Here is a 112,536-nt window from a genome sequence, read left to right as displayed (position 1 = left end):
CAAGGCCGCTCGCGCAGAACCCGCCAAGGCCGCGTCGGAGGCCGCCGCGACCACCGCGCAGGTGGGCGGCCAGGGCCGCCGCCGTGGCGCGCGCGGCGCCAACCGCCGCCCCAGCGGCCGGGAACGACACGACGAGAAGATCACCGTCTATGTCTCCGCCGAGGAGCTCATGGACCTGGAGCACGCGCGCCTGGTGCTGCGCGGCGAACACGGCCTGGCGGTCGACCGCGGCCGGATCGTCCGCGAGGCGGTCGCGGTCGTCCTCGCCGACCTGGAGTCGCGCGGTGACGCCAGCATCCTCGTACGGCGCCTGCGCGGGCGCTGAGCCCCTGTCGCACCGCCGCGCGGCCTGGAGCGTCTCCCGGGCGCGTACGGGATAGCCTGCTTCTTCGGCGGGTGTTCCGCCCGTGACCAGCCCGTCGCCCCCGGCACGGGACCGCAGCACCCTGGACCGCGATGCCGACGACCAACGACGACGCCCCCGCGCCCCGCGCCCGTAGACGACTCGGGCGCGGGCCGGGCGCGGGGACGGCGGAACCGGCGGCGCCGGCGACGGCGCTGCCGGAGGCTCCGATGGAGCCGGTCGAGCCCGCTGGGCCCGAGGCGGCGGACCGACCGCAGACCACCGAAGTGCCCCCGATCGCCGAAGCGCCCCCGACGGCGGACGAGTCCCCGATCGCCGAAGCGCCCCCGACGGCGGACGAGTCCCCGATCGCCGAAGCGCCTCCGACCGTCGATACGCCGCCGGCCACCGGCGAGGCCCTGGTGGTGGACGACGGCCCCGCGGAGGCCTCCCGGGAAGGCGGCGACGGAAAGTTCACCCTCCGCCTCGACAACTTCGAGGGGCCCTTCGACCTGCTGCTCCAGTTGATCTCCAAGCACAAGCTGGACGTCACCGAAGTCGCGCTGTCCAAGGTGACCGACGAATTCATGGCTCACATCCGGGCCATGGGGCCGGACTGGGACCTGGACCAGACCACCGAGTTCCTGGTCGTCGCGGCAACGCTGCTGGACCTGAAGGCGGCTCGACTGCTGCCCGCGGCGGAGGTGGAGGACGAGGCGGACCTCGCCCTCCTGGAGGCCCGCGATCTGCTCTTCGCCCGGCTGCTCCAGTACCGCGCCTACAAGCGCATCGCGGACATCTTCAGCGACCGGCTGGCCGCGGAGGCGCGGCGCTACCCCCGTACCGTCGGGCTGGAGCCGCACCACGCCGAGCTGCTGCCCGAGGTCGTCATCACCATGGGGGCGGAGGGCTTCGCCGGACTCGCGGTGAAGGCGATGCAGCCCAAGGCCAGGCCACAGGTCTACGTCGACCACATCCACGCCCCGTTGGTGAGCGTGCGGGAGCAGGCCGAGGTGGTGATGGCACGGCTGCGGGAGGCGGGCCGGAGCACCTTCCAGGAGCTGGTCGCGGACGCCCCGGACACCCTCACCGTCGTGGCGCGCTTCCTGGCCCTCCTGGAGCTCTACCGGGAGCGGGTGGTGGCACTGGACCAGGAGGAGGCTCTCGGCGCGCTGACGGTCCACTGGACGGGCGCGGCGGGGGCGGAACCGGTGGTGACGGACGAGTTCGACCAGGAGCCGGGGGAGCGGGCCGCCGCCGGGGCGGAACAGGGCGAGCGAGCTGAAGAGGAGCAGGGATGAACGGCGCGGCCGGTGGCGGGACGCAGGGGACCGCCGAGAGCGGTGGCACCGCCGAGGCGTACGACATCACGGAGGCCGGCGCGGACGGCGGCGGCCCGGGGGAGCGCCCCGAGGCGCCGGCCGGGGCGCTGGGCGTCGCCGAGCTGGAGCTGAAGCCCGCGCTGGAGGCCGTCCTCATGGTCGTCGACGAGCCGGCGACCGAGGAGCACCTGGCCAGGGTGTTGCAGCGGCCCCGGCGCGCGGTCGCGCTGGCCTTGCGCGAGCTGTCCGACGACTACACGCGCCAGGGCCGCGGTTTCGACCTTCGTCTGGTGGCCGGCGGCTGGCGCTTCTTCTCCCGCGCCGCCTACGCGGACGCGGTGGAGGGCTTCGTCCTGGACGGCCAGCAGGCCCGGCTCACCCAGGCCGCATTGGAGACTCTGGCCGTGGTCGCGTACCGTCAGCCGGTCAGCCGTTCCCGCGTCTCGGCCGTGCGCGGTGTGAACTGTGACGGCGTGATGCGCACGCTTCTCCAGCGCGGCCTGGTGGAGGAGGTGGGGACGGAACCTGAAACAGGTGCGATCCTGTACAGGACGACGAACTACTTTCTGGAGCGGATGGGTCTGCGCGGCCTGGACGAGCTCCCTGAGCTCGCACCGTTCCTCCCGGAGGCGGAGGCGGTCGAGGGGGACTCCGCGGAAGGTATCCCGTCGTTCGACGTAGACGACAGCGGCGACTCTCAGACGGATCATTGATGCGAAGCAGCGGCAGGAACAGCAGGGACAGCGGGCGCGGCAACTTCCGCGGCGCGGGTGGGGGCAGCTCCCAGCCGAAGGCTGGGGGAAAGAAGGACGAGAAGCAGCAGCGCGCCGGCCGCCCCCGTCCCGAGGAGCGCCGCTACGACGTGGGCGGTCAGGGCGGCCCCGGCGGTGCCCGGGATGAGCGCAAGGGCGGCGGAAGCCGGGGCGCGGCGGCCCGCGGCGGCGCCAAGGGCGGTCCCCGTACGGGTGCCGGTGCCCCGGCGGGGCGTTCGGGCGGCAAGGGCGGCGGCCCGCAGCGCGGCCGTGGCCAGGCGCCCGCGCGGCCCCGTGAGTACGACGCGCAGATCGAGGAGCGCAACCGCGCCCGGCACAACAAGCCGCAGGTCAAGACGCCCAAGACGTTCGGCGAGCAGGAGGGCGAGCGGCTCCAGAAGGTGCTGGCCAGGGCCGGTATGGGCTCACGGCGGGCCTGCGAGGAGCTGATCGAGCAGGCACGGGTCGAGGTCAACGGCCGGATCGTCACGGAGCAGGGCGTCCGGGTCGACCCGGAGAAGGACGAGATCAAGGTCGACGGTCTGACGGTCGCCACTCAGTCGTACCTGTTCTTCGCCCTCAACAAGCCGGCCGGCGTCGTCTCCACGATGGAGGACCCGGACGGCCGCCAGTGCCTGGGCGACTACGTCACCAACCGGGAGACGCGGCTGTTCCACGTCGGCCGGCTGGACACCGAGACCGAGGGCATCATCCTGCTCACCAACCACGGCGAGCTGGCCCACCGTCTGACGCACCCGCGCTACGGCGTCAAGAAGACCTACCTCGCCGCGATCCAGGGCCCGCTCCCGCGCGACCTGGGCAAGCGGCTGAAGGACGGCATCCAGCTGGAGGACGGCTACGCCCGCGCCGACCACTTCCGGGTCGTCGAGAACACCGGCAAGAACTACCTGGTCGAGGTGAGCCTCCACGAGGGCCGCAAGCACATCGTGCGGCGGATGCTCGCCGAGGCCGGCTTCCCGGTCGACAAGCTGGTGCGCACGGCCTTCGGCCCGATCTCGCTGGGCGACCAGAAGTCGGGCTGGCTGCGCCGGATGACCAACACGGAGGTCGGCATGCTGATGCGCGAGGTGGAGCTGTAGGGCACCGCACCGGGGGCTTTCTGTGCCCGTCTGCTTCGTTCCGTCCTATTGCTGTCCTGTACCCGCTTGCCGTCCTGTACCCGCCCACCCCCCGAAGGGGGGTGGGCGGAGGGGAAAAGAGGGGAAAGCGGAGGGGACGAGCGGAAGGGGAGCGGGGGAAGCGGAGGCCGGGCCGCCGGAATCGGTCTGCTGGACCCCGAGACCGGTCTGGGGGACCCCGAAAACGGTCTCCGAACCCTGAAATCGGTCTGCCGGACCCTCGAAAACGGTCTTGCGGCGCGGTACCGCCACCCCTTAACGTCATCATGACGATTAAGGGGTGGTTTTTCATGGGGTCCACGGGGGCAACGAGGTCCGCCGCGACCGGCGCGCTCATCGGTCTGGCGCTCGGCGACGCGCTCGGCTTTCCCACCGAGTTCAACGACGTACCGGCGATCCTCGCCAAGTGCGGGCCGTGGCGGCGGATGGCGCTGCCCGATCCCGCCTTCGTCACCGACGACACCCAGATGACACTGGCGCTCGGGCGCGGGCTGCGAACGGCCATGGAGCACGGCGAACTGTCGGCGCAGAGCCTGGTCGGCCCGGTGCGCGCGGAGTACGTCGACTGGTGGCGTTCGCCCGACAACAACCGGGCCCCGGGCGGCACCTGCCTGCGCGCCTGCCAGGTGCTCAGCGACGAGGACCGGCCGTGGGCCGAGGCGAGCCAGATCGGGTCGAAGGGCTGCGGCGCCAATATGCGGGTCGCTCCCCTCGGGCTGGTGCCGGGACTGAGTCCGCAGCAGCGGGGCGGTGCGGCCCAGTTGCAGTCCGCGCTGACCCATGGGCACCCCACCGCGCTCGCCGCCAGCGAGCTGACCGCCCACGCCGTGCGGGTCCTCGCCGACGGCGCCCGCCCCGCCGAGCTGCCCGGCATGCTCCATGCGTACGCCCACGGCCAGCGCACCGTCTACCGGGAGGACTGGCTCGGCGACCTCTGGCGACGCAGTCACGACCCGTCCCCGGTGTCCTTCATCGCCCGCGGCTGGGACGAGTGCCTCGGCGTCCTGGACCGGCTCGACGCCGCGCTCGCCGCGCCGGACCGGGAGGTCGACCCGTGCCTGGCCACCGGCGCCGGCTGGATCGCGGAGGAGGCGCTGGCCACCGGCCTGCTGTGCTTCCTGCTCTTCCCCGACGAGCCGCTCACCGCGCTGCGCCGGGCCGCCTGCACCTCCGGCGACTCCGACTCGATCGCCTGCCTCACCGGCGCCTTCGCGGGCGCCCGCCTGGGCGCCGGTGCCTGGCCCGAGGAGTGGGCCGACCGTATCGAGTACCGCGACGAGCTGCTGGCGTTGGGGGAGGCCTGGGATGTCTGAGAACCCTGAGATGCCCGAGCACACGGTGGCCACGGGGCGGGACGCCGTCCTCCGGGCGGCCGGGCTGCCCGCCGTCGATCTGGGCGCCGTGGTCGCGGAACAGGACGATCCGCTGGTCTTCGCGACGGTCTCCGGGGCGCATCTGTACGGCTTCCCGTCCCGCGACTCCGACGTCGACCTGCGCGGCGCCCACCTGCTGCCGGCGGCCGCGCTCGTCGGGCTCGACGAACCGGAGGAGACCCGGACCCGGATGTGGGACCGCGACCGCGTCGAGCTGGACCTGGTCTCGCACGACCTGCGGAAGTTCGCACGGCTGCTGCTGCGCCGCAACGGCTACGTACTGGAGCAGCTGCTCTCCCCCCTGGTCGTGCACACCACCGACGTGCACCAGGAGCTGATCGCGCTCGCCCCGGACCTGCTCACCGCCCACCACGCCCACCACTACCGCGGCTTCGCCACCACCCAGTGGCGGCTGTTCGAGAAGACCGGCGAGCTGAAACCGCTGCTCTACACGCTGCGGGTGCTGCTCACCGGCATCCACCTGATGGCCGGCGGTCACCTCCAGGCCCATCTGCCGACCCTGGTGGGCGAGTTGGCCGCGCCGCCCTACGTGACGGAGCTGATCGCGGCCAAGGAGGAGGCCGAACACGGCCCGGTCGGTGCGGTGGTGGAGCCGGCGCGGCTGCGTGCCGACGTCGAGGCGCTGCACGCCCGGCTGGACGCCGCCCACGCCGCCACCGCCCTGCCGGACGCCCCCGGCGGCCGGGACGCGTTGCACGACCTGATCGTGCGGGCCCGGCTGGCCGGGCCGGTGGCCCGACCCGTCCCACCAGTCCCGTCGACCGGGCGCCCGCTCGTCTCCTCAGCGGCCGAGCGCTGACGCCTGCCGGGCCCGGAACAGGAAGTCCGCCACCCGGGCCCGGTCCGGCTCGGCCGGCAGCGGTGAGCCGGACACCGCCGCCTCGGCCTCCTCGGACAGCCGCGCCATCCGCCGCTCGACCACGTCCCAGGCCACCTCGCCGCGCCGGACCGCCAGCAACCGCTCCCGCTCGGCGCCGACGTCCAGCGTGAGCAGCCCCGTGCGCAGCAGATCACGCGAGCAGGTCAGCAGGCGCAGCAGGTGCATGGCCTGCTTCCAGCGGGGCGCGCCGCGCCGCCGCAGATCGGCCCGGAGCTGCCGGAGCTGGCCGGTGGCGTAGCCCGTGAAGGTGCGGTGGATCTGTCGGGACAGGAAGGCGTCGCGCAGCGCGAGCAGTTCCCGGCCGGTGGCGTCGACGCGCTCCACGAGGGGGGAGTGCAGACACTCCAGGACGGTGGGGTTGGCGCGCAGCGCCAGCTGGCAGAAACGTTCCAGCTCCCAGGAGAACTCCTCCTCGCGCGGCCCCTCCACATGCGTCGGCGGCTTCTCGAAGCCCCAGAAGAGCCGGGTCGGGGCCAGGTAGACCCCGCGCCGGTCGGTGTCGCTGTGCTCCGTCGCCAGCCCGAAGGCGCGCGAGCCCATCACACAGGCGTAGACGGTGTGCTCGGCGACCAGAAAGTGACCCGTGGCTTCCGACATGGCGGCGATTGTGGCTGGTGGGGAGGGTGGCTGTCACCAGGTTTGGGCGGGGGGATCCAAGGCGGCGGCCGGGGCGCGCCGTACCGCCGGGCCATGATCACCCTCGGTGCGCGGCCGGTCGCCGGACGCGCGGACCGCCGTGCCGGCTCCTGGCGCGGTGACCCGTCGCGTACGGAATGTCAGTGCCGCTGGTTACGCTGAGCAGTGCGTGCACAGGAGCGTGACGCGGCACCAACGCAAGGGGAGCAGTGACGTGGCGGTACGAGCGGTCCGCGGGGCCGTCCAGCTGGAGCGGGACGACGCGGAGCACATGCAGGAGCAGGTCAGCGAGCTGCTCACCGCCATCCTGGAGCGCAACGGGCTGCTCGCGGACGACCTGATCAGCGTGTGGTTCACCGCCACCCCGGACCTGCACAGCGACTTCCCGGCGGCCGCCGCGCGCGCCCTGGGCATCACGGACGTCCCGCTGATCTGCGCCCAGGAGCTGGCGGTCACCGGCGCCATGGAGCGCGTGGTGCGGGTGCTCGCCCACGTCGAGACCGGCCTGTCCAAGTCCGGGATCGCCCACGTCTACCTCGGCGCCGCCGCCGCGCTGCGAAAGGACATCGCGCAGTGAGGACCGCACTCGTCATCGGAACGGGCCTGATCGGCACCTCGGTCGCGCTGGCGCTCCACGCGCGGGGCGTGCAGGTGTTCCTGGAGGACCACGACCAGGCCCAGGCGCTGACCGCCGCCGCGCTCGGCGCGGGCGTCGCCGAGCCGCCCCCGGGGCCGGTCGACCTGGCCGTCGTGGCCGTGCCGCCGGCCCATGTCGCGGCGGCGCTGGCCGGCGCCATACGGCGCGGCGCGGCCCGGGCGTACATCGACGTCGCCAGCGTCAAGGGCGGTCCGCGCCGCGAGCTGGAGGCGATGGGCTGCGATCTGACCGGCTACCTCGGCACGCACCCGATGGCCGGCAAGGAGCGCTCCGGCCCGCTGGCCGCCACCGCGGACCTCTTCGAGGGCCGCCCCTGGGTGCTGACCCCGGCCGCCAACGGCGACACCGAGGTGCTCAACCTCGCCCTGGAGCTGGTGGCGCTCTGCCGGGCCGTCCCGGTGGTGATGGACGCGGACGCCCACGACCGCGCCGTCGCCCTGGTCTCGCACACCCCGCAGCTGCTCTCCAGCCTGGTCGCCGCCCGCCTGAAGGGCGCCGACGAGACCGCGGTGCGCCTCTGCGGCCAGGGCATCCGCGATGTGACGCGGATCGCGGCCTCCGACCCGCGGATGTGGATCGACATCCTCTCCGCCAACCCCGGCCCGGTCGCCGACGTGCTGTCCGAGATCGCCGCCGATCTGGACGAGACCGTACGGTCCCTGCGCGCCCTGGAGTCCGCCGACGAGGACAAGCGCGGCGTCGGGGCCGGCGGTATCGAGGACGTCCTGCGCCGGGGCAACGCCGGCCGCGAGCGGGTCCCCGGCAAGCACGGCGCCGCCCCGGCCTCGTACGAGATCGTCGCGGTCTACATCGGCGACCAGCCCGGCGAGCTGGCCCGGATCTTCGCCGACGCCGGCCGCGCCGGGGTCAACATCGAGGACGTCCGCATCGAGCACGCCACCGGTCAGCAGGCGGGCTTCATCCAGCTCATGGTCGAGCCGCAGGCGGTGCCGGGGCTGACCGCGGAGCTGCGGGAGCGGGGGTGGTCGATCCGTCAGTGAGACCGTGGACGGCGCCGTGCGGGTGAGCCAGTAACCTTGTGCGAGGCCCTCATGGCCCTTGGACCACCGCCCCGTGTACAAGAAAGGTGTTCGTCACCGTGGAAACCGCCGCTCGGACCGCCCCGGCTGCAGTGATTGTCGCCATCGACGGCCCCGCAGGCACGGGCAAGTCCAGCACGTCCAAGGCCGTCGCCGCCAAGCTGGGCCTCGGCTACCTCGACACCGGCGCCCAGTACCGCGCGATCACGTGGTGGATGCTGAACAACGGCATCGACGTCCAGGACGCCGCCGCGGTGGCCGACGCCGCCGCCAAGCCCGTGATCGTCTCCGGCACCGACCCGGCCGCCCCCACCATCACGGTCGACGGCCTCGACGCCGTGGGCCCGATCCGCACCCAGGAGGTCACCGCCGCGGTCAGCGCCGTCAGCGCGGTCCCCGAGGTGCGGGCCCTGATCACCGACCTCCAGCGCTCCATCGCCGCGGCGGCGCCGCGCGGCATCGTCGTCGAGGGTCGGGACATCGGCATCACGGTCCTGCCCGACGCCGACCTCAAGATCTTCCTCACCGCCTCCCCCGAGGCCCGGGCGGCCCGCCGCAGCGGCGAGCTCAAGGGCAAGGACCTCCAGGCGACCGATCTGGCCGCCACCCGCGAGGCGCTGATCAAGCGGGACGCCGCCGACTCCTCCCGCAAGACCTCCCCGCTGGCCAAGGCGGACGACGCGGTCGAGGTGGACACCACCGAGCTGACGCTGGAGCAGGTCATCGAGTGCGTGGTCACCCTCATCGAGGGCGTGAGCGCCGAAAAGGCGGGACTCGCCCGGTGACCGACCCCGGCAGGACGCCGACCCCGGCCGCGGCCGGGCAGGGCTCCGGCCTCCCCAGCGCCAAGGGCGCCGCGGTCGGCCGGCGGATCGGCATCGGCCTGATGTACGGGCTGTGGCGGCCGCGGGTGCTGGGCGCCTGGCGGGTGCCGTCCACCGGGCCGGTGATCCTCGCCATCAACCACTCGCACGGCATCGACGGCCCGATGCTGATGGGCACCGCGCCGCGGCCGGTGCACTTCCTGATCAAGAAGGAAGCCTTCGTCGGCCCGCTGGACCCGTTCCTGCGGGGCATCGGGCAGCTGAAGGTGGACCGCGACTCCACCGACCGCAGGGCGATCACCGACGCGCTCGGCGTGCTGGAGCGCGGCGGGGTGCTGGGGATCTTCCCGGAAGGCACCCGCGGCGAGGGCGACTTCGCCTCGCTGCGGGCGGGCCTGGCGTACTTCGCGGTGCGCTCCGGTGCCCCCGTCGTGCCGGTGGCGGTCCTCGGCGGCAAGGACCGGCACAGCCGGCTGACCCGCGCCGTGCCGCCGCTGCGCGCCCGCATCGACGTCGTCTTCGGCGACGCCTTCCAGGCGGGCGACGGCAGTGGGCGGCGCACCCGCAAGGCGCTCGACGAGGCGACGGTACGGATCCAGGAGCGGCTGACCGCCCACCTGGCCGAGGCCAGGCGCCTGACCGGGCGCTGACCGACACTTGAGGAGTGGACCGCGGGACGAGCGGTCCACCGATCACGACCACGCGGCACGAGCCGCACCTTGAATGCGTGAGGAACGGACTTCATGAACGACCAGATCCCCACCGGCGACGAGCACGGTGCGCTTGGCGACGCCGAGTACGCGGAGTTCATGGAGCTCGCCGCGCAGGAGGGCTTCGACCTGGAGGAGGTCGAGGGTGACATCGCCGCGGCCGGCCACGGCCCGCTGCCCGTCCTCGCCGTCATCGGCCGCCCCAACGTCGGCAAGTCGACGCTGGTGAACCGCATCATCGGCCGCCGTGAGGCGGTCGTCGAGGACCGGCCCGGTGTGACCCGCGACCGGGTCACCTACGAGGCCGACTGGAACGGCCGCCGCTTCAAGGTCGTCGACACCGGTGGCTGGGAGCAGGACGTGCTCGGCATCGACGCATCCGTCGCCATGCAGGCCGAGTTCGCCATCGAGGCCGCGGACGCGGTCGTCTTCGTCGTCGACGCCAAGGTCGGCGCGACGGACACCGACGAGGCCGTCGTCAAGCTGCTGCGCCGCGCCGGCAAGCCCGTGGTGCTGGTCGCCAACAAGGTCGACGGACCGTCGGGCGAGGCCGACGCCGCCATGCTGTGGTCGCTGGGCCTCGGCGAGCCGCACCCGATCTCCGCACTGCACGGCCGCGGCACCGGCGACATGCTCGACGCCGCGCTGGAGGCGCTGCCCGAGGCGCCCGCGCAGACCTTCGGCGCCACCGTCGGCGGGCCCCGCCGGATCGCACTGATCGGCCGCCCCAACGTCGGCAAGTCCTCGCTGCTGAACAAGGTCGCCGGCGAGGAACGGGTGGTGGTCAACGAACTGGCCGGCACCACCCGCGACCCGGTCGACGAGATGATCGAACTGGGCGGAAAGACCTGGAAGTTCGTGGACACCGCCGGTATCCGCCGCCGGGTGCACCTCCAGGAGGGCGCCGACTACTACGCCTCGCTGCGCACCGCCGCGGCCGTGGAGAAGGCCGAGGTCGCGGTCGTCCTGATCGACGCCGGGGAGTCCATCAGCGTCCAGGACCAGCGGATCATCACCATGGCCGTGGAGGCCGGACGCGCCCTGGTCATCGCGTACAACAAGTGGGACACCCTCGACGAGGAGCGCCGCTTCTACCTGGAGCGGGAGATCGAGCGGGACCTCGTCCAGGTCCCGTGGGCGATGCGGGTGAACGTCTCCGCGCGCACCGGCCGCCACATGGAGAAGCTGGTCCCGGCGATCGAGACCGCGCTGGCCGGCTGGGAGACCCGCATCCCCACCGGACGGCTGAACGCCTTCCTCGGCGAGATCGTGGCCTCCCACCCGCACCCGATCCGCGGCGGCAAGCAGCCCCGCATCCTCTTCGGCACCCAGGCCGGCACCAAGCCCCCGCGCTTCGTCCTCTTCGCCTCCGGCTTCCTGGAGGCCGGCTACCGCCGCTTCATCGAGCGGCGCCTGCGCGAGGAGTTCGGTTTCGACGGGACGCCGATCCACATCTCGGTGCGGGTGCGCGAGAAGCGCACCAAGAAGAAGTAGCGAAGAAGCAGCCGGGGCGGGGCACTTCGGCGGGGCATGACGTGCACGCCTTCGAGGAGGGCGATCTACCCCCCGTCTGTGGCGGGTCACGCGGACCACCTGCTGACACGTCGTCAGATCGATGGCCCGGTGACCGGGGCGGCACACCGCGGCGCCGCCCCGGCCGGCCGCGTCCGTCAGCCGACGCGCAGGGTCAGCGCGGCAGTGTGGAGCGTTCCGTCGGTCCGGAACTGGAGGAACATCCGCCAGTTGCCCGGCTTGGGCAGCTCGGCGTGGAAGGACAGGTTCGGCCCGCCGTGGTCACCGTTCACCTCGGTCTCCGGGTGGAGGTGGGCGAACGCCTGGTCGCCTTCGTGGAAGGCGGTCAGATGGGCGTAGGTGTCCAGGTAGGGCTGGAGGTCGGTGACCGGCTTGCCGCCCTTGCTGACGCTGACGGTCAACGGGTGGGCCATACCGGCCATCGGCGCACCCTTGACGCGGACGGTGTAGCCGTCGACCTCGGTGCTGGTGGTGGCCGCCGGGAGCGGGGACCGCTTGCTCTCACCGGGGACGGTGACGGTGCGGCTGAGCACCAGGCCCTTGCCCCGGCCCGGCCCGCTGTCCGGGGTGAAGGAGGCGAACATCCGCCAGGAGCCGGGCTTCTGCGGGGAGAGGGGGGCGGTCCAGGTGCCGTCGCCGGCCATGGTGGGGTGGAGGTGCTGGAAGCCGGTCAGGTCCGAGCGGATCGCGTAGAAGTGCATCCGCTTCGTCTGGTCGACGGCGAAGCCGGTGACCGGTTTGCCGTTCGGGCCGGTGATCCGGAACCGGTAGCCGCCGGCCTTGTCCGCGGGGAGCTGGTCGACGTCGGAGGTCAGCCGGTAGCCGTCCTTGGCGTCGGCCAGACCGTCGCCGGAGCCGCCGTGGTCCATGCCCGGCATCGAGTCGTGGTCCATTCCCGGCGTACCGGTCGCCGAGGCCGACGGCGACGACGCGGAGCCGTGGTGCATGCCCGGCATGGACGACGCGTCGGACGGGTCCTTCGACGCGCCGCAGGCGGCCAGCGTCAGCGCGAGGACGGCTGCCGTACCTGCCGCGGCCAGACCGCGACGGCGCAGGGGGGATCGAGAAGTGAACGACATGAGGAGTGAAGCCTTCGGGTGGGCGCACCGCACCGGTGCGCGGGTGAGCAGGGCACATGGCCCGAGGCCCGTACGTCGGGCTCGGGCGAGGGGCCCGTCACGTCCGCGCGATGCACACCCGCATGAGGAGGTCACGCCCACCGCCCGGAGGCCCGCGCCGCCCGGTCTCCCCGGCGGTCACGCGCCGCCCGATCAGCGCCCGTGCGGACGGGCCCGCGAGGGCCACGACGGCCAGGAGCGGCACGTCCGGCAGCGGGATCCGGTCGCGGACCGTGGTGGCCACGCACTGGGTGCCGGGTGCCCCGGAGGCGGCCTGGTGGACGGCGTGCGGGGAGCTTGGGGTGGCCATCGGGGCCATCGGGGCCATCGCGGCGGCGTGGTCGCCGTGCGCGGTGTGCCCGCCGTGCGCGGGTGCGGGCGCCGGGACGGCGCCGTGGCAGCCGTCGGCGGCGGTGGCCGGGGCACCGTGCATGAGGAACAGTCCGACCAGCAGCGCGCACACCGCGAGCAGCCGGGCAACGGCCCGCCCGCGCGACTGCACACCGATCATCGCTGTCCCCTTGCCTGGTGGTCGTTTTTCGGCTCGGTCGGGTGTTGACGCCCGACCGAGCCGATGGCCGCCCCCGACCATACCCCCACCCCGTACCGCTTCGGGACGTCGAGGGGGTGCCGGACGGGGGACCGACCCGTCGGGCGACGTGTCCGGGCCGACCACCGAGGACGCGACGGGGGCGGGCACCCGCGGTGCCCGCCCCCGCGCGAGGGACCCGTCACAGCGGTTGGGCCGCGCCGATCTCGGTCTGGACCTGCATCTTGTGGACGCCCCGGACGGTCCCCTTGGCCAGGCCGTCGGTCCGTGGCAGCAGCTTGCCGACCGGCTCGAACCAGAAGTAGTGGCCGTTCACCGGGCGGCTCCAGTTGGCCCCGAAATGACCGGCGACCTGGAGGGGCACGGAGAAGTCGACGGTCTCCTCCTTCATCAGCGCCACCATCCGGACCGGCTTCCTGCTGTGCGGCGGCACGTCGACGGTGACCGCGGACGTGGTCACCAGGGTGTTCTCCGTCCTGGTCTCCTTGCCCAGGGTCGTCGTGACGCTGAACTGCCCGCCGACCTTGAAGGCCCCCTCGATCCCGATCTCCGTCGAGAGGGCGACCCCGGCCTCGACGGAGCTCGACACGGTGACGGAGTTCGTATAGCGCCCCTCCAATCGGATCTCGATCTTCGCGGGCTGGTCACTGTTGTTGAGCGCGACGTTCTCGCCGATGACGACCGAGCGGTCGCTGCCCTCGTCCGCCTGGTGGTAGCTGAACTCCCCCAGTCGCTTCAGGCAGGGGTGCCCGTAGGTCACGGTGATCGGAGGCCGGACCGCCGCGAAGTAGGTCTCGTCGTTGACGGCGATCCCGTCCGGCTCCTCGCCGTACAGCTCGGCGAACGCGGCCCGCACCGCGTACGGACTCGACTCCACCGAACCCAGGTCGCCGAGCGTGAACTTCTCCCTGACGGTCATGCGGATCCCGTCCCCTCCTGAACCGGGACCTCACGGTGCCCGGTGTCCCCGGTCGTCAACAGGTGCAGCAGGAGGTGCGGCAGCGCTCGACCGTGACGTCGTCGACGACCGGTCCGGTCGCACTGTGGGCGGTGGTGCTGGCGAACCCCAGCGTCATGGACGTGCCGCGGGCCACGAAGGTCAACTGCCGCCGCACGTAGCCCATTTCCGCTTCGGTCGTGCCGCTGACGTCGAAGGAGAAGTCCTGGACGTTCTGCCCGTCGATGAGGACCTTGCCGGTCTTCACGGCCGGGACGTGGCCGAGTTGGGGATTGCCGGAGAGCGAGTACGTCACCGTGTACGAGGTCCCGGGGGTGGTGGCGAAGGTCTGGGCCACCGCTCCCGGCTCCATGCCGTTGAGGTCCACGGACTGGTCCCCCTCGGCCGCCTGCCAGTATCCGGTGCCGATCAGGTCGACCGTTCCGCCGGTGACCTTCCAGGGGCCGATGGACTGCCCGGCCGAGACGGTGCGGAACGCGTGCGGCTCCACCGCGGGGGTCTCGAAGCTGCCGTCGTCGAAGCGGCTGACGGCTGTGGGGGACGCGGCCGGGCGGCCCGCCGGGCCGCTGCCCGGCGTCGGTGCGGCCATCGCCGTGCCGGAACCGGCGAGCAGGGCGGCCGCGGTGACGGCCGTGACGTAGGTGCGTAAAGCGCGCATGGGATCCTCCTGGATCATCGCCGTGGAGCGCGGTGCGTGAGGCGGTGCGGCAGGCTGCCGTCGGATGACGGAGCCGGCTCGCCCACCCCAGGGTCGGCCCTGGCGATCACCGAGGAACACGACTACGAGGGCGGCCTTTGGGGCGGCACCCGCCCACCATGGGGCGGTCCCGGCCCGCTGCCCTGCCGTGCACACCCTGCGGACCAGTGAGAACTACGCCCGGTAGTTCTCGCTGGTCCGCAGGGGGTTGTGGGGGTGCCGTGCCCTGGAGGCGTCCGTCCGGCGCTCAGCGGTTGCGGGGGCGGCCGTCCTGTTGGGCTGGGGGAAGGGCGGGGAGGGGGCCCCGGGCGTGGTACGGCTGGCGGCCGACGACCTCCCAGTGGCCGGTGGACGCCGTCGTGCGGCCCCAGCTCCCGCGCAGTACCTCAGGGGTCTCCGGCTCGTCCGTGCGGTCCCCGGGCAGGGCCCGGAAGGAGCGGCGGTACTCGGCGTACAGCGCGTCGTAGATCGGCGTCGCCGAACCGCGGTCGGTGGTGTGCGTCGGCCCGTGTTCGTGCGACGAACGCATGCCGGGAATCGGGTGGGAGTACGGGGCGCGGGAGGAGGGGTCGTATGCGTGCACGTATGTGCCAACGACCCCGATCGCCGTGGGATGCGGCCATTCTGTGGAAATGGCTGATCGCGGGGGCGGGACCGACCGGATCGGCGGTCCTGCCCCCGCGATCGGGTGCCGGTGGACTGTCAGGTGCCGGCCAGCGGCATCGCCGCGGCGACCAGGGCCCGCTGCGCGGCGGCCTCCTCCAGCGCCTGCCGCATCAGGTCCTCGCGCGGCTGGTGGCCGATGGTGCCCGCGGGCGCGGCGTACATCAGGACGGTCTGCGCCTTGTTGGCCGCGGCGCGCCAGCCGTCGGAGACGGCCAGCGGCTGGTGGGCCTGCCACCAGGCGGCCTGGTTGCCGGCGGTGCCCGGCTGGAGGACGGCGTGCAGCTTGCCCATGGCCAGCAGCGCGGACCAGCCCTGGTTCATGGCGGGCAGCTGGTTCATGTCCTCCACCAGCTGGAAGCCCTGCTCCATGAGGAGCGGCAGGAACTCGTCCTCCAGGCCGGCCGAGCCGGGGCGGGCGATCGGGCCGTCCGGCTCGACCACCAGGGCCGGGCGCAGATCGCCCTCGACGAGCACCAGACCGCAGGTGATCCCGAGCGTGGCCTGGCGTTCGGTGGAGGGGGCGGCAGCGCCCGGCGCGGGCCCCGATCCGGGGGTGCGGGGGGCGGCGTCCTCTCCGGTGATGGAGCGCACGGCTCCCTGGAGCTGCTCTTCCGATACCGGGACGACCTGCGAGGGGATGCACGTGGCATGGGCGAACGCGAGCACCGCGGTCTCCTCGCCCACGAACAGCACGGTGCTGGTGCGCTCCTGCTCGCTGTCTCCGGGGGTCCGGCAGGAGGTGCAGTCGTAGCTGCCGGGGGCGTCGCCACCGGCCAGCAGGCGGTCGGCTTCTTCGTCGCCGATCTCGGCGCGAACGTCGTCGCTGACGTCGAGCATGCGCGGCACGGGTGGCTCCTCGATCTCTGTGCGTCTGCCGGGCGGTCTCCCGGCTCGTAAAAGGACAACGGGCGACCTGCGGCAGGAGTCACGCGGCGACGGGAACAGAATCGAACCAATCCCCGCACAGTGGAAAACTACGGAAAGGTGCCTGAAAAGCGATCACGTACCGGCAACTTCTACGCAGAACGTGGCGCAGTCGGCGGCTTTCCGTACACCGGACCGGGTGGGACCGGGGCGCGGAGGGCGCGGCGCGCTGGCCAACGGCGGGCGGCTGCCTACCGTCACCGGCTATGTCGGACAACTCTTCGGCGCCCCGGCGGCGCTTCGTGGGATCCGTCGGGCGGCTCACCGCGGCCACCGCCGCCCTCATCCTGTGGCTGCCCGGGGGTGTCGCGGCCGGTGCGCCGTACGGCGGGGACGGCGGGGGCGGCGGCAAGGAGCGGCACGCCTGCGGCGACGACCGGTGGCCATGGGTCTGTCTCGCCGAGTGCGAGAGCGCCGGCGACTGGGGCGCCAACAGCGGCAACGACTACTACGGCGGGTTGCAGTTCTGGCAGCCCACCTGGGAGGCGTTCGGCGGCCTCGCGTTCGCGCCGCGGGCCGACCTCGCCACGTCCGACGAGCAGATCGAGGTCGCCAAGCGGGTCCAGGCGGCCCAGGGCTGGGGCGCCTGGCCGGTGTGCGCCAAGCGCCTCGGTCTGCTCGGCGGCGGCAACGACGTCGATGCGCACATCGACGGGTACAGCGGTCGGAAGGGCGACCGGACCTACGTCGTGCGGCCGGGGGACTCCCTCGGCTCCATCGCCGTCGAACACCGGGTGAAGGGTGGCTGGCGCGCGCTCTACAAGGCCAACAGGGAGATCATCGGGGACGACCCGCGCCGGCTACAGATCGGGACCAGGCTGACGCTTCCGCGGGGGACGAAGCCCAAGACGATGCCCGACACGAAGCCGAAGACGATGCCCGACATGAAGCCCAAGGCGGAGCCCAACACGGAGTCCCAGACGGTGCCCAAGACGGTGCCCAAGACGGAGCCCAAGACGGTGCCCAAGACGGAGCCCAAGACGGAGCCCAAGACGGAGCCCAAGACGGAGCCCAAGACGGAGCCCAAGACGGTGCCGAAGACGAAGACGGAACAGCCGGTGACCGACCCGATCCGGACGGATGCGGCGGTGGTGCCGGACGGGACTCCGGCCGGCGTGTCGAACGCCGCGGGCAGCGCGCCCGGTGGAGGGGTGCCGAACGGCGGTGTACCTGGTGGAGGGGTGCCGAACGGCGGTGTACCCGGTGGCGGGGTGCCGAACGGCGGGGTGCCGAAGGGCGATGTGCCGAAGGGCGATGTGCCGAAGGGCGATGTGCCGAAGGGTGCCTGACGGAGGGGGACGCGATTCAGGGCGGCGAGGTTCCCCCGCGTGCCTACCGATGGCCTAACTCTTTCGGAACATCTTGGCGAAAGACCCCAACCCGGAACCCCCGTCCGAGGTCTCTCCGTTCAGTGGGTTGGACGCGTCGTGCGGTCAGGAGGGGCGCGACGCGGTCCACGGGGACCGCAGGACGACCGGAAGACCAGGGGACGCAGGGGCGGATGCACATCTCATTCGTGATTCACAACGCGTACGGCATCGGGGGGACGATCCGGACGACGTTCAACCTGGCGCGTACGCTCGCCGAGCGGCACGACGTCGAGATCGTCTCCGTGCTGCGCCACCGCGACGCCCCGGTCTTCGACCTCGGCCCCCGGGTAGGGCTGCGGCACCTCGTCGACCTCAGGGAGTCCAGCCCCCGCTACGACGGTGCCGACCCGGCGCACGCCCGGCCCGCCAAGGTCTTCCCCGCCGCCGAGGGCCGCTTCGGGCAGTACAGCGAGCTGACCGACCGTCGGATCGCCCAGCACCTGCGGCGGATCGAGGCGGACGTGGTGGTCGGCACCCGGCCGGGGCTGAACGTGCACATAGCCAAGCAGGCGCGCCGCGGACCGGTCCGGATCGGGCAGGAGCACCTGACCCTGGGCACCCACAGCCGGGCGCTCAAACTGGCACTGCGCAGCGCCTATCCGCGGCTGGACGCGATCACCACCGTCACCGAGGCCGACGCCCGCGCCTACCGCCAGGCGCTCCGGCTGCCCGGCGTACGCATCGAGGCGGTGCCCAACAGCGTGCCCGCGCCCGGCCTGCGGCCCGCCGACGGCAGCGGCAAGTGGGTCGTCGCCGCCGGCCGACTGGCCCGCGTCAAGCGCTACGACATCCTCGTCCGGGCCTTTGCGCAGGTCGTCGCCGAGCGCCCGGACTGGCGGCTGCGGATCTACGGCGGCGGTGCGGAGAAGGCCGGGCTGCGGTCGCTGATCGACGAACTCGGCCTGTACAACCACGTCTTCCTGATGGGCCCGGCCAACCCCCTGGAGCCGGAGTGGGCCAAGGGCTCGATCGCCGCGGTCTCCTCCAGCCTGGAGGCCTTCGGGATGACGATCGTAGAGGCGATGCGCTGCGGTCTGCCGGTGGTCGCCACGGACTGCCCGCACGGCCCCGGCGAGATCATCACGGACGGCGTGGACGGCCGGCTGGTACCGGTCGGTGATCCGGCGGCGCTGGCCGGGGCGCTGCTCGCGCTGATCCAGGACGACGCCGCCCGCAAGCGGATGGGTGACGCCGCGCTGGTCTCGTCCGCCCGCTTCGACCCGGCCCCGGTCGCCGAGCGCTACGAGACGCTCTTCGGCGAACTGCTCGCCAGCCGGCGGGCCAACAGGCTGCGCGGCAGCCTGCATCGTGCCCGCGGAGCGTTGCTCGGCGGTGCCTATGCCACGAAGGACGCGGCCCGCGCCGCACTGAGAGGGGTGCGGACGGCATGACCGCGTCGAGCCGGCTGACCGTGACCGGAGACGAGATGAAGGAGTCGGCCCCCATCGAGCAGGAACCCACGGCCGCGGCGGATGCCGGACCGGACGGCGGCGAGCGGCCGGCCGCGCCCCGGGAGCGTGCGGGCGGGGCGACGGCCCCGGGCGAACTGCGGGCCGACTGCATCGCGGACTCCGCGGGCGGCCTCACCTTCGACCTGACCGCCCCTCAGGGCACCCCCGTCGCCTGGAGCGCGGCACTGGTACTGCGGCGGCGCGGCGGCGACGGCCCGGACGACGAGGTGCGGCTGCCCCTCGGCCCGAACGGCGCCGGCCGGCTGCGCGCCGTCCTGCCCAGCACCGTCGCGCTCGCCGAGGGCCGCTGGAACGCCTACGCCGACCTCGGCGACGGCGAGGAGCCACGCCGCCTCCAGCCCGGGGTCAACGACCTGCGGTCGCTGGTGGACCGCCGGCCGCTGGCCGGCATCGGCCGCCTCGGCGTCCGCATCCCGTACGCGACCAAGTTCGGCAACCTCGCGCTGCGCAGCTGGCTGCGCGGTCCGCACGCGGAGGCCGGCGACATCCTCCTGGCGCCCGACGGAATGACGGTCTCCGGCCGGCTCTACGGTGCCGTCCCGGCCGCCGGCGCCCAGGCCGAGGCCCGCGCGCGCCGCACCCCGGGGGCACCGGACACCGAACCGGCCACGGTCACCGCCCCGCTGACCGTCGACGGCGCGGAGTTCACCTTCACGCTGCCGTACGCGGAGCTGGCCGGCCACTGGGAGGCCGGCAGCGAGCCCTGGGACCTGTGGCTGCGCCCCGCCGAGGGCGCCCGCCCGGTCCGGATCGCCCGCCTCCTGGACGACGTCGCGGACAAGAAGCAGGTCTTCAGCTACCCGGCGCTGCCGGTCCCGGCCGACGCCGGGGCGCTCCGCATCGGCCCGTACTACACGCTCGACAACGACCTGGCCATACGGGTCGCCGGACCGGCCGGCGGCTGATACGTCGCCGGGGCATCGCCCCCCCCCGCGCCGCGCCACCGAGGACGGTGGCTGTCCGCAAGGGCTGCGAGACTCGGGGCATGTTGGAGACCTCGGCACGTCTGCTGCGCCTGCTCTCGCTGTTGCAGGCCCACCGCGAGTGGTCCGGCGCGGAGCTCGCCGACCGGCTCGACGTCACCCCGCGCACGGTGCGCCGGGACGTCGACCGGCTGCGCGAGCTGGGCTATCCGGTCCACTCCGCACCCGGAACGGCCGGCGGCTACCGGCTGGGCGCCGGGGCCGAACTCCCGCCGCTGCTGCTGGACGACGAGGAGGCGGTGGCGGTCGCCGTCGGGCTGCGCACCGCCGCGGCCGGCGGTATCGAGGGCATCGAGGAGACCTCGGTCCGCGCGCTGGCGAAGCTGGAGCAGGTGCTGCCGCACCGCCTACAGCGCCGGGTCGGGGCGCTGAACGCCTTCACCGTCCCGATCCCCGGCGGCGGCCCCCGGGTGGACCCGCAGGTCCTCACCGAGATCGCCCACGCCTGCCGGGACGCCCAGCAGCTGCGGTTCCGCTACACCGCGCACGACGGCACGGTCTCCCGCCGCACCGTCGAGCCCCACCGCCTGGTCAGCGCCCAACGCCGCTGGTACCTCGTCGCCTGGGACACCGAGCGCGCGGACTGGCGCACCTACCGCGCCGACCGCATCACCCCCACCCCGCCGCACGGCCCCCGCTTCACGCCCCGCACCCCGCCCGCCGAGGACCTGGCCGCCTACGTCTCGCAGGGCATCTCCACCCGCGTCTACGCCAAGCAGGCCACGGTGTTGCTGCACGCCCCGGTGGAGCGGGCGGCCGAGCGCATCAGCCCGGCCGCGGGGGTGCTCGAAGCGGTCGACGCGCAGCACTGCCTGCTGCGCACCGGGGCGCACAGCCTGGAGCTGATGGTCCTCCACATCGTGCTGACCGGCTTCGACTTCGAGGTCCGCGAGCCGCCCGAACTCCTGGACCGGGTACGGGAGATCAGGGACCGATTGTCCCGGGCTCTGGTTCCTGAGCCGACATCCCCGCCATCTCCGGGTGGTGCAGATCGAATGCCGGGGACTCGGAGCGGATCCTCGGCAGGGACGTGAAGTTGTGCCGGGGCGGCGGCGACGAGGTGGCCCACTCCAGGGAGCGGCCGAAGCCCCAGGGGTCGTCCAGGGCGACCCTGGCGCCGTACCGCATGGTCTTCCAGACGTTGTAGAGGAACGGCAGGGTGGACAGGCCCAGGAGGAACGCACCGATGGTGGAGAGGGTGTTGAGCGTGGTGAAGCCGTCGGCGGCCAGGTAGTCGGCGTAGCGGCGCGGCATGCCTCCCACGCCCAGCCAGTGCTGGACGAGGAAGGTGGTCTGGAAGCCGACGAACAGCGTCCAGAAGTGGATCTTCCCCAGCCGCTCGTCGAGCATCCTGCCGGTGAACTTCGGCCACCAGAAGTAGAAGCCGGCGTAGGTGGCGAAGGTGACCGTGCCGAAGACGACGTAGTGGAAGTGTCCGACGACGAAGTACGAGTCGGTGACCTGGAAGTCCATCGGCGGTGAGGCCAGGATGACGCCGGTCAGCCCGCCGAAGAGGAACGTCACCAGAAAGCCGATCGACCACAGCATCGGCGTCTCGAAGGACACCGAGCCGTGCCACATGGTGCCGATCCAGTTGAAGAACTTCACCCCGGTCGGCGCCGCGATCAGGAACGACATCAGCGAGAAGAACGGCAGCAGCACCGCGCCGGTCACGAACATGTGGTGCGCCCAGACCATCACCGACAGCGCCGTGATGGCCATCGTCGCGCCGATCAGCATGACGTAACCGAAGATCGGCTTGCGGGAGAAGACCGGGATGATCTCCGTGATGATGCCGAAGAACGGCAGCGCGATGATGTAGACCTCGGGGTGGCCGAAGAACCAGAACATGTGCTGCCACAGCAGCGCGCCGCCGAACCTCGCCTCGAACACCACCGCACCGAACTGCCGGTCCGCCTCCAGAACCAACAGCGTGGCCGCCAGGATAGGGAAGGCCATCAGCACCAGGATCGAGGTGAAGAGGGTGTTCCAGGTGAACACCGACAGCCGGAACATCGTCATGCCGGGCGCCCGCATCACGGCGATCGTGGCGAGGAAGTTGACCGAGGCGAGGATGGTGCCGAAACCGGACAGCGCCAGGCCCATGATCCACAGGTCGACCCCGGCGCCGGGGGAGCGGATCGCCGAGTTCAGCGGCGCATAGGCGGTCCACCCGAACCCCGCCCCGCCCTCCGGGGTCAGGAAGCTGCCCAGCACCATCAGCCCGCCGAAGAGGTAGAGCCAGTACGAGAACATGTTCAGCCGCGGGAAGGCCACGTCGGGCGCACCGATCTGTAGCGGCATGATCTCGTTCGCGAAGCCGGAGAAGGCGGGGGTGGCGAACAGCAGCAGCATGATCGTGCCGTGCATGGTGAGCGCCTGGTTGTACTGCTCGGCGGTGACGATCTGCAACCCCGGGCGGGCCAACTCGGCCCGCATCACCAGCGCGAGCAGCCCGCCCACCAGGAAGAAGCCGAACGAGGTGATCAGGTAGAGGTGCCCGATCTTCTTGTGGTCGGTGGTCGTCAGCCAGTCCGCGAGCACCGCTCCGCGGCGCGACGCCCGCGGGCGCCGGCCGCTCGCCCGGTCGGTGTCCGTAACCATCCGCTGCGCCTCGTTCGTCGAAGGGGTACGTGGTCGAAGGGGTACCGGCTCGAAGGGGTACTGGCGGCATGATCCTCGGGCGTGGAGCGCAGGGCGAGTGGACGCTCCGGTCCGTTCCGGTGGGATCCGGAGGCCCGGCGCGCGTGCCGGCGGGAGGCGGCGCCGGGAAGGTGCCGGGCGCGGGGCCGGCGTGATGTGCGGGAAATGTGTGCGGAATGTGTCTCGTTGGCCAATTTACGGACGGCCGATAAAGGCGGTCGGGCGGGGAGAATCCCGTGCGGCCCCGGGATTGGAATCCGGCGGCTTCGGCTTCCCGACGGTCGCGACCACGCTCCGTTCCGCAAGTGATCAAGGCGGAATTCCGGTGGTTTTATTTTCCACCCGGTTGCACCATCACCCGGCGCGTACGGGTGACGGAACTTCCGGCAAACGCAGGAACGTTCGCTGTGACACAAGTGTGACCATCGCCGGACCGGAAAGACACCGACGTGTGGGACGGGCGGGCCTTCCGCGCGCCGATCGGGGCGCCTACGGTGGCTGTCATGGCTGATGTACCGAACCTTCCGCACAACCCCCAGGACGACGTCGAGCGTTACGTCGGCCTCGGCCGGCAGGACGCCGAGGAGCAGGCCCGGGCGCGCGGCTGGAGCACCGTCCGCTCGCTCCCGCCGGGCGCGCTGATCACCATGGAGTACCTAGCCGGCCGGCTCAACTTCGAGGTCCAGGACGGCACGGTGCACCGCAGCTGGCAGGGCTGATCAGCCGCGCACCACGCCGCCCACCGCGCCGGCCGCGCACCGCGCCGCACGGACGACGAAGGCCCCGGCCGCTCCTTCGAGGGGAGCGGCCGGGGCCTTCGCTGCGGGGGTGGGGTTGTGCGTACCGGCCCCGCGGTCCGTGGGGCGGTCAGCCGCTCGCGTTGCGACCGCGCCCGGAGGTCGGGCTCAGCGGCGTGGTGCGCGGCACGCGGTCCGCGTGCGGCGGCCGCCGGCTGCCCGCCGGAGTGACCGGGGTGCGCTCGGAACGGATCGTGTACGGGCGCGACGGGTGGTGCGGCCAGCCGTCCGGGGGACGGGTGGTGGAACGACCGCCCGTGCCCGCCGCGATCGTCTCGCGCACCAGCACCTCGCCGTCGGGGGCGATCCGCTGCCGGGACACCCCCGGGGCCAGCGGGCCGACCGGCAGCGGGCCGCGCAGCGAATCGGGGCGCAGTCGCAGCCACAGCCGCAGGATGATGCCCATCAGGCGGTCCTCCACCCAGGTGACGCCGGGCTCCAGCCACGGCATCGCGAGCAGCACGAGCAGGCCCGCGGCCCAGCCGAGCAGCACGTCGCTGACCCAGTGCGTACCGAGGTAGACGGTCGTCATGCCGACGCCCAGCGCGCCCAGTGCGGCGATCACCGACAGCGTGCGGCGGCGCAGCGACGTGGTCGCCAGGTAGGCCAGCACGCCCCAGGTGACCACGGCGTTCGCGGTGTGGCCCGAGGGGAATATGTCGCCGCCCAGCCACATCTCGTTGGAGCCGACGGTCGTCGCGTAGTGCGGGCCGAGCCGGCTCATGCCGAGCTTGGCGGCGCCGACGGTGATGTTCAGCAGCAGCAGCGACGCGCCGAGCACCAGCAGCGGGTGGAGGTTGCGCTGGCGCCAGCAGCGCCAGCCCAGCCAGGCCGCCACCGCCACCGCGGTCGGGCCGCGCTGCCCGAGCACCACGAAGTAGTCGAGGAACGCGTGGATCTCCGGCCACTGCTTGTAGGGCCGGAAGAACATGACCTGCCAGTCGAAGGTGACCAGCCATGAAGTGGTCAGCACCCCGACCACGATCGCCGCGTACACCGCCAGCGTGCCGCCGAACAGCCATTGGCGGGTCCGGGTCATCTGGGGTGGCCGGGCGCGATCGGTCGGGCGCTCCTCCATCTGGTCGAGCTTCTCATCGGTACGCACTCAATCGACGTTACCGCGTGTGATGTAGGCGCTTGGTCAAACTGTGCGCTTTGTAATGACGATGTGATGTGGAATGCGTCTCAAGCGGGGCTTCGGCATGGGGATTTGGAAGAGAATTCTTGGCGATTCTCAAACCCTTCCCGGCGGTCGCGTGTCGTCACGCTCAGCGCCTTATCTGCTTTTCCCTGTAGGAGTTTATCCGTCATTTGCCCGGGCGTCGTTCGATGTTTCCCCGGGGGCGTGGGTGACGGAGGGGGATCATCCGTTCGGTTCGACCGGAAGATGATCACGGTGGGCCGGAACCGTTCAGCCAGAACGCGCCGTAGACCGCGGAGCCCGCCGCCACCAGCCCGACGACCAGCCAGCACCGCACCGGCCGCCACCGCGCGAGCCCCGCCGCCAGCGGCAGCAGCAGCGGATAGGCGGGCATCATCAGCCGCGGCTTGGACCCGAAGTAGCCCTTGGCGGTGAGCGCGAGGAGCAGCACCACCCCGCCGTAGACCGCCAGCGGCAGCGGCTGCCCCTGTCGAACACCGATCAAATACAGCCAGATCACCAACCCGACGCCGACCAGCAGTCCGATCCCGGCCGCGACACCGGGCCCCGAGAGCTGGTGCCAGATGAAGGCGCCGAACGCCAGACCGCCGTCGAAGCCGTTGCCCCAGCCGCCCTGGACGTCGAGGTAGCCGGTGAACGAGCCCTGCCGCACCCCCACCCAGACGAAGTAGCCGCACCAGCCGAGCGGTGCCAGCAGGACGCCCGGCAGCATCCCGGGGTGGGCCCGCAGCGCCGCCTGCAGCCGTACGCCGCCGGCCCGCGCCAGCCACAGCGTCACCGCCGCGGTGATCCACACCGCCGCGACCACCGCCACGCCCACCGGCCGGGTCAGCCCGGCCAGCGAGGCCAGCACCCCCGCCGCCACCCAGCGCCGGGTCAGGACCGCGTACCCGCCCCAGGCCGCGAGCGCGGTGAACAGCGACTCCGAGTACGCCATCGACTGCACGACGCCGACCGGCAGCGCGGCCCACAGCGCCGCCAGCGCGACCCCGGCCCGCGGCCCGTACAGCCGCTCACCGGTCGCGTACAGCGCCCAGGCCGCCGCCAGCGACGCCGACCAGGCGACCGCCATCCCGGCGTCGGCGGGGGAGAGCGGCGAGAGGGCCGACAGGCCGCGCTCCAGCCACGGCAGCAGCGGGAAGAACGCCAGGTTGGAGTGCACATCGCCGTTGGGCAGCTGGACCGTGTAGCCGTATCCCTGCTCGGCGACCCGGGTGTACCAGAGTGAGTCCCAGCGGGCGGTCAGCAGGGTGTGCCAGTCCTTGCCGTCGGCCGCCGACCAGACCGCGAGGACCGCGAGGCCCAGCAGCCGGATCGCCGCGTACGCCGCCAGCGCCGGCGTGGCACGGCGCAGCGCTCCGCCTGCGGCGGAGCGGCTCCGCAGCGTCCGGCCGGGAACGGAGGCCGAGGCAAGATCGTTCATCCGGACGATTATCCAGGTGGCCGAAGAACGTCGGACGACCGCGGGTGGGGGAACGCACGGCGCTGCGATGAGCGTCTCATCGTGAGGTGAGCCACGTGGGCCCCTTCGGGACTCGCGTAGTCTGACGTCTCAAACTCGCCCGTGCCACCGGTTTCCCCGGGGCGTTTTCGCGCCCTGATCCGTGGCCGCGAGAGCATGACTGGAGGTGCTGCATGTCCGGGACGACCACGTCCGGCAGTGGACGGACGGCTGGTGTTCCCCGGCTTTCAGACGGCGGTGCGAACCGCTGGACCGTGCTGATCGTGCTCTGCGTCAGCCTGCTCTTCGTCGCGCTGGACACCACGATCCTGTACGTCGCCGTGCCCTCGGTCACCGAGGACCTGCGGCCGGGACCGGTGGAGCTGCTCTGGATCGTCGACGTCTATCCGCTGATCGCGGCCTCCCTGCTGATCCTCTTCGGCACCCTCGGCGACCGCGTCGGCCGCCGCCGCATCCTCCTCCTCGGCTACGGACTCTTCGGCCTGGCCTCGGCCGCCGCGGCCCTCGCGCCCAACCCGCAGATCCTGATGGTCGCCCGTGCCCTGCTCGGCATCGGTGGCGCGATGATCATGCCCGCGACGCTGTCGATCCTCCGGCAGGTCTTCCCCGACCGGCGTGAGCGCGCGGTCGCCATCGGCGTGTGGAGCGCGGTGGCCGCGGTCGGCGCCGCGGTCGGCCCGGTCCTCGGGGGCTTCCTGGTCGAGAACTTCTGGTGGGGCTCGGTCTTCCTGATCAACATCCCGATGATGGCCGCGATGCTGCTGATAGGCAGGTGGCTGCTGCCGGAGTCGCGCGGTGAGCGCAACGGTCCCTGGGACGTGGTCGGCGCGGTCATCGCGGCGCTCGGCGTGCTGGGCATCGTCCTCGGCGTCAAGCGGATCGGCAGCGGCGCCGCGTTGATCGGCCCCACCACTCTGCTCCCCATCGTCCTCGGCACCCTCCTGCTGATCCTCTTCGTGCGCCGCCAGCACCGGCGCGCGCACCCGCTGATCGACATGCGGCTGTTCTCCCGCCCCGCCTTCGGCACCTCCGTCGGCTGCATCGTGCTGGCCATGCTCGCCCTGGTGGGCCTCCAGCTGATCGCCGTCCAGTACCTCCAACTCGTGCTGGGACTCAGCCCCCTGGAGACCGGCCTGCGGATGCTGCCGCTGGTCTTCGCGGCGATGGCCGCCGGCCTCACCGGCTCGAAGATGCTCCAGGCCGTCGGCCCCCGCGCGATGGTCTCGCTGGGCTTCGTGCTGACCGCCGCCGCGGTGCTCTGCCTGACCGCGATGAGCAGCCACGACCGCCCCTGGCTGCTGGCCGGCGGTTTCGTGCTGCTCGGCTTCGGCTTCCAGTCCACGCTGTTCGGGGCGTACGAATCGATGCTCAGCGAGGCCCCCGCCGAGCAGTCCGGTGGCGCCGCCGCCATCGGTGAGACCTCCTACCAGCTCGGCGCCGGCATCGGCGTCGCCCTGCTCGGCAGCGTCATGAACGCGGCCTACGCCCCCGGCCTGAGCCATGTCGCCGGGGTCCCGGCGAAGGCCTCCGCCTCGGCCGCGCACTCCCTGGGCGAGGCCTACAAGGTGGCCGCCGGGCTCGGCGACGCCGCCCGGGCCGCGCTGCGCGAGGCCGCCCGCGACTCCTTCGTCCGCGGGCTGCACATCACGCTCGTCGCCAGCGCCGTGCTGCTGCTGGTCGGTGCGGGCATCGCGCTGCGGCTGCCGCGCCGGGCGGCGGACTCCACGGAGCGGGCGGAGGGCGAGGCCGCGACCGGGGACGGTGCGGCGGTGGGGGCCGGGCGGGGCGGCGGCGAGCCCGCCCCGGCGAGCTCCGGCCGCTGAGCCGGCCCCGTCCACCCGCCCCTGCGGCGCCTCGCCGCGCGGCGGTGACCCTTGCCGCGCGGCACCGCGGGCCGTACCGTCGGACACGCTGTAACTACCGCTGCTAGTTTTTCTCGTTACGCGTGATCGCTGCCGCCGGAGGCCCGCCATGTCCGCCACGCCGTCCTCAGTGTCCTCGACGGTCCCGCCGTTCGACCCCAGCGACCCCCTGGGCCTCGACGACCTGCTCACCGACGAGGACCGCGCGGTCCGCGACACCGTCCGCCGGTGGGCCGCCGACCGCGTGCTGCCGCACATCGCCGGGTGGTACGAGGCGGGCGAGCTGCCCGGCATCCGCGAACTGGCCCGCGAACTCGGCTCGATCGGCGCGCTCGGCATGTCCCTCACCGGCTACGGCTGCGCCGGTGCCTCCGCCGTCCAGTACGGCCTGGCCTGTCTGGAACTGGAGGCCGCCGACTCCGGCATCCGCTCACTGGTCTCCGTCCAGGGCTCGCTCGCCATGTACGCGATCTGGCGCTTCGGCTCCGAGGAGCAGAAGCAGCAGTGGCTGCCCGCGATGGCGGCCGGCGAGGTCATCGGCTGCTTCGCGCTGACCGAGCCCGACCACGGCTCCGACCCGGCCGGGATGCGCACCCACGCCAAGAGGGACGGCGGCGGGGACTGGGTGCTCAACGGGCGCAAGATGTGGATCACCAACGGTTCGGTGGCCGGTGTCGCGGTGGTCTGGGCCCGTACCGACGACGGCATCCGGGGCTTCGTCGTCCCCACCGACACCCCCGGGTTCTCGGCCCCCGAGATCACCCACAAGTGGTCCCTGCGCGCCTCGGTGACCAGCGAACTCGTCCTGGACGAGGTGCGGCTGCCGGCCGACGCGGTGCTCCCCGAGGGCGCCGGCCTGCGCGGCCCGCTCAGCTGCCTGAGCCACGCCCGCTACGGCATCGTCTGGGGCTCCATGGGCGCCGCCCGCGCCAGCTTCGAGGCGGCACTGGAGTACGCCAGGACCCGGGAGCAGTTCGGCAAGCCCATCGGCGGCTTCCAGCTCACCCAGGCCAAGCTCGCCGACATGGCCGTCGAACTGCACAAGGGGATCCTGCTCGCCCACCATCTGGGGCGGCGGATGGACGCGGGGCGGCTGCGCCCCGAGCAGGTCAGCTTCGGCAAGCTGAACAACGTGCGGGAGGCGATCGAGATCTGCCGTACGGCGCGGACGATCCTCGGCGCCAACGGGATCTCGCTGGAGTACCCCGTCATGCGGCACGCGACCAACCTCGAATCGGTGCTCACCTACGAGGGCACCGTCGAGATGCACCAGCTGGTGCTGGGCAAGGCGCTCACCGGTCTGGACGCCTTCCGCTGACCGGGCGGCGGGTGCCGGACTCCGGTGAGCGGCCGTGCCCGCCGACTCCGGTCGCTGCGCCCCCGGGACCGTGACACCGGTGACTGCCGCCGAGCGTCCCCGAACCCCCGCCGAAAGCGCCTGGGTCCTGCTCAACTCTGGTTGAAGAAGCCACCGTTGCGGTGATCGCGGGACTCGCCGTTGAGCACCCGGTAGTCGGCGGGGGTGAGCAGGAACACCCGGGTGGCGACCCGCTCGATCGACCCGCGCAGACCGAAGGTCAGGCCGGCCGCGAAGTCGACCACGCGCTTGGCGTCGGCGGGCTCCATGGCCGTCAGGTTGACGATCACCGGGACGCCGTCCCGGAACAGCTCGCCAATGCCGCGGGCGTCCCGGAAGCTCTCCGGGGTGACCGTGGCGATGCGGGTGCCCTGGTCCTGGGCGGCCTCGTCCGCCACCCGGACCCGGGGGTCGGTCACCCAGGGGCTGCTTCCGCCCGAGTCGCCGGCATCGGGTCCCTCGGCGTAGTCGTCGTCGTAGTAGCGCTCGTCATCACTGTCGTCGACGAGGCCAAGCCAGGCGCTCGCCTTGCGCACCGATCCCATTGACGCCTCCTCTCACCCGCGGTGTCTGTATGTACGCCCCCTATCGTCGTCCATGAGGCCGAGGGTGTGCCAAGTGGATAGCCGCCGCACGGGGGGTTCGTGACACATCTGGTGCAAAGAGGGTGGCGCGCCATCAGCTTCCGCGCCCCACAAGCAAACTGACAGTACGAAGAACATCACGGTCGGTGCCGGACGGGCTGGTCGAACCCGTGCGCCGGCTCATCCGGCCTCCGGCGGACTCATCCGCGAGGCGGCGATCGCCGACGGCCCGGTGCCCCACTTCTTCAGGATCCGGTCGTAGGTGCCGTCCTTCGCGCGGCGGCCGGGCCGGCGGCCCCGGTGCCGTCGGCCGGGTCGCCCGAGCCGCAGGCGGTGAGAGCCAGGGCCGCGGTGGCCAACGGGGCCGCGATGCGCGGTGCGGTGGTGCGGGACGTTCTGGACATGGGCGTGGGATCTCCAGGTGCGTACCCCCGACTCCCGTATGGGGAGGGCGCGTTGTGCGGCATCGGGAGGGTGGCGGGTGGTGGGGAACGGCATGGCACGGCGGGGTGGAGCGAGGGGGGGGAGGGGCACCGGTCGGCGGTGTGAGGTGTGAAGGCGCACGGCGGGAAAGCGAGACAGGCGAGACAGGAGGGAGAGCGAGACAGACGAGACCGGTGAGACCGGCGGGAAAGTGAGACAGCGGGAAGCGGGAGAGGCGCAGAACCGCGTGACGGCCCGGCCGGAACGGCGAACGGGCTCGGGGCAGGAGGTCAGCTCAACAGGACGACGACCACACACGACCGAAGTCGATGTGGTCGCGGGTGACCAGGTGCTGACATGCGTCCATGGACCTAAGTGGAACAGGCATCCGTTTTGGCGTCAACCGCTAGGTGATCCCTCGCTCACAGCGCGGACGGCCTTGACAGCGAGGCGTGTTCACTCCGTAGCATCGAGAACCGGTCGTGCTGAGGGGCGCGGCCGGCAACCCGTGTGAAGGCGCCGGAGTCTGTGTTCGCTCTCGGTAACCACGGAGCTTCCGCATGCCTTCCGACACCCTCGACGCCCCCGCCCCGTCCGCCGCGGCTCCGGGCCCCACCCCCGCACAACCGGCCGCCTTGCGCATCGTGCCGCGCCGCCGCACCGGCCAGTGGGCGGTGGCCGTCGCCGTCCTCGCCCTGCTGGCGCCGGCCGCGACCTCCGTCGTCCGCAACGACGCCTTCCAATGGGACGTGGTCGCCGACTACTTCCTGACCGCCGCCGTGCTGCGCGGCCTCGGCCCGACCCTCTGGTACGTCGTGGTCACCTCCGTGCTCAGTGCCGGCCGGTACGTCGTCGAGCGGCACTACGCCCGTGGAACGGCCGGTGCCCGATGAGCCGGTCCTCGAACCCCTCCGCACGGCCGTCCGTGGTCATCGTCGGGGCCGGGCCGCGCGGCACCGGGCTGATCGAGCGGATCGCCGCCAACGCCCCCGAACTCCTCGGCGAGACGCCCCTCGACCTGCACCTGGTCGATCCCCACCCGCCCGGCGGCGGCCGCATCTGGCGGCACGACCAGTCCCCGCTGCTGTGGATGAACTCGACGGCCGAGGACGTCACCATGTTCACCGACGCGAGCGTCGAACAGGACGGGCCGGTGCGGCCCGGCCCCTCGCTCGCCGCCTGGGCCCGCGCGGTCCGGGCCGGCCGGATCACCGTCGATCCCGCGCTGGCCGGGGAGGTCGCGGCGCTCGGGCCGGGCGACTTCGCCGGCCGCCGGCTCCAGAGCGCCTACCTGAGCTGGGTGTACGCCCAGGCGGTGGCCGCGCTGCCACCCACCGTCACGGTCCATGAACACCGGCGTAGGGCGGTACGCGTGTCCGGCCCGCGCGACGGCCGCCAGCGGGTGTGGCTGGCGGGCCGTCGGACGCCCCTGCCCGCCGATCTCGTCGTCCTCGCCCTCGGCCACCTCGAATCCGAACTCACCTCAGAACAGCAGGAGTTGAGCGACTTGGCGGCCCGCCACGGGCTGACCCACCTGCCGCCCGCGTTCACCGCCGACAGTGATCTGAGCGCCCTGCGGCCCGGCGAGAAGGTACTGGTCCGCGGCTTCGGGCTCGCCTTCGTCGATCTGATGGTGCTGCTGACCGAGGGCCGCGGCGGCAGCTACACCACCGGCCCCGACGGGCAGCCGACCTACCGGCCCTCCGGGCGCGAACCCGTGCTGTACGTCGGCTCGCGGCGCGGGGTGCCATACCACTCCAAGCTCGGCTACGGGCCGGGCGGCGAACGGCCCCCGGTGCCGCGCTTCTTCGGGCCCGACCAGGTCGACGCGCTGCTCGCCCGGTCCGGCGGGGTCGACTTCCGGCGCGACGTCTGGCCGCTCATCGCCAAGGAGCTGGGATTCGCCCACTACCACCGGCTGTTCACCGCCCACGCCGAGCGCACCCGGATGCCCTGGAAGGACTTCGAGGAGGAGTACGCCGCCGCCGACCCCGGCAGCGCCGCACTCCGGGCCCTGGTCGCCGCCGCCGTCCCGGACCCGGCCGACCGCCTCGACCTGGAGGCCATCGACCACCCGCTGGCCGGCGTCCGCTACCCGGACGGCGAGGCGCTACAGGCCGGCCTGCGCGGCTACATCGAAGCCGACCTCGCCCGCCGCCACGACCCCGCGCACAGCCCCGACCTCGCGGTCTTCCTCGCCCTGCTGTCGGTCTACGGCCAGCTGACCAGGATCGGCGACTGCGGCCCCTGGTGGCACGGCTTCTTCAGCTACCTCGCCTCCGGCCCGCCCGGGCCACGGCTGCGGCAGCTGCTCGCACTGTCCCGCGCCGGCGTGGTGCGCTTCCTCGGCGCCGACCTCACCGTCACCGCCGACGAACGACGTGGGGTGTTCCGCGCCGAAAGCGCCAGCGTGCCGGGGGAGTCGGTGGAGGCCCGGGCGCTGGTGGAGGCCCGGCTGCCGGAACCGACCGTCCGGCACACCCGGGACGCCCTGCTGCGCACCCTGTACGCCGAGGGCGCCGCCGAGACACCGGCCGGGCTGCTCGCGGTCCGTGCCGCCGACGCGCGCATCCTGGACCGGGCCGGCCGCCCGTACCCGCGCCGCTTCGCCCTCGGCCCGCACACCGACGCCCGCTCCGGCAGCGCCTTCGCCCGACCCGGCACCAACGCCCCCGCCTTCCGACAGAACGACGCCACCGCACGGGCCCTGCTCACCTTCCTCCGCGACCGGGCCACCCGACCCAAAGCCGTTCCCGAGACCGCAACCGTCCCCGAGGGAGCCACCCGATGAGCACACCCGGCGCCGTCGTCGAGATCCGCTCCGTCCACAGGAGCACCACCATGATCGTCGTCACCCGGTCGTCACCCATGAGATCGGCTTCGCCGCGAGGTGGCCGATACCGTCGTCTTCACGGACGGCGGACGGATCGTTCGACAGGGCCCGCCTCGTTCGACAGGGCCCACCTCGTTCAACAGGGCCCGCCCGGCGACGTCCTCGACCGCCCGCGCCACGGGCGCACCAAGTCCTTCCCCTCCAAGGTCCGCTGAGCACGTCTCCGCAGAAGGGTTCACGGTTCATGAGCAGCAACGCACTCCAGGAGTGGCAGGACTGGCGCGAGCGGCGTACGGCCGCCGTCTCCGCGCCCTACGGCCCGCTCGCGCTGACCGGCACCCACTGGCTGGCCGACGCTCCCGGCGGCCGTGTCGCGGGGCTGCCGGGCCTCTGGACCGAGGAGGGCGAGGCGGTCATGTTGTGGGCCGCCGCCGCGGACGCGCTCACCGTCGACGGCGAACCGGCCGTCGGCGATACCCCACTGCCTGGACGGCGTGGGAGGTGCCCCCATCGGCTCGGCCAGGACACCGACCCCGCGGCCACCCGCGTGGCACACGGCGGGCGGCATCTGTTCGTGCTGCGCCGCGAGGGCCGGTGGGCGGTGCGCGACTACGACCCGGACGCCCCCGCCCGCCGCGCGTTCGCCGGGATCGAGGTCTACCCGCACGACGAGCGCTGGGTGCGGCCCGGCCGGTTCCGGCCGTATGCACAGGGCCGCACCCTGACGGTGCTGCACGCCGACGGACAGCGGCGCGGCCTCGGCCTCGCCGGTGAACTCTCCTTCACCCTCGCGGGGGACGAGCACACCCTCCAGGTCGCGGTGGAGGGCGACGGCTCCCTGTGGGCCGTGCTCGCCGACGCCACCAGCGGTACCGACAGCTACCGCTTCCGCTTCCTGCGGCCGCCCGCGCCCGCCGCGGACGGCACCGTCACCGTCGACTTCAACCGCACCCTGCTGCCTCCCTGCGCGTTCGCCGACCACTTCCTGTGCCCCTTCCCGCCGCCCGGCAACACCCTGTCGATCGACCTGCCCGCGGGGGAACGGAACCGCATCGTCCGCTGATCCGTCCGAGTTCCGACCGAGGGGGTCAGCGCCGCCCCGGTGGCCGCCACGACGGCTGCCGGGGCGGAGTGCGGCACCAACTGCCCCCGCGCTAACGGGAGATGTCCGGCGCGAGACATTCGTGAATCCCTCTTGCGCGGCGGGGGTGACGCACCCGAGACTCCGCTCAGCGCTTGTCAGGGGCACGCAGAAACGTATGTGCGGATTCCCGCGGGCCCTTCGGCTGCGCCTCACCGGGCTGCTCACCCGCGGCCCCCGATCCCCCTCGGAGGAATCAGTGAGGAACGAGCGCACCACCCCCCGCAGCGGCAGAGCGAGACGCACCCGGCTGATCGCCGTGGCGTCCGGACTGATGGCCATCGGTGCCGTCGCCGTCCCCACCGCCAACGCCCAGAACCCCACCCCCGCAGCGACGTTCAGCGCGGCCCGGCTGTCGGCCGCCGGTGACGCGGTCCGGGCCGCGGACGTGGCCGGTACCGCCTGGCGGGTCGACACCACGACCCACACCCTGGTCGTCACCGCCGACCGCACCGTCTCCCGGGCCGAGATCGCCAAGATCCGGCGGGCCGCCGGGAACAACGCCGCAGCGGTCCGCATCGACCGGGTCGCGGGCACCATCCGCAAGTACATCTCCGGCGGCGACGCCATCTACGCCCCCAGCTGGCGCTGCTCCCTCGGCTTCAACGTCCGCAAGGGCAGCACCTATTACTTCCTGACGGCCGGTCACTGCACCGACGGCCAACCGCCCTGGACCACCGGCTCCGGCGCCACGCTCGGCAACACCGTCGGCAGCAGCTTCCCCGGCAACGACTACGGCATCGTCCAGTACACCGGCTCCACCTCCCACCCGGGCACCGTCGGCAGCCAGGACATCACCAGCGCCGGCACCCCGAGCGTCGGCCAGTCGGTCACCCGCCGCGGCTCCACCACCGGCATCCACAGCGGCAAGGTCACCGGCCTGAACGCCACCGTCAACTACGGCGGCGGCGACATCGTCTCCGGACTCATCCAGACCACCGTCTGCGCCGAACCCGGCGACAGCGGCGGCCCCCTCTACTCCGGGAGCACGGCGCTGGGCCTGACCTCCGGCGGCAGCGGCGACTGCACCTCCGGTGGCACCACGTTCTTCCAGCCCGTCACCGAGGCGCTCAGCGCGTACGGCGTGAGCGTCTACTGACGACGACCGGCTGATCCGCGCGCAGACGTCCTGCCGGCGCCCCGGGCCCGGGCCCGGCAGGACCTGGGTCCCCGTCCGCCGGCGGACGGGGCCCGGCCGCGCCCGTCGCGAGCCTCGACCCCCCTCCGGCCCGGGCATACCATGGAAAGCAGCCCGATTCGGACGGCATACGGCACACATCAGGGGGCCGTGATGGTCGAAGAACTGGTGGCAGCCGGGGTGGCACTGGGGTGCGCCGGCGTGGTCTATTTCATGGCGGCGGCCCGCGTGGTCAAGCAGTACGAACGCGGTGTGGTGCTCCGGCTGGGGCGGCTGACCTCCGCGGTGCGGGAGCCCGGCTTCACCATGATCATTCCGGGTATCGACCGGATGCGTAAGGTCAATATGCAGATCGTCACGATGCCGGTACCCGCCCAGGAAGGCATCACCCGTGACAACGTCACGGTCCGGGTCGACGCGGTGGTCTATTTCAAGGTCGTGGACGCCGCCGACGCGGTCGTCCGGGTCGAGGACTACCGCTTCGCGGTCTCCCAGATGGCCCAGACCTCGCTGCGGTCGATCATCGGCAAGAGCGAACTGGACGACCTGCTGTCGAACCGCGAGAAGCTCAACCAGGGCCTGGAGCTGATGATGGACAGCCCGGCCATCGGCTGGGGCGTGACCGTCGACCGGGTGGAGATCAAGGACGTGTCGCTGCCGGAGACCATGAAGCGGTCGATGGCCCGCCAGGCGGAGGCGACCCGGGACCGGCGTGCCCGGGTGATCAACGCCGATGCCGAGTTGCAGGCGTCGAAGAAGCTGGCCGAGGCCGCCGCGGCGATGTCCGACCAGCCCGCGGCGCTGCAACTGCGGCTGCTACAGACCGTGGTGGCGGTCGCCGCCGAGAAGAACTCCACGCTGGTCCTGCCCTTCCCTGTTGAGCTGCTGCGGTTCCTGGAGCGCTCCGGAGGGCAGGCGCCGACACCGACCGAACGGGCCGAGGCGGAGGCCGCGCGGGAGCGCGTGGCGCGGTCGGCCCCGGTTCCCGAGGAGTCGGCCGTTTCCCAGGGGTCGGCCGTTCCTCAGGGGTCGGTAGTTCCCGAGGGGTCGGTAGTTCCCGAGGAGCTGGCCGCTCCCGAGGAGCCGGCGGTTCCTGAGGGGCCGCCCCTCGGGACCCGCGCCGGGGAGGAGCCACCGCCGGTGCTGGAGGAACTCCCGAAGGTGGAGAACCTGCCGTAGGGGGGTGGTCCGGTAGGTACCGGTAGGTGGTGGCCCGGTAGGCGGTGGTTCCGGGGGCCTGGATCTTGGCCAGGTCTTGGTCCCCTGGGCGTTGGTCCCCTACGTGGTGGTCCCTAGGGAGTGGTCGCGGGGCGTGACGTGGGGCCGTAGGGGGGTGGCGAACGCATCCCGTAGGGGGTGTGAGGGCCCCCTGCGGAGCCACAACGGGGTGGGGTCGGGCGATATTCCTGCGGCTCGCGATACGCAGCACGCAGTGCCAGTTCTCACCCATCTCACCTACCTCACCCATCTCACTCGCGCCCGCCCGCCCGCGCTTCCTCTCCCTCCCTCCCAGGGGTCCGTTCCGGCCACTCCTGGTTCTCACAAACGGTCTCGGCCCCGATCGCTCCGCATGCCCTCTGATGTCCGCACTCAGGATCTGGCGGCGCGGACAGCGGTGTGGCGACCGTGTGACGAAAGCGTGAACTCCCGTATGTGAGACCGGAACTCGGTCTTGTGCACGAGTGAGGCGGATGGGAATACTCGGCTCCGCACGTTGGCATGGACGCGACTCCCCGAGCGCTGTCTTGCGGGGCGGATCCGTTCGTGCCCCGAACACCTCACTCTCCGGGCCCGTGCAACTCCCCACAGTCCGGGCCCATCCCCCCACGGGAGGCTCTGAGTTGAAGCACCGACGCATACCCAACAGGCGTGCCCTGGTGGCGGGTGCGGGAGCGCTCGCGCTCGCTGCCACGGCCACCGTCACCCTCGCCAACGCCCAGGCGGCCCCGGCCCCCTCCACCCCCACGCTTGCCAAGCTGACCTCCGCCGCGGCGTCCACCCTGGCGTCCCAGCTCAAGGCCGGCACGGCCGGCGCGTTCTATGACGCCAAGGCCCGGAAACTGGTGGTCAACGTCGTCAGCGAGGCGGCGGCCAAGGCGGTACGGGCGAAGGGCGCCGAGGCCAGACTGGTCAAGCACACGCTGGCCCAGCTCGACGCGGCCCGGCAGACGCTGAAGACGAAGGCGACCATCCCCGGTACGGCCTGGGGGATCGACCCGCAGACCAACAAGGTCGTGGTGACCGCCGACCGCACGGTCAAGGGCGCCAAGCTGGACCGGCTCACCAAGGTCACCAAGAGCCTGGGTGACAGGGTCGAACTCCGGTACAGCAAAGGCGAGTTCAAACCGTTCATCGGCGGCGGCGACGCGATCTGGGGGAGCGGCGCCCGCTGCTCGCTCGGCTTCAACGTCGTCAAGGACGGCCAGCCGTACTTCCTGACGGCCGGTCACTGCGGCAACGCCGTCAAGAGCTGGTCCGACCAGCAGGGCGGCTCGGAGATCGCGACCACCGAGGACTCCAAGTTCCCCGGTGACGACTTCTCGATCGCCAAGTACACGGGCGACACCGAGCACCCGAGCGAGGTCGACCTCTACGACGGCAGCACCCAGAAGATCACCAAGGCCGGGGACGCCACGGTCGGTGAGAAGGTGAAGCGCAGCGGCAGCACCACCCAGGTGCACGACGGCACCGTCAAGGCGCTCAACGCCAGCGTCAACTACCAGGAGGGCACGGTCGACGGTCTGATCCAGACCGACGTCTGCGCCGAGCCCGGTGACAGCGGTGGCGCGCTCTTCGACGGCGAGACCGCGCTCGGTCTCACCTCCGGCGGCAGCGGCGACTGCTCCGGCGGCGGCGAGACCTTCTTCCAGCCGGTGCCGGAGGCCCTTCAGGCCTACGGGGCGCAGATCGGCTGACGCGTACGGTGCATGACGGGCCGGTGCCGGCCCCTGGACGCCCTCGACGCCCGGGGGCCGGCACCACGGTCCCGGCCCGCCGGGTCGGGCGCCCTTGGGACGGTCGCCCTCGGAGCGGTCGTCCTTGCGTCCGTCTCCTTCGGGTCCGTCGTCCTTGGGACTGCTGTCCGTGGTGTCGTCGCTCATCCGATCCCACCGCCTGCCGTCCACCACCCACCGTCCACCACCTGCCGTCCACCACCCACCACCTGCCGTCCACCTCCCACCGCCTGTCGCCTGCGCCTCCGGTCACCGGTCACCGGCCACCGGCCACCGGCCTCTGGCACCGGCCACCGGAGGCCCCCGGGGCCGGAGCCTCGGGTCGAACGTCCTCGGGCTGAACGTGAAGATCCCCGGGCACCGCCGTCCGGTGCCCGGGGATCTGGTCAGGGGTCGCCGTCAGAACTCGAAGACCGAGCCGCTGCCGCCGGCCATTGTGCAGGCGTTGGCGAATGTGTACGTGTACGACACTCGCTTGCCCTGCCACACGCCGTCCGCGGTGACGACGATCGGTGCCCATTCCTTGGTGCACAGGCGGTCCGAGACGGTGCTGGTCACCGTGCCGAAGTCGCCGGCCGCCGCGCGCAGTTCGGCGCAGGCGCCTCTCGGGTTCGGGTGGCTGCCGGTTGCCACCGGCGTACAGCTGAGCGTCACCGCACGCTGCACCGTGGCGGTCGCGCGGCTTTCGCCCTGGCCGACTGTCAGCACCAGTTCCGTCGGCGCGTACAGGCCTCCGGATCGCGCGGGCTGCGCCGGTGCGGCGGCGGCCTGGGCGGTGGTGGCGAGGGTGCCGAGGACCAGGGCCGTGCCGAGCGCGATCGCCCCAGTGATGTACCGCATGACGAACACTCCCTTGTTTGCGGGTGCAGATGCCGGACGGGAGTCTGGCCCAACCGCACTCCGAAAGCATCCTGATCGCGCGCCGGCCGATCGCTTTGAGTCGTTGGGTGAAAGCTGAGTGTAATGGCGCGAACAAGTCGGAGGTCGTGCGGGGGAGTCGGGGAGAAAGTGTGTGCGGCCAGCCCGGATGCCGTGGCCGTCATGCTCGTGGCAAGAGCCGATCGCGCCCGGAAGGGAGGAATCCGGCCGCCGACCGGCCGTTCGGGCGGGTTTCGATCTCCGTCGATTGGCTGAAGAGGGGGGGCGGAGGCAGCCTCCGACCAGCCCGGCCCGGCGGTCGGGGTAAGAGACGTCGGCCCGCGGACCGCCTTACAGGCCCGCCACGGCCCGGCGATCGGCCACCCGTTGGCGGACGGATGCGGTGCCGGCGGGGTGGGGCGCTCAGGCCTGTCCGGTCTCGAAGCGGCTCACCTTGCCGTTCGCCACCGTGAACTGCCAGCTGGTACGCATCTCGCCCCAGGTGTCGTTGCGATAGTTCGCCACCAGGGACAGCCCGTCGTCGGACTCGGACTGCACCTCCATGTGCCCGCGGGAGCCGAAGATCTCGCGGTCGGTCCACTCCCGCAGGTTCCGGTCCGAGCCGTCGTCGGACATGGTGGCGTCGGGCGTGAGCGCGGCGAAGAACGCCTGCTCGTCGTTGGCGTTGAGGGCACTGACCAGGGCGCGTACCGCGGGGTGGGAGAGCCGGTCGACGGGGACGGTCATGTCTCTGCTCCTTTTTTCCGGAAGACCGAGAGGATCAGGGTGAGCGCGGTGCCGCCCACCGCCCAGGCGGAGAGCACCAGGAGGGGGCCGGTCACGGCGGTGCCGTGGAAGTAGGCGAGTGAACGGGCCGTCCAGGTGCCGGCGCCGGGCGGCAGAGCCGGCCCGATCGCCCGCCAGAAGGGCGGCAGCAGGGGGTAGGGGTAGGCGCCGCCCGCGCTCGGGTTGCCGAGGATGACGATCAGCAGGATCGCCAGGCCGATGCCGATGATGCCCAACAGGGCCTGGCAGGCCAGGGTGGTGGCGCCGACCGCGAAGACGATCAGGGCGCCCAGGCCCCACAGTCCGACGAACGTGCCGGGCAGTGCGTCCAGGACCGGGCCGACGATGATCGCGCCGGCCAGTCCGGCGGCGACCGCGTACAGGGTGAGCGCCGCCAGTCGGATGACCGCCCGGTGCCCGTTGGAGGGGCGCGCCCCGGCGCTGATCGCGAGGATCGCGGCGCACAGATAGCCGCCCACGCACCAGCCGACGACGAGGTAGAAGGACGTGAGGCTGCGGCTGTCGCCCGGTGCGGCGGGCGCGACGTCCACGGTGCGCACGGTGCGGTGCTGGGCCTTCTCGGCCGCGCGGACGATCAGTTCGACGGCCTGGGAGAGGGAGGCGCCGCCGCCGCTGGCGACCAGCAGCCGGTCGGTGGTGCCGCGCGGGTCGACGATCAGGGCGCCGTCGATCGTCCGGTCGGCGATCTGCTGTCGTGCGGCCCGCTCGGAGGCGACCGGGTGCGGGTCCAGGGGGGAGCCGGGCAGCTGGTCCAGCGTGTGGACCAGCGGACCGCGGGCGGGCTGGGGAGCGACCACGGCGAGCGGGACGTCGGTCGGCTCGGGGTGGTGGAAGGCGCCGGTGTACGAGGTGATGAACGCGATCATCAGGCCCAGTACGCCGAGCACCAGCAGCGAGGCGTGCGGCGTCACCGCGCTCTTCACCTCCCCGCGGAAGGTGGTGCGGGTGCCGTCGTCCGTCGTGGCCATGCATCGCTCCTCGCCGCAGGGGCGACCGCGATGGGCAGGGGCGACCGCCATGAGCAGAGGCGACTGCGATGCGCAGAGGCGACTGCCGATGTGGGGCTTTTGCTCACATATCTTGCGATCGGTGGCCGGGTGTCGCAGATCGGGCGGGGCCGATCGGGGCTGCCGGTGAGGCGGGAGAGGTCGCTCGGCGTGGCGTTCGTACGAATGTTCGATCGACGGGTTATGGTGGAAGGGAGGAACGAGGGACACAGGTCAGCCAGGGGGCGGATGAGGTGCAAGGAGGTGCGGGTGCCCGGGTTCACGCATCTGCACACCGCTTCGGGGTTCTCCCTGCGCTACGGCGCCTCCCATCCGGAGCGGCTCGCCGAGCGCGCCGCCGAGCGCGGTATGGACGCCCTCGCGCTGACCGACCGGGACGGGCTCTCCGGGGCCGTACGCTTCGCCAAGGCCGCCGCCGAGGCCGGTATCCGGCCACTCTTCGGTGGCGAACTCGCCGTGGCCGGACGTGAGCCGGGGCCGGCGGCCGGCGCGTCCGCCACGCGGCCGCGCACCCCGGTCCGCGGCGGCGCCTTCCTCGACGAGTCCGCCGCCCGCGCGGTCTTCCTGGCCCGTGACGGAGTGGCCGGCTGGGCCGCCCTGTGCCGGCTGGTCTCGGCCGCCCACGCCGGGCGGACCGAGCAGCCCCTCCTCCCCTGGGACGCCCTGGAGGCCGCCCCCGACGGACTGACCGTGCTGCTCGGGCCGGACTCCGACGTCGGCCGGGCGCTCGCCGCCGGCCGCCCGGACCGCGCCGCCCGGCTCGTCGCCCCCTGGCGTGATCTGTACGGCGAGGCGCTCCGCCTCGAAGTCGTCGACCACGGCCGGCCCGGCAGCGGCCCCGGCTCCCCGCGGCTCGCCGCCCGCACCCTCGGCTTCGCCGTCGACCAGGGCATCCGCGCCGTCCTGACCAACGCGGTCCGCTACGCCGACCCCGGCCAGGGCCCGGTCGCCGACGTCCTGGACTCCGCCCGCCGCCTGGTGCCGGTGGACCCGCACCGCCCCGAGTCCTGGGACAGCGGTGAACGCTGGCTCAAGGACGCCGCCGCGATGGGCCGCACCGCCGAGCGGATCGCCGAGGCGGCCGGCTTCCGCCGCGGCCTGGCGCACCGACTGCTCGCCATGACCGAGGAGACCGCCGGGGCGTGCGTGGTCGACCCGCAGGACGACATCGGGCTCGGCCGGATCCACTTCCCCGAGCCGCGACTGGTCGGCGCCGAGCACCGCACCGCCGCCCGGGTGCTGCGCTCGCGCTGCGCCGCCGGCATGGTGCTGCGCGGCTACGACCACGACCGCGCACGCTGGGCGCGGCTGCACGACGAACTGCGCACCATCGAACGGCTCGGCTACCCCTCGTACTTCCTGACGGTCGCTCAAGTCGTGGATGACATAAGGGAGATGGGTATACGGGTCGCGGCCCGTGGGTCCGGTGCCGGGTCGCTGGTCAACCACCTCCTGGGTATCGCGCACGCCGATCCGGTCGAGCACGGGCTGCTGATGGAGCGCTTCCTGTCCGAACGGCGGGCGGCGTTGCCGGACATCGACATAGACGTCGAATCCGCCCGCCGGCTGGAGGTCTACCGCGCGATCTTCGACCGCTTCGGCACCGAGCGGGTTGCCACGGTCTCGATGCCCGAGACCTACCGCGTACGGCACGCCGTACGGGACGTGGGCGCCGCCCTGGGCATGGACCCGGCGTTGGTGGACCGGCTCGCCAAGGCCTTCCCGCACATCCGCGCCCGTGACGCCCGGGCGGCGCTGGCCGAGCTGCCGGAGCTGCGCGGGGTGCGGGAGGCCGGCACCGAACGGCTGTGGCAGCTGGTCGAGGCGCTGGACGCGCTGCCGCGCGGAATCGCCATGCACCCGTGCGGGGTACTGCTGTCGGACGCCACCCTGCTGGACCGCACGCCCGTCGTGCCCACCAGCGGCGAGGGCTTCGCCATGTCCCAGTTCGACAAGGACGACGTGGAGGAGATGGGGCTGCTCAAGCTCGATGTGCTGGGCGTACGGATGCAGTCCGCGATGGCCCATGCGGTCGCCGAGATCGGCCGGGCCACCGGGCACCGGCTCGACCTCGACGACCCCGCACAGGTGCCGCCCGGCGATCCGGCCACCTACGACCTGATCCGCTCGACCGAAACGCTCGGTTGCTTCCAGATCGAGTCGCCCGGCCAGCGCGACCTGATCGGGCGGCTGCAACCGGCCACCTTCCACGACCTGGTCGTCGACATCTCCCTGTTCCGGCCGGGGCCGGTCGCCGCCGACATGGTGCGGCCCTTCATCGAGGCCCGGCACGGCCGGAAGCCCGTCCGCTACCCGCACCCCGACCTGGAGGAACCGCTGCGCGAGACCTACGGGGTGGTGGTCTTCCACGAGCAGATCATCGAGGTGCTGCGGATCATGACCGGCTGCGCGCGGGACGAGGCGGACGAGAAGCGGCGCGCGCTGTCGGACCCGGAGCTCCAGGGCCGGGTGCGCGTCTGGTTCGCCCGGCGTGCCGAGCAGCGCGGCTACGGGCCCGACGTGATCGCGCGCACCTGGGAGATCGTCGAGGCCTTCGGCTCGTACGGCTTCTGCAAGGCGCACGCGGTGGCCTTCGCGGTGCCCACCTACCAGTCCGCCTGGCTCAAGGCGCACCACCCGGCCGCCTTCTACGCCGGGCTGCTCACCCACGACCCGGGGATGTATCCGAAGCGGCTGTTGCTGGCGGACGCCCGGCGGCGCGGGGTGCCGGTGCTGCCGTTGGACGTGAACCGCTCGGCGGTCACCCACCGGATCGAACTGGTGTCCGGTGGTTCCGGTGCGGAGGGCTCCCGGGGGAGCTGGGGACTGCGGCTGGCCCTCTCCGACGTCCACGGCATGAGCGAGGCCGAGGCGCGGCGGATCGCGGCCGGGCAGCCCTACCACTCCCTCCAGGACCTGTGGCAGCGGGCCCGGCCGTCCCGCCCGGTCGCCGAACGCCTCGCCCGGGTGGGCGCCCTGGACGCCTTCGGCGCGAACCGCCGCGATCTGCTGCTGTACGTCGCCGAACTGCACCACCACGGGCGGCGCGCGTCCGACGGCCAGTTGACGCTGCACACGGACGACCGACCGGAGCGGGCCGCACCGGTCGAGCCGGTGGGGCTGCCCGACCTCACCGACGTCGAACGGCTCAGCGCCGAGCTGGGCGTCCTCGGCATGGATGCCTCCCGCCACCTGATGGCCGATCACCAGGAGTTCCTCACGGAGCTGGGCGCCGTCCCGGCCCGGCTGCTGCAACGCGCCCGGCACGGCGAGACGGTGCTGGTCGCCGGGGCCAAGGCGGCCACCCAGACGCCGCCGATCCGCTCCGGCCGCCGGGTCATCTTCACCACCCTCGACGACAGCACGGGGCTGGTCGACTGCGCCTTCTTCGAGGACAGCCACGAGGCCTGCGCGCACACCGTCTTCCACTCCTGGCTGCTGCTGGTGCGCGGTACGGTCCAGCGGCGCGGGCCGCGCAGCCTCAGCGTGGTGGGCGCCGCCGCCTGGAACCTCGCCGAGCTGGCCGAACTCCGTCGTACGGGCGGCTTGGAGGCGGTCACCGCCCGGCTCGCCGCGGAGCCGGACCGGGCCGCGGCCGGCGCGCACCAGGGGCCCGGACCGGGTGCGCCGGCCGGCGAAAGCGCCGACGGGGAACCCGAGAAGGTGGCCGCCGGGGGCCGCACCATCCGGCTGGAGACCGGCTATGAGCTGCACCCCTGGGCCGACCTCCAGCCTCCGGGCGAACGCGCCGCCACCGGCCGCAAGCTGTGGCACTCCAGCCCGGGGAGCGCGGGATGACCCCCGGCGTCGGACCCGCCGTGCTGCCGGAGCCCCCCGGTGCCCCGCGGCTGCCGGGCGTGCTCCACGTACGCTTCGCCTCCGCAGACGGCACTCCGGTCGGCGCCGGCCAGTTCGAGCAACTGCTGCGGCTGCTGGCCCAGTTCACGCCGACGGTCGAGGCGCTGCCCCCGGACGCCGCACTGGTCGACGTGCGCGGTGCGCTGCGCTACTTCGACCGGGACGCGGAGGGCATCGCCGAGCTGATCCGGCTGCGCGCGCTGGTCTGGCACGGCGTGCGGTGCACGATCGGGGTGGGCGCCAACCCGCTGCTCGCCCGGATGGCGGCCCAGGGGGCGGCGCCCGGAGAGACCCGGGCCGTCCCCGACGACGCCGAGGCCGTCGCGGCCTTCCTCGACCGCCGGCCGCCCTCGGCGCTGCACGGCGTCGGCCCGGCGACCGCACGCGCCCTGTCCGCGTACGGGCTCGACAGCATCGGCCGGGTCGCCGCCGCACCGCCTGCGACCTTGCAGCGCATCCTGGGCGCGAAGACCGGCCGGGTCGTCCACGAGCGGGCCCGCGGTATCGATCCGACGCCGGTGGCGCCCAACGCCGCCGCCCGCTCGATGGGCGCCGAACACCGCTTCGCGCACGACGAACTGGACCCGGTCCGGCGCCGCCGGGCACTGCTCTCGCTCGCCGACGGCCTCGGGGCCCGGATGCGGGCGAGCGGGCAGGTGGCCCGCGCGCTCACCCTCACCGTGCGCTACGCCGACCGCTCCACGACCACCCGCACCCGGCGACTGGACGGGCCCACCGCACACGGGCCCGCCCTGACCGAAGCGGCCTACGCACTGCACGCCGCGCTCGGACTCCAGCGGGCCCGGGTGCGGTCCGTGGCGCTGCGGGCCGAGGACCTGTGTCGCGCCGAACTCGCCGCGCGGCAGCTGACCTTCGACCCGTCCGACGACAAGGCGCACCGCATCGAGGCGGCCGTCGACCGGGCCCGGGCGCGCTTCGGCGCCGCGGTCGTACGGCCCGCGGCCGCCCTGGGCGGCAGCAGCCCGCGGCGGGACCGGCCTCAGCCGTAGAGCCGCTCCGCATACCGCGGGCCGTAGTGCTCCTCCAGCTCCGCCAGCGACCGGTCCTTCGCCTCCAGGCTCTTGACGATCCGGGCCCGCGAGGGCAGCGCGTCCGGCTGCCAGGTCTCCGGATTCCACAGCTCCGAGCGGAGGAAGGCCTTCGAGCAGTGGTAGAAGACCTCCTCGACCTCCACCAGCAGCGCCAGCCGCGGGCGGTTGCCCCTGACCACCAGCGCGTCGAAGAACGGCGCATCGCGCAGCAGCCGGGCCCGGCCGTTGATCCGCAGCGTGTCGCCGCGCCCCGGAAGGACGTAGTTCAGCCCGACATGGGGATTGCTGAGGACGTTCACGAGCCCGTCCAGGCGCTTGTTGCCGGGGCGGTCCGGTATCACGAGCGTGGTGTCGTCCAGGACGTGGGTGAAGCCCGCGGGGTCGCCCTTGGGCGAGGCGTCGCAGCGGCCCTGCGCGTCGGCGGTGGCCAGCACGCAGAACGGTGAGCGCGCCAGCCACTGGCGGTCGAGCGCGTCCAGCCGGCGGCGGGTCTTGTTCGCGGCATGGGAGGTGGGCACGCCGATCAGCTCGCGCAGCTCCGCCTCCGAGGAGACCTCCTCGATCCCGGTCAGATCCGCCGCTCCTGCCGTTCCTGCCTCTCCTGCCGTTCCCGCCATCCCCGTTGTTCCCGCCGTCCCTGCCGTTCCCGCCGTCTCCATCGGCCTCTCCCCTCGGTCGCACGCCTGGTCAACCTGCTTTCGACTCTAGGCGAAGGGTCTGACACCCGCTCGGGTGCGGTGTCGGAGTGGTGCGCGGGACACGGCGCATGCACAGAACGGGCGCTGCGGACCCCGTACGTACGGTGAGGGTTCAGTGCAGTTTCCTTCACCGTCACACCGCTGGTCCGCCGTGCTTACCCGGCCGTAACTTACTTGCCAGTCAACTGCGTTGGCCCTTGCGATCCGGATCGCAGGTGAACGGCTCACCGAGCACTTCGGCGTCCCCTCACCCCGCAAGGAGCATCGTATGAAGCTGCGCTGGTCACGAGCGCTCACCCTCCTCCCCGCCCTCGCCCTGGCCCTCGGCGTCACGACTCCGCCGGCTGCTGCCGGCACCGCCGCCGTCGGCAGCGGTTGGAACGACTACTCCTGCAAGCCGTCGGCCGCCCACCCCCGGCCGGTGATCCTGGTGCACGGCACCTTCGGAAACTCCGTCGACAACTGGCTCGGCCTGGCGCCCTACTTGGTGGCCCGCGGCTACTGCGTCTTCTCGCTTGACTACGGCCAACTGCCCGGCGTCCCGGTCTTCCACGGCCTGGGGCCGGTCGACGCCTCCGCCCAGCAGCTCGCCGCGTTCGTCGACAAGGTACTGGCCGCCACCGGGGCGCAGAAGACCGACCTGGTCGGCCACTCGCAGGGCGGCATGATGCCGCGGGTCTACCTGAAGTTCCACGGCGGTGCGGACAAGGTCAACACCCTGGTCGGGCTGGCCCCCGACAACCACGGCACCGACCTGGACGGGCTGACCCACCTGCTGCCCTACTTCCCCGGCGCCGAACGGTTCCTGGAGCACCTCACCCCCGGGCTCTCCGACCAGATCGTCGGCTCCGACGTCCTCGACCGCCTCAACGAGGGCGGCGACACCGTCCCCGGGGTGCACTACACCGTCATCGCCACCAAGTACGACGAGGTCGCCACGCCCTACCGGACCCAGTTCCTCGACGGCCCCGACGTCCACAACGTCCTGCTCCAGGACCTGTGTGCGATCGACATCTCCGAGCACGTCGCCATCGGCCTGGCGGACCGCGTGGCCTTCCACGAGACGGCCAACGCCCTCGATCCGGCCCACGCCACCCCGACCACCTGCACCTCGACCTGACCGGGAGTGCGGCCCGTCACCCGCAGAGGGCCGGGCCGCACTCCCCTCGGCAGTCAGCAGGTCAGCAGGTCAGCCGGCGGCCAGCAGGGCATCGGTGCACTCCTCGGCCAGTTCCTCGGCGTGCGCGGGCAGCGGTTCGCCGCCGCGCAGATGGCGACGCACCAGCGACAGCGGAAGATCGATGATCGCGAGCGACACCCGCTCCAGGCCCAGCCTGCCGTGCACCCCCAGCGCCCCCGCCAGCGCCGCCACAGCCGCCCTGACCTTCATGTTTCCCTCGTCGGCCCGGCGCAGATGGTCCTCCGACCAGTCGTCCCGGCCGAATTCGTGTGCCCCGTACAGCAGCAGCGCGGCCTCCCGGGGGTGCTCCCGGCTCCACGCCACCACGTGCCGGGACGCCGCCCGCCCGCCGGCCCGGGGGTCGTCCGCGGATTCCAGGGCCTTGAAGTAGCCGTCCTGGAAGTCCTCGACGGTCCGCAGCCACACCTCCGCGAGCAGCGCCGGCCGGCCGGCGAAGCGGTGGTAGAGGGAACCGCTGGGCGCACCGGCTGCCGCCGCGACCGCGGACATGGTGACACCGGAGGGGCCGTGCTCGGCGGCCAGTCGTACGGCGGCGTCGAGGAGCTGTGACATGTCGAAACGCGGTGGCCTGGCCATGTTCTAGAGGGTACTCTCCAGTATATTAGAGAGGCATCTCTAGAACGGCTACCGGGGCGCGCCCGGGCGGGTCCGGCCGCCCCTCGGGGCCTGTCGGGCGTGCCTCGGGAACGAGGCGGAAAGGGCTGCCCCATGGGCGTCTACAACGTGCACGAACGGGTGCTGCCGGTGCCCGGGGTCGAGGTCGGTGGGCTGCTCGACGGCCTGGCCGGCGACGACGACCTGCTCTGGCCGCGCCGCGACTGGCCCCCCATGCTGCTCGACGGCCCCCTGGCGTCCGGTGCGACCGGCGGGCACGGCCCGGTCCGCTACACCGTGGCGGCGTACGTTCCGGGCCGATGGGTCCGCTTCACGTTCAGCGGGCCGCGCGGCTTCGACGGCTTCCACGAGTACACCGTCCACCCGCTCGGCCCGGACCGCACCCTGCTGCGCCACACCCTCGCCATGCGCGCCCGCGGGCCGGCCCGGCTCACCTGGCCGTTGGCCTTCCGCCACTTCCACGACGCGGTCCTGGAGGACAGCCTGGACCGCGCCGAACGCGTCTGCACGGGCACCGTCGCCAGGCCCGCCCGATGGAACCGCTACGTCCGCCTGCTGCGCCGCCTGAGCAGATGACCGGCCCGGCCGTGCCGCCACCGCGCGCTGCCTGGCGTCGCTGTCTGACGTCGCCGTCTGATGTCGGGATCTGACGTCGGGATCTGACGTCAGACCCTGACCCGACGCAGCGTCAGGAAGCCGAAGGCGGCGCACGCGAGGACCGCCGGGATCACCAGCAGCCACCCGCAGAAGGCCAACACCGTCGCGGTCAACAGGGTGCTCGCGACCGCGCCGCACCACAGGGGAGTGCGGCGCGGCAGCAGCACCAGCGCGGCGGCCAGGCCGGCGAGGGTCACCGCCGCCAGACAGGTGGCGGTGGCCCTCATCAGGACGTCCAGATCGGCGTGGCCGAGGCCGGTCACCACCCCCAGCAGCACCGCCGCCCCGCCCAGCACCGCGAGGGACCGCCGCGGCACCTGACCCGGCGCCCCGCCCTTGGCCAGCCACCGCGGCGCCGCCCCGTCCCGGCCGAGCGCGGCGCCGAGCCGGGAGGCCCCGGCCAGGTACGAGTTGACCGCCCCGAACGAGAGGAAGAGCGCCGCCACGGCGGCCACCGGGCGGGCGGCCGGGCCCACGCTCAGGGCCAGCAGCGCGGTCAACGGGGTGTCGGTGTCGGCCGCGGCCGGCCCCAGCGCGCCGATCGTGGCCACCGCCAGCCCCAGGTAGAGCACGGTGATGACGGCGAGCGTACGGCGCGTCACCCGCGGCAGGTCCCGCGCCGGATCGGCGAACTCCCCCGACAGATGACTGGCCGCCTCCCAGCCGGCGAACGCGAAGAACAGCACCGAGGCCGCCGAGCCGACCGAGGTCCAGCCGCCGGGCAGGAACGGGGTGAAGCGCTCCGCGGACACCTCGGGAGCGGCGGCCAGCACCGCGCACAGCAGCACCGCCGCCAGCAGCCCGCCGAGCAGCAACTGCACCCGTCCCGACATCCGCAGCCCCACCGCATTGGAGACCAGCGACCCGACCAGCACCGCCCCGGCCACCGCGGCCGCACCCGTGTGGCCCCAACAGGCCGCCCCGGCCACGTACGTCCCGCCGATCCAGGAGGCCGACACCACGCCGATCGGCACCGCCCCGTAGAACCACCAGCCCACCACCGCCGCGGCGCGCGGCCCGATCGCCCGGTGGACGTACGTGGCCACGCCCCCGCCGTCGGGGAACCGCGCACCCAGCGCCGCGAACGAGGCGGCCACCGGCACGCACATGGCCAACAGCACCACCCAGGCCAGGAGCGAGGCCGGGCCGGCCGCGGCGGCGGCCAACGACGGCAGGGTCAGGACGCCGGGGCCGAGCACCGCACCGGCGCACAGTGCGGTGCCGCTGCCGATGCCGAGCCGCCGTACAGGGGCCCGTTCAGATGCGGCAATGGATGTCTCTTGCACGGTCACAGTCGCAGAAGGTAACCGTCCACCTGATCAAGCAGGCGCCTCACCGAACGAAATTCGGTCCATGCGCCACCATGGGGGCCATGGACGACATTGATTCGGCGATTGTCCGCGAACTACAGCGCGATGCACGGCAGACCAACCGCGAGCTGGCCCGCATGCTCGACATCGCGCCCTCCACCTGCCTGGAACGGGTCCGCGCACTGCGCGCCCGCGGGGTGATCACCGGCTATCGCGCCACGGTGGACCTGCGCGCCCTCAACCGGCCCGTGCAGGCGCTGCTCACCATCCGCATCCGCCCCATGAACCGCGAGGTCATCGAGCGCTTCAAGACGTTCCTGACCGCGCTGCCGGAGGTGCTCAGCATCTACGTCGTCGCGGGCGGCGACGACTTCCTGGTCCACGTCGCCGTCCCGGACGTCGACCGGCTGCACGCCCTCCTGATGGACCAGGTCTTCAAGCGCCGCGAAGTCGTCGACTGCCGCAGCTCGGTCATCTACCAGCACGTCGCCAACGACGTCATCGAGCCGCTGCCGCCGAACGGCCCATGACGACGCGCCGCCGTCCCCCGAGGCGAGGAAGGACACCCCTGGGGACGGCGGCGCGCGTCGAGGCCGTGGCGGGACGGGTCAGCCGCGGTGGCGGGCGGCCTTGCGACGGGTGGTGGCGAACAGCACCGCGGCACCCATGGCCAGCACGGCCGCGCCGGCGACGGCCATCGGGGTGGTGGAGGCGTCACCACCGGTCTCCGCGAGCCGCTGCCCGTTGACCGGCCTGCCGGCCCCGTCGGGCCGCGCCGCGTTGCCGCTGCCCGCCCCGGCGCCCGCCGCCGGTGCCGCACCGCCCTCGGCCACCGGCGCACCGTCCCCGGCCGCCGGTGCCGCACCGGCGTGGCCACCCGTGCCACCGGCCTGGTGGGTGTGCTGGCTCATGTCCATCGACGACTTGTCGGCACCCGCCGCGATCTGGCGGTCCGTCGGTGCGGAGGCGGTCGGCGCCGGTGCCCCGGCCGCAGCGCCGGACCGGCTCTTGCCGAACACCACGTCCGAGCAGGTGTAGAACGCCTCCGGGCTGTCCGACCGCTGCCAGATGCTGTAGATCAGGTGACGCCCGGACCGTGCCGGTACCTTCCCGTCGAAGACGTACGACCCGTTGGTCAGCTTCGGGTCGGTGACCTTCACGAACGGCTTCGACTCCAGGTCGGACCACTTCAGCGGCTTGGTCGGGTCGTAGCCGGCCTTGGTGAGGTACAGCTCGAACGAGCCCTTGTGCGGGGCGGTGGCCCGGTAGCGGAACGTGTGGTTGCCGGCCCGCATGGCCGACGACGGCCAGTCGGCGCGCGGCAGGTCCAGGCCTTTGTACTCGGCGTTGCCGCCGCTGCACAGCTTGCCGTCCGGGATCTTCTCCTTCGACTTCCCGCCGGCGTTGCCGTCCCGCACCCCGTTCCAGTCGTACAGCGCCTGCGCCCCGCCGACCTGCACGGCGGCCTTGCACGCCGCGGACTTCGGGCTCTCGGGCCCCTCCGCGTAGCAGGCCGAGACCCGGCTGACCGGGTCCGACATCGAACCGTGCGCAACGGCCGGGCTCGCGGTGAGCGCGGTCAGCGCCAGCGGGGCGATACCGACCAGTGCGATCCCGGTGGCCTTACGACGAGCGGTCATCGTGGGGGTCTCCTTCATCAGTCTCATCAGGTGCGTCGACCGGGGGTCAGGGGAGGGCGGCTGTGGAGCGTGGGGGGTCGGGATGCGTCTGCCTGCGCCGTCCCCCGGTGAACGGCGCAGACGACCCGCAACGCCGCCTTGTGCACCGCACGCTAGCCCCGCTGAGCAGCGGATTTGACGCGTCAACGGCGATCGGGACGATCTTTATGGTGCCCTTAAGGAGCCGCTAAGCGGGGGGATAGGAAGAGGGGGCGAAAGGGGCTGCCGTGACCAGGAGTTGAGTCGAGGGCCGCCCGCGACAGTCCGCGTCGGTCCACCTGGATTCGCCTCCGTTTGTCGGCTGCCTTCACCGACCGGCCCCCGGCTCTTCCGGCCAGTTCACGCGCAGTCGGGGTCGAAAATGCGAAGCGGCCGGACTGTGGTTGGCGGCATCCTGGAGCCATGAGTCGCTGGAAGCCGCATGACAACTGGCACACCGATCTCGCCGGCCTCACCGTCGAGCAGCTCCGTGAGCGCCGGGCTTTTGCTGCCCGGCGCGCTCAGGACGCCGCAGCGCGAGGCATGGGCCGCAACCCCAAGGCTGCCCGTGACTGGCGCACGAAGCTGCGCGCCGTCGAGGACGAGCTCCTGAGGCGTGGCGCAGAGGATGCGTAGCCATGAGCGAGCGTCCGGCGCCGTTTGATCCGTAGCTCTCTTCGGATCGGTCGACGGCCGTCGACACCGGCGGCAACCGCCGCCACGTGCGGCCCGAGGTGGCTGGGCACCGGGGGCGTTGTCAGTGGTGGCTGGCACCATCGGGAACATGACCAGCAACGCCCCCGCCGACCCGGCCCCGCAACCCCTCGACCGACCCGACGCCGCCTACTGGGAGACGGCCGCCGCCACCTTCGACGACGAACCCGACCACGGTCTGCGCGACCCCGACGTCCGTGCCGCCTGGGACGCACGGCTCCGCTCCTGGTTGCCGTCCCGGTCCGCCCACGTCCTCGACCTGGGGTGCGGCACGGGAAGCCTCGCCCTGCTCGCCGCCGAGCAGGGGCACCGCCTCACCGGCGTCGACCGGTCGACGGCGATGGTCGAGCGGGCGCGCGCCAAACTCGCCGGGCGGGACGCCGCGTTCCTGGTCGGCGATGCGGCCGAACCACCCGTGGGGGAGCGGCGGTTCGACGTCGTCCTGGCGCGCCACGTGGTGTGGGCGCTGCCCGATCCGGCCGCCGCGTTGCGCCACTGGGCCGGTCTGCTCGCCCCCGGAGGCCGGCTGGTCCTGGTGGAGGGCCGCTGGGGCACGTCCGACCCGACCGGCCTGACCGCGGTCGAACTCACCGGACTCGTCGGCCCGTTGGTCGCACACACCGCCGTGGAGGACCTCTCCCGCGACCCGGTGCTGTGGGGCAAGGAGGTGTCCGACGAGCGCTACGCCCTGATAGCCGACCTCCCGCGCCGGCCCGCCGGCGTGGTGGCTCCACCGCGTGTCACGCCGCGGTGACGAGGTGCCCCGCTACGCGTCGTCGTCCCGTCCCAACTCCCGTACGTACCGCCACTCGTCGGCGATCGGCCGGTAGCCGAAGGCCCGGTTGATCGCCAGCATCGGGGCGTTGCCGGCGTCATTGCCGGTGAAGGCCTCGGTGCAGCCGGCGTCGCGGGCGCGGTGCAGCGAGGCGGTCTTGGCCAGCCGGGCCAGGCCCCGGCCGCGGAAGGCGCGGCGGGTGCCGGTCATGGCCGAGGCGTAGCGGCCCCGGCCGTCGGTCGCGGCCAGGCTGAAGGAGACGACCTGGCCGTCGAGGGTCACCACCGACGTCAGGCCCGGGTCGATGAGGGGGTGTTCCCAGGTGCGCAGCAGCCAGTCCTCATAGGACATCGCGTCGGCCGCGACGTCGCCCGGCTCGTCGGCGGAGGCCTCGGCGTCCGCCGCGTACAGCGGCCGCGGATCGGCCTCCAGGTCCGCGCCGGTGTGCAGCCGGACGCCGGGTGGCAGTGCGGAGGGGAGCGGCGGCAGCGCGGCCCCCGCGAGATCGAGCCGGAGGAAACGGCCCGCGCGGGTGCGCCGGTAGCCGTGACGCTCCGCGAAGGAGTGTGCCCCGGGCTCGTCGACGACCCAGGCGTACAGGTGGGTGGCGCCGGCGGCGGAGAGGTGCTCCTCGGCCGAGTCCAGCAGGGCCCGGCCGATGCCCCGGCCCCGATGCTCGGGGTGGACGTGCGGGGTGGCCTGCGCCTGGCCCGGGACGCTGCTGTCGTGCAGCAGCGCGGCCCGGATCGCGCCGACGACCCTGCCGTCCCGCTCGGCGACGAACACCCGCAGCGACTGTGCCGGGGAGGCGGTGGAGACCTCCCAGGCGAAGCCCTGCGGGGTGACGAGCAGATGCGGCATGGTGAGCCGTCGCAGGTCGGCGACGGCCTTGGCGTCGGCGGGGCGGTAGTCGCGCACGGTGAACGTCATGACGGCGGACGGTACGCGCCGAAGCTCCTTTTTGCCGCCCCTTTTCCGGAGGATGAGCTGCGTTGTGCCCTCGCTTTTCCGCGTTGCGGCGCGCCAGTGGCTCATTCCGGACGCCGCCCACCGGCCTCGATGGCTCATACACCTATCTCGGCGTACGGTGATCGAGCGGGCGCAGCCGGGACAGCGCCGCCCGCCGCCAGAAGGAAGGAGCCGCGCCCATGTGCGGAATCACCGGATGGATCTCCTACGACAACGACCTGACCACCCAGCGCCCCACCCTCGACGCGATGACCGCGACCATGGCCTGCCGTGGGCCCGACGCCGCCGGCACCTGGTTCGACACCCACGCCGCGTTCGGCCACCGCCGGCTCGCCGTCATCGACATCGACGGCGGCAGACAGCCCATGACCGTCGAACACGACGGCCGCACCCAGCTCGTCACCACCTACAGCGGCGAGGTCTACAACTACCGCGAACTCCGCGCCGAACTGGAGCAGCTCGGCCACACCTTCCGCACCAGCAGCGACACCGAAGTGGTGCTGCACGCCTACCTCCAGTGGGGCGAGGCCTGCACCGAACGCCTCAACGGCATGTACGCCTTCGCCCTCTGGGACCCCCGCACCCAGGAACTCCTCCTGGTCCGCGACCGGATGGGCATCAAACCCCTCTACTACTACCCGACCCCCGACGGTGTGCTCTTCGGCTCCGAACCCAAGGCCATCCTCGCCCACCCCGCCGTACGCCCCACCGTCGACGCCGAGGGCCTCGCCGAACTCATCACCTTCACCAAGACCCCCGGCCACGCCGTCTACCGAGGCATGCACGAGGTCCGCCCCGGCCATTTCGTCCGGGTCAACCGCGCCGGACTGACCGTCAGTCGCTACTGGGCCCTCGAAGCCCGCGAGCACACCGACGATCTCGACACCACCATCGCCCACATCCGCGCGCTGCTCGACGACATCGTCGCCCGCCAACTGATCGCCGACGTCCCGCTCTGCACCCTGCTCTCCGGCGGCCTCGACTCGTCCGCCATCACCGCGCTCGCCGCCGGCGCACTGGCCGCCCAGGGCAAGGGACCGGTGCGCTCCTTCGCCGTCGACTTCGTCGGCTACACGGAGAACTTCACCCCCGACGACCTCCGCGGCACCCCCGACGGGCCCTACGCCCACGCCCTGGCCGAGCACGTCCGCGCCGACCACCGCGACATCGTCCTGGACACCGCCACCCTGATGGACCCCGGTCACCGCGCGGCGGTCCTCGCCGCCCGCGACCTGCCCAACGGCCTCGGCGACGGCGACACCTCCCTCTACCTGCTGTTCAAGGCCGTCCGCGAACAGTCCACCGTCGCCCTCTCCGGCGAGTCCGCCGACGAGATCTTCGGCGGCTACCGCTGGTTCCACGACCCCGACGCGGTCAACGCGAACACCTTCCCCTGGATCGCCGCCGGCCTCTCCGGCCGCTTCGCCGGCGGCCACGCCACCCGCGAGGCCCTGCTGGACACCGGGCTGCTCGGCAAGCTCGACCTGCCCGGGTACGAGGCCCGCCGCTACCGCGAGGCGCTCGCCGAGGTGCCCTACCTCGACGGCGACACCGGCCACCAGCGGCGGATGCGCGAAATCAGCTACCTCCACCTCACCCGCTTCGTCCAGATCCTGCTCGACCGCAAGGACCGCGCCAGCATGGCCGTCGGCCTGGAGGTCCGCGTCCCGTTCTGCGACCACCGCCTCGTCGAGTACGTCTTCAACACCCCCTGGGCCATGAAGACCTTCGACGGCCGCGAGAAGTCGCTGCTCCGCGCCGCCACCCGCGACGTCCTGCCCGACCTCGTCGCCGAACGCGTCAAGAGCCCCTACCCCAGCACCCAGGACCCCCGCTACGGCGAGGCGCTGCGCACCGAGCTCCGCCACCTCGCCGCCGACCGCGACGCCCCCGTCCGGCCGCTCCTGGACGCCACCGCCCTCGCGGAAGCCACCGCCGACCACGCCACCAACGACATCCGCCCGGGAGCCGAACTCGTCCTCGGCATGAACGCCTGGCTCCGGACCACCGGCACCACCCTGGAGCTCTGACCGGGCACACCGTGACGCGCGTGCACCGTGAAGCACACGCGCATCGCGAAGCAGGTGCACCGCGAAGTACGCACCGCGAACCACGCGCACCGTGAACCACCCGGCACGGCCGGCGCTCCTGGCGCACAATGGATGCGACAAAACATGCGCACCGACGGGTACGGGCACCCCACACCCCGGTCCCTCCGGGGCACGGACCCGCACCGCACCCGCCCGCCCCACCACCAGCACCAGGAGCGCCCCGTGTCCCCGCAGGCCCCGACCCTCACCCTCACCATCGACCCGGCCTCCGCCGCCGCGCCGTTCGAGCAGGTACGCACCCAGATCGCGGACCAGGCCAGGGACGGCGGACTGCCGGTCGGCTACAAACTCCCCACCGTCCGCGGCCTGGCCGAGGACCTCGGCCTCGCCGCCAACACCGTCGCCAAGGCCTACCGCGCCCTGGAGACCGACGGCGTGATCGAGACCCGCGGCCGCAACGGCAGCTTCATCGCCGCGGCCGGCGACGCCGCTGACAAGGAGGCCGCCGCAGCCGCCGCGGCCTACGCGCAGCGCGCCCGACGCCTCGGCCTGGACCACCGCGCCGCCCTCGCCGCCGTCGAGGACGCGCTGCGCGCCACGTACGGGGAGGCGTCCTGACCACCGCGTACGGAGCCCACCCCGGCCCACCGTCCCCGGCCGCGGCCCACCCGAAAGGACACCGCCGCATGCCCACCCCGCAGGCCCTCGTCCGCCGCCCCGGCCCCCGCCTCGCCGAGGGTCTGGTCACCCATATCGACCGGCGTCCCGTCGACCCCGCCCGCGCGCTTCGCCAGTGGGAGGCGTACCGAGGGGCGCTGCACGACCACGGCTGGCACACCACCGAAGTGGCCCCCGCCGATGACTGCCCCGACGCGGTCTTCGTCGAGGACACCATGGTCGTGTTCCGCAATGTCGCGCTCCTCGCCCGCCCCGGCGCCGCACAGCGCCGCCCCGAGACGGCGGACGCCCGCGCCGCGGTCGTGGCCCTCGGCTGCTCCGTCAACGAGATCCGGCCGCCCGGCACCCTCGACGGCGGCGACATCCTCAAGATCGGCGACACCGTCTACGTCGGCCGGGGCGGCCGCACCAACGCCGACGGGGTACGCCAACTCCGCGCCGCCTTCGAACCGTTGGGCGCCCGCGTGGTGGCCGTACCGGTCAGCCGTGTGCTGCACCTCAAATCCGCCGTGACCGCACTCCCGGACGGCACCGTCATCGGCTACCCGCCCCTGGTCGACGACCCCACCCTCTTCCCGCGCTTCCTGCCCGTCCCCGAGGAGGCCGGTGCCCACGTCGTCCTGCTCGGCGGCGACCGGCTCCTGATGGCGGCCAGCGCTCCCCGCAGCGCCGAGCTCTTCGCCGACCTCGGCTACCAGCCGGTCGTCGTGGACATCGGCGAGTTCGAAAAGCTGGAGGGGTGCGTCACCTGCCTGTCCGTACGCCTCCGCGACCTGTACGCATGACCGGGGCGAGGGTCCCCTCCCCAGGACACGGCACCTCCCGCACCTCCCGTACCTCCCCGACCACCCGCCACAGCAGGCCTATCGTGACGCCATGAGCAACCTCGACCTCAGACCCACGCCCAACTTGTGCGGAGGCAACGCCCGTACGGGCCCGGTCCGCGACGTCCAGCCCGGCAAACAGGTGCCCCTCGGCGAGAGCACCGTGGTCCGCAGGCTCCTGCCCAACCTCGGCCGGCGCATGGTCGGCGCCTGGTGCTTCATCGACCACTACGGCCCCGACGACATCGTCGACCAGCCCGGCATGCAGGTACCCCCGCATCCGCACATGGGCCTACAGACCGTCAGCTGGCTGCGCGCGGGCGAGGTGCTGCACCGTGACAGCCTCGGCAGCCTACAGACGGTACGCCCCACCGAACTCGGCCTGATGACGTCGGGCCGGGCCATCGCCCACTCCGAGGAGTCCCCGCACGGCCACGGCCCCCTGCTGCACGGCGCCCAGCTCTGGGTCGCGCTCCCCGGTGAACACCGCGACACCGCACCGCACTTCGAGCACCACACCGACCTGCCGCTGATCACCGGCGGCGGTGGCCTCACCGCGACCGTCATCCTCGGCACCCTCGACGGCGCCACCTCGCCCGGCACCACCTACTCGCCGCTGGTCGGCGCCGACCTCACCCTCACCGCCGGCACCGACACCCGCCTCCCCGTCGACCCCGACTTCGAGTACGCGGCCCTCACCATCTCCGGCGAGACCGAGGTCGACGGCGTCCGCCTCGCCCCCGGCGCCCTCCTCTACCTCGGCTGCGGCCGCACCGAACTGCCCCTGCGCGCCTCCACCGACAGCAGCCTGATGCTCCTCGGCGGCGAACCCTTCGAAGAGCAGATCGTCATGTGGTGGAACTTCGTCGGCCGCTCCCACGAGGACATCGCCCGGGCCCGCGACGACTGGATGGCCGGCACCCGCTTCGGCGACGTCCACGGCTACGCCGGGGAGCGGCTGCCCGCGCCCGACCTGCCCCCGGTCCACCTCAAGCCCCGCGGCCGGGAACGCTGACGCGGCGAGCCCGCTACACCCCCGGGCACAACGACAACGACTTCACCCCGTTGATGAAGTTCGAGACGAGCCGTTGCGGCGGGGCGGCGAGCGCCAGGGTGGGCAGCAGACGGGCGGTCTCCTCGTAGAGCAGACGCAGTTGCAGACGGGCGAGGTGGGCGCCCAGGCAGACGTGCGGGCCGTCGCCGAAGGAGACGTGCGGGTTGGGCGTGCGGTCCAGGTCGAGTCGGTGCGGGGTGGGGAAGGCCCGCTCGTCGTAGTTCGCCGCACCGTGGAAGACCACCACCTTGTCACCGGCGGCCATCCGGCGGCCCGCCAACTCGGTGTCGCAGGTCGCGGTCCGGCGGAAACTGAGCACCGGCGGATGCCAGCGCAGCAGCTCCTCCACGCACGGTGCCATCGCCGCCGGCCCCGCCACGGCCCGTGCGCGCAGCGTCCGGTACGCGCCCGGATGCCGCGCGAGTGCCAGCAGACCACCGGGGGCGGCGCTGCGGACCGTGTCGTTGCCCGCGACGGTGAGCAGGAAGAAGGACATCTCCAGCTCAGGCGTGGTCAGTTCGGGGTCCGTGGCGAGCGCGGACATGACGTCGTCGGCGGGGTGCCGGCGCTTGTGCGCGGCCAACTCGCGGGCGAAGCCGAACATGTCCTGAAGCATCGCGGGGGAGCGGGGGTTGGTGGGGTTCCCGTCCGGGCCGGTCACCCGGGGGCCGGCCTCGTCCGGGTCCTGGTACCCGATCACCCGCCGGGTCCAGTCCAGGAGCAGCCCGCGCTCACCGGCCGGCACACCGAGCAGATCGGCGAGGTTGAGCAGCGCGTAGTCGTCGGTGACGGCGGCGACGACGTCGCAGGCGCCGCTCCCGGCACGGGCCGACTCGACCGCCGACGCCAGCAGACCACGGGCCCGTGCCCGGACGACGGTGCCGAAGCGGTCGACCCGTCCGCGGGTGAAGGCCCGGCTCACCGAGCGGCGCAGCCGCCCGTGGTCCGGCGGATCCTGATTGAGCATCATGCGCCGGATGAAGGGTAGGTCGGCCGGGTCGGGATCGCGGATCTGGGTGGCACCCAGGTGGGAGGAGAAGGTGCGGGCGTCCTTCAGGACCCGTACGACGTCGCGGTGCCGGGTGACCGCCCAGAACCCGGGGCCGGCGGGCCACCCGAGCACCGCGGGCTCGTCCTGCCACACCACCGGGTGCCGATCGCGCAGCAGCCGGTACGCGGCGTGCGGCAGCCCGTGCGCATAGCCGCGGGGGTCGAAGACGTCCGGTACGGCCGACGACGACCCGGGGTCCGACGACGACCGGGGGTCCGGCGACGACCGGGGGTCCGCGGCTCCCGGCCCGGGGCCCGGCGGTATCGGACGGTCCGCGGGCACGGTCATCCGGCGTCCGGGCCGTCGCGGTCGGTCCGGGCGGCTCCGTCCCGGTCGCCGTCGGCGCGGAGGAAGTCCTCGACGGCCCGGAGCAGCTCCAGCGGGGTCTCGTCCATGGCGTAGTGCCCGGCCGACGACAGCTCGACCAGTCGGGCGTCCGCGTACCACCGCATCCAGGTCCGACGCGTCAGTTCGGCGGTCAGCGCCGGGTCCAGCGAACCGGTCACCGCCAGCGCCGGCACCGACGAGCCCTCGACCTCGCCGGCGAACCCCTCCGTCGCCCAGGAGTCGAGCCAGGCGCGGAACGCCCCGGGGTCGCTGCGTTCCAGTGACCGCCGGACCATGCGGTCCAGCCAGGCGGCGGGCCGCCGGCCACCCGTGGTGAGGTCGATGATGGCCCGGCGGTTCTCCGGCAGGTGCGCCGCGGCGCTGAACAGCTCCCACTGCTGCGGTGGCAACGGCAGTCCGGAGGCGGGCACCGGTGAGATGCCGACCAGCCGGCGGACGCGGTGCGGTGCCGCGGCCAGCACCCGTTGCACGACGCTGCCGCCCATCGAATGGCCGATCACCGAGAACCGCGCCCAGCCCAGCCGGTCGGCGAGCGCCAGCACATCGGTCGCGCCCTCGGTCGTGGTGTACGCGCCGGCCGCGTCCTTCGCCTCGCCGTAGCCGCGGAGGTCGACCAGCGCGTACTGGAACGCGTCCTGGTCGAGGTCCGGCACGATCGGGTCGTAGGCGGAGCGGTCGGCGAACCACCCGTGGACGGCCATGACCTTGTGCGGTCCCGATCCGTGCAGGGTGTGGGGCAGGACGAAGGCCACGAGCCCTCCAGGCATGTCGAGGCGTCGGCGGGCCGGGGAAGCGGTCGACGACCGGGGCGGGTGGCCGCCTGTGACCACAGTGGCCGTAACCTCCCGGCCCCGCAAGGGCGCCACGGCCGGACCACTCTGCCGGCGTGCGGCGACCGGTGCCGCGGCTGATAGGGCTCGTCCCACAAGGGGCAGGGATCCGGGTATGACCGTGCTCGTCGGAACCTCTGGCTGGCAGTACAAGGACTGGCGCGACGTCCTCTACCCGCAGGACGTTCCCCAGCGGCGGTGGCTGGAGGAGTACGCCCGGCAGTTCGCCACCGTCGAGAGCAACGCCGCCTTCTACCGGCTCCCCGAGGAGAAGACCTTCGCCGACTGGCGGGACCGGACGCCGGAAGGGTTTGTGATGGCCGTGAAGGCCAGCCGCTATCTGACGCACATCAAGCGGCTGCGCGATCCGGTTGAGCCCGTCGGACGGTTGATGGCGCGCGCCGCCGGCCTGGGCCCCCGGCTCGGGCCCGTCCTGTTGCAGCTGCCGCCCACCCTGCACGCGGACCCGGCACTCCTCGACGACTGCCTCGGCTGCTTCCCCAGCGGTGCCCGGGTGGCCGTCGAGCCCCGGCACGACTCGTGGTGGACGGCCGAGATCCGCACCGTGCTGGAGCGGCGGGGCGCCGCACTGTGCTGGGCGGACCGCGGAGCGCGGCCCGTGACGCCGCTCTGGCGGACCGCCGACTGGGGGTACCTGCGCTTCCACGAGGGCCGCGCCGAACCCTGGCCGCGCTACGGCAAACAGGCGCTCACCACCTGGGCGTGGCGCATCGCCGACACCTGGCCGGCCCGGGCCGACGTCTACGCGTACTTCAACAACGACCTGGGCGGGGCGGCCGTGCTCGACGCCACCGCCTTCGCGCGGGCGGTCTCGACCGCGGGCCGCGCCGTGAGCCGTACGCCGTCCGGGCGGGGCGCCGCGCGCTGAAGGGGGACGGCACGCCCGCCGGGATATACGGGATATACGGGATGTGCGGGAGGTATCTGCGCTCATGCGTCCATGGGCGAGACGGGGCGCCGAGGCGACGAGGTGCGTGGACGGGGCGAGTGGACGAGGTGAGGCGCGGATGATCCGCAGACGGGTGGTGGTCTCCGGAGACGTGCACGGCGTGTTCTTCCGGGACACCTGCCGGCGCGTGGCGGGCGCCAACGGTGTGGCCGGCTGGGTGCGCAACGTTCCGGACGGCACGGTGGAGGCGGTGTTCGAGGGGGCGCCCGCGGCGGTGGCGGCGCTGGTGGAGTGGGCGCACGAAGGGCCGCCCCTGGCGAGGGTCGAGGCGGTGTCCGTGACGGAGGAGGAGCCGGCGGGGCTGGTCGGCTTCGAGGTCCGGGTGACGCCCGGGAGGTGAGGTCGGGGCGGGGGCACGGCGGGGCGGGGCGCACGCCGGCGCCTCGCCGCGGCCCGGCACGTCGGCGCCGGCCGCCCGGCGCCGAAGGCCGTCGGGCTCCCGTAGGCCTCAGAGATACAACCCCGCATCGGCCCGCGGGTCCTGGGGCGGGACCGATGCGGGGCCCGTACCGCGTCGCAGGGCGTACAGCTCGGCCAGCGAGGCGCCGTCGCGGCCGATCCCGTGGTCCGTGCCGAGCCAGCCGACCGCCTCGGGACGGGTCAGGGGTCCGACCTCGATACGGGCCAGGCAGCGGCCGGGGCGGACCACCGCGGGGTGCATCCGTTCCAGGTCCTCGTTGGTGGTCACGCCGACCAGGACGTTGCGGCCCTGACCGAGCAGTCCGTCGGTGAGGTTGAGCAGCCGGGACAGCGCCTGGCCCGCGGCGTGCTTGGCCTCGCCGCGGATCAGTTCGTCGCAGTCCTCCAGGAGCAGCAGCCGCCAGCGGCCCTGGCCGGTGCTGTCGTCCTCGCCGATCGCGATGTCCATGAGGTAGCCGACGTCGTTGAACAGCCGCTCCGGGTCCAGCACGCAGTCCACCTGGCACCAGTCGCGCCAGGAGCGTGCGAGGGTGCGCAGCGCGGACGTCTTGCCGGTGCCGGGCGGACCGTGCAGCAACAGCAGCCGCCCGGAGATCTCCTCGGGCGCCACCTTCATCAGCCGGTCCAGAGCATCGGCCACCGGCGCCGTGTAGTTGGGCCGGATCTCCTCCCACGTCCCGGCCGAGATCTGCCGGGTGGTGCGGTGCGGTCCACGGCGCGGGGAGAAGTACCAGAAGCCCATGGGGACGTTCTCCGGCTGTGGCTCCGGCTGGTCCTCCGCGCCGTCCACGACCCGGGCCAGCACCTGCTCGGCCAGTTCGTCGCGGACCGCGGTGACCGTCACGTCGGCGCCGCGGTTCCAGCGGGAGACCAGCAGGGTGTAGCCGTCGCCCTCGGCGAGGACGGCGCTGCGGTCGTCGGCCCGCGCGGACCGCAGGACCCGTACGTCGGGCGGGAGCAGCGTCAGCCCGGGCTTCACCCGGTCCACCGAACGACTGCGGGCGTAGGGCTGCTCGCCCCCGGCGAACCGCCCCAGGAGCAGCGCGTCGACGACGTCGGACGGGGAGTCGCCGTCGTCCACGGTCACCCGGAGCGCGGGCGGCTCGGCGGCGACGGACGGTGGGACGTGTTCGGCACACATGGCGACATGATCTGCCACGGCCGGCCGCCGCGTACACGGAATATCCCGGCCGGCGCCGCCCCCGGGCCGCCCCGGACCGCCCCGGGCCCTCCCGTCGCACGACCGGGACCGATAACCCGAAAGCCGGGTGTACCGGGCGGTCGGCTCGCTAACCTCCTTTTGTGCTACGTCGTGGTGGAAAACGTCCGGGTCCGGCCTCGGCGATCGCGGCCGCGGTGGTCGTCCTGGCGATGCTGCTGGTCATGCTGGTCAGGTGCTCCCCCGCGGGCGCGCCGGACCGGGACGCGAAGGGGCCCTCCCGGCCGCGGACGGCCGGGCCCGTGGTGGGCTGGGGGTTCACCCATACGCAGTTCAGCGCCGACCACGGCACCGATGCGGCGACGGACCGGGTCTCCCGGCTGCTGTCGGCCCACCCGATGCCGCAGAACCAACACCTCATGGGCTGGGGCGCCGGGAACCCCGAACCGAGCCCGGGCCGCTACGACTTCACCGACCTGGACCGCCGGGTCGCGCTGATCCGGCGCACCGGCGGCACACCCGTGCTGACCCTGTGCTGCGCGCCCGACTGGATGAAGGGCGGAACGGCGGGACAGACCGACTGGGACGCGCTGGAGAAGGCCCCCGAGCCGGCGCACTACGCGGACTTCGCCGCCCTCGCCGGAAAGGTCGCCCAACGCTACCCGGACGTCCGGCACTTCGTCGTCTGGAACGAGTTCAAGGGCTTCTTCGACGACCGGAAGGGGCGCTGGGACTACGAGGGGTACACCCGGATGTACAACCTGGTGTACCGGGAGCTGAAGAAGGTGAACGCGGAGAACCAGGTGGGCGGGCCCTATCTCGTGATGGACAGCTTCGTGCCGGGTGACGACACCCATGCGTCCGACGTCAAGGGACCGTGGGGCAGCATCGACCAGCGCACTCTCGACGCCTTCGGGTACTGGAACGCGCACAGGGCGGGCGCGGACTTCGTGACCGTCGACGGCTCCAGCTACAGCAAGGACGGCCGGTACGCACCGGATCCGTTCACCGCGGCCCGGAAGTTCGCCGACGTGGGGCGGTGGCTGCGCGCGCGGACCGGGCTGCCGCTGTGGTGGTCGGAGTGGTACGTCGAGATCGCGGCCGGCGGTGGGGGCGACCGGGCGAAGGTCTGGAGCGAACGCCGGCGGATCGCCGCCCAGGCCACCGCGCTGGTCGAGATGGCGGCGGGCGGCGCCGCCGGCGGGTTCTACTGGAACCCGGAGGACGAGGGCGGGGGAGGGGACGGCGGGGGCGGCGGCTGTCCCGGGTGCCTGTGGAGCAGCACCGAACGCGACGACGGCGGACGGGAGTTGCCGATGATGCAGCTGCTGTCCCGGTTCTCCGCCGCGTTCCCGCCGGGGGCCCGGCCGCCGCGGGAGCTCGCCACCGGGCGTGCGCAGGTGCTGGGGCTGGCCGGTGAGCACACCGCGCTGCTGGTGAACACCTCGGCCCGGCCCGACACGGCGACGGTGGACGGGCAGGACATCGCCCTCGACGGCTACCAGGTGCGCTGGATCGACCGCCCCTGAGGTCGCGACAGCGGGGCCCCGACCGTGGCCGGGGCCCCGCTGTCGCCGCCCACGCCGCGCGCAGGCGGTCGGGACCCGTCCGGGAACCCGTCCCCCGAGCGGGCGCTCCCGGCCGGTCAGCCCACCACGTCGACGGCGCTGCTCGGTCCGCCGCCCGGTACGCCGGCGGCTCGCGGCGCACCGAACCAACGGGCGAGGGCGGCGCGCAGGCCGTCCGCGTCGTCATCCCGGCCGGCCCAGCAGACGTACCCGTCCGGACGGACCAGCAACGCCTCGCCGCCGTCGGCCGCGGGCCCGTGGTCCGGACGGCCGACGCGGTCGACCCGGCCCACCCAACCGTCGGCCGCGGCGGCGACCGCTGACGCGGCGTCGGCCAGCAGGGCTCCGCGACCGTACGGCAGCCGGACGCCGGGCGCCCGCGCCCCCAGCAGCGGGTGATCCGGCGCGCCGGGCATCGGGTAGCGGATGTCCGTGCCGGCGATCATGGCGGCGATGCGGAGGTTGGTCTCCGGCGCGGTGAGCAGGTCGGCGAGCAGCTCGCGCACCACCACGGCGTCCGGGTCGGGGAGCGTCAGCACCGTCTGGGCGCGGGTGTTGGCCAGCACCCGGGCGCCGACCGGGTGCCGCTCGGCGTGGTAGGTGGCCAGCAGCTCGTCCGGGGCCCGGTCGCGGATCACGGCGGCCAGCTTCCAGCCCAGGTTGAACGCGTCCTGCATGCCGAGGTTGAGGCCCTGGCCGCCGGCGGGGGCGTGGATGTGGGCGGCGTCACCGGCCAGCAGCACCCGGCCGTCGGCGTACCGCTCGGCCTGCCGGGAGGCGTCGGTGAAGCGGGACGCCCAGCGGACGGCGCGCAGTTCGCGCGGCGGGCCGGGGCTGAGGGCGAGCGCCGCGCGCACCTCGTCCGCGGTGACCGGGGCGTCCCGGTCGGCATCCTGCTGTGCGGGGCCGCCGAAGATCAGCCGGTGCACGCCGTCGCCGAGCGGGAGCAGGAAGGCGAGACCCGAGGGGTCCGGGCTGAGGTCGGGGAGGCGCCAGGAATCGCCGGGGGCGCCGGATCCGGTCTCCGCGGGGGCGAGTTCGATGTCGGCGACGGCCATGCCGACCCGGCCGTCCCGCCCCGGGAAGGGCACGCCCAGGACGCGGCGCACCGTGCTGCGCCCGCCGTCCGCGCCGACCAGGTATCCGGCCCGGACGGTGCACTCGGCGCCGTCGGGCCCGCGGAGGGTGGCGGTGACGCCGTCCGCGTCCTGCCGGAACGACGTCAGCTCCCGGCCCCGCAGCACCGGGACGCCGTACTCGGCGAGGTGGTCCTCCAGGAACTCCTCGACCCTGGCCTGTGGGATGCCGACCTGGTGCGGGAACGCGGTGTCCAGCGCGCCGTAGTCGAGCGGCAGCCCGGCGAAGTGGCCGGCGGGGAGGAGGGCCAGCGACCGGTCCATGACCGGCTCCAGCCAGCCTCGGCAGTCCAGCACCTCGGCGGTGCGCGGCTGGAGGTTGAGGGCCTTGGACTGGCCGGTCCGGTGGGGCAGCCGCTCCACGACGGCCGCCCGCACCCCGGCCAGGCCCAACTCGTTGGCGAGCAGCAGGCCGGTCGGGCCCGCCCCCGCGATCAGCACCTCGATGTCGGTGTCCATGGCTCCCCCTACAGCTTCATGCCGTGCCGGGTGAGGTACCAGTTGTGCCACGTCAGCAGCCCGCCGAGCATGACCAGCCAGAGCACGGTGCTGGTGAGCGGGAAGGCGTCCACCGGGATCGTGTACGCCAGCACCACCCGCAGTACCGCGTCGAGCAGGAAGACCGCGCCCCACACCGCGGTGACCAGCCGCAGGTGGTGACGGAACATCGGCTCGGTGTCCCACCGCGCCTCCCATTCGACCAGTCCGACCTCGCCGACCTTGGCGATGACGATGCCGCGCGAGGCCGTCATGATGAACGGACGCCGGGTGAGCAGCGTGCCGAGCACCCAGAAGCCGATCGCGGCGGTCACCCAGCTGTCCCGGATCATCAGCACCCGCGGGCTGCCGGTGATCAGGGTCAGCACCGTTCCGATCACCACCAGGCTCAGCGTGAAGACCGCCATCGCCTCCACGCGGCGCTGCCGCACGATGCCGTAGATGATCCACGGCAGCAGCAGCACGCCGCCGACGGCCATCGCGAGCCACTGGTCGAGGCCGACCGCGCGCAGCCCGTAGTAGGAGCCGAGCGGGAGGGCGAGCTCGAAGAACAGCTGCGCGGCGAGCCGCTGGCGCAGTGCCACCGTGCGGCGTCGGGCGTTCGCCGCGGCGGCCCGGTCGGCGTCGGTCTGTGGTGCCCGCTGCGTTGCCATGGTGTGTGTCCCCGTGTCCGCTGTGGTCATGACGCCCTCCTGGTGGCGCGGTCGAACAGGTCCGCCAACTCCCGGCCGGCGGCCCGTACATCGAGATCGGGATCGTGGGTGGCGCGGCGCACCACGTCGTCGATGGCGGCGCGGATCGCGCGCATCATCACCCACGGGTCGAAGACGCAGAACTCGCCCGCGCGCTGCGCCTTGCGGAGCTGCTCCGCCTGGATGACGAGGTTCGCCTCCGTCGTGTCGAGGAAGGCGACCATGCCGGGGTCGCCGCCGCGGAGGTTGGAGAGGATCTCGACGATCGCCGCGAGGTGGTTCGGGTACTCGGCGAACAGGTCGAGGTTGCCCTCGATGGAGGCCCGCAGGCGGGCGGCGTAGCTCTCGTGGGCCTCGATGCGGGGGCGGAGGTATCCGTCCGCGAGTTGCATCACCTCGGTGACGACCTCGCGCATCAGGTCGTCCCGCCCGTCGAAGTGGTAGGAGATCATCCCCGTGCTGCTCAGCCCGGCGCGCTCCGCGATCTTCGCGAACGACGCCCGGTGGTACCCGATCTCGGCGATGACGTCGATCGCCGCGGCGACGATCTGGGTGCGGCGGCCGGTCTCCGTGAAGGAGGCCCCGGTCTTGCGTCCCGAGTTTTGCTTGGCCGAGCTATTCCTTGCTTGCATGAGCAAGACGGTAGCGCGGTTTGCTCAGCCGAGCAAGGAGGTTCTTGCTCGGCCGAGCAAACCGCGCAGTTCCTCGGCGGCGCGCACGACGGCACGTACCTGCGCCACGTCGAGATCCACCGCTCCCACCATGGGTGACAACCAACGGTTGTCGGTGGCGCCGGTGCGTTGTTGGATGCCGGGGCGGCCGCGGGGGTTGCATGCTCGACATGCACAGACTGATTCCCACGGGGGAAGCGGCGCGTCCGGTCGTCTTCGCCGAGGTCCCCCAGCCCGTCCCGGAGCCCGACGAGGCACTGATCAAGGTCGAGGCGTTCGCACCGAACCGGGGCGAGACGTTCCTCCTCGAACACCCCCGGCCGGGGCTGCTGCCCGGCAAGGACATCGCCGGCCTCGTCGTACAGGCCGCCGCGGACGGCTCGGGCCCCGGCCTCGGCACCCGCGTGGTCGGGCACCCGGCGCAGGGCGGCTGGGCCGAGTACGCCGCCGTGCCCACACACTCGCTCGCCGTGCTCCCGGACGGAATCGACAGCGCCCGGGCGGCAGCCCTGCCGCTGGCCGGGATCACCGCCCTGCGACTGCTGCGCACGGCCGGCTCCCTGGCCGGCCGACGGGTGCTGCTGACCGGCGCCTCCGGCGGCGTCGGCCACTACGTCACCGAGCTGGCCGTCGGGGCCGGGGCCGAACTGACCGCGGTGACGGCCACGCCGGTGCGCGGCGAGCGGCTCGCGGAGCTGGGCGCGGAGGTGGTGCACGACGTCGCGGCGGCGGAAGGGCCGTTCGACGTCGTGCTGGAGTCCACCGGCGGGCCGGATCTGCCGGTCGCCCTCGCGAAGGTGCGCCCGGGCGGCACGCTCGTCTGGTTCGGCCAGGCCAGCCGCACCCCGGTGACCCTGGACTTCTTCCAACTGCTGGGCGGGCCCGAGCGGGTCACGATCCAGCACTTCCACTACGCCGGCGCCCCGTACGGCGCCGACCTCGCGGCACTGGTGCGCCTGGTGGAACGGGACCGGCTGCATCCGGAGATCGGCCGGATCGCCGACTGGGCGGAGACCGCCGACACCCTGGTCGACCTGCGAGCGCGCCGGATACGCGGCAAGGCCGTCCTGCTGACGGGAGGAGCACGATGAGCACGATGAGCGCCCCTGAGTTCGCCGCCGCCCAGTGGACACGCGCCACCGGTGCGGGGGTCGACCCCCACGAGTACCGGCGCGTCACCGAGGGCCTCGCCTCCGTCGCCGACTGGGGACCGTCCTTCCTGCGCACCGGACACGCCCACCTGGAGCGCGCGGAGAGCGCCGCAACGCCGGCCTCGGCGGGCGAGCACCTGCTGATGGCGGCCCGGTGGTTCCACCTCGCCACGCTCGCGCCGTACCCGGAGGCCGGCCGTGCCGCGGCCGCGGCGGACCGCGCGCTGAGCAGAGCGCTCACGGTGCTGGAGTCCGGTGCCCGGCGGGTGAGCGGCGAGGGATTCACCGGCTGGCTGCGCGGCCCCGCCGACGCACCCGGCACCGTGGTCGTCGTCCCCGGCCTGGACTCGGCCAAGGAGGAGTTCCTCGATGTGGTGTCCGCGCTGCTGGCCAGGGGGCTCGCCGTGTTCGCGATGGACGGCCCCGGGCAGGGCGTGCTCGCGGCCACGACGACCCTCGGGCCGGACTACGAGCGGGTCGTGGGCCGGGTCGTCGACGCCCTCGGCGTCGCACGCATCGGGCTCGTCGGCCTCAGCCTCGGCGGCTACTTCGCGGCCCGGACCGCGGCGCTGGAGCCGCGGGTGGCGGCGGTCGCGACCGTCAGCGGTCCCTTCCGCCTCGACTGGGAGCAACTGCCCGCGCCGGTGCGGGACATCATGGCCCGACGCACCGGCGGGGCCGAGGCGGCCCGCGCGTTCGCCGGCCAGGTGGACCTCTCCGCCCTGGCCCCCCGCATCGCGGCCCCGCTGCTGGTCGTGGACGGAGGCCAGGACGTCATTCCCGGCGTGACGAACGGCGAGCCGCTGGCCCGTCGGGCGCCGCACGGCACCTACCTCTCCGTCCCGCACGGTGATCACCTCCTCGGCAACGCACGGCCCGACTGGCTGCCCCGGCTCGGCGACCACATCGGGCACGCACTGACGGGGGGCAGCGCCGACGGCGGTTCATGACATCGTCGCGAACCGCTGCACCAGCGACGCCAGGAACACCAGCAGCAGCGGCAGCGCGAACCAGAACAGGCCCTGCATCCAGTGCCGTTGACGCGCGCCCGGCGGCGCCGCGACCCGGACCACCTCCCGGGCCACCAGCACCGCGAGCAGGACCAGCAGGGCGAGCGCACCGAGCACCGTCCACGGCGTCCAGGTCACCTTCGGGCCGGGTGGGCCGGGCCGGGGCGCGGGTACCGTCCCCGCCGGGCGCTGCGCCAGCTCGTAGACCGCGGCGTGCGTGTTCGACAGCACCCGCCGCAGCTCGGGGCGCCGGTCCAGGGCGGCGCGCAGCCGCCGCTCCCAGCCCGCGGGGTAGCCGGAGTCCAGCCGCAGCGACTCCGCCTGGGCGTGGTTGACGATGAGGTACGACTGCGGGCCGGCCGCCCGCAGCGCGCTGACGACCGGGCCGATGCGGGCCGGATCACGGGGCGCCAGGGTCGGTGTGTACTCCACCCGCTCCATGTCCTTGGCGCCCCAGGGCATCGCCGGAGTGACGCTGCCCACCGGGTCGTGGCTCAGCCACAGCAGCCGCACCGTGGGCCGGTCGTGCGCGTAGACGAAGTCCATCGCGGCCACCTCGCCCGGCCGGACGCGTTCGAACGGCTCGTTGCCCCAGCGGGCGACGAGGAAGCCGAGCGCCAGCAGCAGACCCGTCAGCAGCGCCGCGAGCGGGCCGAGGCCGCGGCGGGGACCGGCCGGAGCACAGCGGGCACCGGCGCCACCGCGGCGGGCCGCTCCGGCACCGCGCGGGAAGAGTGCCAGGGCGGCCAGCACACAGGCGCCGGGGAGCGCGAACAGGAAGACCCGCAGCGCCATCTCACCGCCGTAGGACTGCATCCCGAACGCCAGGAAGGGCACGAAGGTGAGGGTCAACAGGGAGCGCTCGGTGAAGCCGGCGGCGCGGCGCCGCAGTGCGCCCCAACCGGCCAGTGCCACCACCCCGCCGGCCAGCGCCACCCGGGTGTACAGGACCAGCTGGTGGGTCGGGTCGCCGCCGCCGATCCGGTCGGTCACGGACGAGGAGACGTTGCCGCCGATGCCGCCGAGCCCACCGAACAGCTCGTCGAAGTGCCCCGACCAGTACGGCTCGGCGAGGAACCCCACCCAGGCCGCGACCAGCACCCCGCACAGCAGGGGCAGCCCGTAGAGGGTCGACCGGCGGGCCAGCACCAAGGCGGTGAGCACGCCGAGCATCACGAACGGGGTGAGCTGGTGGCCCGCCACCGACGCCGCGAAGAGCGCGATGAGGGTGGCGAGCAGCACCGTCAGCTGGGCGCGGCCCGCGGGGTGCGCGGCGGCCTCGCCCGGCTGCCGGCGGCCGGGCGGGACCGGGTGCGGCGCGCGGAACCAGACCAGCAGGATCGCCACGAAGGCGAGGTAGAGGAGGTAGGTGAACCCCTGCGGCGAGAAGTAGTCCTGGCCGACCCAGCCGCACAGCGTGAACAGCCAGGCCGCGCACCACTTCGCCCGCCAGCCCGCCCGCACCGCCTTCAGCAGCAGGAACAACGGCGCCAGACAGAGCAGTTGGACGGCCGTCGGCCACCAGCGCAGCACCCCGGTGACGTCGGTGACCCCGCAGGCCCCGGCGACGAACTGCACCCCGGCGAAGAAGCCGGGCCAGCTCCAGCGGGCGTCCAGGTCCGGGACGGCGGTACCGGTCCTGCCGAGGTAGTCGAGGAAGCCCAGGTGCTGCCAGGCGGTGGGGAAGCGGGGCTCGGTCTCCAGGACGGCCGGCAGCGCGTGCAGCGCCACCACGGTCAGCAGGAGCACGGCGGCGAGCAGCGCCCGCCGCGGCGCCGGCAGCGACAGCCCCCAGGCGAACGCGGCCACGAGCAGGGCGGCGCCGGCCAGCGTGGCGGCCGGCAGTACCGAGATCAGCCCCAGGCCGGTCATCCGGTCCAGGGCGGCGTCGCCCAGCCCGCGCAGGGGGAGCCAGAAGAGGGTCGACCCGGCGGCCAGGAAGACCCATCCGACGAGGTGGCGCGCCCGCCCGCCGGCGCCGGCCCGGCCGCCCCGCCGGCCCTTCGCCGGTGCGCCCGCGGCGGGCGTGCGGCCGTCCAGGGCGCTGCCGGCCCTGCGGACGTCGTCCTCCGGCCCGGCCCCTCCCGCGCGGGGGCGGTGCGGAGTGCTGGCCGGCGGCGGGACGTCGGCTCGGCGCTCCACGTCATGAGGGCGGGCGCCGTCACCGAGGTCCCCGTACACCGCGAGGTCCGCCAGGTCGCCGTCGGGGGCCAGCCCGCCCACCGGGGCCCGGGTCAGCGGGGCGGTCACCACGTCGCCGCGCAGCACCCGCCGCAGCCGCCGGCCGGCGAAGGCGACGATCACCACCAGGCTACAGATCTCGGCGACGCCGGCACCCGGCAAACCCATCCGCGGCAGCAGCACCAGCGTCAGCCCCAGGACCAGCACGCACAACAGGCCCTGTAGGGCGGCGAGTCCGGAGGTGCGGCTCTGGGCGCGCAGGACCGCGAAGTGCACCTCCATCACCACGCGCAGCGCGGCCCCGACCGCCAGCCAGCGCAGCAGCGGGGTGGCCGCCTCCGCATAGCCGGGCCCGAAGATCGCCAGGAGGTACGGCGCGAGGACGAACAGGGCCAGGCAGACCGGGAACATGATGCGGGCCATCCGGCGGAGCGCGGCCCGGGTGTGCTGGGCCAGCCGCGCCGGGTCGTGGGCCCCCTCGACGGTCAGCGACGAGCCCATGTTGAGGGCGAGCAGGTTGACCGTGCCGCCGATGGTGGTGGCGATGTAGAAGTACGCGTTGTCCGCCGCGCTGACCTGCGACGCGACCAGGACGGGCACCAGGTAGACCACGGCGAGCGAGAAGAGGGACCCGGTGGAGTCGCCGGCGACGAAGCGGCCCATCTGGCGCAGCGACGGCGGGCGGGCGGTGCGCTGCGTGCGGTGGACGTGACGGGGGATCAGCCGGCGGAAGACCAGGAGGCCCAGGGGGAGCACCGAGACGGCGATGGCGGCCACCCAGGAGACGAAGACGCCGGCGGTGGGCAGCGCGGCGGCGAACAGCACCAGCAGCCCGAGCTTGACCGTGGAGAAGGCGAGGTTGCCGACGGGCACCCACAGCGCGCTGCGCAGCCCGGTCAGGACGCCGTCCTGGAGGGTGAGCAACGACCAGGCGACGACGGCGAGGAGGAAGCCGAGGCCGCCCCAGGGGCCGCGCAGAAAGCGGTAGGAGGGGCCCCACAGGTCGAGGGTGAGGAGGAAGGCGCCGGCGGCGAGCGCCACGACCAGGGAGCTGCCCGCGTACGTGCGCCGGACCAGTTGGCCGGTGGTGTGGCCGGCCACCGGGATGAAGCGGGACAGCGCGCCGGTCAGCGTCACCGCCGTCAGGCCCGCGAGCAGCTTCATCGCGGCGATCGCGGCCGACCCCTGACCGACCGCGGACTCGGTGTAGTAACGGGCCGCGACCAGCCAGAACCCCAGACCGAGCAGCCCGGACACACCGGTGTTGAGCATCAGCGCATAGGCGTTGCGGAACAGCGGACTGCCCTGGCCCCGGGCGTCCGGGCGCGCCGGCTCCGTGCGCTCCCCGGGCTTGGTGGTCGTCTCGGACACCGGCTCTGCTGCTCCTCCTTCAGGGGCCCGGCGTGCACAGCCGGACCGCCTGTCGCGATCTGCGGACCACCGCGTACCCCTTGGTGAGCACCCGGTCCCGGGCGAAGGCGCGGACCAGACCGCGGCCCTCCACCATCCGGGCGAACTCCTCGGTGCCCGTGCGGTGTCGCACCGTCAGCCGGGCCAGCGCGTACGGGCCCTGGCGGCGGGCCGCCAGGGTATTGCCCACCGCGAGCGCCTGCCGGAAGCCCAGCCCGCGCACCGCCCGCCGCACCCGGCGGCTGGAGTGACCGTAGGGGTAGGCGAAGGACTCCGGCGCCGTCCCGACCTCATCGGCGATGATCTCCTTGCAGCGCAGCAGCTCGTGCCGCAGCCGGTCGTCGTCGAGGTCGTCCAGCCGGGCGTGGGTGTGGCTGTGCCCGCCGATCTCCACCCCGGCCCCGGCCAGCTTCCGCACCTGGTCCCAGTCGAGCGGGGTGTCCAGCGCGCCCCCGGTGTCGTAGGGGCCGCGCAGCCAGCCCGTGGAGACGAAGAGGGTGGCCGGGAAGCCGTGCCGGGCGAGGGCGGGCAGGGCGTGGCGGTAGACGCCTTCGTAGCCGTCGTCGAAGGTGATCAGCACCGGACGGTCGGGCAGCGGTCGGCCCTGCCGCCAGGCCGTGGCGAGGTCGGCGGCGGTCAGCGGGGTGAAGCCGCGGTCGGCCAGCACGGCGAGCTGCTCGGCGAAGGCGGCCGGGGTGACGGACAGGTCCACCACCGCGGGTGTCGGGGCGACGGTCACCGCGTGGTACATCAGGATGGGGACCGCCGGCAGGCGGCCGGTCACGCCGCCTCCCTCTCGTACGGTGTGCCCACCGGCGGCGGCCCGGTGCGCGGGACGGCCGGCGCCGGCCGCAGCGTGCCCCACAGATATCCGCCCGCCGCGGCGGCCACACCGACCACGATGGCCCCCGCCCGGCCGGCCCCGCCCGGCCGCCCCAACAGCGCGTCCCGGACGCCGCGCAGCACACCCGCGGGCAGCACCCGGGTGGTGTAGCGCCGCTCGGACGCCAACCCGTCCCGGGCGCCGACACTGCGCGCCACCAGCGCCTTGGACAGGCCCTCCGCGTACGCCCGGCGGCGGAAGTAGCCGAAGCTCTGGCGGGCGGCCGGCACCCGGTGGTGGATCACCGAGCGGTCGTCGATCAGCAACACCGCATCCGGCATCCCGCGGCTGATGCGGATGCACAGCTCGGTCTCCTCACCGCCCAGCGGGCGCCGGTCACCGTCCCGGCCGATGCCGGTCGTGAATCCGCCGACCAGGTCGAACGCCACCCTGCGGAAGGAGGCGTTGCCACCCAGGACGTTGCGCACCCGCGCCCTCCCCGGCGGCAGGCCGCGGTAGGTGCAGCCCACCACCCAGTCGAACTCCTCGGGGAACCACACCGGTCGACGCCCGGACGCCCAGGCCGGTTCGGTGCGCCCGCCGACCGCCATCACCGCCGGATCGGCGTACGCCGCGGCGAAGTGGCGCAGCCAGTCCCGCTCGGCCACCGCGTCGTCGTCGAGGAACGCGATGACCTCGCCGTCGGCCGCGGCGATACCGGTGTTACGGCCGGCCGAGAGTCCGCGGGAGCCCGAATTGGCCATGATCCGCAGGGGAGTTGGCGTTGCTCCGTTCGGGGGTACGCCCCCGGAGAAGTGCTCTCTGAGGCGGCCGAGCAGCCGCCGGTGGTGGTCCACCACCAGCAGCAGCTCGTGGGCGGGATGGGACTGCTCGCGTACGGACGCCACCGCGGCCAGGATGTCGTCCCACCGGTCCTCGGTGTGGACGCAGATCACGACGGAGATCCGCAGCGCCGGCCCGACCGCCGGTCTCGGGGAGTTCATCGTGCGTCCCCGGTGATCAGCGCGGGCCGGGCGATCCGCTTGCGGGTGCCCCGCTCGCGGAGCACCACCTTCAGCACCCGCAGCCCGTCGCGCACCGCCCGGAGGTTGCTGACGCCGTGGATGCGGTTGTACTCGTGACTGGGGATCTCCTGCACCCGCAGTCCGGCCTTCACCACCCGGATGTTCATCAGCGTCTCCACCTCGAACCCGGCGCAGTCCAGGGCGATTTCGTCCAGGCAGTGCCGCCAGAAGGCGTTGTAGCCGTAGCACAGGTCCGTGTAGCGGGCGCCGAACTTGGCGTTGACCAGGGCGGTCAGCACCCGGTTGCCGAGCTTGCGGATCAGCGTCATGTCGTCCGTGCCGCCGCCGTTGGCGAACCGTGAGCCCTTGGCGAAGTCGGCCCCGGAGACCAGCGCCGAGACGTAGCTGACGATCTCACCGCCGTCCGCCGACCCGTCCGCGTCGACCATCACGATGATCTTGCCGGTGCAGGCCGCGAAGCCGCTGATCAGCGCGTCGCCCTTGCCTCTGCCGCGCTGCGTCACGACCGTGACGTCCGGCCGCAGCTCACGGGCGACGCGGACGGTGTCGTCGGTGGAGTTCCCGTCGACCAGGATCACCTCGTGGATCCAGTCGGGGAGGGTCTTGAAGACGTACGGGAGGTTCTCGGCCTCGTTCATCGCCGGAATGACGACGCTGACCGGCGGAGCGATGGCCAGGTGCGAGGAGACGGGACGGTAGGAGGACTGGTCCGGCAGCAGCGTCAGCGGCGGTTCATCCGCATCGGCCGGGCGAAGGAACGAGCTCATGGGTGGATTTCCCTCTCGTCCGGTGGACCGCCCGCCCCCGGGCGGTCCGTGCTCGATATCCGGGTCGACAGGGGGGTTCACACCCCGTTCGGCACGGCGGGATCCGCCGTGGGAGCAGGGTGAACTGGCATGTGCGGTGCCGGACGCGCGGCTCGTGCTCCGGTCGTCGGCCAGCAGCAGGCAAGCCGGGACAGAGCGCACGGGACCCCCCCAACCGCGCACCGCACCGGACCGCCATCGCGCTGAGCCCTCCCCTGGGGGTGTCTGCCACGCCCCTTGAGCCGCCACGCGAAGATCGTCCGATGCGGGTGGAAGTGCGACGGTGTTGACGAATGGGACTGTAAGGCAAGACGTTCCACGCCAAATACCGTTTGGCGTGATTGGCTGGGACATACGGATGTACTCCGGTATTTGTGCACCGGCGTGCGCCCTCTTGCGCCGTCTCGAACCCCGCGGAAAGCCCGAGTGCGCCGGGCCCGCGCCGGCCGCCCTCACCGCCCCGACCGGAGCCTGCCCACCTGCTTGAGCAAGCGATCCGCCGGCCCGCGCAGCTCCGGTCGGGCCAGCACCGCCTCGCGCAGCGCCCGTACCGGCGCCCGACGGGCCCAGTGCCCCAGAGCGACCGGATGCGCCCGCATCACCCACCCCTCGGCGACCCGCAGTTCCCGGGTCTTCAACGAGTCCTTGTACGCGGCCCCGCCACGCCCCATGTCGAGGTACGCCATCGACGCCCCGGCCGCCGCCTCGGCCATCCGCAGATGCAGCACCAGCCCCGGCGAGTACTTCGCGTACGCCGGGTCGTACGCCGGGAACCAACAGGACAGCACGGACCCGGTCCGCGGCCCGAAGTGCGCCGCGATCGGCCGCTCGCCGGCGTACAGCACGGACAGCAGGCCCGCGAAGGAGTCGGTGCGGGTGTGGAAGAGCTCCCGTACCAGCCGCACGATCCAGGGCCGGGCGAAGCGGTCGCTCCGCCCCGTCCTGCGGTACTGCGCGGACTTCCATCGGGCGAGGGTGCGCAGCGCGTTCGGGTCCCGCTCGTCATGGACGTAGCGCACCGGACCGACGTCACGGCCGAGCCGGCGCTCCTTGGCCAGGGTGGTCCGGACGAACTTCGGTGACTGCGCGCGGAGCCGCTCCAGATACCGCCCGAACCCCTGGTCCACGTCGATGACCGGTGAGGCGTGCGGTCGCAACAAGCCCTCGTCGAAGGGGCGTTGCCCCTCCACCAGATGGTCGAACTCCAGCACCGAAAGTCCGCAGGCCCGCAGCAACTCCCGCGCGTCCCACCGCAGGCCGGGCCGGTGCACCAGCCCCTGCGCGTCCGAGACGCCGAGGCCGATCGCCCGGCCCACGCCGAGCGGCGAACGCTGGAAGGGCAGGAACGCCGTCGGCCGACCGTCCTCCCGGATCACCGCGATCCGCACCCCGCTCCGGCACCGGCCGACGGCCAGCGTGAACTCGGGTGCGAGGAACGGGTTCGCCAGGTGCGGTGCGCCCATCGCCGGTGCCGCGGACTGGAGAGCGGTCCAGGCGGACCGGTCCGCCCCGGTCAGCTCGCCGGGGCGGTGCACGGTGATGTCCACGTCAGTCCGCCCGCCTCGCCGCGACGGCCCGGCGCACCGCCGTCACCGACAGCACGGCGCCGCTGAGCCCCGCCACGGCGACCACTCCGCCGCGTACCGACCACAGATGCAGCGCCAGCATGGCCTGGGCCACCAGCAGGTCGACGGCGAGCGCACCGGCCGTGCCGACGACCGCCCGGCCGAGCGGATCCATCCGGCCGAGCGCCGTGCCGATCGCGAGGGCCGGCGCACCCAGGAGGAGGAAGAGCGTGCACGGCGCACGCAGCGGTGAGGGGACATCGGCCAGTGCCAGCACGGCCCCCAAGGCGGCGACGGCCACCGCCGCACCCGCGAGGAACGCATGCGGCCCGGTCACCGGCCGCCGACCGGTCAGCGGTACGCCCACCGATCCGTCGCGGTTGATGGTCTTGGTGTGCATGGGCAGCTTTGCCTCCCATAGGCGCCGAATGCCGGGCCTCAATGTCATGCAGCGCTTTGAGACCCGTCAAGACGGTGCGGGCGGCGGACGGGGGCGGAACGGGGGCGCCCACAGACGGCGCAATGACGGCACTGCGCGCCGTGCGTTCGGAGACTTGTGGGGACGTGTCCGCCGGAAGGAGCCGGGTTCGTGGAGCCACCGACCGGAACCGGTCTGACCGTGGCCATGGTGGGACTGACCGTGGCCACCGGCATCCTCGACGCGGTCAGCTTTCTGGCCCTCGGTCAGGTCTTCACCGCCACCCAGACCGGCAACCTGCTCTTCCTGGGCTTCGGGATCGCCGGCCAGGGCGGCCTGTCCGTGGTCGCGACCGTCGTCTCGCTCGGCGCCTTCGCCGCCGGCGCGGCGCTGGGGGCCCGGCTGGAGTCGACGCTGGCGCGCCACCGGCAGCAGTGGTTCCCGCAGGCGCTGGCCGCGGAGGCGGTGCTGCTGGCCGCGGCGGCCGTCGCCGCCTGGGAGTCGGGCCCGGCCCGGGGGCTGCCACCGGGCCGGCGGGCCACCGTGATCGGGCTGATGGCGGCGGCGATGGGCATGCGGAACGTCACCGCCATACGGGTCGCCTCCCCGGACCTCACCACCACGGTGGAGACCCGGGCGATGACGGCGCTGGTCAGCGGGTCGCCGCTGGGCCACGACGAGCGGCTGGGGTACGGCACCCGTTCCGGCGCCCGCCGACTGGCCTCGGTGGGCGCGATGGTCGCCGGCGGCCTCCTCGGCGCCGGGATGGTCGGCCTGGGGACCCGTCCGATGCTGGTGATCCTGCTGGTGGCGGCCTTCGAGGCGGCCACCGCGCTGTTCGTGTCCGGCCTCTCCCGCCACCGTTCGCCCACCGAGGACTGACGCTCCGCCAGGGAAGCTCCTGGAGCACTGAGGACCGACTGGAGCACTGAGGACCGACTGGAGCACTGAGGACCGACTGGAGCACTGAGGACCGACTGGAGCACTGAGGACCGACTGGAGCACTGAGGGCTGGGGGAGGCCCTGGGGCGGGCGCTGAGGGGCGACGCTCCGGAGCGTGCTGGAGGCCTTGCCGGAGACCTTGCCGGAGGCCTTGTTCGTGGCCTTGTCGGAGCCTTACGGGGCGGTCGAACGCTTTCCGTAGGGGACGAGAAAGCCCCCTGCGGGGCCACAACGCGGTGGTGTCGAGGGATGTTCCCGTGCGGCGCGCTCGCGGTTGTCGCGGGGTGGGGTGTGACGGGGCGTCCGGATGTCGTGCGGGTGGCGCGGCGAAGCAATGACCGGGCGGTGAACATCCGTCCGGATCGGCAGATTTGCCGTGAACCGTGGACGACCTTTGGCATGGACACTTCCGGCGCCACGGGTGTCTTGGTACGACGGATGTGGCAGAGATCCTGCTAAGGGAGGTTCCATGAGACTGTCCCGATTCGCGGCCTTGACGTCCGCCTTCTTCGTCACCTCGGCGCTCGCGCTCACCGGCGCGAGCGCCGCCGCGTCCGCCCAACTCCCCACCGCAACCGGCTATGTGGCACTCGGCGACTCCTACTCCTCGGGCGTCGGTGCCGGCAGCTACGACAGCGCCAGCGGCTCCTGCAAGCGCAGCACCAAGTCCTACCCGGCCCTCTGGGCCGCCTCGCACTCCCCTTCGTCGTTCGCCTTCACCGCCTGTTCCGGGGCCCGAACGGGTGATGTGGTGAACAATCAGCTCGGCCCGCTCAACAGCTCCACCGGGCTGGTCAGCGTCACCATCGGCGGCAACGACGCCGGATTCGCCGACACCATGACGACCTGTGCCCTCCAGGGCGAGAGCGCCTGCCTGGCCCGGGTCGCCAAGGCCAGGAACTACGTCGACACCACCCTGCCCGGTCGGCTCGACGCGGTGTACGACGCCATCGGCGCCAAGGCCCCGGCCGCCCATGTGGTGGTCCTGGGCTATCCGCGTTTCTACAAGCTCAACGGCACCTGCTCCGTCGGCCTCTCCGAGAAGTCCCGGGCCGCGATCGATGCCGCCGCCGACGACATCAACGCGGTCACCGCCAAGCGCGCCGCCGACCATGGCTTCAGCTTCGCCGATGTCAACACCACCTTCGTCGGCCACGAACTCTGCTCCGGCAGTGCGTGGTTGCACAGCGTGACCTTCCCTGTCGAGGAGTCCTACCACCCCACCGCGGCCGGCCAGTCCGGTGGCTATCTGCCGGTGTTCGACTCCGCTGCGTGACGAACCGCGCACCGTGCGCCGGGAGAGATCGTGAGATCCCGGTCTCTCCTCGCGCACTCCGGCGCTCCGTCAGGCGCCCTGCGCGCCTCCCGGAGCCTCCCGATGGTCGCTCAACTCGCCCTGGTACACGGCTCGTACGTGACATTCCGTATGGTGTGCGTCAACGTCAAAGCGAGGCAGGTGAATCCGTTGACCGGTCTGCACGCATGTCCTCCGAGAGAGATAGGGTTACCCTGCCCGGGCCGGGTGCCCTCGTAAGGGTGGGGAGAGTCATGGAACAGATAACAATGCGTAGCAGGGCACGAGTCCCTGCCATCAAGTGCGGGAGTAGTGCGTCCAGCGCGCGTCTCGACCGCCACCTCGCGGTGTTGGGTGGCCCCGCCATCCCGCAGCGCGAGGCGGAGGGCGCGACATCGCTGATGCAGGAGCTCACGGCACGTGACCACACGCGGGCGCGAAACGGCCGCGGCGCCAGGGTCTCGCTGTTCGCACCGCTGCGCAGGCTGCGGCGCTCGCTCTTCGGCGGGCACGGCTGACCCGTAGTCACTTGCGGCATCTCGAGCGGCCCGGCCTGTCCCCGCCGGCCGGTCCGCTCGGCACCACCCGTCACTGTGTGACGGGTGGTCTTTTCGTTGCGGTACCTGTCGGCCCGTTGCGGTGCCCGTCGGCCCGTTGTGGGTTCCCGAAGCTTCGTTGGGGTTCCCGCCGGCCGGGACGGTGCGGCCGACCCGGTATGCCGTTGCTCACAGCAGCGCGAACTGGCCCTCCGGGCCCTCCTCGTGGTGGTCGAGGACGGATGCCGGGCGGCGCGCGGAGAGCGGCGCCGGCAGCACCCCGGCCGCCCGCAGCTCGGTCCGGTCCAGCTGCCGCCCGTCCGCCGTGCGCGCGCCCAACGCCACACGCTGCGGCTCCAGTTCGGCCAGCAACGCCAATACGGTGATCAGCTCCAGCAGCTCCGAGGTCCACTCCTGCGGCCAGTCCACCGGGCGCAGCGCGGCCAGCGAACCGGCCTCGGCCGGCTCCGCCCCGTCCGCCGGCCCGCCGGCCCGCCGGGCGAACCAGGCCGCAAGGACCCGTACGCCACCCGCGCAGAAGTCCCAGGCGCCCACCGGCACCGGCGCGATCCGCCCGCCGCCGAGCAACAACGCCTCCTCCTCCGGGTCGTAGCCGAGGTCCGCCGGCAGGCCGCGGGCGGGCAGGGCGGCGCGCACGTACGGGCGGCGGCCACCGGGCATCCGCGGCCGGTCGCCGGAGCCCGGCGACGGGCGCCCCGGCCCGGGCGCGTACCCGCCGCGGGTGGTGAGCCACAACAGCCGTTCCCCCAGCCCGACACCGCGCTCCCAGAGCTCCGGGTCGGCGGTCAGCGGCACCACGACGCCGTCGGGGGAGTGCTGGGCGACGGCGACGGCCCAGGCCAGCAGGCCCGTGGGGGCCACCGGGCGGTCCAGGCGGCGGGCGAGCAGCGCCAGCAGGCCCGGTGCGAGGTTGGGCTCCTGGCCACCGGGCCGCCGGTAGAGCGGATGGATCCGGCCGGGGCGGCCGGCCGGGGAGCGCCCGTCGGGCAGCAGCGCCGATCCCACCACCGGCGGGCCGGACGGCTGCGGCAGCGGCGCCGACTCCACCGCGTACAGCTGCCGTTCGTCGGCCACCCGCCACAGCTCCGGGCGGGCGGTGTCGATCAACCGGTGGTCGGGCAGCAGCCACTGCTGGTCGAACGGTCCGTGCAGGATCCGTACCGGCTCGGGGCACGGCCCGTCCGCCCGGTACAGCCGCCCGGTCGGCGTGGCCTGGCCCGGCAGCTGGGCGACCGCGGAGTGCAGGGTCCGGGCGCGCGAGGGCCGGAACAGCCGCTCGCGGTCGGTGGCGTCCGCGGCGTCCACCAGCGCCCGCCACCGGGCGCGCAGGGTGGCCGGATCCGGTGCCATCACCCAGGAACGGCCGAGCCGTAGCGGTGCCACGGACCACGGCATGAGTTCGGACAGCCGTGGCGCGTCCTGCTTCGCCGTCACGCGGAGCCCCTCCCGGACCGTTGGTTCGACCCCCGGCATGGTATCCACCGGACCGCCGCCTCCCGGGGCCCCGCCGTGCGCCCCGCTCCGGCGCTGCGGTCCGACGCGGTCTTCCGCTTGCTGATCTTGAAGGAGTACGGTCCTGGCCGTACGCCCGGCCGCACGGTGCGGACGCTCCGCTCGTGCGCCGGCACCTGCTCAGGGGAGGACCGCCATGGTGGACACCACCTCGTCGGCACGGCGCGGGGGACAACGGGTCGCCGCGCGGCTGGACCGGCTGCCGCCGTCCCGGTGGCACCGCCGGATCACCCTCGTCGTCGGCATCGGTGCCTTCTTCGACCTCTACGAGATCTTCCTCGGCGGGGTGCTGGCCGCCGTCCTCGCCGACCAGTGGCACCTCGGCCACACCGCGAAGTCCGCGGTGATCGCGGCCGGCTTCCTCGGCATGTTCGTCGGCGCGAACGTCCTGTCGGTGCTCGCCGACCGGCTGGGGCGGCGTCGGATGTTCCTGGTCAACCTCGGTGGCTACGCGCTCTTCTCGCTGCTGTGCGCCGCCGCCCCGGACCTGCGGTGGCTGCTGGTGCTGCGCTTCCTGTCCGGTCTGGGGCTCGGCGCCGAGCTCGTCCTGGTCGACACCTACCTCGCCGAGCTCCTGCCCCGCGCGGTACGCGGCCGCTACCTCGCCCACGCCTACACCCTGGGCTTCGTCGGCGTACCGGTCGCCGCGCTGCTCGGCGCCCGGCTGGTGGCCGCCCACCAGCCGCTGGGCGTCGACGGCTGGCGCTGGCTGCTGGTCGCCGGCGCCCTCGGGGCCGGCTTCCTCCAGCTGATGCGCCGCCAACTCCCGGAGTCGCCACGGTGGCTGGCCGTGCAGGGGCGGGGCGAGGAGGCCGGGCGGATCGTGGCCGGGATCGAGGAGCGGGTGGCCCGGGAGACCGGAGGCAGCCTGCCGTCCGTCGCCGCGGTGGAGAGCGTCCCGGAGCGCCGGGTGCCGCTGGGCGAGATGTTCCGCGGCGACCACCGACAGCGGACCGTCATGTGGTGGATCTTCCAGGTGCTACAGACCGTCGGCTACTACGGCTTCGGCACGCTGGCGCCGGTGGTGCTCACCGCCAAGGGCCACACCGTCACCGAGTCGCTGCTGTACGCGGCCCTGAGCTTCTGCGGCTACCCGATCGGCTCGGCGCTGTCGATCCCGCTCATCGACCGGATCGAGCGCCGCACCCTGATCGTCGCCTCCGCGCTGGGCATCGCCGGCTGCGGCCTGGCCTTCGGCTTCGCCACCGCCACCTGGGCCGTCGTGGCCTTCGGCTTCCTGCTGACGGTGTGCAGCAACGTCTTCTCCAACGCCTTCCACGTCTACCAGACCGAGATCTTCCCCACCGGTCTGCGCAGCAGCGCCATCGGCATCGCCTACTCGCTGTCCCGGCTCACCTCGGTCGTGCTGCCGTTCGTCGCGCTGGGCGTGCTGAACCGCCTCGGGCCGGCCGCGGTGTTCACCGGCTCCGCCGGGCTGATGCTGCTGCTCTGCCTGGACGTGGCGCTGCTGGGGCCGCGTACCACCGGGCGGAGCCTGGAGCGCATCTGACGACCGGGGTCCTCGCCGCCCGTGACGGCGAGGACCCCGTCCGGTCACGTCCGCGCGGAGCGCACCGCCGTGGGCGCGTAGTGCTTCATCTCCTCGATGTCGTCGATGTACGGGCGCACGTGGTCGAGGAACGCGGGGAAGTGCGGACCGCCGCGGAAGCCCTTGAGGTGGTCCTCGACGGAGGTCCACTCGATCCGCAGGATGTAGTGCTCGGGCTCCTCGACGCCCTGCGCCAGGTCGTAGCCGAGACACTCGGGCGCCGCGTCCAGCTGTGCGGCGGCGGCGGTGTACGCCCGCTCGAAGGCGGCCCGGCGCTCGGGGTCGGTGAGGGTGTAGCGGATGTACTCGACGGTCATCGGGAGTTCTCCTGTACGAGGTGCGGGGCGGAGTGCCGAAAGGGTGCCTGACGGATACCTGACGGACACCTGACGAATGCCTGGCAAATGACTGATGGACCGTCAAGTCCTCCTGGCGGCTTTGGTGTTGAGCCAGGTCAACGCTACGGGCGGCACCCTTCGTCAACAAGCGCGGCTTGTTGTCGGCCGACAAGCCCGACTTGTCGACGGGCGCGCCGCGCGGCCCTACGATGCGGTCGCATGGAACCCGAGCTGCGCCAGCTGCGGTACTTCGTGGCGGTCGCCGAACGCCGCAGCTTCACCCGCGCCGCCGAGGACGTCTTCGTCGCCCAGCAGGCGCTCAGCCAGCAGATCAAGGCGCTGGAGGAGACCCTCGGCGTACGGCTGCTGGACCGCACCTCCCGCCGGGTCGACCTCACCCCGGCCGGCGCCGCCTACCTGGCCGACTGCAAGCGGCTGCTCTCCGCCGCGTCCCGGGCCGCCCGGCACGCCCGGGCGGTGGCGGCCGGCGAGGTGGGCACGCTGCGGGTCGCCTACACCGTCACCGCGGTCTACGACACCCTGCCGGTGCTCACCGCGCACCTCGCCCGGCAGGCGCCCGGGCTGCGGGTGCAGACCCGGGAGATCTTCGCGGCCGACGTCTGCCGGATGCTGCGGGACGAGCGCTGCGACATCGCGCTGGCGCCCCGGACCGACCATCCGAAGGGCATCGCCCGACGGACCGTGCGGCGCGAGGAGCTGATGGCCGCGGTCGGCGACGGCCACCCGCTCGCCGACCGCCCGGCGGTGGAGCTGGCCGGGCTCCGGGACGAGACGTTCCAGCTGTGGCCGCGCGAGATGGCGCCCGGCTACTACGACGCGGTGGTCGGCGCCTGCCGGGGCGCGGGCTTCGAGCCGGTGCTGGACGAGACCGCCTCCGGCTCCAACGCCTGGGCCCAGATCGCCGCCGGGCGCGGCGTCAACCTCGTCGTGGCCTCGCTCGCCCACCAACTCCCGCGCGGCATCACCCTCGTACCGCTCGCCCCACCCCGCCCCGAGCTCCGCCTCGACGCGGTCTGGCGGGCCGAGCACCCGCACCCGGCGGTGCCCCGGCTCCTCGACGGGTGCGCGGAGCTGTGGCCGGCGGACGGGGCGGGGCGGGCCGCCGACGACGATGTCAGTGCGCGTCCAGCGTGACGGTGAAGGAGAAGCGGTCACCGCGGTAGTGGATCCGGGCGACGTCGACGACCCGGCCGTCGGCGTCGTAGGTGACGCCGGTGTAGTGCAGGATCGGGCTGAGCAGCGGGACCCTCAGCAGCCGCGCGGTCTCCGGGTCGGCCAGCCGGGCCTCGACGGTGTCGGTGATCCGGCCGATCCGCACGCCGACCGCGTCCCGCAGCACCTTCGTCATCGGCCAGCGCAGCAGATCGTCCGGATCGATCCGGACGGCGACCTCGGGCCGTACGTAGTTGCGCGCGTGGTTGGTCGGCTCGCCGGTCTCCTCGTCGCTGCGCAACCGGGTGTAGCCGACCACCTCCGCCACGCCCTCGAAGTGCTCCGACAGATCGGTGGGCACCGCGACCGGCCCGTGGTCCAGCAGCTCGGTGCGCATACCGGACTGCTGGGCCACGATCGCGTCCACCGAGCCGAGCAGCCGCACCGGCGCCCCGCGCTGCGCGCTCGGCTCGATGAACGTGCCGCGCCGCCGGTGCCGGCTGATCAGCCCCTCCGCCTCCAGCTCCTTGAGGGCCTGGCGCATGGTCAGCACGCTCACGCCGTAGTGCGCGGCGAGCGCGTCCTCGGTGGGCAGCCGCAGCGGCGCCTCGGGAGCGCGGCCCAGTATGGAGGCGCGCAGCGACTGCGAGACCTGGTACCACAGCGGCAGCTTGCGGTTCAGGGCGAGCGAGTCGGGAGCGAAGGTGGTCACGGGATCCCCGGTGTCACTGGCGGAAATGGCGCTGGAGACCCTGCCATACGTCGTCGTAGCCGCGCTGTAGGTGTCCGGCGTCCCGGGCCTGCTCGGTCAGCGTCAGCGGCCAGCGGGTCTCGAACATGAAGGCCAACCCGTCGTCGATCTTCTGCGGCACCAGCTCGGCGGCGCTGGCCCGGTCGAAGGTCTCCCGGTCCGGCCCGTGCGCCGACATCATGTTGTGCAGCGATCCGCCGCCCGGTACGAAGCCGCCCTCGCCGGCCGCCTTGGCGTCGTAGGCGCCCTCGATCAGGCCCATGTACTCGGTCATCACGTTGCGGTGGAAGTACGGCGGCCGGAAGGTGTCCTCGCCGACCAGCCAGCGCGGTGCGAAGACCACGAAGTCCACGCCGGCCAGGCCCGGGGTGTCGGAGGGCGCGGTCAGCACGGTGAAGATCGACGGGTCGGGGTGGTCGTAGCTGATCGACCCGATGACGTTGAAGAGCCGCAGGTCGTAGACGTACGGGGCGTGGTTGCCGTGCCAGGCGACGACGTCCAGCGGTGAGTGGTCGTAGGTGGCGGTCCACAGCGTGCCGCAGAACTTGTTGACGACCTCGACGGGGCCCTCGACGTCCTCGTAGGCGGCGACCGGGGCGCGGAAGTCCCGGGGGTTGGCCAGGCCGTTGGCGCCGATCGGGCCGAGGTCGGGGAGCCGGAACGGCCGGCCGTAGTTCTCGCAGACATAGCCGCGGGCGGTCGGGGTCTTCCCGCCGTCGGGCGCGGCGTCCAGCAGCTCGACGCGGAAGCGGACGCCGCGCGGGATCAGCGCCACCTCGCCCGGTTCGGCGCGCAGCAGGCCGAGCTCGGTGCGCAGCAGCAGTGCGCCCCGCTCCGGCACGATCAGCAGCTCGCCGTCCGCGTTGCCGAAGACCCGCCGGTCCATGGAGGCGTTCGCGTGGTACAGGTGCACGGCCATCCCGCTGCGCTGGGTCGCGTCGCCGTTGCCGCCCAGCGTCCACAGGCCGTCGAGGAAGTCGGTGGGGCCCTCGGGGGCGGGCAGCGGGTTCCAGCGCAGCCGGTTGGGGTCGGGGACGCAGTCGGTGAACGGCGCCGAGCGGAGCGAGCGCTGGGCGGCGCGGACGAACGGCGGGTGCGCGGCCGACGGGCGGATGCGGTAGAGCCAGGAGCGGTGGTTGTGGTCGCGCGGCTCGGTGAACGCCGACCCGCTGAGCTGCTCGGCGTACAGGCCGAGCGGTGCCCGCTGCGGGGAGTTGCGGCCCACCGGCAGTGCCCCCGGGACGGCCTCCGAGCTGTGCTCGTTGCCGAAGCCGGTGGCGTACACCAGCCCCTCGGCCGTCTTCCGCGCCTGTTCGTTGCCCGTGCCTGCCATCGCGCACTCCCGCCGCTCAAGGAATCCTATGCAAGACCTTAGGATTGCGCTGGGGGGCCGTCAACGGAGACTCCCGGCCGTCCTGACCGGATCGGGGTGACGGGTGCGGGGTGCAGGGTGCGCCACCGGTCCGGAGACGAGGCAGGATGGTCAGGTGCAGCAGCCCACCAGTCACCCCGACCCACCAGCCACCCCGCTCCGCCGCGCCCCCGTCCAGCGGCGCAGCGTCCAGCGCCTGGCCAGAATCCTCGACGCCTGCGCCGAAGTGCTGGAGGAGACCGGATACGAGGACCTGAGCACCCGCGCGGTGGCCGGCCGCGCCGGCGTGCCGATCGGCTCGGTCTACCGTTTCTTCCCGAACAAGCGCGCCATGGCCGAGGCGCTCGCCCAGCGCAACCTCGACGCCTACGCGCGCAGCATCACCACCCGGCTCGCCGCCCCGGCCGGCGAGCCGCTGGAGTGGCGGCACGCGATGGACGTGGTGGTCGACGAGTACCTCGACATGAAACGGACCGTGCCGGGCTTCGCCCTGGTGGAGTTCACCGTCCCCGCGCCCCGCGAGACCCGGCAGGCCAACTACCTGGTCGCCGACCGCCTGATGTCCCTGTTCGCCGGCCGCCTCGGCCTCGACCCCGCGGACGAGCGGCTGCGCACCGCCTTCCTGGTGGGCGTCGAGACGGCCGACGCGCTGCTACAGCTCGCCTTCCGGATGGACCCGGACGGCGACCCCGCGATCGTCGCCGAGACCAAGGTGCTGCTCCAGGCGTATCTGGCGCGCTACCTCGACGCGGCGGGCGGGCCCGGCGAGCGCCACGAGGACGGCGGGCCCGGCGAGCACCACGAGGATGGTGAGCCCGGCGAGCACCACGAGGATGGTGAGCCCGGCGAGCACCACGAGGACCGCGCGGGGTGAGGTCCGGCGGTGACCGCGGGTCGTGCCGCGGACGCCACGTGGCGGATTTCCGTCAGGTCCCTCCCTTCATGCCTACCGGTCGGTATGGTCGGGTGGTACGCAGTCCGCCGCCGGACCTGTCCCCGGGAGGGACCGATGACCCGTACCGCCCTGCGCATCTGCCCGCTCTGCGAGGCCACCTGCGGGCTCACCGTCACCCTCGACGACGACCGGATCACCGCCGCCCGCGGTGACCGGGACGACGTCTTCAGCAGGGGATTCATCTGCCCCAAGGGCGCCTCCTTCGGTGAGCTGGACGCCGACCCCGACCGGCTCACCCGCCCCCTGGTCCGGCGCGACGGCCGGCTCGCCGAGGTCACCTGGGACGAGGCGTTCGCCGCCGTCCAGGCCGGACTGCGCCCCCTCGTCGAGGCCCACGGCCCGGATTCCGCCACCTCCCCGGCCCCGCTCGCACCGGGCGGACCGCCGGTCGCCGTGGTGCTCGGCAACCCCAATGTGCACACCGTCGCCGGGGCCCTCTACCCGCCGGTGCTCCTCGCCGGCCTGCGTTCGCGCAGCGTCTTCACCGCCTCCACCGTCGACCAGATGCCCAAGCACGTCTCCAGCGGACTGCTCTACGGCGACCCGCTGGCCATCCCGGTGCCGGACCTGGACCGCACCGACCACCTCCTGGTCATCGGCGCCAACCCGATGGACTCCAACGGGAGCCTGTGCACCGCGCCGGACTTCCCCGGCCGCATCCGGGCGCTGCGCCGCCGCGGTGGACGGCTGACCGTCGTCGACCCGCGCCGCACCCGCACCGCCCGGCTGGCCGACGAGCACCTGGCGATCCGGCCCGGCACCGATGCGCTGTTGCTCTTCGCCATGGTGCAGACGCTCTTCGAGGAGGGCCTGGCCGATCCGGGGGAGCGGGCCGCGCACCTCAGCCAGGTCGAGGACGTCCGGCGGCTGGCGGCCGACTTCACCCCCGAGGCGGTCGCCGGGGCGTGCGACATCCCCGCCGAGCGGATCCGGCGGCTGGCCCGCGACCTGGCCGCCGCGCCGAGCGCCGCGGTGTACGGCCGGATCGGCTCCACCACCGTCGAGTTCGGCACCCTCACCAGCTGGCTGGTGGACGTCCTCGCCGTCCTCACCGGGAACTTCGACCGCCCCGGCGGCATCATGTTCCCGCTCTCCGCGACCGGCCCGGCGCCGCGCCGGCCGGGGCCCGGCCGTGGGTTCGCCCTGGGCCGCTGGCACAGCCGGGTCTCCGGCCACCCGGAGGCCAAGTCCGAACTGCCCATCGCGGCACTGGCCGAGGAGATCGACACCCCCGGCGAGGGCCGGGTGCGGGCCGCCGTCGTCATCGCCGCCAACCCCGTCCTGTCCGCCCCCGACGGCGACCGGCTCGACACCGCGCTCGCCTCGCTGGACTTCATGGTCAGCGTCGACCCGTACCTCAACGAGACCTCCCGGCACGCCGATGTCGTGCTGCCGCCGCCCCCGCCCTCCCGCAGCGCGCACTTCGACTTCGCCTTCAACGCGCTCGCGGTGCGCAACCAGGTCCGCTACACCCGGCCCGTCCTGCCGCTCGCCGACGGGCAGCCGGACGAGTGCGAGATCCACGCCCGGCTGATCCTCTGCCTGGGCGGCCAGGACGGCGCCGACCCCGCGCTGATCGACGCCATGGTGATCGACACCGCGCTCGGCAAGGCCGTCGCCGATCCGCTCTCCCCGGTCCACGGCCGCCAACCGGCCGAACTCGCAAGGGAGTTGACGGGTCGGAACGGTGCCGAACGCCGGCTCGACATGATGCTCCGGCTCGGCCCGTACGGCGACGGCTTCGGCGCCGCCCCCGAGGGGCTCTCACTGGCCCGGCTGCTGGACCACCCGCACGGCATCGACCTCGGCCCGCTCGCCCCGCGCGTCCCGTCCGTCCTGCGGACCCGCAGCGGCACCGTCGAGATGTGCCCCGGGCCGATCGCCGCCGAGGCCGACCGGCTGCGCGGCCGGCTCGGCACCGAACCCGCCGGCGTGCTGCTCGTCGGCCGCCGCCATCTGCGCTCCAACAACAGCTGGCTGCACAACGTCCCGGCCCTCGTCGGCGGCAGCAACCGCTGCACCGTCCAGGTGCACCCGGACGACGCGGCGCGGCTGGACCTCACCGACGGCGGGCTGGCGCGGCTGAAGGGGGACGGCGGCGAGGTGGAGGTGCCCGTCGAGATCACCGACGCGGTACGCCCGGGCGTGGTGAGCCTGCCGCACGGTTGGGGCCACGACCGGCCCGGCACCCGGCTCTCGGTCGCCGGGGCCGACCCCGGCGTCAACGTCAACCGGCTCAACGCCGGGCGGCTGTTGGACCCGCTCTCGGGCACCGCGGTCCTCAACGGGCTGCCCGTGCAGCTCACGCCCGTTCGCTGAGCCTCGTTGCCGTGGTGCCCTGTTGACCTGGGGTTTTGCTCGTATTGCTCGCGCGTCAAGGCCTTGTTAACAAAAGTTTCGGGGACCTAACGTCGCCTCCACGCCACCCCCGGCAGATGTTCAAGGGCGAACGTGAGGTACCCCCAATGCTGACGATCCTCGGATTCGTCATGATCGCCACCTTCCTGGTGCTGATCATGCTGAAGAAGATGTCACCGATGGCAGCGCTCGTGCTGATCCCGGCGCTGTTCTGCGTCCTGGTCGGACAGGGCGCGCACCTGGGCGACTACGTCCTCAAGGGCATCGGCGACCTGGCCCCCACGGCCGCGATGTTGATGTTCGCCATCGTCTACTTCGGGGTGATGATCGACGTCGGGCTCTTCGACCCGGTCGTCCGCGGCATCCTGAGGTTCTGCAAGGCCGACCCGGTCCGTGTGGTGGTCGGTACCGCGCTGCTCGCCGCGATCGTCTCGCTCGACGGCGACGGCTCCACCACGTTCATGATCACCGTGTCCGCGCTCTACCCGCTCTACAAGCGGCTGAGGATGAGCCTGGTCGTGATGACCGGTGTCGCCGCCACCGCCAACGGCGTGATGAACACCCTCCCCTGGGGCGGCCCGACCGCCCGCGCCGCCACCGCGCTCAAGCTCGACGCCGGCGACATCTTCGTCCCGATGATCCCGGCGCTCGCCGTCGGACTGGTCGCGGTCTTCGCCCTCGCGTACGTCCTCGGCCGGCGCGAGCGCAAGCGGCTCGGCCTGCTCACCCTCGACGACACCCGGGGCGCGGCACGCGTCGTCGAAGGGGCCGAGGAGGCCGAGGCGAGGGAGACCGAGCAGGTGCTCGTCGGCGTCGGCGCCGACGGCACGGGCCGCGCACCGGCCGTCCCGCAGCGCACCACCGGCGGCTCCCCGGGCGCCGGCGACGGCGCCGAGGACGACGGCCGGAACCCGGACCCGGACCCGGACCCGGACCTCCAGGGCCTCGACCCCCGGCGCGCCACCCTGCGCCCCAAGCTCTACTGGTTCAACGCCGCGCTCACCGTCGCGCTGCTCACCCTGCTGATCCTTCAGACCCTGCCGATCCCGGTGCTCTTCCTGCTCGGCGCCGCGGTCGCGCTGACCGTCAACTTCCCGCACATGAAGGACCAGAAGGCCCGGGTCGCCGCGCACGCCGAGAACGTCCTCAACGTCGCCGGCATGGTCTTCGCCGCCGCCGTCTTCACCGGCGTGCTCACCGGCACCGGCATGGTCGAGCACATGGCGCGCTGGCTGGTCTCCGGCATCCCGGACGCACTCGGCCCGCACATGGGAGTCGTGACCGGCGTGCTGAGCATCCCGCTGACGTACTTCATGTCCAACGACGGCTTCTACTTCGGCATCGTGCCGATCCTCGCCGAGGCCGGCGCCGCCCACGGCGTCGCGCCCGTCGAGATCGCCCGCGCCTCCCTCGTCGGCCAGGCCCTGCACATGTCCAGTCCGCTGGTCCCGGCCGTCTACGTCCTGGTCGGCATGGCCAAGGTCGAGTTCGGCGACCACACCAGGTTCACCGTCAAGTGGGCCGCGCTCACCTCCCTCGTGGTGCTGGGAGCGAGCCTGCTCTTCGGCATCGTCTAGCCGGCGGCGACCGACCCGCGGGGCCCGGCCGGAGCCGACTGCCGCGGCCGGGCCCGGGCGCCGTGAGCGGTCGGTCCCGGGCGCCGTGGGCGGTCGGCCCCAGGGACCGCAAGCGGATCCGAAGGGAACCGTAAGCGCAGGTCGGCAGGGTGGTGTGCAGCAGCGGGCCCGGTATTGGGACCGGGCCCGGAACGACTCACGGAGCGCACACCATGAGCACCGAGCACACCACCCGCACCCCCGTCACCGTCCTCGGCCTCGGCGCCATGGGGCGCGCGCTGGCCGCCGCCTTCCTGACGGCCGGGCACCCCACGACGGTCTGGAACCGCACACCGGGCCGGGCCGACGCGCTGGTGGCGCGCGGCGCGGTCCGCGCGGCCGAGGTGGCCGAGGCGGTGGCCGCCAGCCCGCTGGTGGTCGTCTGCGTCCTGGACTACGAGGCGTCCCGGTCGATCCTGGAGCCGGTCGGCGCCCAACTGTCCGGCCGGGCGCTGGTCAACCTCACCTCCGACACCCCCGAGCGTGCGCGGGCGGCCGCCGCCTGGGCCGCCGGGCACGGCATCGACTACCTCGACGGCTCGATCATGGTGCCCACCCCGGTCATCGGGCAGCCCGACGCGACCATCCTCTACAGCGGCTCGCGGGAGACCTTCGAGACCCACGAGGCGACCCTGCGGGCGCTGGGCGGCCGGGCGTCGTACCTCGGCGCGGACCACGGCACGGCGGCGGTGTACGACCTGTCCCTGCTCGGCTTCTTCTTCTCGGCGATGGCCGGGCTGATGCACGGCTTCGCGCTGTCCGGCACCGAGGGCGTGCCGGCGAAGGAGTTCGCGCCGTTCACGGAGACGATCGTGGGCATCCTGCCGGCCCTCGCCGCGGGGATGGCCGAGGACCTGGACCGCGGGGTCTACTCGGGCGACCAGGACAACATCGTCATGGAGGCGGCCGGCATCGCCCACATCATCGAGGCGGCCGAGGGGCGCGGCCTGAACACCGAGGTGCTCACCGCCGTCAAGGGTCTCGCCGACCGGACCATCGCAGGCGGCCACGGCAATGCCGGATTCGTCAGCGTCATCGAGGAGATGCGCAAGCCGTCCGCCCGAGCCGGGCGCTGAGGCACCGTCTAGGCTCGTGACTGCCGTCGGCGGCACGTCCGGCGGTACGGCCCGCGGCAGGGCGCCGGCGGAATGGCCCGGGGTACGGCCGGCGGAATGGCCCGGGGCACGGTCGGCGGCATGGCCGGCGGCGCCGGTCGGGTGTGGCGGGGGGCCGTCTGGCGGCGCAAAACTACCGGCGCTAGTTTGGGCCCTGCGCGCAGGGCGCGGACGACCACCGGCCGTGGAAGGGACCACGACGTGAAGCAGCACGACGGGATGTACATCGACGGACGCTGGCGGCCCGCTGCGGGCAGCGGCACCATCGAGGTCGTCGACCCGGCCGACGGGCGGGTCATCGCCACCGTCCCGGCCGGGACCGCCGAGGACGTGGACGCCGCGGTGCGCGCCGCCCGCGCCGCCCTTCCCGGCTGGGCCGCCACCCCGCCCCAGGAGCGCGCCGACCGGCTGGCCGCGCTGCGCGACCAACTCGTGGCGCGCATCGACGAGATCGCCGAGACCATCACCGCCGAGCTCGGTGCGCCGCTCGCGTTCAGCAGGACGGTGCAGGCCGGGGTGCCGATCGCGGTCTGCGGCTCGTACGCCGACCTGGCCCGGACGTACTCCTTCGAGGAGACGATAGGCACCTCCACGGTGCTGCTGGAACCGGTCGGCGTGGTCGGCGCGATCACGCCCTGGAACTACCCGCTGCACCAGATCGTGGCCAAGGTCGCCCCGGCGCTCGCGGCCGGCTGCACGGTGGTGCTCAAGCCCGCCGAGGACACCCCGCTGGTGGCCCGGCTGTTCGCCGAGTGCGTCGCGGCGGCCGGGGTGCCCGCCGGGGTGTTCAACCTGGTCACCGGCCTCGGCCCGGTGGCCGGCCGGGCGCTGGCCGAGCACGACGGCGTCGACCTGGTCTCCTTCACCGGCTCCACCGCGGTCGGCCGGCAGATCGGCGCGACGGCCGGCGCAGCCGTCAAGCGGGTCGCCCTCGAACTCGGCGGCAAGTCCGCCAACGTCATCCTGCCGAGCGCGGATCTCGCCAAGGCCGTCTCCGTCGGCGTCGCCAACGTGATGGCCAACTCCGGCCAGACCTGTAGCGCCTGGACCCGGATGCTGGTGCACACCGACCGGTACGACGAGGCCGTCGAGCTGGCCGCGGCCGCCGCGGCGAAGTACGGCGAGCGCATCGGCCCGTTGGTCAACGCCCGTCAGCAGGAACGCGTGCGCGGGTACATCGAGAAGGGCGTCGCCGAGGGCGCGCGGATCGTGGTCGGCGGATCCGAATCCCCGCGCGAGCAGGGCTACTTCGTCCAGCCCACGGTCTTCGCCGAGGTGACCGCCGAGATGACCGTCGCCCAGGAGGAGATCTTCGGCCCGGTGCTGTCGATCATCCGGTACGAGGACGAGGAGGACGCGCTGCGGATCGCGAACGGCACGGTGTACGGGCTCGCCGGTGCCGTCTGGGCCGGCGACGACGCCGAGGCGGTGGCCTTCGCACGGGGGCTCCAGACCGGGCAGGTCGACATCAACGGCGGCCGCTTCAACCCGCTCGCCCCGTTCGGCGGCTACAAGCAGTCCGGGGTCGGCCGCGAGCTGGGCCCGCACGGGCTCACCGAGTACCTCCAGACCAAGTCCCTCCAGTTCTAGGAGCCTTGACAACCGTGAGCGTCACCGTCCGCGCCGCCGTCCTGCCCGCCGTCAACGCCCCGCTCCGGGTCGCCGAGATCGAGCTGCCCGAACCCGGCCCCGGCCAGGTCCGGATCCGGCTCGCCGCCGCCGGGGTCTGCCACTCCGACCTCTCGCTGTCCAACGGCACCCTGCGCCAGCCCGCGCCCGCCGTCCTCGGGCACGAGGGCGCCGGCACCGTCACCGCCGTCGGCCCCGGGGTGACCGGTGTGGCCCCCGGCGACCCGGTCGTCCTCAACTGGGCGCCGTCCTGCGGTGACTGCCACTTCTGCGGCCTGGCCGAGCCCTGGCTGTGCGCTCACTCCGGCCTCGCCGCGAACGCCCCGTACGCCGAGCTGGCCGCCGACGGCAGCGCGCTCTACCCGGGCCTGGGCACCGCCGCCTTCGCCGAGGAGACGCTCGTGCCCGCGCGGGCGGCGCTGCCGCTGCCGGCCGGGGTGCCGCTCGCCGACGCCGCACTCCTGGGCTGTGCGGTGCTCACCGGCTGGGGTGCCGTTCACCACAGCGCCCGGGTGCGTGCCGGGGAGTCGGTGGTGGTCTTCGGCGTCGGCGGGGTGGGCCTGGCCACGTTGCAGGCGGCACGGATCGCCGGCGCGGGTCCGATCGTCGCGGTGGACGTCTCCCCGGAGAAGGAGGAGCTGGCCCGCGCCGCCGGCGCCACCGAGTTCCTGGTGGCCGGTGACGCCGCGTTCTTCGAGAAGGAGGGCGCCCGGCGGATCCGCGCGCTCACCGGGGGCGTCGGCGCCGACGTCGCCATCGAGTGCGTGGGCCGCGCCGACACCATCCGTACGGCCTGGTCGTCCACCCGCCGCGGCGGCCGCACCACGGTCGTCGGCATCGGCGGCCAGGACCAGCAGGTGTCCTTCTCCGCCCTGGAGCTCTTCTACTTCGGCCGGACCCTGAGCGGCTGCGTCTACGGCAACAGCGACCCGGCCCGCGACCTCCCCGTCATCGCCGGCCACGTCCGCTCCGGCGCCCTCGACCTCGCCGCCCTGGTCACCGACCGCATCGGCCTCGACGACATTCCGGCCGCCTTCGACGCCATGCTGGCGGGCACGGGCGGACGGGCGCTGGTGGTCTTCCAGGGCCCGTGAGACAGGCCGACAGGAACTGGTGGTCTTCCAGAGCCTGTGAGACAGGCCGACAGGAAGGAGGCTGCGGTCGCCCGGCTGTGGATCCCCGTGGAGACCACGGACTGAGGCAGGGGGCCCGGAAGGGGCCGTGCGGCGGTCAGTCGGCGGCCGGCGGTACGCGCTCGGGGTGGTGCAGCGCCAGACCGTCCACCAGTGCCTGTAGACCGGCCTCGAACGCGCCCTCGTCCACCTGGCGCTGGTGCTCCGCGAGCAGGTGCGCCTGGCCCAGGTGCGGATAGTCGGCGGGGTCGTACGCGCTCGGGTCGTCCACGAAGCCGCGCGCGAACGAGCCCAGCGCGGAGCCCGCCACGAAGTAGCGGACCATGGCGCAGACCCGGGTGGCCTGGGCGGGCGGCCATCCCGCCCCGACCATCCCGCCGAACGCCGCATCGGCCATCTTCAGCCCGGCGGGGCGGCGGCCCGGGCCCTGGGCGAGGAACGGCACGATGTGCGGATGGGCGGCGAGCGCCGCACGGTAGGAACGGGCCCAGGCCAGCAGCCCGGCGCGCCAGTCCGCACCCCGCTCGAACGCCGACACGTCGACCTCGGCGATGACCGTGTCCGCGACCGCGTCGAGGATCTCGTCCTTGGTCGTGAAGTGGTTGTAGAGGGACGGGCCGCTCACGCCCAGCTCCGCCGCCAGCCGCCGGGTGGAGAGCGCCGGCAGCCCTTCGGCGTCGATCAGCTCCAGCGCCGTGGTGACGATGCGCGCACGACTCAGAAGGGGCTTGCGGGGTCGGGCCATGACGCACATAGTAGAGGCTGTCGCGCGAAAACTAGCAGTGGTAGTTAAGCCTGTCCCTCCGTTCCGAGAGGCCCTGATGAACCTGGAGCTGAGCGAGGAGCAGACCGCCGTGCGGCGGCTCGCGCGGGACTTCGTCGACCGTGAGATCGCTCCGAACGCCGCCGCGTGGGACCGCGCCGAGGAGGTCGACCGCGGCATCGTGGAGAAGCTCGGCGCGCTGGGCTTCCTGGGGCTGACCGTGCCCGAGGAGTACGGCGGCTCCGGCGGCGACCACCTCGCGTACGCCCTGGTCACCGAGGAGCTGGGGCGCGGCGACTCCGCCGTGCGCGGCATCGTCTCGGTCTCCCTGGGGCTGGTCGCCAAGACCATCGCCTCCTGGGGCGACGAGGAGCAGAAGCGGCGGTGGCTGCCCGGCCTGACCTCCGGACGGGCCGTCGGCTGCTTCGGCCTGACCGAACCCGGCACCGGCTCGGACGCGGGCAACCTCGCCACCAGGGCCGTGCGCGACGGTGCCGACTACGTCATCGACGGCAGCAAGATGTTCATCACCAACGGCACCTGGGCCGATGTGGTGCTGCTCTTCGCCCGCACCGGCACCGAGCCCGGCCACAGGGGCGTCAGCGCCTTCCTCGTCCCGACCGACGCTCCCGGGCTCCAACGCCGCCCGATCCACGGCAAGTTGGGGTTGCGCGGCCAGGCCACCGCCGAGCTGGTGCTGGCCGGCGTACGGGTCCCCGCGGACGCGATGCTCGGCCCCGAGGGCAAGGGGTTCGCGGTGGCGATGTCCGCACTGGCCAAGGGGCGGATGTCGGTCGCCGCCGGCTGTGTGGGCATCGGCCGGGCCGCCCTGGACGCCGCGCTCGGCTACGCCGGTCAGCGCGAGCAGTTCGGCAAGCCCATCGCCCGGCACCAACTGGTGCAGGAGCTGATCAGCGACATCGCGGTGGACATCGAGGCGGCCCGGCTGCTGACCTGGCGGGTGGCCGATCTGATCGACCGCGGCGAGCCGTTCGCCACCGCCGCGTCGCAGGCCAAGCTGTTCGCCTCGGAGGCCGCGGTGCGGGCCGCCAACAACGCCCTCCAGGTGTTCGGCGGCTACGGCTACATCGACGAGTACCCGGTCGGCAAGCTGCTGCGGGACGCCCGGGTGATGACCCTCTACGAGGGCACCAGCCAGATCCAGAAGCTGGTCATCGGCCGGGCGCTGACCGGTGTGTCCGCCTTCTGATCCACGACTCCCCACCTCGCCCGGTACCCACGACCGGACCTAAGCGCTTGCTCAGTGGCGCGGTATGGTGTTCGATCCGTCAGGGGAACGTCCCTGGCGGATCGAGGAGCGGGGTGCGCGATGGGTGCGGCTGCACAGCGGGCTGCGGAGGAGAACGAGGAGTGGGCCGGGGTGACCCCGGACGCCGCGCGGCGCCTGGTCGGCGCCGCGGTCGAGGCGTTCGCCGAGCGCGGCTACCACGCCACCACCACCCGTGACATCGCCGGCCGGGCCGGTATGAGTCCGGCCGCCCTCTACATCCACTACAAGACCAAGGAGGAGCTGCTCTACCGCATCAGCGGCATCGGCCACGAGAAGGCGCTGCGCATCATGGGCGCCGCCGCCGAGGCCGAGGGCAGCGCCACCGAGCGGCTGCGGGACGCGGTGCGGACCTTCGCCCGCTGGCACGCCGAGCACCACACCACCGCCCGGGTCATCCAGTACGAACTCCAGGCGCTGGGCCCGGAGCACTACGCCGAGATCGCCCAACTGCGCCGCCGCACCGACCGGTTGCTGCGGCAGATCATCCAGGACGGCGCGGACAGCGGGGAGTTCCGGGTCGACGACGTGCCCGGGACCACCCTCGCGGTGCTGTCGCTCTGCGTGGACGTCGCCCGCTGGTTCTCGGCGGACGGCCCGCGCACGCCCGACGAGGTCGGCGCGCTCTACGCCGACCTCGTGCTGCGCATGGTGGGCGCCGCGGTGGGACCCGCTACAGGTAGAAACGGCTGACCGTCTCGGCCACGCACACCGGCTTCTCGCCGCCCTCCCGCTCGATCGTCACCACCGTGGTGAGCTGGACGCCGCCGGTCACCTCGGCCACGTCCGCGATCCGGGCGGAGGCGCGCAGCCGCGAGCCGACCGGGACGGTGGCGGGGAAGCGCACCTTGTTGGTGCCGTAGTTGATCCCCATCTTCACGTTCTCGACCCGCATCAGCCGCGGCACCAGCGCCGGCAGCAGCGACAGCGTCAGATACCCGTGCGCGATGGTGGTGCCGAACGGTCCGGCCGCGGCCTTCTCCTGGTCCACGTGGATCCACTGGTGATCGCCGGTGGCCTCGGCGAACAGATCGATCCGCTTCTGGTCGACCTCCAGCCAGTCGGTGGTGCCCAGCTCCTCGCCGACCGCGGCCCGCAGCTCGTCGAGCGATCCAAACACTCGGGGCTCTGCCATCTCCGTCTGCCTCCTCGGGGTCCGTCCGCCGTCGTGCACCGGCCGACGCCTTACTAAGCGCTTGCTCAGCATGCGGGTGGCCGCACCCGCTGTCAACGCCCGGGCGGCTCGACGGGGAGGCACCGCCTAGGGTTGATGCGTGCCCCAGCTTCCGTACAAGGTCCACGAGCTCTCCGTCGGCCAGCTCTCCGCGCGTAGCGGCGCCGCGGTGTCCGCGCTGCACTTCTACGAGTCCAAGGGACTGATCAGCAGCACCCGGACCGCCGGCAACCAGCGCCGCTACACCCGCGACGCGCTCCGCCGGGTCGCCTTCGTCCGCGCGGCGCAGCGGGTCGGGATCCCGCTCGCGGTGATCCGGGACGCGCTGGCCGAGCTGCCGGACGAGCGCACCCCCAACCGCGAGGACTGGGCCCGGCTCTCCGAGGCCTGGCGCTCCGAGCTGGACGAGCGGATCGGCCAACTCGTCGAACTGCGCGACCGCCTGACCGACTGCATCGGCTGCGGCTGCCTGTCGCTACAGAACTGCGCGCTGTCCAACCCGTACGACAACCTCGGCGTCCAGGGGCCCGGCGCACGCCGGCTGCGGGTCGACCGGCGCGCCACGGGCTCTGCGGACGCCCCGCAGGACGCGGAGTAGCATCGGGTGCGCCCGCCCCCACGGCAGGGGCGGGCGCACCCGGTCAGACGTCCTGCACCGTCACCAGACGGACGGCTTGCGGGCCGCCCACGGGCGGGCCTGCTCCAACTGGGCGGACAGCGCGATCAACGTCGCCTCGTCGCCGTACCGGCCGGCCAGCATCACCCCGATCGGCAGCCCCTCGGCGTTCCACTGCAACGGGACGTTCACCGCGGGCTGACCGGTGGCGTTGTAGACCGCGGTGAACGGTGTGAAGGCCCCGATCGCCGCGAACTCGGCCTGCGGATCGGCGTCGTTGCGCAGCCCGCCGACCGCCGCCGGGGGCGTGGCCAGGGTCGGCGAGAGGATCACGTCGTAGCCGCCGCCCGGCGCCATCAGGCCGTCCGCCATGAACTGGGCGAGCGCCCGGAAGGCGTACATCGACGTGGCGAAGTCCGCGCCGGCGACCTCGGCGCCGCGACCCCGCAGATAGCGGGTGAGCGGCATCAGCAGCTCCTCGCCCGCCGGCGGCACCGGGCGGATCGCGGCCAGCACGGACCAGACCCGGGTGAAGGCGATCAGGAGCGCGTCGTCGGCCGGCAGCGACAACTCCTCGACCTCATGGCCGAGTCCGGTCAGCAGCGCCGCGGTGTCCGTGGTGGCCGCGCGGCAGTCGGGGTGCACCTGCACGCCCGGTACCGGCGTCCCGGTCAGGTAGGCGATCCGCAGCCGGCCGGGGTCGCGCAGCACGTACGAGGCGAAGGTCTCGCCGGGCGGCAGCGACGGCGCCGCGTACGGGTCCCCGGGCATGGGGCCGGCCATCACGTCCAGCAGGGTGGCCGCGTCGGCGACCGTACGGGCCAGCGGGCCGGAGGTCGCCAGGCCGGTGATGTCGTGCAGCAGCGGGCCACCGCTGATCCGGCCGCGGCTGGGCTTGATGCCGTACAACCCGCACACCGACGCCGGGATCCGGATCGAGCCGCCGCCGTCGGTGGCGTGTGCGATCGGCGCCAGCCCGCCGGCGACCGCCGCGCCCGCCCCGCCGCTGGAGCCACCCGCCGAGCGCTCCAGGTCCCAGGGGGTACGGGCGGGCGGTGCGATGCCGTTCTCGGTGTGGCTGGGCAGCCCGAACTCGGGGGTGTTGGTCTTGCCGAGCAGGATCGTGCCGCCCGCCCGCAGCTTGTCGACCACATGGTCGTCGACGTCCGGCACATGCTCGGCCAGCGCCCGCGAGCCCATGGTGCAGCGCACCCCGGCGACCTGGTTGAGGTCCTTGACCGGGACCGGAACGCCGTGCAGCGGCGGGAGTTCACGGCCCTCGCGGCGGGCCGCGACGGCCTCGCTCTCGGCCTCCGCGGCCTGCTTGCGGGCGATCTCCGGGGTACGGGTGAGGAATGCGCCCAGTGTGTCGTCGAGCCGGTCGATCCGCGCGAGGTAGTGCTCGGTCAGTTCGACGGGGGAGAGCTCACCGGCCCGGATCCCCGCGGCCTGTTCGAGCGCGGTCAGATCGTGCAGTTCGGCCATGGACGTCCGCCTCTCTGGGGTACCTCCCACGCCCCGCGGGCGTGGGAGACGCTGCCCGTACGGCCCTGCTGCCGTACGGGCGGACGGGCCGACGCCCGCGCCGGGCGCGCTGCCGGTGTGGGTGGTCAGCCCGTGAACAGTTGTTTCAGCTTCAGGGTGAGTTCGTAAAGGCCGTACAGGAACGGGACACCCACCCAGAGCCACACGAGGACCAGCAGGGCGGTGCGGCGGGCGGTCATCGGTCGGCTCCCTCGGGGTCGGTGGGCGGGGCCGGCCGCGCCGGGTGCGCCGCGGGTGCGAACCGCCCGTCGGCCTCGGTGGGTTCGTGGTGGCGGGGGTGCACCGGGCGGATGAGTTCGTTGGCGACGAACCCCACCAGCAGCAGGCCGATCATCAGGACGAAGGACCTGGTGTAGAGGTCCGGACCGCTGCGGCCGGCCGCCTTCCCGGCGTCGGCGACGGCGTTGACGATCAGCGGGCCGAGCACGCCCGCGGTGGACCAGGCCGTCAGCAGCCGGCCGTGGATCGCCCCGACCTGGTAGGTGCCGAACAGGTCCTTCAGATAGGCCGGAACGGTGGCGAACCCACCGCCGTAGAAGGACAGGACGACCGCCGCACAGACCAGGAACAGTGGCTTGGAGGCATCGCCGGCCAGCGCGATCAGCAGGTACATCAGGGCGCCGACGCCCAGGTAGAGGCGGTAGACGTGCTTGCGGCCGATCAGGTCGGAGGCCGAGGACCAGACGATCCGGCCGAGCATGTTGGCCAGCGAGAGCAGGCCGACGAAGCCGGCCGCCGCGGTGGCGCCGACCGGCGCCGCGGAGTGCGCGAAGACGTCGGAGACCATCGGGGCGGCCTTCTCCAGGATGCCGATGCCCGCCGTGACGTTCGTGCAGAGGACGACCCACAGGCACCAGAACTGCGGGGTGCGCAGCGCGCTGCGGGCCGAGACCTGGGCGTGCGTCACCAGCGGCCGGTCCGCGGACGCGCCCGGGGCCGGCCGGGCCGGCGGCCGCCAGTCCGCGGCGGGGATCCGCACCAGCAGCACCCCGAGGGACATGAACACCGCGTAGGCCAGGCCCATGACCAGGAAGGTCCGGGCGATCCCGGAGGCGTCCCGGCCGAAGACGGCGAGGAGTTCGGCGGAGGCGGGGGAGGCGATCAGGGCGCCGCCGCCGAAGCCCATGATGGCGATGCCGGTGGCCGTGCCGGGGCGGTCGGGGAACCACCTGAGCAGGGTGGAGACGGGGGAGATGTAGCCGATGCCCAGGCCGACCCCGCCGACGGCGCCGTAGCCGAGGACGACCAGCCAGTACTGGGCGGTGGCCGCGCCGAGCGCGGCGATGAGGAAACCGGAGGAGAAGCAGACCGCCGAGACGCACATGGCCCAGCGCGGGCCGTTGCGTTCGACGAGCGTGCCACCGAACGCAGCGGACAAACCGAGCATCACCACGGCCAGCTGGAAGGGGAGCGCGGAGGCCGTCCCGGACAGCTTCAGCGCGGATTCCAGCGGCGGTTTGAACACGCTCCAGGCGTAGGCCTGTCCGATGGCGAGGTGGATGGACAGGGCGGCGGGCGGGACGAGCCATCGGCTCCATCCGGGCGGGGCGACGGTGCGGGAGCGGGCGAGCACGGCCATGTGGCGGAACGTACCGTGCCCGTCGCGGTCCGGGAAGGGCACACGCCCACGCCGTCGCCCACGTGCCGCGACCTGGTGTCGCCCGTCGGCCGGGGCCACGGCGGGGGGTGAAACTCCTGCGCTCGCTCTGCTCCACAGTGCTCACAGATCTTGCCGGGCAAGGCTTCTACTCCTGTTGTTGCGGCTGCCTCCGGTCGCGCTGCCGGGTCTGTCTGGTTGGACGGCCCCGGCTCTCTCGGGGGCGAGAACCGGGGCGGGAGCTCATTACTAGCTCGGGTCCTGCCCGTACCAGCGGCTTTCGCGGTATCCCCGCTTGTGGAGGGGCGTAGACACTTGCTGTTGCCTCTCCTTCGACCCCTGTGCCCCTGCTTCCGTGGAGTCGCGGTCTCGGCGTCCCTTGGCGGCGTCTACGGTCTTTTTGCTCTTGCTCACGCGCTTCGTGTTTCTTTCTGGAGAGTCGTTCTTCGGGTACCCGCTCCGGCGGCCGACCGTCGTGCTGGGGACGACCGGATCGGGGGTTCAGGGGTGGTCCCGCCCGGTGCAGGAGATCATTCGGGCGGGACCTGTTTCCCTCACCGCGTGACAGGCGCGGCATCCGTGAAGAGCGCGCCTAGGACTCGCTCCGCTGGACGGACCGGGGCGAGAGCTGAGCGCGCCATCCGGCCGGTCCGGAACGTCGCTGCCCGCTGCCTGCATGGCGTCGATGCACTTGGTGAGACCGCGCAGCATCTCCGCCATGTCCTCTTCGGTCAGGTCATCCAGCCACGCGGTACGGGCCTTGACCTCGGCCCGCATCCGGTCAAGCTGCCGGTACAGCTCCCGATATCGGACGTGCCGGTCCCACACTTCCTCGGCCCAGACCAGCAGCTGTGACCAGGCGCCCGCGCTCATGTCCGCGCCGCATTCAGTGCGCGGGCCAGCTTCGCGGCCGTGCGGATGCCGACGCGCCCGAGGTTGATCCGGATGTGCCCGTCGGCGGTGTCGCTGAGCGTCATTTCCGGGAACGCCATCTTCGCGCCAGCGAGGGCGAGTTGCAGTTCACGGTAGGCGCTCGCTGCCGCCTGGCTGACCGTGCGTGCCTGGGTCGTCATCGTCCCTCCCGCTTCGGGTGCGGGTGGCGGCGGATCTCGATGTTGCAGTCGATCGCCGTCGTCTGGTCGCCGACGGCACGGGCCGCTGCGCGCTGCCTGGCTAGGGCGGTGCACACATCGCACCCGGGTACCGGGTCGGGCTCCGGTACCGGAACCGGGTCCATCAGGTGAACGGTGCGGCAATTCCGAGGCATCAGCCCATCACCTCTACGCCATGGATCCAGCGCGGCCCGGCGTCGATCCCATGTGCTGCGAGCCACAGTGCCCGCCGCCGTCCGCGCTGCAAGCGTCGTTCATGCCGCTCCTCGGGCGTGAGGACGTACGGGCGGATCAGGGGAATGTCCTCACCCCGCAGCAGCCCCGTCTGCCCGATGGGGACACGGGGAAGTGCGAGCGTCGGCGCGTCCTCCCATCTCACGGCGGGCAGTGCGCCGGCGGACCGGTGACGCCCCCGCGCGGGCAGTAACACCCGCAACAGCAGTTCGAAGATCCACGCGCTATGTTTGCGCATGCTGTCAACCTCCATGCGGTTGATGGCCATGCCCCCGGACGTTCGCCGCTCCAGCAACGTCGCGGGGGTCTGTCATGGCTAGTCAACGGTGGGAGTGGGGGCGCCACTTGCACACTTCTTGCACAGTTGTCGGGCGTGCTCGCTCGATCTTTGACACGATGGCCAGGTGAGCAGGTAGCCGAGCGGGTAAGGCGAAGGACATGGGCGCTACACAACAGGTCCCCGGTCCCGGAACCAACGTGGCCAAGCGACGTAAGGAACGTGGGCTGAGCCAGGTAGCCCTTGCTCGACGTGCGGGAGTGTCGGTCTCGCTCCTCAGCAAGATCGAAGTAGGCGACCGAGCGCTCACGCAAGGGGTAGGGGCAGCGCTGGCGCGCGCAATGGAACTCACCCTGGATGAACTTCTAGGGAGTGCGCCGGAAAAGAACCTGAACGAGCTGAACTATGCAATTCGCAGGTTCGATATTCCCGGTGAGCTGCCGGAGAATCCCGAGCGCCTGAAGCGAGAAGTTGACGAGCTGAACGCACTTCGCTGGAATACAGAGCTAGCCAAGATCCTCCAAAGGCTTCCATCGGTGCTGACCAGGGCGACTAATCATGCTCACCTAACGGGAGCCCCTAAAGCGTGGGGCCTGGTCGCTGATGTGTACAGCATCATTTACTGGCTAGCCGCGCGTCATAGGTGGATGCATCTAGCGGAACTCGCGACGATGAAGCAACGTATGGCCGCAGAACGCGCAGACCCGATTGCTGCCATTGCGGCGGCACGCGATGATGCGGGAACGTTCCTCAACTCTGGTGACTTTGCTGGTGGCCTGGCTGTCGTCGACCGCGCCATTGTGCAAGCCGAGTCTATGCTTAGCGGACGTGATCGTGCATTCGGTCTCGGGATTCTCCATCTGCGTGGCCTGACGCTTGCCGGGCGGCTTAGGGATAAGCAAACGACTAACCGGCATATCGAAGCTGCCTGGCGTGCCTCTGCGGAATTCAGTGAAGATTTCGCCGAGCATGGCATCCACTTTGGGCCTGAGAACACGGCTACACACGTCATCAGTACGGCCTCCGATATGGAGCAACACCGGAGGGCGGTGGATACGGCCGAAGATTTGATTCAGGGTGGCTTGACGCTTCCGGCCACCCGAGTGGCCCCGCTGTATATGAATGTCGGACGCTCTCAGCTTGCTTTGGGGGATCGAGACAGCACCATTGAGAGTTTGGAGAAGGCATGGGTAGTCGCTCCTGAGATGATGGCGGTCCACCCCACTAGCCTTGAACTGACGCGGGTGCTGGTCTCGCAGCACAAACGAAGCAATGAGCGGCTTACCCAAATCGCCAGCAGAGTGGGGATTGCTGTATAAGCGCCGTCCATGCCGGAGTCTCTCCCCGACTCGCGACCCACGCAGCAGCAGCATCCAGGCCAGCCCCCGTCGCCAGGCGGGGGTCGATGCTGTGTGGCGCTCACCTTGGGGAACGAGCCGTTCGGGTTGCTGCGGCTACGGATCCTTGACACGCGCCGGCCCCACCAGGTGGCGCCGGCTCCGCCAGGTGGTGCCGGCCGACACGCTCGACACGGAGAACATCACGGCCGGCCACGCCGCGGGTGTGCTTACCCTGCGCATACCGAGCGCCGAGCGCGCCGGCGCGCCGAGCCCCGCCCCATGGTCCGGACCAGGAAGGAGGACGAGTCGAGATGACGATGCGTGGAGAGGTGTTCCTGGCCCCGGTCCAGGAGCGGGGCGAGTACGACATCCGGCAGGAAGCCGAACGCGCGGCCCGGGTCGTCCTGGCGCTGCTGGGCGCCCATCTGGTCGGCGCGGAGCGGGCCGAGCTGGCCGCCCGGCTGCCGGAGGAGTACGCCCGGATCCTGCTCAACCCGCTGCCGGCCGTCGAGCCGCTGTCCGCCGAGCGGTTCGTGCGGGCCACCGCGGCCTGGATCGAGGGCGCCACCGAGGACACCGCCACCTGGCACATCGGCGCCGTCCTCAGCGTGGTCGCGGACGCCGCGGGCGAGGAGCTGATGAGCCGTATCCTGCTCCAACTCCCGCCCGGCTACGACTTCCTCTTCAGCCACCCCCAGCCGGCCTGAGCCCGGCGGTTGCCGCCCGTATCAGCGGGGCGTTGCCGGCCGCCGGGCTGCCGTCGGGCAGCAGGAGGGTGTCCTCGATGCCCATGCGGGTGTCCAGGCCCAGCTCGACGGCGAGCCGCAGCACCGGCCAGGCGCCGCCGTCCCAGCCGTGCAGCAGCACCGGGCGGCCGTGCGGGACCGCGGCCACCGCGGCGAGCAGTTCGCGGGCGGTGGCCGGGGCGGATCCGACCCGGGTGTCGGTCACTTCGGCCAACACCCGCAGCACCCGGGGCGCGAGCGGTGAGCGGGCGAAGCGCGCCACCCCGTCCGTCCCCGACCACAGCCCGGCCTCGACGCCGACACCGCGCTCCACCAGGGTCGCGGCAACGTCCTCGGCGCCCGACTCGTGCCAGTTCACCGAGGCGTGATCGGGCAGCACCGTCCAGGACCGGATCCGCTCCACCCGGGGATCGGGCTGCCTCCCGCGCCCTTCGGGTGGCGGGGGAGGGGCCGGCTCGGCCCAGGCGCCGGTGGTCACCCCGACCGGGACGTCCACCACCGCCCGGATCGCCTCCAGCACCGGCCCGACCACGCGCGGCGAGAGCGAGTCCCGGCCGCACGGGGTCTTGGGGTGCACATGGACGTCGTCGGCACCGGCCGCCACCGCCTGCCGCGCCGCCTCGGCGAGCGCGGCCGGCGTCATCGGCACCGCGGCCGAATCGGCCGTGGTCCGGGGGCCGTTGAGGCATACCTGCATCATGCCCCGATGATGACAGCGGGGTCCGACAACCGGGTCCGACAACCGGGGGCCGACAGCGAGATCCGGCCACCGCACCGGGCGGGCGCCACCGCGCGCCTCGCCGCGGTACCGCGGCGGTGCCACGGCGGTGACCGGTCGTCGTACGCGCCGCGCCGGACGCGGGCTCAGGCCGCCGCGAACGCCCCGGCCCCCGGGGCCTGACGGGCCGTCCGCAGGGTCTCCGGCGTCAGCACCGACACCGGGGCGACCACCCCGCACCGCCGGCAGGCCGGCCCGGGCGCCGGGGTGTCCGCGGTCTCCGGCAGCCAGGCGAAGCGGGTGCCGCCGCACACCGGGCAGTCGTGGCGGGGCCGTCCCGCCTCCATCGCCGCGATCATGCTGCGCAGCACCACCGCGAGCCGGGCCGCCGGGTGCCGGTGCGGCGCCTCGCACGGCACGATGTCGCAGCCGCCCCAGGTCCGCCGGTGCCAGTCGTCGATCGCGCTGGGCTGACGGATGCCGTGGTACTTCTCCTTGCGGCGTCGCGCGGCGAACTCCTCCTCGTACGCGAGCCAGAGGCTGCGGGCCTCCTCCAGTTCGTTCAGCGCGGCGACCAGCCGCTCCGGGTCGGGATCCCGGTCCTGGGTGGCGATCCCGGCCCGGGTGCACAGATGGTGCCAGGTCGCCCGGTGGCCGTACGGGGCGAACCGTTCAAGGCACTTGCGCAGGGCGGTGCGCCGCTGCGCCGTGACGAGTCGTGGATTGCGGACCTGTTCTGCGAGGGCTCTGAAACCGGCCATTCCATCCCACCTCCATGGGGAGGACTCGACTGGACGGGGATGAGACGTACCCGATCGCGCACCGGATCCATCGAATTTTCTTGCGGTTCGAGCGGTGGGCGTGGCGGAGGGCGTGAAGGCCTCCGCCGGGCGTCTGTGGGGAATTGGAAAAGGTGACTGTTGTTCATCTTCCGGTCAGGGGTGACCGCCGGTAACGTCCCGCCCCACCTCCCCCCGGCTCGTGACGAGCCGGGACCCCCATCGAGGAGCAGGAATGCGACGACGTACCGGAAGGCTCAGGGCTGCCGCTGCAGCAGCCCTGTTGGCCTTGGGCGCCACGGTGCTGGCACCACCCCCCACCGCGGCCGCCGCGCCGCACGACGACTACTGCCAGGGCCAGTGCGCCGACATCCTGCCACCCGGCGCCACCGGAAACGCCACGCTGGTGGAGATCCTCGGCAACAAGCTGTTCGGTACCCACCCCGAACACTCCACCGACCAACTCGCCCCGTACGGCGCGCTGGCGAGCGGCTACCAGTCGCTCACCGACGCCACGCTGACCAACTTCTTCAACGACGCCTCCTTCGGCGTCCCCGACGACCAGGTCGGCAAGGTCTCCACACCCCGTGACGACGTGACCATCACCCGCGACAAGAAGACCGGCGTCCCGCACATCAAGGGCACCACCCGCTACGGCACCGAATTCGGCGCCGGCTACGCCGCCGGCCAGGACCGGCTCTGGCTGATGGACCTCTTCCGCCACATCGGCCGCGGCGAGCTGACCTCCTTCGCCGGCGGCGCGCCCGCCAACCAGGGCCTGGAGCAGGAGTTCTGGCCGCAGGCGCCCTACACCGAGGAGGACCTCCAGGCGCAGGTCGCGTACATCAGGGACCACAACGGGGCGCGCGGCAAGCAGGCCATGGCGGATGCCCAGGCCTACGTCGACGGGATCAACGCCTACCGCGAACAGTCCAAGAACGGCCGCTACTTCCCCGGCGAGTACGTCCTCACCGGCCATGTCGACGCGATCACCAACGCCGGTGAGATCGCGCCCTTCAAGCTCACCGACCTCATCGCGCTCGCCTCCGTCGTCGGCGGGCTCTTCGGCAACGGCGGGGGAGGGGAGGTCACCAACGCCCTGTCCCTGCTCGCCGCCCAACAGAAGTACGGCGTGGAGAAGGGCACCGCGGTCTGGGAGTCCTTCCGGGAGCGCAACGACCCCGAGGCCGCCAAGACCCTGCATGACGGCCAGAGCTTCCCGTACGCCGTCAAGCCGGCCCGGGCCAAGGGCACCGCACTGCCCGACCCCGGCTCGGTCACCCCCGAGCCGCTGGTCTTCGACCGCACCGGCGCGGCGACCGCCAAGGGCGGCACCGCACCGCAGGACCCGGTCAAGGCCCCGAAGAAGTACCGGAAGCTGGAGGGCCTCTTCAAGGACGGGGTGCTGCCCAAGGGCAGCTTCAACCCCACCCAGCACCGCGGGATGTCCAACGCCCTGCTGGTCTCCGGCAAGCACACCGCCAGCGGCCACCCGGTAGCCGTCTTCGGCCCGCAGACCGGCTACTTCGCGCCCCAGCTGCTGATGCTCCAGGAGATCCAGGGTCCCGGCATCAGCGCCCGCGGCGCCTCCTTCGCCGGCGTCGGCATGTACGTCGAGCTCGGCCGCGGCCAGGACTACGCCTGGAGCGCCACCTCCGCAGGCCAGGACATCGCCGACACCTACGCCGTCGAACTGTGCAACGCGGACGGCTCGAAGCCCACCAAGGACTCCACCTCCTACCGCTACCGCGGCGCCTGCCTGCCCATGGAGAAGCTGGAGCGCACCAACTCCTGGAAGCCGACCATCGCCGACCCGACCGCCGCCGGCTCCTACCGGATGCAGGTGTTCCGCACGAAGTACGGCACCGTCACCCACCGCGCCACCATCGGCGGCAAGCCCGTCGCGTACACCGCGCAGCGCTCCACCTACCGCCACGAGGCCGACTCCATCATCGGCTTCCAGATGCTCAACGACCCGACGTCCGTGCACGACGCCGCGACCTTCCAACAGGCCGCCCAGCACATCGGCTACGCCTTCAACTGGTTCTACGCCGACTCCCGGAACATCGCGTACTACAACAGCGGCCTCAACCCGGTCCGCAACCCCGACGTCGACCCGTCCCTGCCCGTCCGGGCCGACGACGCCTACGAATGGCGCGGCTACGACCCCGTCACCAACACCGCCGACTACACCCCGCCCGCCCAGCACCCCCGGTCCGTCGACCAGGACTACTACATCTCCTGGAACAACAAGCAGGCCAAGGACTACGACTCGGCCGGCTTCGGCAACGGCTCGGTGCACCGCGGCAACCTGCTGGACGACCGGGTGCGCGCGCTGACCGCGGAGGGCGGGGTGACCCGCGCCTCGCTGACCCGGGCGATGGCCGAGGCCGCGGTCACCGATCTGCGCGGCGAGGACGTCCTGCCGGAACTCCTGCGGGTGCTGGGCAGCAAGCCGATCGCCGACCCCCAGATGCGGACCGCGGTCCAGCAGCTGGCGGCCTGGGGCAAGGACGGCGCCCAGCGCCGGGAGACCGCCGAGGGCTCGCACACCTACACCCACCCCGACGCGGTGCGCCTGATGGACGCCTGGTGGCCGCTGCTGGTCGAGGGCGTCTTCAAGCCGGGCCTCGGCAGCGACCTCTACGACGCGCTCAAGGCCGACCTGGCCGTCGACGAGTCCCCCTCGGCCGGCCACGGCCCGACCGGGGCACACGCCGGATCGGCGTTCCAGTACGGCTGGTGGAGCTACGCCGACAAGGACCTGCGCGCGGTGCTCGGCGACCGGGTCCAGGGCCCGCTCGCCACGCGGTACTGCGGCAACGGCGACCTGTCCGCCTGCCGCGACACCCTGCTGACCACCCTCCAGCAGGCCGCCGGCAGGACGGCCGAGCAGGTCTACCCGGGCGACGCCAACTGCAAGGCCGGCGACCAGTGGTGCGCCGACGCGATCATCCACCGCGCGGTGGGCGGTCTGACCCACGCCACCATCAGCTGGCAGAACCGGCCCACCTACCAGCAGGTCGTGGAGTTCCCGGCACACCGCTGACCGCGCGCGCCGCGGCAGGACGGCGCCGGGGCCCCGGTACGCGCCGGCGGATTCTGGGGATCGTCGCAACACGTGGTCGGTTGATCAGGCCGCGAGCAGTTTATGCAGGCGCTCGGCTGGGGCTTCCCAGCCGAGCGTTT

At 73.0% G+C, this 112,536-nt stretch carries 102 protein-coding genes and 3 pseudogenes (1 of these 105 only partly in view); 57 read left to right on the top strand and 48 right to left on the bottom strand.

The window, feature by feature from the left end:
• The 6 genes from AB0C96_RS25035 to AB0C96_RS25010 form a co-directional block, all read left to right on the top strand.
• Positions 1–325, top strand: partial view of a hypothetical protein gene (locus AB0C96_RS25035; RefSeq protein ID WP_362919975.1) — the final stretch only. It extends 326 nt beyond the left edge of the window; only the last 325 of its 651 coding nucleotides appear in the window; its start codon lies beyond the left edge, outside the window; its stop codon occupies positions 323–325.
• Between the two features lie 131 nt (positions 326–456).
• Positions 457–1,644 (top strand): segregation/condensation protein A, encoded by a 1,188-nt coding sequence (locus AB0C96_RS25030; RefSeq protein WP_362919973.1) that lies wholly within the window; start codon positions 457–459, stop codon positions 1,642–1,644.
• Positions 1,641–2,378: an SMC-Scp complex subunit ScpB gene (scpB, locus tag AB0C96_RS25025; RefSeq protein ID WP_362919972.1), complete on the top strand. Its 738-nt coding sequence runs from the start codon at positions 1,641–1,643 to the stop codon at positions 2,376–2,378. Before AB0C96_RS25030 ends, scpB begins: the two co-directional genes overlap by 4 nt.
• Entirely contained in the window at positions 2,378–3,517 is a 1,140-nt protein-coding gene (locus AB0C96_RS25020) for a pseudouridine synthase (RefSeq protein WP_362919971.1), read from the top strand. Before scpB ends, AB0C96_RS25020 begins: the two co-directional genes overlap by 1 nt.
• A gap of 329 nt (positions 3,518–3,846) precedes the next feature.
• Positions 3,847–4,869, top strand: coding sequence for an ADP-ribosylglycohydrolase family protein (locus tag AB0C96_RS25015; RefSeq protein WP_362919969.1), 1,023 nt, complete (start codon positions 3,847–3,849; stop codon positions 4,867–4,869).
• On the top strand, positions 4,862–5,749 hold the full coding sequence (locus AB0C96_RS25010; protein WP_362919967.1) for a nucleotidyltransferase domain-containing protein: 888 nt from the start codon (positions 4,862–4,864) through the stop codon (positions 5,747–5,749). The genes AB0C96_RS25015 and AB0C96_RS25010 overlap by 8 nt, the downstream gene beginning before the upstream one ends.
• Here the strand turns inward: AB0C96_RS25010 and AB0C96_RS25005 are convergent.
• Positions 5,732–6,427, bottom strand: coding sequence for a nucleotidyltransferase domain-containing protein (locus tag AB0C96_RS25005; protein WP_362919965.1), 696 nt, complete (start codon positions 6,425–6,427; stop codon positions 5,732–5,734). The two genes, AB0C96_RS25010 and AB0C96_RS25005, sit on opposite strands and share 18 nt — an antisense overlap.
• A gap of 253 nt (positions 6,428–6,680) precedes the next feature.
• Between AB0C96_RS25005 and aroH the strand changes: the two genes are divergently transcribed.
• From aroH to der, 5 genes are all read left to right on the top strand, one after another.
• Complete coding sequence (gene aroH, locus AB0C96_RS25000; RefSeq protein ID WP_362919963.1) at positions 6,681–7,043, top strand: chorismate mutase; 363 nt, start codon at positions 6,681–6,683, stop codon at positions 7,041–7,043.
• On the top strand, positions 7,040–8,125 hold the full coding sequence (locus AB0C96_RS24995; protein ID WP_362919961.1) for a prephenate dehydrogenase: 1,086 nt from the start codon (positions 7,040–7,042) through the stop codon (positions 8,123–8,125). Before aroH ends, AB0C96_RS24995 begins: the two co-directional genes overlap by 4 nt.
• An 86-nt stretch (positions 8,126–8,211) precedes the next feature.
• Positions 8,212–8,949 carry a (d)CMP kinase gene (cmk, locus tag AB0C96_RS24990; RefSeq protein ID WP_362919959.1) on the top strand — a complete coding sequence of 246 codons (738 nt, stop codon included), beginning with the start codon at positions 8,212–8,214 and terminating at the stop codon, positions 8,947–8,949.
• A gap of 101 nt (positions 8,950–9,050) precedes the next feature.
• Entirely contained in the window at positions 9,051–9,638 is a 588-nt protein-coding gene (locus AB0C96_RS24985) for a lysophospholipid acyltransferase family protein (RefSeq protein WP_362919991.1), read from the top strand.
• Between the two features lie 93 nt (positions 9,639–9,731).
• Positions 9,732–11,192 carry a ribosome biogenesis GTPase Der gene (der, locus tag AB0C96_RS24980; RefSeq protein ID WP_362919957.1) on the top strand — a complete coding sequence of 487 codons (1,461 nt, stop codon included), beginning with the start codon at positions 9,732–9,734 and terminating at the stop codon, positions 11,190–11,192.
• A 176-nt stretch (positions 11,193–11,368) separates the two neighbouring features.
• Here the strand turns inward: der and AB0C96_RS24975 are convergent, their stop codons facing one another.
• The 6 genes from AB0C96_RS24975 to AB0C96_RS24950 all read right to left on the bottom strand — a co-directional run bounded on the left by AB0C96_RS24975 (position 11,369) and on the right by AB0C96_RS24950 (position 16,066).
• Positions 11,369–12,310, bottom strand: a complete 942-nt coding sequence (locus AB0C96_RS24975; RefSeq protein WP_362919955.1) for a hypothetical protein — start codon at positions 12,308–12,310, stop codon at positions 11,369–11,371.
• 97 nt (positions 12,311–12,407) lie between these two features.
• The gene (locus tag AB0C96_RS24970; RefSeq protein ID WP_362919954.1) at positions 12,408–12,860 is read right to left on the bottom strand and encodes a hypothetical protein; all 453 of its coding nucleotides are present in this window, start codon (positions 12,858–12,860) and stop codon (positions 12,408–12,410) included.
• A gap of 220 nt (positions 12,861–13,080) precedes the next feature.
• Positions 13,081–13,818 (bottom strand): ETX/MTX2 family pore-forming toxin, encoded by a 738-nt coding sequence (locus tag AB0C96_RS24965; RefSeq protein ID WP_362919953.1) that lies wholly within the window; start codon positions 13,816–13,818, stop codon positions 13,081–13,083.
• A gap of 55 nt (positions 13,819–13,873) precedes the next feature.
• On the bottom strand, positions 13,874–14,515 hold the full coding sequence (locus AB0C96_RS24960; protein WP_362919952.1) for a choice-of-anchor C family protein: 642 nt from the start codon (positions 14,513–14,515) through the stop codon (positions 13,874–13,876).
• Positions 14,516–14,801: 286 nt separating this feature from the next.
• Positions 14,802–15,083, bottom strand: coding sequence for a hypothetical protein (locus AB0C96_RS24955; protein WP_362919951.1), 282 nt, complete (start codon positions 15,081–15,083; stop codon positions 14,802–14,804).
• 173 nt (positions 15,084–15,256) lie between these two features.
• Positions 15,257–16,066 carry a hypothetical protein gene (locus AB0C96_RS24950; RefSeq protein WP_362919950.1) on the bottom strand — a complete coding sequence of 270 codons (810 nt, stop codon included), beginning with the start codon at positions 16,064–16,066 and terminating at the stop codon, positions 15,257–15,259.
• A gap of 284 nt (positions 16,067–16,350) precedes the next feature.
• Here AB0C96_RS24950 and AB0C96_RS24945 point away from each other — a divergent pair.
• Positions 16,351–16,914, top strand: a pseudogene (locus tag AB0C96_RS24945) (transglycosylase family protein); the annotation flags it as partial.
• Here AB0C96_RS24945 and AB0C96_RS24940 read toward each other — a convergent pair.
• Complete coding sequence (locus AB0C96_RS24940) at positions 16,902–17,123, bottom strand: hypothetical protein (protein ID WP_362919990.1); 222 nt, start codon at positions 17,121–17,123, stop codon at positions 16,902–16,904. The pseudogene AB0C96_RS24945 and the gene AB0C96_RS24940 sit on opposite strands and share 13 nt — an antisense overlap.
• 522 nt (positions 17,124–17,645) lie before the next feature.
• Here AB0C96_RS24940 and AB0C96_RS24935 point away from each other — a divergent pair.
• The 3 genes from AB0C96_RS24935 (at position 17,646) to AB0C96_RS24925 (ending at position 21,003) form a co-directional block, all read left to right on the top strand.
• A complete protein-coding gene (locus AB0C96_RS24935) occupies positions 17,646–18,905 on the top strand; it encodes a glycosyltransferase family 4 protein (RefSeq protein ID WP_362919949.1) in 1,260 nt (419 codons plus the stop codon).
• Positions 18,902–19,891 carry a hypothetical protein gene (locus tag AB0C96_RS24930; protein ID WP_362919948.1) on the top strand — a complete coding sequence of 330 codons (990 nt, stop codon included), beginning with the start codon at positions 18,902–18,904 and terminating at the stop codon, positions 19,889–19,891. Before AB0C96_RS24935 ends, AB0C96_RS24930 begins: the two co-directional genes overlap by 4 nt.
• A gap of 80 nt (positions 19,892–19,971) precedes the next feature.
• The gene (locus tag AB0C96_RS24925; protein ID WP_362919947.1) at positions 19,972–21,003 is read left to right on the top strand and encodes a YafY family protein; all 1,032 of its coding nucleotides are present in this window, start codon (positions 19,972–19,974) and stop codon (positions 21,001–21,003) included.
• Here AB0C96_RS24925 and ctaD read toward each other — a convergent pair.
• The gene (gene ctaD / locus AB0C96_RS24920) at positions 20,894–22,573 is read right to left on the bottom strand and encodes a cytochrome c oxidase subunit I (RefSeq protein WP_362919946.1); all 1,680 of its coding nucleotides are present in this window, start codon (positions 22,571–22,573) and stop codon (positions 20,894–20,896) included. The two genes, AB0C96_RS24925 and ctaD, sit on opposite strands and share 110 nt — an antisense overlap.
• 542 nt (positions 22,574–23,115) lie before the next feature.
• Between ctaD and AB0C96_RS24915 the strand changes: the two genes are divergently transcribed.
• Entirely contained in the window at positions 23,116–23,331 is a 216-nt protein-coding gene (locus tag AB0C96_RS24915; RefSeq protein ID WP_362919945.1) for an I78 family peptidase inhibitor, read from the top strand.
• A 148-nt stretch (positions 23,332–23,479) separates the two neighbouring features.
• Here the strand turns inward: AB0C96_RS24915 and AB0C96_RS24910 are convergent, their stop codons facing one another.
• The gene (locus tag AB0C96_RS24910; RefSeq protein ID WP_362919944.1) at positions 23,480–24,514 is read right to left on the bottom strand and encodes a phosphatase PAP2 family protein; all 1,035 of its coding nucleotides are present in this window, start codon (positions 24,512–24,514) and stop codon (positions 23,480–23,482) included.
• Positions 24,515–24,800: 286 nt separating this feature from the next.
• Positions 24,801–25,994: a hypothetical protein gene (locus AB0C96_RS24905; protein ID WP_362919943.1), complete on the bottom strand. Its 1,194-nt coding sequence runs from the start codon at positions 25,992–25,994 to the stop codon at positions 24,801–24,803.
• 212 nt (positions 25,995–26,206) lie between these two features.
• Between AB0C96_RS24905 and AB0C96_RS24900 the strand changes: the two genes are divergently transcribed.
• Entirely contained in the window at positions 26,207–27,856 is a 1,650-nt protein-coding gene (locus AB0C96_RS24900) for an MFS transporter (RefSeq protein WP_362919942.1), read from the top strand.
• Between the two features lie 148 nt (positions 27,857–28,004).
• A complete protein-coding gene (locus AB0C96_RS24895; RefSeq protein ID WP_362919941.1) occupies positions 28,005–29,213 on the top strand; it encodes an acyl-CoA dehydrogenase family protein in 1,209 nt (402 codons plus the stop codon).
• 131 nt (positions 29,214–29,344) lie between these two features.
• Here the strand turns inward: AB0C96_RS24895 and sepF are convergent, their stop codons facing one another.
• From sepF to AB0C96_RS24880, 3 genes and pseudogenes are all read right to left on the bottom strand, one after another.
• Positions 29,345–29,797, bottom strand: a complete 453-nt coding sequence (gene sepF / locus AB0C96_RS24890) for a cell division protein SepF (RefSeq protein ID WP_362919940.1) — start codon at positions 29,795–29,797, stop codon at positions 29,345–29,347.
• A 219-nt stretch (positions 29,798–30,016) separates the two neighbouring features.
• Positions 30,017–30,109, bottom strand: a pseudogene (locus AB0C96_RS24885) (ABC transporter substrate-binding protein); the annotation flags it as partial.
• The gene (locus AB0C96_RS24880) at positions 30,082–30,240 is read right to left on the bottom strand and encodes a hypothetical protein (protein ID WP_362919997.1); all 159 of its coding nucleotides are present in this window, start codon (positions 30,238–30,240) and stop codon (positions 30,082–30,084) included. The pseudogene AB0C96_RS24885 and the gene AB0C96_RS24880, both read right to left, overlap by 28 nt.
• A gap of 579 nt (positions 30,241–30,819) precedes the next feature.
• On the opposite strand from AB0C96_RS24880, the pseudogene AB0C96_RS24875 reads away from it, so the two are divergent.
• From AB0C96_RS24875 to AB0C96_RS24850, 6 genes and pseudogenes are all read left to right on the top strand, one after another.
• A pseudogene (locus AB0C96_RS24875) lies at positions 30,820–31,068 on the top strand (amino acid ABC transporter permease); the annotation flags it as partial.
• An 80-nt stretch (positions 31,069–31,148) separates the two neighbouring features.
• On the top strand, positions 31,149–33,050 hold the full coding sequence (locus AB0C96_RS24870) for an FAD/NAD(P)-binding protein (RefSeq protein ID WP_362919939.1): 1,902 nt from the start codon (positions 31,149–31,151) through the stop codon (positions 33,048–33,050).
• A 286-nt stretch (positions 33,051–33,336) separates the two neighbouring features.
• Positions 33,337–34,155: a DUF1684 domain-containing protein gene (locus AB0C96_RS24865; protein ID WP_362919938.1), complete on the top strand. Its 819-nt coding sequence runs from the start codon at positions 33,337–33,339 to the stop codon at positions 34,153–34,155.
• Positions 34,156–34,432: 277 nt separating this feature from the next.
• The gene (locus AB0C96_RS24860) at positions 34,433–35,332 is read left to right on the top strand and encodes a S1 family peptidase (RefSeq protein ID WP_362919937.1); all 900 of its coding nucleotides are present in this window, start codon (positions 34,433–34,435) and stop codon (positions 35,330–35,332) included.
• Positions 35,333–35,524: 192 nt separating this feature from the next.
• Positions 35,525–36,550 (top strand): SPFH domain-containing protein, encoded by a 1,026-nt coding sequence (locus tag AB0C96_RS24855; RefSeq protein ID WP_362919936.1) that lies wholly within the window; start codon positions 35,525–35,527, stop codon positions 36,548–36,550.
• A 662-nt stretch (positions 36,551–37,212) separates the two neighbouring features.
• Complete coding sequence (locus tag AB0C96_RS24850; protein ID WP_362919935.1) at positions 37,213–38,286, top strand: S1 family peptidase; 1,074 nt, start codon at positions 37,213–37,215, stop codon at positions 38,284–38,286.
• Between the two features lie 438 nt (positions 38,287–38,724).
• On the opposite strand, the gene AB0C96_RS24845 is transcribed toward AB0C96_RS24850, so the two are convergent.
• The 3 genes from AB0C96_RS24845 to AB0C96_RS24835 all read right to left on the bottom strand — a co-directional run bounded on the left by AB0C96_RS24845 (position 38,725) and on the right by AB0C96_RS24835 (position 40,958).
• Entirely contained in the window at positions 38,725–39,165 is a 441-nt protein-coding gene (locus AB0C96_RS24845) for a subtilase-type protease inhibitor (protein WP_362919934.1), read from the bottom strand.
• 441 nt (positions 39,166–39,606) lie between these two features.
• On the bottom strand, positions 39,607–39,930 hold the full coding sequence (locus AB0C96_RS24840) for a nuclear transport factor 2 family protein (protein WP_362919933.1): 324 nt from the start codon (positions 39,928–39,930) through the stop codon (positions 39,607–39,609).
• Positions 39,927–40,958: a DUF3533 domain-containing protein gene (locus AB0C96_RS24835; RefSeq protein ID WP_362919932.1), complete on the bottom strand. Its 1,032-nt coding sequence runs from the start codon at positions 40,956–40,958 to the stop codon at positions 39,927–39,929. Before AB0C96_RS24835 ends, AB0C96_RS24840 begins: the two co-directional genes overlap by 4 nt.
• 288 nt (positions 40,959–41,246) lie before the next feature.
• On the opposite strand from AB0C96_RS24835, the gene AB0C96_RS24830 reads away from it, so the two are divergent.
• Both AB0C96_RS24830 and AB0C96_RS24825 read left to right on the top strand, forming a co-directional pair.
• Entirely contained in the window at positions 41,247–44,795 is a 3,549-nt protein-coding gene (locus AB0C96_RS24830; RefSeq protein ID WP_362919931.1) for a DNA polymerase III subunit alpha, read from the top strand.
• Positions 44,792–45,865 carry a hypothetical protein gene (locus AB0C96_RS24825; RefSeq protein WP_362919930.1) on the top strand — a complete coding sequence of 358 codons (1,074 nt, stop codon included), beginning with the start codon at positions 44,792–44,794 and terminating at the stop codon, positions 45,863–45,865. The genes AB0C96_RS24830 and AB0C96_RS24825 overlap by 4 nt, the downstream gene beginning before the upstream one ends.
• Here the strand turns inward: AB0C96_RS24825 and AB0C96_RS24820 are convergent.
• Complete coding sequence (locus tag AB0C96_RS24820; protein WP_362919929.1) at positions 45,856–46,524, bottom strand: pyridoxamine 5'-phosphate oxidase family protein; 669 nt, start codon at positions 46,522–46,524, stop codon at positions 45,856–45,858. The two genes, AB0C96_RS24825 and AB0C96_RS24820, sit on opposite strands and share 10 nt — an antisense overlap.
• Positions 46,525–46,873: 349 nt before the next feature.
• Between AB0C96_RS24820 and AB0C96_RS24815 the strand changes: the two genes are divergently transcribed.
• On the top strand, positions 46,874–47,725 hold the full coding sequence (locus AB0C96_RS24815; RefSeq protein WP_362919928.1) for an alpha/beta fold hydrolase: 852 nt from the start codon (positions 46,874–46,876) through the stop codon (positions 47,723–47,725).
• 69 nt (positions 47,726–47,794) lie between these two features.
• Here AB0C96_RS24815 and AB0C96_RS24810 read toward each other — a convergent pair whose 3' ends face one another.
• Positions 47,795–48,382 carry a TetR/AcrR family transcriptional regulator gene (locus AB0C96_RS24810; protein ID WP_362919927.1) on the bottom strand — a complete coding sequence of 196 codons (588 nt, stop codon included), beginning with the start codon at positions 48,380–48,382 and terminating at the stop codon, positions 47,795–47,797.
• Between the two features lie 132 nt (positions 48,383–48,514).
• On the opposite strand from AB0C96_RS24810, the gene AB0C96_RS24805 reads away from it, so the two are divergent.
• On the top strand, positions 48,515–48,997 hold the full coding sequence (locus tag AB0C96_RS24805; RefSeq protein ID WP_362919926.1) for an SRPBCC family protein: 483 nt from the start codon (positions 48,515–48,517) through the stop codon (positions 48,995–48,997).
• An 89-nt stretch (positions 48,998–49,086) separates the two neighbouring features.
• On the opposite strand, the gene AB0C96_RS24800 is transcribed toward AB0C96_RS24805, so the two are convergent.
• Entirely contained in the window at positions 49,087–50,364 is a 1,278-nt protein-coding gene (locus AB0C96_RS24800; RefSeq protein ID WP_362919924.1) for an APC family permease, read from the bottom strand.
• An 86-nt stretch (positions 50,365–50,450) separates the two neighbouring features.
• On the opposite strand from AB0C96_RS24800, the gene AB0C96_RS24795 reads away from it, so the two are divergent.
• Positions 50,451–50,918 carry an Lrp/AsnC family transcriptional regulator gene (locus AB0C96_RS24795; RefSeq protein ID WP_362919923.1) on the top strand — a complete coding sequence of 156 codons (468 nt, stop codon included), beginning with the start codon at positions 50,451–50,453 and terminating at the stop codon, positions 50,916–50,918.
• Positions 50,919–50,996: 78 nt separating this feature from the next.
• On the opposite strand, the gene AB0C96_RS24790 is transcribed toward AB0C96_RS24795, so the two are convergent.
• Positions 50,997–52,028, bottom strand: coding sequence for a lytic polysaccharide monooxygenase (locus AB0C96_RS24790; RefSeq protein ID WP_362919922.1), 1,032 nt, complete (start codon positions 52,026–52,028; stop codon positions 50,997–50,999).
• Between the two features lie 441 nt (positions 52,029–52,469).
• Here AB0C96_RS24790 and AB0C96_RS24785 point away from each other — a divergent pair, with 441 nt between their 5' ends.
• Both AB0C96_RS24785 and AB0C96_RS24780 read left to right on the top strand, forming a co-directional pair.
• Entirely contained in the window at positions 52,470–52,682 is a 213-nt protein-coding gene (locus tag AB0C96_RS24785) for a hypothetical protein (protein ID WP_362919921.1), read from the top strand.
• 148 nt (positions 52,683–52,830) lie between these two features.
• Positions 52,831–53,514: a class I SAM-dependent methyltransferase gene (locus AB0C96_RS24780; protein WP_362919920.1), complete on the top strand. Its 684-nt coding sequence runs from the start codon at positions 52,831–52,833 to the stop codon at positions 53,512–53,514.
• A 12-nt stretch (positions 53,515–53,526) separates the two neighbouring features.
• Here AB0C96_RS24780 and AB0C96_RS24775 read toward each other — a convergent pair whose 3' ends face one another.
• Positions 53,527–54,465: a GNAT family N-acetyltransferase gene (locus tag AB0C96_RS24775; RefSeq protein ID WP_362919919.1), complete on the bottom strand. Its 939-nt coding sequence runs from the start codon at positions 54,463–54,465 to the stop codon at positions 53,527–53,529.
• Between the two features lie 218 nt (positions 54,466–54,683).
• On the opposite strand from AB0C96_RS24775, the gene asnB reads away from it, so the two are divergent.
• From asnB to AB0C96_RS24755, 4 genes are all read left to right on the top strand, one after another.
• Entirely contained in the window at positions 54,684–56,534 is a 1,851-nt protein-coding gene (asnB, locus tag AB0C96_RS24770; protein WP_362919918.1) for an asparagine synthase (glutamine-hydrolyzing), read from the top strand.
• A 243-nt stretch (positions 56,535–56,777) separates the two neighbouring features.
• Entirely contained in the window at positions 56,778–57,173 is a 396-nt protein-coding gene (locus tag AB0C96_RS24765) for a GntR family transcriptional regulator (RefSeq protein WP_362919988.1), read from the top strand.
• A gap of 68 nt (positions 57,174–57,241) precedes the next feature.
• Positions 57,242–58,018 carry a dimethylargininase gene (ddaH, locus tag AB0C96_RS24760; RefSeq protein ID WP_362919917.1) on the top strand — a complete coding sequence of 259 codons (777 nt, stop codon included), beginning with the start codon at positions 57,242–57,244 and terminating at the stop codon, positions 58,016–58,018.
• 91 nt (positions 58,019–58,109) lie between these two features.
• Complete coding sequence (locus AB0C96_RS24755; protein WP_362919916.1) at positions 58,110–59,072, top strand: pirin family protein; 963 nt, start codon at positions 58,110–58,112, stop codon at positions 59,070–59,072.
• Positions 59,073–59,085: 13 nt separating this feature from the next.
• On the opposite strand, the gene AB0C96_RS24750 is transcribed toward AB0C96_RS24755, so the two are convergent.
• Together AB0C96_RS24750 and AB0C96_RS24745 are read right to left on the bottom strand one after the other, a co-directional pair.
• Entirely contained in the window at positions 59,086–60,450 is a 1,365-nt protein-coding gene (locus AB0C96_RS24750) for a cytochrome P450 (RefSeq protein WP_362919915.1), read from the bottom strand.
• Positions 60,447–61,277, bottom strand: coding sequence for an alpha/beta hydrolase (locus AB0C96_RS24745; RefSeq protein WP_362919914.1), 831 nt, complete (start codon positions 61,275–61,277; stop codon positions 60,447–60,449). Before AB0C96_RS24745 ends, AB0C96_RS24750 begins: the two co-directional genes overlap by 4 nt.
• Before the next feature lie 178 nt (positions 61,278–61,455).
• Here AB0C96_RS24745 and AB0C96_RS24740 point away from each other — a divergent pair, with 178 nt between their 5' ends.
• Entirely contained in the window at positions 61,456–62,229 is a 774-nt protein-coding gene (locus AB0C96_RS24740) for a DUF72 domain-containing protein (RefSeq protein WP_362919913.1), read from the top strand.
• Positions 62,230–62,368: 139 nt separating this feature from the next.
• Positions 62,369–62,650 carry an acylphosphatase gene (locus AB0C96_RS24735; protein WP_362919912.1) on the top strand — a complete coding sequence of 94 codons (282 nt, stop codon included), beginning with the start codon at positions 62,369–62,371 and terminating at the stop codon, positions 62,648–62,650.
• Positions 62,651–62,758: 108 nt separating this feature from the next.
• Here the strand turns inward: AB0C96_RS24735 and AB0C96_RS24730 are convergent, their stop codons facing one another.
• A complete protein-coding gene (locus AB0C96_RS24730; RefSeq protein ID WP_362919911.1) occupies positions 62,759–63,871 on the bottom strand; it encodes a DUF5925 domain-containing protein in 1,113 nt (370 codons plus the stop codon).
• Between the two features lie 161 nt (positions 63,872–64,032).
• Here AB0C96_RS24730 and AB0C96_RS24725 point away from each other — a divergent pair, with 161 nt between their 5' ends.
• Positions 64,033–65,418, top strand: coding sequence for a xylan 1,4-beta-xylosidase (locus AB0C96_RS24725; protein ID WP_362919910.1), 1,386 nt, complete (start codon positions 64,033–64,035; stop codon positions 65,416–65,418).
• A gap of 116 nt (positions 65,419–65,534) precedes the next feature.
• Here AB0C96_RS24725 and AB0C96_RS24720 read toward each other — a convergent pair whose 3' ends face one another.
• From AB0C96_RS24720 to AB0C96_RS24710, 3 genes are read right to left on the bottom strand one after another with little or no spacing between them, the layout of a single operon-like run.
• Positions 65,535–67,052, bottom strand: coding sequence for an FAD-dependent monooxygenase (locus AB0C96_RS24720; RefSeq protein WP_362919909.1), 1,518 nt, complete (start codon positions 67,050–67,052; stop codon positions 65,535–65,537).
• Positions 67,053–67,060: 8 nt separating this feature from the next.
• Positions 67,061–67,774, bottom strand: a complete 714-nt coding sequence (locus tag AB0C96_RS24715) for a VC0807 family protein (protein WP_362919908.1) — start codon at positions 67,772–67,774, stop codon at positions 67,061–67,063.
• Positions 67,771–68,415: a TetR/AcrR family transcriptional regulator gene (locus AB0C96_RS24710; protein WP_362919907.1), complete on the bottom strand. Its 645-nt coding sequence runs from the start codon at positions 68,413–68,415 to the stop codon at positions 67,771–67,773. The genes AB0C96_RS24715 and AB0C96_RS24710 overlap by 4 nt, the downstream gene beginning before the upstream one ends.
• Before the next feature lie 209 nt (positions 68,416–68,624).
• Between AB0C96_RS24710 and AB0C96_RS24705 the strand changes: the two genes are divergently transcribed.
• Both AB0C96_RS24705 and AB0C96_RS24700 read left to right on the top strand, forming a co-directional pair.
• Complete coding sequence (locus AB0C96_RS24705; RefSeq protein ID WP_362919906.1) at positions 68,625–69,545, top strand: zinc-binding dehydrogenase; 921 nt, start codon at positions 68,625–68,627, stop codon at positions 69,543–69,545.
• Positions 69,546–69,550: 5 nt separating this feature from the next.
• A complete protein-coding gene (locus tag AB0C96_RS24700; RefSeq protein ID WP_362919905.1) occupies positions 69,551–70,555 on the top strand; it encodes an alpha/beta fold hydrolase in 1,005 nt (334 codons plus the stop codon).
• On the opposite strand, the gene pelG is transcribed toward AB0C96_RS24700, so the two are convergent.
• From pelG to AB0C96_RS24670, 6 genes are all read right to left on the bottom strand, one after another.
• A complete protein-coding gene (gene pelG, locus AB0C96_RS24695) occupies positions 70,550–74,068 on the bottom strand; it encodes an exopolysaccharide Pel transporter PelG (protein ID WP_362919986.1) in 3,519 nt (1,172 codons plus the stop codon). The two genes, AB0C96_RS24700 and pelG, sit on opposite strands and share 6 nt — an antisense overlap.
• A gap of 118 nt (positions 74,069–74,186) precedes the next feature.
• The gene (locus AB0C96_RS24690; RefSeq protein ID WP_362919984.1) at positions 74,187–74,957 is read right to left on the bottom strand and encodes a polysaccharide deacetylase family protein; all 771 of its coding nucleotides are present in this window, start codon (positions 74,955–74,957) and stop codon (positions 74,187–74,189) included.
• Between the two features lie 29 nt (positions 74,958–74,986).
• Entirely contained in the window at positions 74,987–76,033 is a 1,047-nt protein-coding gene (locus AB0C96_RS24685) for a glycosyltransferase family 2 protein (protein ID WP_362919904.1), read from the bottom strand.
• A complete protein-coding gene (locus AB0C96_RS24680) occupies positions 76,030–76,842 on the bottom strand; it encodes a glycosyltransferase family 2 protein (RefSeq protein ID WP_362919903.1) in 813 nt (270 codons plus the stop codon). The genes AB0C96_RS24685 and AB0C96_RS24680 overlap by 4 nt, the downstream gene beginning before the upstream one ends.
• Before the next feature lie 491 nt (positions 76,843–77,333).
• Positions 77,334–78,428: a GNAT family N-acetyltransferase gene (locus AB0C96_RS24675; RefSeq protein ID WP_362919902.1), complete on the bottom strand. Its 1,095-nt coding sequence runs from the start codon at positions 78,426–78,428 to the stop codon at positions 77,334–77,336.
• A gap of 1 nt (position 78,429) precedes the next feature.
• On the bottom strand, positions 78,430–78,846 hold the full coding sequence (locus AB0C96_RS24670) for a hypothetical protein (protein ID WP_362919901.1): 417 nt from the start codon (positions 78,844–78,846) through the stop codon (positions 78,430–78,432).
• A 189-nt stretch (positions 78,847–79,035) separates the two neighbouring features.
• Between AB0C96_RS24670 and AB0C96_RS24665 the strand changes: the two genes are divergently transcribed.
• The 3 genes from AB0C96_RS24665 to AB0C96_RS24655 all read left to right on the top strand — a co-directional run bounded on the left by AB0C96_RS24665 (position 79,036) and on the right by AB0C96_RS24655 (position 81,618).
• Positions 79,036–79,746: a YoaK family protein gene (locus tag AB0C96_RS24665; protein WP_362919900.1), complete on the top strand. Its 711-nt coding sequence runs from the start codon at positions 79,036–79,038 to the stop codon at positions 79,744–79,746.
• A 529-nt stretch (positions 79,747–80,275) separates the two neighbouring features.
• Positions 80,276–81,082 carry an SGNH/GDSL hydrolase family protein gene (locus tag AB0C96_RS24660; protein WP_362919899.1) on the top strand — a complete coding sequence of 269 codons (807 nt, stop codon included), beginning with the start codon at positions 80,276–80,278 and terminating at the stop codon, positions 81,080–81,082.
• A gap of 272 nt (positions 81,083–81,354) precedes the next feature.
• Entirely contained in the window at positions 81,355–81,618 is a 264-nt protein-coding gene (locus AB0C96_RS24655; RefSeq protein WP_362919898.1) for a hypothetical protein, read from the top strand.
• Between the two features lie 207 nt (positions 81,619–81,825).
• On the opposite strand, the gene AB0C96_RS24650 is transcribed toward AB0C96_RS24655, so the two are convergent.
• Positions 81,826–83,091 carry a type ISP restriction/modification enzyme gene (locus AB0C96_RS24650; protein WP_362919896.1) on the bottom strand — a complete coding sequence of 422 codons (1,266 nt, stop codon included), beginning with the start codon at positions 83,089–83,091 and terminating at the stop codon, positions 81,826–81,828.
• A 214-nt stretch (positions 83,092–83,305) separates the two neighbouring features.
• Between AB0C96_RS24650 and AB0C96_RS24645 the strand changes: the two genes are divergently transcribed.
• A complete protein-coding gene (locus tag AB0C96_RS24645; RefSeq protein ID WP_362919895.1) occupies positions 83,306–84,679 on the top strand; it encodes an MFS transporter in 1,374 nt (457 codons plus the stop codon).
• A 44-nt stretch (positions 84,680–84,723) separates the two neighbouring features.
• On the opposite strand, the gene AB0C96_RS24640 is transcribed toward AB0C96_RS24645, so the two are convergent.
• Positions 84,724–85,035, bottom strand: coding sequence for an antibiotic biosynthesis monooxygenase family protein (locus AB0C96_RS24640; protein WP_362919894.1), 312 nt, complete (start codon positions 85,033–85,035; stop codon positions 84,724–84,726).
• A gap of 240 nt (positions 85,036–85,275) precedes the next feature.
• On the opposite strand from AB0C96_RS24640, the gene AB0C96_RS24635 reads away from it, so the two are divergent.
• Positions 85,276–86,211 carry a LysR family transcriptional regulator gene (locus tag AB0C96_RS24635; RefSeq protein WP_362919893.1) on the top strand — a complete coding sequence of 312 codons (936 nt, stop codon included), beginning with the start codon at positions 85,276–85,278 and terminating at the stop codon, positions 86,209–86,211.
• Here the strand turns inward: AB0C96_RS24635 and AB0C96_RS24630 are convergent.
• Together AB0C96_RS24630 and hmgA are read right to left on the bottom strand one after the other, a co-directional pair.
• Positions 86,192–86,941 (bottom strand): GntR family transcriptional regulator, encoded by a 750-nt coding sequence (locus AB0C96_RS24630; RefSeq protein ID WP_362919892.1) that lies wholly within the window; start codon positions 86,939–86,941, stop codon positions 86,192–86,194. The genes AB0C96_RS24635 and AB0C96_RS24630 overlap by 20 nt on opposite strands.
• 13 nt (positions 86,942–86,954) lie before the next feature.
• Entirely contained in the window at positions 86,955–88,313 is a 1,359-nt protein-coding gene (gene hmgA, locus AB0C96_RS24625) for a homogentisate 1,2-dioxygenase (RefSeq protein WP_362919891.1), read from the bottom strand.
• A gap of 154 nt (positions 88,314–88,467) precedes the next feature.
• Between hmgA and AB0C96_RS24620 the strand changes: the two genes are divergently transcribed.
• From AB0C96_RS24620 to AB0C96_RS24595, 6 genes are all read left to right on the top strand, one after another.
• On the top strand, positions 88,468–89,226 hold the full coding sequence (locus tag AB0C96_RS24620; RefSeq protein WP_362919890.1) for a TetR/AcrR family transcriptional regulator: 759 nt from the start codon (positions 88,468–88,470) through the stop codon (positions 89,224–89,226).
• 135 nt (positions 89,227–89,361) lie between these two features.
• A complete protein-coding gene (locus AB0C96_RS24615) occupies positions 89,362–91,626 on the top strand; it encodes a molybdopterin oxidoreductase family protein (RefSeq protein ID WP_362919889.1) in 2,265 nt (754 codons plus the stop codon).
• Positions 91,627–91,772: 146 nt separating this feature from the next.
• Positions 91,773–93,242, top strand: coding sequence for a citrate:proton symporter (locus tag AB0C96_RS24610; protein ID WP_362919888.1), 1,470 nt, complete (start codon positions 91,773–91,775; stop codon positions 93,240–93,242).
• 212 nt (positions 93,243–93,454) lie between these two features.
• Positions 93,455–94,357, top strand: coding sequence for an NAD(P)-binding domain-containing protein (locus AB0C96_RS24605; RefSeq protein ID WP_362919887.1), 903 nt, complete (start codon positions 93,455–93,457; stop codon positions 94,355–94,357).
• Positions 94,358–94,597: 240 nt separating this feature from the next.
• A complete protein-coding gene (locus tag AB0C96_RS24600; protein ID WP_362919886.1) occupies positions 94,598–95,986 on the top strand; it encodes an aldehyde dehydrogenase family protein in 1,389 nt (462 codons plus the stop codon).
• 14 nt (positions 95,987–96,000) lie between these two features.
• Entirely contained in the window at positions 96,001–97,119 is a 1,119-nt protein-coding gene (locus AB0C96_RS24595) for a zinc-binding dehydrogenase (RefSeq protein WP_362919885.1), read from the top strand.
• A 136-nt stretch (positions 97,120–97,255) separates the two neighbouring features.
• Here AB0C96_RS24595 and AB0C96_RS24590 read toward each other — a convergent pair whose 3' ends face one another.
• On the bottom strand, positions 97,256–97,903 hold the full coding sequence (locus AB0C96_RS24590; protein ID WP_362919884.1) for a TetR/AcrR family transcriptional regulator C-terminal domain-containing protein: 648 nt from the start codon (positions 97,901–97,903) through the stop codon (positions 97,256–97,258).
• A gap of 76 nt (positions 97,904–97,979) precedes the next feature.
• On the opposite strand from AB0C96_RS24590, the gene AB0C96_RS24585 reads away from it, so the two are divergent.
• Positions 97,980–99,131, top strand: coding sequence for an acyl-CoA dehydrogenase family protein (locus AB0C96_RS24585; protein WP_362919883.1), 1,152 nt, complete (start codon positions 97,980–97,982; stop codon positions 99,129–99,131).
• A gap of 120 nt (positions 99,132–99,251) precedes the next feature.
• The gene (locus AB0C96_RS24580) at positions 99,252–99,902 is read left to right on the top strand and encodes a TetR/AcrR family transcriptional regulator (protein ID WP_362919882.1); all 651 of its coding nucleotides are present in this window, start codon (positions 99,252–99,254) and stop codon (positions 99,900–99,902) included.
• On the opposite strand, the gene AB0C96_RS24575 is transcribed toward AB0C96_RS24580, so the two are convergent.
• Entirely contained in the window at positions 99,883–100,344 is a 462-nt protein-coding gene (locus tag AB0C96_RS24575; RefSeq protein WP_362919881.1) for a MaoC family dehydratase, read from the bottom strand. The two genes, AB0C96_RS24580 and AB0C96_RS24575, sit on opposite strands and share 20 nt — an antisense overlap.
• Before the next feature lie 139 nt (positions 100,345–100,483).
• Here AB0C96_RS24575 and soxR point away from each other — a divergent pair, with 139 nt between their 5' ends.
• On the top strand, positions 100,484–100,981 hold the full coding sequence (gene soxR, locus AB0C96_RS24570; protein ID WP_362919880.1) for a redox-sensitive transcriptional activator SoxR: 498 nt from the start codon (positions 100,484–100,486) through the stop codon (positions 100,979–100,981).
• A gap of 60 nt (positions 100,982–101,041) precedes the next feature.
• On the opposite strand, the gene AB0C96_RS24565 is transcribed toward soxR, so the two are convergent.
• The 6 genes from AB0C96_RS24565 to AB0C96_RS24540 form a co-directional block, all read right to left on the bottom strand.
• On the bottom strand, positions 101,042–102,484 hold the full coding sequence (locus AB0C96_RS24565) for an amidase (protein WP_362919879.1): 1,443 nt from the start codon (positions 102,482–102,484) through the stop codon (positions 101,042–101,044).
• A 235-nt stretch (positions 102,485–102,719) separates the two neighbouring features.
• Positions 102,720–104,123: an OFA family MFS transporter gene (locus tag AB0C96_RS24560; protein WP_362919878.1), complete on the bottom strand. Its 1,404-nt coding sequence runs from the start codon at positions 104,121–104,123 to the stop codon at positions 102,720–102,722.
• Between the two features lie 519 nt (positions 104,124–104,642).
• Entirely contained in the window at positions 104,643–105,014 is a 372-nt protein-coding gene (locus AB0C96_RS24555) for a hypothetical protein (RefSeq protein ID WP_362919877.1), read from the bottom strand.
• Positions 105,011–105,214 carry a hypothetical protein gene (locus AB0C96_RS24550; protein WP_362919876.1) on the bottom strand — a complete coding sequence of 68 codons (204 nt, stop codon included), beginning with the start codon at positions 105,212–105,214 and terminating at the stop codon, positions 105,011–105,013. The genes AB0C96_RS24555 and AB0C96_RS24550 overlap by 4 nt, the downstream gene beginning before the upstream one ends.
• A complete protein-coding gene (locus tag AB0C96_RS24545) occupies positions 105,211–105,378 on the bottom strand; it encodes a hypothetical protein (RefSeq protein WP_362919875.1) in 168 nt (55 codons plus the stop codon). Before AB0C96_RS24545 ends, AB0C96_RS24550 begins: the two co-directional genes overlap by 4 nt.
• A gap of 29 nt (positions 105,379–105,407) precedes the next feature.
• Positions 105,408–105,755 carry a hypothetical protein gene (locus AB0C96_RS24540; RefSeq protein ID WP_362919874.1) on the bottom strand — a complete coding sequence of 116 codons (348 nt, stop codon included), beginning with the start codon at positions 105,753–105,755 and terminating at the stop codon, positions 105,408–105,410.
• Between the two features lie 170 nt (positions 105,756–105,925).
• Between AB0C96_RS24540 and AB0C96_RS24535 the strand changes: the two genes are divergently transcribed.
• The gene (locus AB0C96_RS24535; protein ID WP_362919873.1) at positions 105,926–107,083 is read left to right on the top strand and encodes a helix-turn-helix transcriptional regulator; all 1,158 of its coding nucleotides are present in this window, start codon (positions 105,926–105,928) and stop codon (positions 107,081–107,083) included.
• Between the two features lie 332 nt (positions 107,084–107,415).
• Positions 107,416–107,811, top strand: a complete 396-nt coding sequence (locus tag AB0C96_RS24530; RefSeq protein ID WP_362919872.1) for a DUF2267 domain-containing protein — start codon at positions 107,416–107,418, stop codon at positions 107,809–107,811.
• Here the strand turns inward: AB0C96_RS24530 and AB0C96_RS24525 are convergent.
• Both AB0C96_RS24525 and AB0C96_RS24520 read right to left on the bottom strand, forming a co-directional pair.
• Entirely contained in the window at positions 107,789–108,550 is a 762-nt protein-coding gene (locus AB0C96_RS24525; RefSeq protein ID WP_362919871.1) for a 3-keto-5-aminohexanoate cleavage protein, read from the bottom strand. The genes AB0C96_RS24530 and AB0C96_RS24525 overlap by 23 nt on opposite strands.
• A 164-nt stretch (positions 108,551–108,714) precedes the next feature.
• A complete protein-coding gene (locus tag AB0C96_RS24520; protein WP_362919870.1) occupies positions 108,715–109,329 on the bottom strand; it encodes a hypothetical protein in 615 nt (204 codons plus the stop codon).
• Positions 109,330–109,582: 253 nt separating this feature from the next.
• Here AB0C96_RS24520 and AB0C96_RS24515 point away from each other — a divergent pair, with 253 nt between their 5' ends.
• The gene (locus AB0C96_RS24515) at positions 109,583–112,396 is read left to right on the top strand and encodes a penicillin acylase family protein (protein WP_362919869.1); all 2,814 of its coding nucleotides are present in this window, start codon (positions 109,583–109,585) and stop codon (positions 112,394–112,396) included.
• Positions 112,397–112,536 lie beyond the last annotated feature (140 nt).

The sequence above is a fragment of the Streptomyces sp. NPDC048506 genome, from assembly GCF_040651315.1.
In the GTDB taxonomy this organism is placed as follows: Bacteria; Actinomycetota; Actinomycetes; order Streptomycetales; family Streptomycetaceae; genus Streptomyces.
The sequence above is the reverse complement of the archived record's forward strand: the minus strand, read 5'-3'. Positions and strand labels throughout refer to the sequence as shown.

Bases quoted from the DNA above. Each gene is read 5' to 3' on its own strand.
- AB0C96_RS24965 (WP_362919953.1), bottom strand. From the start codon at position 13,818: ATGACCGTCAGGGAGAAGTTCACGCTCGGCGACCTGGGTTCGGTGGAG.
- AB0C96_RS24785 (WP_362919921.1), top strand. From the start codon at position 52,470: ATGAGTCGCTGGAAGCCGCATGACAACTGGCACACCGATCTCGCCGGC.
- AB0C96_RS24580 (WP_362919882.1), top strand. From the start codon at position 99,252: ATGGGTGCGGCTGCACAGCGGGCTGCGGAGGAGAACGAGGAGTGGGCC.
- der (WP_362919957.1), top strand. From the start codon at position 9,732: ATGAACGACCAGATCCCCACCGGCGACGAGCACGGTGCGCTTGGCGAC.
- AB0C96_RS24975 (WP_362919955.1), bottom strand. From the start codon at position 12,310: ATGTCGTTCACTTCTCGATCCCCCCTGCGCCGTCGCGGTCTGGCCGCG.
- AB0C96_RS24705 (WP_362919906.1), top strand. From the start codon at position 68,625: ATGCACAGACTGATTCCCACGGGGGAAGCGGCGCGTCCGGTCGTCTTC.
- AB0C96_RS24515 (WP_362919869.1), top strand. From the start codon at position 109,583: ATGCGACGACGTACCGGAAGGCTCAGGGCTGCCGCTGCAGCAGCCCTG.
- AB0C96_RS24520 (WP_362919870.1), bottom strand. From the start codon at position 109,329: ATGGCCGGTTTCAGAGCCCTCGCAGAACAGGTCCGCAATCCACGACTC.
- AB0C96_RS24550 (WP_362919876.1), bottom strand. From the start codon at position 105,214: ATGACGACCCAGGCACGCACGGTCAGCCAGGCGGCAGCGAGCGCCTAC.
- AB0C96_RS24690 (WP_362919984.1), bottom strand. From the start codon at position 74,957: ATGTACCACGCGGTGACCGTCGCCCCGACACCCGCGGTGGTGGACCTG.
- AB0C96_RS24710 (WP_362919907.1), bottom strand. From the start codon at position 68,415: ATGCAAGCAAGGAATAGCTCGGCCAAGCAAAACTCGGGACGCAAGACC.
- AB0C96_RS25010 (WP_362919967.1), top strand. From the start codon at position 4,862: ATGTCTGAGAACCCTGAGATGCCCGAGCACACGGTGGCCACGGGGCGG.
- AB0C96_RS24640 (WP_362919894.1), bottom strand. From the start codon at position 85,035: ATGACCGTCGAGTACATCCGCTACACCCTCACCGACCCCGAGCGCCGG.
- AB0C96_RS24540 (WP_362919874.1), bottom strand. From the start codon at position 105,755: ATGGCCATCAACCGCATGGAGGTTGACAGCATGCGCAAACATAGCGCG.
- AB0C96_RS24610 (WP_362919888.1), top strand. From the start codon at position 91,773: ATGCTGACGATCCTCGGATTCGTCATGATCGCCACCTTCCTGGTGCTG.
- AB0C96_RS24935 (WP_362919949.1), top strand. From the start codon at position 17,646: ATGCACATCTCATTCGTGATTCACAACGCGTACGGCATCGGGGGGACG.
- AB0C96_RS24565 (WP_362919879.1), bottom strand. From the start codon at position 102,484: ATGGCCGAACTGCACGATCTGACCGCGCTCGAACAGGCCGCGGGGATC.
- AB0C96_RS24525 (WP_362919871.1), bottom strand. From the start codon at position 108,550: ATGATGCAGGTATGCCTCAACGGCCCCCGGACCACGGCCGATTCGGCC.
- AB0C96_RS24780 (WP_362919920.1), top strand. From the start codon at position 52,831: ATGACCAGCAACGCCCCCGCCGACCCGGCCCCGCAACCCCTCGACCGA.
- AB0C96_RS24545 (WP_362919875.1), bottom strand. From the start codon at position 105,378: ATGGACCCGGTTCCGGTACCGGAGCCCGACCCGGTACCCGGGTGCGAT.
- AB0C96_RS24825 (WP_362919930.1), top strand. From the start codon at position 44,792: ATGACCCCCGGCGTCGGACCCGCCGTGCTGCCGGAGCCCCCCGGTGCC.
- AB0C96_RS24795 (WP_362919923.1), top strand. From the start codon at position 50,451: ATGGACGACATTGATTCGGCGATTGTCCGCGAACTACAGCGCGATGCA.
- AB0C96_RS24560 (WP_362919878.1), bottom strand. From the start codon at position 104,123: ATGGCCGTGCTCGCCCGCTCCCGCACCGTCGCCCCGCCCGGATGGAGC.
- AB0C96_RS24680 (WP_362919903.1), bottom strand. From the start codon at position 76,842: ATGAGCTCGTTCCTTCGCCCGGCCGATGCGGATGAACCGCCGCTGACG.
- AB0C96_RS24740 (WP_362919913.1), top strand. From the start codon at position 61,456: ATGACCGTGCTCGTCGGAACCTCTGGCTGGCAGTACAAGGACTGGCGC.
- AB0C96_RS24555 (WP_362919877.1), bottom strand. From the start codon at position 105,014: ATGAGCGCGGGCGCCTGGTCACAGCTGCTGGTCTGGGCCGAGGAAGTG.
- scpB (WP_362919972.1), top strand. From the start codon at position 1,641: ATGAACGGCGCGGCCGGTGGCGGGACGCAGGGGACCGCCGAGAGCGGT.
- AB0C96_RS25020 (WP_362919971.1), top strand. From the start codon at position 2,378: ATGCGAAGCAGCGGCAGGAACAGCAGGGACAGCGGGCGCGGCAACTTC.
- AB0C96_RS24660 (WP_362919899.1), top strand. From the start codon at position 80,276: ATGAGACTGTCCCGATTCGCGGCCTTGACGTCCGCCTTCTTCGTCACC.
- pelG (WP_362919986.1), bottom strand. From the start codon at position 74,068: ATGCTCAACACCGGTGTGTCCGGGCTGCTCGGTCTGGGGTTCTGGCTG.
- AB0C96_RS24605 (WP_362919887.1), top strand. From the start codon at position 93,455: ATGAGCACCGAGCACACCACCCGCACCCCCGTCACCGTCCTCGGCCTC.
- AB0C96_RS24810 (WP_362919927.1), bottom strand. From the start codon at position 48,382: ATGGCCAGGCCACCGCGTTTCGACATGTCACAGCTCCTCGACGCCGCC.
- AB0C96_RS24635 (WP_362919893.1), top strand. From the start codon at position 85,276: ATGGAACCCGAGCTGCGCCAGCTGCGGTACTTCGTGGCGGTCGCCGAA.
- AB0C96_RS24865 (WP_362919938.1), top strand. From the start codon at position 33,337: ATGAGCAGCAACGCACTCCAGGAGTGGCAGGACTGGCGCGAGCGGCGT.
- AB0C96_RS24915 (WP_362919945.1), top strand. From the start codon at position 23,116: ATGGCTGATGTACCGAACCTTCCGCACAACCCCCAGGACGACGTCGAG.
- AB0C96_RS24590 (WP_362919884.1), bottom strand. From the start codon at position 97,903: ATGGCCCGACCCCGCAAGCCCCTTCTGAGTCGTGCGCGCATCGTCACC.
- AB0C96_RS24745 (WP_362919914.1), bottom strand. From the start codon at position 61,277: ATGCCTGGAGGGCTCGTGGCCTTCGTCCTGCCCCACACCCTGCACGGA.
- AB0C96_RS24775 (WP_362919919.1), bottom strand. From the start codon at position 54,465: ATGACGTTCACCGTGCGCGACTACCGCCCCGCCGACGCCAAGGCCGTC.
- AB0C96_RS24735 (WP_362919912.1), top strand. From the start codon at position 62,369: ATGATCCGCAGACGGGTGGTGGTCTCCGGAGACGTGCACGGCGTGTTC.
- hmgA (WP_362919891.1), bottom strand. From the start codon at position 88,313: ATGGCAGGCACGGGCAACGAACAGGCGCGGAAGACGGCCGAGGGGCTG.
- AB0C96_RS24870 (WP_362919939.1), top strand. From the start codon at position 31,149: ATGAGCCGGTCCTCGAACCCCTCCGCACGGCCGTCCGTGGTCATCGTC.
- AB0C96_RS24845 (WP_362919934.1), bottom strand. From the start codon at position 39,165: ATGCGGTACATCACTGGGGCGATCGCGCTCGGCACGGCCCTGGTCCTC.
- AB0C96_RS24895 (WP_362919941.1), top strand. From the start codon at position 28,005: ATGTCCGCCACGCCGTCCTCAGTGTCCTCGACGGTCCCGCCGTTCGAC.
- AB0C96_RS24930 (WP_362919948.1), top strand. From the start codon at position 18,902: ATGACCGCGTCGAGCCGGCTGACCGTGACCGGAGACGAGATGAAGGAG.
- AB0C96_RS24715 (WP_362919908.1), bottom strand. From the start codon at position 67,774: ATGACCACAGCGGACACGGGGACACACACCATGGCAACGCAGCGGGCA.
- AB0C96_RS24970 (WP_362919954.1), bottom strand. From the start codon at position 12,860: ATGATCGGTGTGCAGTCGCGCGGGCGGGCCGTTGCCCGGCTGCTCGCG.
- AB0C96_RS24535 (WP_362919873.1), top strand. From the start codon at position 105,926: ATGGGCGCTACACAACAGGTCCCCGGTCCCGGAACCAACGTGGCCAAG.
- AB0C96_RS24815 (WP_362919928.1), top strand. From the start codon at position 46,874: ATGAAGCTGCGCTGGTCACGAGCGCTCACCCTCCTCCCCGCCCTCGCC.
- AB0C96_RS24730 (WP_362919911.1), bottom strand. From the start codon at position 63,871: ATGTGTGCCGAACACGTCCCACCGTCCGTCGCCGCCGAGCCGCCCGCG.
- AB0C96_RS24720 (WP_362919909.1), bottom strand. From the start codon at position 67,052: ATGGACACCGACATCGAGGTGCTGATCGCGGGGGCGGGCCCGACCGGC.
- AB0C96_RS24820 (WP_362919929.1), bottom strand. From the start codon at position 46,524: ATGGCGGGAACGGCAGGAGAGGCAGGAACGGCAGGAGCGGCGGATCTG.
- AB0C96_RS25030 (WP_362919973.1), top strand. From the start codon at position 457: ATGCCGACGACCAACGACGACGCCCCCGCGCCCCGCGCCCGTAGACGA.
- AB0C96_RS24615 (WP_362919889.1), top strand. From the start codon at position 89,362: ATGACCCGTACCGCCCTGCGCATCTGCCCGCTCTGCGAGGCCACCTGC.
- AB0C96_RS24750 (WP_362919915.1), bottom strand. From the start codon at position 60,450: ATGACCGTGCCCGCGGACCGTCCGATACCGCCGGGCCCCGGGCCGGGA.
- AB0C96_RS24585 (WP_362919883.1), top strand. From the start codon at position 97,980: ATGAACCTGGAGCTGAGCGAGGAGCAGACCGCCGTGCGGCGGCTCGCG.
- AB0C96_RS24670 (WP_362919901.1), bottom strand. From the start codon at position 78,846: ATGCACACCAAGACCATCAACCGCGACGGATCGGTGGGCGTACCGCTG.
- AB0C96_RS24655 (WP_362919898.1), top strand. From the start codon at position 81,355: ATGGAACAGATAACAATGCGTAGCAGGGCACGAGTCCCTGCCATCAAG.
- AB0C96_RS25015 (WP_362919969.1), top strand. From the start codon at position 3,847: ATGGGGTCCACGGGGGCAACGAGGTCCGCCGCGACCGGCGCGCTCATC.
- AB0C96_RS25005 (WP_362919965.1), bottom strand. From the start codon at position 6,427: ATGTCGGAAGCCACGGGTCACTTTCTGGTCGCCGAGCACACCGTCTAC.
- AB0C96_RS24855 (WP_362919936.1), top strand. From the start codon at position 35,525: ATGGTCGAAGAACTGGTGGCAGCCGGGGTGGCACTGGGGTGCGCCGGC.
- AB0C96_RS24960 (WP_362919952.1), bottom strand. From the start codon at position 14,515: ATGCGCGCTTTACGCACCTACGTCACGGCCGTCACCGCGGCCGCCCTG.
- AB0C96_RS24840 (WP_362919933.1), bottom strand. From the start codon at position 39,930: ATGACCGTCCCCGTCGACCGGCTCTCCCACCCCGCGGTACGCGCCCTG.
- AB0C96_RS24985 (WP_362919991.1), top strand. From the start codon at position 9,051: ATGTACGGGCTGTGGCGGCCGCGGGTGCTGGGCGCCTGGCGGGTGCCG.
- AB0C96_RS24700 (WP_362919905.1), top strand. From the start codon at position 69,551: ATGAGCGCCCCTGAGTTCGCCGCCGCCCAGTGGACACGCGCCACCGGT.
- AB0C96_RS24575 (WP_362919881.1), bottom strand. From the start codon at position 100,344: ATGGCAGAGCCCCGAGTGTTTGGATCGCTCGACGAGCTGCGGGCCGCG.
- AB0C96_RS24955 (WP_362919951.1), bottom strand. From the start codon at position 15,083: ATGCGTTCGTCGCACGAACACGGGCCGACGCACACCACCGACCGCGGT.
- AB0C96_RS24685 (WP_362919904.1), bottom strand. From the start codon at position 76,033: ATGAACTCCCCGAGACCGGCGGTCGGGCCGGCGCTGCGGATCTCCGTC.
- AB0C96_RS24530 (WP_362919872.1), top strand. From the start codon at position 107,416: ATGACGATGCGTGGAGAGGTGTTCCTGGCCCCGGTCCAGGAGCGGGGC.
- AB0C96_RS24790 (WP_362919922.1), bottom strand. From the start codon at position 52,028: ATGACCGCTCGTCGTAAGGCCACCGGGATCGCACTGGTCGGTATCGCC.
- AB0C96_RS24755 (WP_362919916.1), top strand. From the start codon at position 58,110: ATGAGCAACCTCGACCTCAGACCCACGCCCAACTTGTGCGGAGGCAAC.
- sepF (WP_362919940.1), bottom strand. From the start codon at position 29,797: ATGGGATCGGTGCGCAAGGCGAGCGCCTGGCTTGGCCTCGTCGACGAC.
- AB0C96_RS24880 (WP_362919997.1), bottom strand. From the start codon at position 30,240: ATGTCCAGAACGTCCCGCACCACCGCACCGCGCATCGCGGCCCCGTTG.
- AB0C96_RS24805 (WP_362919926.1), top strand. From the start codon at position 48,515: ATGGGCGTCTACAACGTGCACGAACGGGTGCTGCCGGTGCCCGGGGTC.
- AB0C96_RS24905 (WP_362919943.1), bottom strand. From the start codon at position 25,994: ATGAACGATCTTGCCTCGGCCTCCGTTCCCGGCCGGACGCTGCGGAGC.
- AB0C96_RS24925 (WP_362919947.1), top strand. From the start codon at position 19,972: ATGTTGGAGACCTCGGCACGTCTGCTGCGCCTGCTCTCGCTGTTGCAG.
- ddaH (WP_362919917.1), top strand. From the start codon at position 57,242: ATGCCCACCCCGCAGGCCCTCGTCCGCCGCCCCGGCCCCCGCCTCGCC.
- ctaD (WP_362919946.1), bottom strand. From the start codon at position 22,573: ATGGTTACGGACACCGACCGGGCGAGCGGCCGGCGCCCGCGGGCGTCG.
- AB0C96_RS24900 (WP_362919942.1), top strand. From the start codon at position 26,207: ATGTCCGGGACGACCACGTCCGGCAGTGGACGGACGGCTGGTGTTCCC.
- AB0C96_RS24835 (WP_362919932.1), bottom strand. From the start codon at position 40,958: ATGGCCACGACGGACGACGGCACCCGCACCACCTTCCGCGGGGAGGTG.
- AB0C96_RS24645 (WP_362919895.1), top strand. From the start codon at position 83,306: ATGGTGGACACCACCTCGTCGGCACGGCGCGGGGGACAACGGGTCGCC.
- asnB (WP_362919918.1), top strand. From the start codon at position 54,684: ATGTGCGGAATCACCGGATGGATCTCCTACGACAACGACCTGACCACC.